Here is a 115,343-nt window from a genome sequence, read left to right as displayed (position 1 = left end):
GCGTAATCCTGGCATACGCCCTTGCGCTGGGCCAACGCCTGTTCGGCGGTGGTGCGAATGGTGGTCGATCCGGGCGTGTATACGAACGCCTTGTACACCTCGTCCATCACTTCGGCTGCCTGCTGCACAACGGTCGCATCCTGCGGTAATGCCGCCAAACGCCCGCGGCACACATCAATCATCGCTTCCACACTCAGGCCTGGAATGGTCAGTGCGGAGTTGAACCGATACAGCGGCTTGTAGATCTCCTGCTTGATATGGTCGTTGTCCACGAAGGCGATGCCAGTAACCGAATAGCTGAATACGTCATGGGGTTCGGGAATGAACCCGGTCATCACCACGGAATCGAAGGAGTCCACGGTGGTTTCAAGCTCGGTGTCTGGTTCGAGCTTCACCTCGACATCAACCACCTGTTGGCGCGGACCAGTGGCGGGGATGCAGCGAAGCTGGAATCGATGGTCGGTGACCGGTGAGCTGAACGTGAGTTTCATCTCATAGTCGAACACGAGTTTTTTCACGACGTCTCCTGAGGGATTCGACTGGCGGCTAGCGGCGTAAGCCATGGCATGCAGACGGCACCAGCAGCCAGCACATGCGGCAGGGGCACACAGTCACACGCATGGTTACGCAAGGTTACGCAGGGCAATGTGTGTCCCCACCATAGCATCCAATGCCGCTCAGGGGCGCTTGGCGTCCATACTCATGGCGCTTAACGATCCCATGTCTTTGATGGCCAGCGCGCTGACACGACCGGAATAGTCTTCCAAGTACTTGTTGAGCTGCTTGGCGAGTTCATCATAGCCACGTGCCGGCAGCTGGCCGATCAGCCAGCTCAAACCTTCGACGAAGCAGCTGGGCAACGGCATACCGTCAAGCGTCATGGAATAGGAGGCGAGCTTGCGCATCGGCGCGTCCATTTCTTCCATCGACAGACCGAAACGCGTGTACAGGTCAATGCGCTCCAGGTATTTGCCAATGAAGATGAACGCTTTCAGCGTGGGATCGACCGGAGAGTTCTCGATGCCACCCCAGAAGGCGAGCATGTCGTCGGCAATGTCGCGCTGATTGTAGATATCGTCGGCGTCGGTGGCGTTCTTGGCTGCCGACGTGATGTTGGTCACCGCCAGCTCGACGTATTGCAGCAAGCGCGAGCTTAGTTCCGGGCGCAGAATCACCGCGTTATTGAATGCGGCGGTAACCGCGTACCGCACGGAGTCCGGGTTGGAGCCGTCGTAGAGGAAGTTCTGCACGAACTCGTCGAAGTCCTCGAAATCCACCGGCAGATCCAGCGCCTGAGCGAACGGGCGGAACGCATCCACATCGGTGTCCATCACGCGATCATAGAAGGGGAAGAACTGGTTCAACGTGGTGAATGCACGCTCCGTGTAACGGCCCAACCAATAGAGATTGTCGGCTTTGGATGCGGTGACCAGCGACAACGAGTGCCGGCGCGACTGGCTGAGCAGATTTACCACCTGCATTTCGGCACCCTGCTCATGCTCCACACCACTTTCGGGTGCCAACACCCACGTATCCTTGAAACCGCCGCCCTGCGAAGAGTTGACGATCATCTGGCCAGGCACCGACGAGTAACGGGTCAGGCCCGAATACCACACGTGTGTGTTCTTGCCGGTCACCACGAAGGCACGCAGATCGCATTTGCGTGGCGACATTTGGCCGGTTTCGGGGTCGACCACGTCGATGTCGCGGAACTGGATGACCTCCTGCGCGATGAAGCGGCGTGGCTCCTGCTTGATGCGTTCGGCGAGATCCGCGCGCCCGGCCGTGTCAAGCGACGAGCCGAACACCACGCCGTAGCCGCCTGCTTCGGCCACGTCCTTGATCACCAGTTCGCCCAGTCGGTCAAGCACCTGCTTGCGGTCGGCTTCGAACATTGGCATATAGGTGGGCGCATTCTGCAGAATCGGCTCTTCGCCCAGATAATACTTGATCATCTGCGGCACGAAATAATAGATGGCCTTGTCGTCGGCCGCACCATTGCCGGGTGCGTTGATAATGGCCACGTTGCCCGCGCGATAGGCGGACAGGATGCCCGGCACGCCGATCACGGAATCAGGGTTGAAGGCAAACGGATCAAGATATTCATCGGACAAGCGGCGGTAGACGGCACCCACGCGGTGGCGCTTGCCGGCATAGTCAAGGAAGTAGACCTTGTTGTCCACCACTTCCAGATCCTCCGGGAAGGCGAGCGCCGCACCGGTTTTTTCGGCCAGATACGCGTGTTCGAAGAATGCGGAATTGTAGCGACCTGGGGTAAGCACCACGGCGATGCCTTCGGTGGAGACGAAATCCATGGCTTTGCGCAGCAGGCGCGGGTATTCGCGGTTGTCGCGAATGTGCACGTCGCGGAACAGGCGCGGCGAGATGCGGCGTTCGATATCGCGCACGAACAGCGGGTAGCTGGCACCGGAGGGGATGCGCAGATTATCCTCCAGCACCCACCATTTACCGTCCTCCCCCTGCACCAGGTCTTCGCCGGCGATGTGGGCGAATACGCCGCCGGGAGGCGTCACGCCATTGACCTGCGGGAAGTAGCCGGCGGAGGTATACACATATTCTTCCGGTACCACACCGTCGTGAATGATTTCCTTGTCGGAATAAATGTCTTTCAGGTAGGCGTTCAGCGCGTTGACGCGCTGTTTCAAGCCTCGTTCCAGCTCGTCGTATTCATCGGATTCGATGATGCGCGGCACTGGATCGTAGGGAAATAGCCGATCATGGTATTCACCGTTTTTGTAGATGCCGAAACGCACGCCGTTGCGCGACAGCTCGCGGTTGATCGCCTCGCGGCGGTTTACTAGTTCATGCGCCAATCTGCGTGCCGCGGATTCGATCATTGCGTCTCTCCTTTGATCTCAGCCTGCAGGTACAAGCCCGTGCAGGCGTGCTCAACTCACGGCCGGCTGCCGTCTGGGTAACAGGCCGCAAGTCCTCTGTCGGCAACGCAAGACTGCATATCACCCGCACGTTTTCGCGCGCGAGGAACCGCAGACGGTGCTTGCCGCTTGATGGCTACAACCTATCCCCCTGCCGTTTCTGCAAATGCACTGGTTTGTTACGCGCAGGTCACCAACGCCGCGGTATCGCTACAATATGGCCTATGACACGACTGCGCATTGACTTGGCATATGATGGTGGCGACTTTTTCGGCTGGGCCAAACAGCCGGACAGGCGCACCGTGCAGGGCAGCATCGAGGCGGCATTGCACAAGGTATTGCGCGTGGATGATGCCGATGAATCCGAACCGTTGCGCCTGACTGTAGCCGGCCGTACCGATACCGGAGTGCATGCGTCGCATCAGGTTGCGCATGTGGATGTGTCTGATGAGGTGTTGCAGCGTTGCGTGGGGCATATGCAGGTATCGGCACCTGATGCTCTGGCCCGTCGGCTTAGGGCTGTGCTGCCGAAGGATATCGCGATTCACCGGGTGAGCGTCGCCCCTGATGGGTTCGATGCGCGCTTCTCTGCGCTGGAGCGTACCTATATCTATCGCGTGGCCGATAGATTCGCTGAGGTTGATCCGCGACTGCGCGGCTGCGTATTGCAGTTGGATGAAGACTTGGATCTGGAGCTCATGAATCAAGCTGCGGCGATGACAATCGGTTTGCATGATTTTGGTTCGTTCGCCACGCCCAATCCGGGAGGCACGACGATTCGTGAGGTCAAAACCGCGTATTGGCGCAGGATTCCCGTCACACCATTGGTTGGGGACGATATGACGATGGGTGAGGCTTGGCGCACGCCGTCGCTGGAGTCCGGGTTGGCGGTGTTTACGATTGTGGCGGACGCCTTTGCCCGCAATATGGTGCGTTCCTTGGTCGGCTCGTGCATCAAGGTTGGTTCGGGGCGCAAAACGCTGGATTGGTTCGCCGATAAAATGGCCAATCCTGTGCGTGAGGGGTCGTCGGGGCCTATTGCTCCGCAGGGATTGACGCTGGAGCATATCGCCTATCCCCCGGATGATCAGCTTGCCTCACGCGCAGAAGCGATTCGCGCCGTACGCACGCTGTAAGTCCCAGTGCTATAGGACACGACCTGCGTCCCACAGTAAACGCTCCCGCAGTAAACGCTGAGACTGCCACGGCTGCAACAACCTAGAAATACCAACCACAGCAATACGTCAGAAATACACAAAGGGCTGGAACCCAATCGGATTCCAGCCCTTCATTATCGCTTAGCGAAACGCTATGCTCACTCGGCCTTCTCGGCTTCGGTGGCCTCAGCAGCTTCCTCAGCCGGAGCCTCGGTAGCAGCGGTCTCCTCGGTCACAGCTTCTTCAGCCTGAGCGGGAGCTTCTTCGGCAACCTTGGTGGTAGCTTCGGCTTCCTTCACCACAGCCTGCTTGGCGGACACCGGCTCGGTGACGAGCTCGATGATAGCGGCAGGAGCGGCATCGCCCACGCGCGGGGCGATCTTGACGATACGGGTGTAGCCACCCTCACGCTGCTCCATCTGCTGGGCGATCTGGGTGAACAGAATGTGCACCACGGACTTGTTGCGGATGACGCGCATCACGCGACGACGGGAGTGCAGATCACCGCGCTTGGCGAAGGTGATCAGGCGCTCGGCCAGCGGGCGGAGGCGCTTGGCCTTCGGCAGCGTGGTGACGATACGGCCGTTCTGGAACAGGCTGGTAGCCATGTTAGCCAGCATAAGGCGCTCGTGCGCGGGGCTGGACGCCAGACGCGGGCCCTTCTTGGGTGTAGGCATGGATTTACTCCTTATTGTCCGTTAGGGCTGCAGGTGGGCATATGCCCGAACATCCGCAGCCCATTCACAACGGGCGGTTGGTCAAAAGTGGCTGATCACTCGTCCTCAGGCGAGAAGAAGGTGCCACCTTCGAGGTTATTGGTGTCGAAGGCCATCGGCGAAGCCTTAAGGCTCAGACCCAGGGTCTGCAGCTTTTCCTTGACTTCATCGATCGACTTCATACCGAAATTGCGAATGTCGAGCAGATCCTGCTCGGTGTGGGAGACGAGCTCACCGATGGTGTGGATGCCCTCACGCTTGAGGCAGTTGTAGCTGCGCTGCGTAAGGTTGAGATCCTCGATCGGAACAGCCATCTCGGGGTTGGATTCCTCAGCCACCGGGGCCGGGCCAACCTCGACGCCTTCGGCCTGGGTGTTGAGCTCACGGCACAGGCCGAACAGCTCGACCAGGGTCGAACCGGCGGAAGCCACCGCATCACGCGGGGAGATGGCGGGCTTGGTCTCCACGTCCAGAATGAGCTTGTCGAAGTCCGTGCGCTGTTCGACACGGGTGGCCTCGACCTTGTAGCTCACCTTGAGCACCGGGGAGTAGATGGAATCAACCGGGATGCGGCCGATTTCATCATTGTCGCTCTTGTTCATCTGCGCGGGCACATAGCCACGGCCACGCTCGACGGTGAACTCGATTTCGAGCTCGCCATCCTCAGCGAGGGTTGCGATGTGCTTGTCAGGATTGGCGATGGTGACGCCAGCCGGCGGGGTGATATCCCCGGCGACTGCCTCGCCCTTGCCACTCTTACGCAGATACATGACCACAGGCTCGTCGTACTCGCTGGTGAGCACGATGCCCTTGATGTTGAGCAGGATCTCGGTGACATCCTCCTGCACGCCCGGCAGAGTGGTGAACTCATGCAGGGCGCCGGAGATACGCACGGAGGTCACGGCAGCACCGGGGATGGAGCTCAGCAGCGTGCGACGCAGCGAGTTGCCGAGCGTATAGCCGAAGCCAGGCTCAAGCGGCTCGATGGTGAAGCGGGAGCGCTGCGGATTCAGAGATTCCTCGGTCAGAGTCGGACGCTGTGCAATAAGCACTGTGGTTATCCTTTCAGCTTGAACTCGGTGGTGCACTCACCGGTCAGGCGGTTTTGGATTGGTTTGGTATTGCTGAGTGCTCAGACGCGACGACGCTTCGGAGGACGAACGCCGTTGTGGGCTTGCGGGGTGACGTCGGTGATGGAACCGACCTCAAGGCCCGCGGACTGCAGGGAGCGGATGGCGGTTTCACGACCGGAACCCGGGCCCTTGACGAACACGTCGACCTTCTTGACACCGTGCTCCATCGCCTTGCGGGCGGCGGACTCAGCAGCCATACCAGCGGCGTACGGCGTGGACTTGCGGGAGCCCTTGAAGCCGACATCGCCACCGGAGGCCCAGGACACCACGGCGCCGGACGGATCGGTGATCGAGATGATCGTGTTGTTGAAAGTGGACTTGATGTGAGCCTGGCCGACCGGGATCGACTTACGATCGCGACGACGGGGCTTACGAGCGGCTTGCTTAGGCGCTGCCATTGACCCTCGTTTCCTAGTAACGAACTTATCTGTTTGACGTCCAGGCGATGGGATTGTTCATCCCGTGGTCTGGAACATGCCACCGATTACTTGGTGGCCTTCTTCTTTCCGGCAACCGTGCGCTTCGGGCCCTTGCGGGTGCGAGCGTTGGTCTTGGTGCGCTGACCGCGCACAGGAAGTCCCTTACGGTGACGCTGGCCTTGGTAGCAGTTGATCTGAATCTTGCGACGAATATCCGCGTCGATTTCACGACGCAGGTCACCCTCGATCTTGTAGTTGGCTTCGAGGTAGTCACGCAGCGTGATGAGCTGCTCGTCAGTCAGATCCTTGACGCGGGTATCCGGGTTCACACCGGTCGCGGCAAGCGTTTCCTTGGCACGAGTGCGACCCACACCGAAAATATAGGTGAGGGCGATCTCGATGCGCTTCTCATTGGGGATGTCGACTCCGGCAAGACGTGCCATTGCGATTCCTTCTGGTTAACGTAGGTCTTGCACCCATTCGTCCGGTTCCCCGGCACGGGCCTACGTACCCGTGGTTCAGTGTCGTTCCCAGAGGGAAGCACTGTGATTGAGTGCCTTGTTTACTTAGTGCCGCTGGAATCTGCTCAGCCCTGGCGCTGCTTGTGGCGCGGGTTGACGCAGATCACCATGACGCGGCCGTGACGACGGATCACGCGGCAGTTTTCGCAGATCCTCTTCACACTAGGGCTGACCTTCATGGTTTTCCTTTACTTGTACCTTTACTTATAGCGGTACGTAATACGTCCGCGGTTGAGGTCGTACGGGCTCATTTCCAGTACGACACGATCCTGGGGAAGGATGCGAATGTAGTTCTTACGCATCTTGCCGGAGATGGTAGCAAGCACAATATGCTTGTTCTCCAGTTCAACGCGGAACATCGCGTTCGGCAGTGCCTCCACTACCTGACCTTCGACTTCGATCACACCGTCTTTTGCCATGCGCCTGAAGTTCCTATCCTTTGGACGATTACACTGTTGTGTTTAGTGAGGCGTAATTACCCCTGAAAACACACCAACTTGCAAGAATACACAAGAGGGGCCCCAAACCAGCACACGGCGTGTCGGTTTGGAGTCCCTCTTGTGTATCAGTACCTAAATTCAGCGAGCGTCGAGAGCGGCGACGATGTTGGCCTGGATGGCGTCGACGTCACCCTCGCCGTCGATGGCGACGAGCTGTCCGCGCGAGGCGTAGGTGTCCAGCAGCGGAGCGGTCTCCTTGGCATAGGTCTCAAGACGCTTGGCAATGACCTCCGGCGTATCGTCGGTGCGGCCCTGCTCTTCGGCACGCTTGGCCATGCGGTGCATAAGCACATCATGGTTGGCGTCGAGAGCAACCACGGCGTCCAGCGGGGTGCCGAGGTCTTCGAGCATGGCGTCCAGCGCCACAACCTGGGAGGCGTTGCGCGGGTAGCCGTCGAGAATCCAACCGTTCTTGACATCGTCCATGGCCAGACGGTCCTTGACGATCTTGTTGGTCAGTTCGTCCGGAACCAGCTCACCCTTGTCGGTGTAGCTCATGGCTTCAAGACCGAGTTCGGTCTTGTTCTTGATGTTGTAGCGGAAGATGTCGCCGGTGGAGATGGTGGGGATGCCATAGTGCTCGGCGAGCAGCGCGGCCTGGGTGCCCTTGCCGACGCCCTGGGGGCCCATGATCAACATGCGCATGATGGTTTTCCTTTGCACGTAATTGGATTACTGAATGGTTGTGGGTTGAGAGCCTCAGCCCTCGGTGTGGCTCGTGTTCTCGAACAGGAATCCGGCGTACTGGAACTGCTCGGTCTGGGCCTTGGCCTGACGCAGGGTGTCGAGGCCGACGCCCGCGATGATCAGGATGGTGGTGCCACCGAACGGCAGCTGGGTGTTGAGGCCGAGAGCCATGATCAGCACGGTCGGGATCAGGGCCACGAACAGCAGGTAGACGGCACCGACGGTGTTGAGTCGGTTCATCACATAAGTCAGGTAGCGGCTGGTGGCGTTGCCGGCGCGGATGCCGGGGATGAAGCCACCGTACTGCTTCATGTTGTCGGCGGTCTCGTCCGGGTTGAACGTGATCGACGTGTAGAAGAAGCAGAAGAACACGATCATCAGCGCGTACAGCGCGATGTACCACACGCTGGTGGTGTTCGCCAGGTTGGAGTTGATCCACTTGACCCATGCCTGATCAGAGTCGCCGAACTGGGCGATCAGAGTCGGGATGGCCAGGATCGAGGAGGCGAAGATCGGCGGGATAACGCCAGACATATTGACCTTCAGCGGTAGGTAGGTGGAGGAGCCACCGTACATCTTGCGGCCGATCATACGGCGGGTGTACTGCACCGGGATACGACGCTGCGACAGTTCCACGAAGTCAACGAAGATGAGGATAACGACCAGCACGCCCACGACGATGCCGAACTTCCACCAGTTGCCATCGGTGCCGTTCGTGCCCCAACCGATCTCCCACAGCTGCGGCAGGAAGCCGGAGCAAATGGACATGAAGATCAACACAGACATACCCTGGCCGATGCCCTTATCGGTCACCAATTCGGCCATCCACATGATCAGGCCGGTACCGCCGGTCATGATCAGCACCATAACGACGAGGTTCCACACGGAGCCGTCGGGGATGACCTGATCGCAGGCGTAGTTGAACAGCGCGCCGGAGCGGGCGGTCACCAGAATGGTGGTGGACTGAAGCACCGCCAGGCCGATGGTCAGGTAACGCGTGTACTGGGTGAGCTTTGCCTCACCGGACTGGCCTTCCTTGTGCAGCGCTTCGAAGCGCGGAATCACCACGCGCAGCAGCTGGATCACAATGGATGCGGTGATGTACGGCATCACGCCCAGTGCGAAGATGGACAGCTGGAGCATGGCACCACCGGAGAACAGGTTCACCAGTCCGATGAAGTTCTCCTGGCTGCCGGAGCCCATCTTGGCCATGCATTCGTTGACCACGTTGTAGTCCACACCCGGGGTGGGGATGAACGAACCGATGCGATAAATAATGATGATGAAGAGGACGAAGAGAATCTTCTTCCTCAGTTCCTTGGTCTTCAGGGCCTGGATTAGTGTCCTCACCTGAGTTTCCTCCCTATAACACACCCGGAGTGATTGAAAATACACAAACTATCGAACGAGCATAGTCTAACGTGCCTACTTATGGCACTGAACGTCTCGTAAATGTTTGCTGTGTACTGGATGTTCATGAACGATACGATATCGTCATGCTGAACGGCAGTGAAGCACCTTCCAGCCGCGAGAGATGGATGATATTCCGCCGCGTTCAGAATGACGGGGGTTGTCCGTTGATGACAGGACTGGCGATATGCCGATGATTTGCGTTGCATGGCAACGAGATGTGCGCATAGGCGCTGTATGGGCGCAAAGACGACGTTACCCCCGTCCGCGATCAAATGCGGGCGGGGGTAACTTCTATGCTTGGGTCATCCCCGTGGATTTTAGTCCTCGGAGACAGAGCCGCCAGCGGCTTCGATCTTGGCCTTGGCGGAAGCCGAAGCCTTGATGCCCTTGAGGGTGAATGCCACGGTGGTCTCGCCATCGCCCAGAACCTTCACCGGGTAGCCGTTGCGCACGGCGCCCTTGGCGACGAGCTCTTCGACGGTCACTTCGCCGCCGGCCGGGAAGACCTCGACCAGACGAGCGATGTTGATGACCTGGAACTCGGTCTTGAACGGGTTCTTGAAGCCACGCAGCTTCGGCAGGCGCATGTAGGTCGGCAGCTGGCCGCCTTCAAAGCCCGGACGCACGTGGTTGCGCTTGGTCTGACCCTTGGCGCCACGACCAGAGGTCTTACCCTTGGAGCCTTCACCACGGCCCACACGAATGCGGTCCTTGTTGGCACCCGGGGCAGGCTTCAGATCGTGCATCTGCAGGATTTCGTTATCTGCCATAATCAGTCAACCTCCTCGACGGTGACCAGGTGACGCACCACGTTCACCAGACCACGGTTGGCCGGGGTGTCCTCGCGAATCACGGTCTTGCCGATCTTGTTGAGGCCGAGGGTGTGCGCGGTGGCGCGCTGCTTCGGCGTACGGTTCACGAGGCCGTGGTGCAGCGTAATCTTCAGGTTAGCCATGCTCACTCACCATCCTTCTGCGCTTGGGCGGCCTTGGCGGCAGCCTCTTCACGAGCCTTGCGGGCCTCGGCGATGCCGGCGGCGCGAGCGCGCAGCAGGGCATCGGGAGCAACCTCGTTGAGGGCCAGGCCACGACGGGCGGCGATCTCTTCGGGCTCTTCGAGCTGCTTGAGGGCATCCACGGTGGCGCGCACCACGTTAACCGCGGTGGCGGAACCCATGGACTTGGACAGCACGTCGGTGATGCCTGCGCACTCCATGACGGCGCGCACGGAACCGCCGGCGATTACACCGGTACCCGGGGCGGCCGGACGCAGCAGCACAGTGCCGGCGGCGTCGTGACCCTGAACCGGGTGGGTGATGGTGCCGCGGACGCGAGGCACAGTGAACATGTGCTTCTTGGCGTCGAGCTGGCCCTTGGCGATAGCGGCAGGAACTTCACGGGACTTGCCGTAGCCGACACCCACGGTGCCGTTGCCGTCGCCGACCACCACGAGGGCGGCGAAGCTGAACGTACGACCACCCTTGTGGGTCTTGGACACGCGGTTGATGGTCACCACGCGATCGAGCAGCTCGTCGCCGTGGTTCTCTTCACGACGGTTGCGACGCTCGCCGCGACGGCCTTCACCGCGGTTGCCACGACGGTTGCCGCGACGATCCTCGTTGTTGGATTCGGTTGCCGCAGTGTTCTGAGTTTCTTCAGCCACTTGGGTTTCCTTCGTTTCGATGTCGCTCACAGTGCCAGACCTCCCTCACGGGCGCCTTCAGCAACGGCTGCGACGCGACCGGTGTACTTGTTGCCACCGCGGTCGAACACAACCTCGGTGATGCCGGCGGCCTTGGCCTTCTCAGCAATCAGCTCGCCGACCTTCTTGGCGGCCTCGACCTTGGTGCCCTCGAAGCCGGCGAAGTCGGCCTGCAGGGTGGAGGCGGACACGAGGGTCATGCCCTTGGTGTCGTCGACCACCTGGGCAACCATGTGGCGGTTGGAGCGGGTGACCACCAGGCGCGGACGCTCGGCGGTACCGGAGATGCGCTTGCGGAGACGAGCATGACGGCGCTGCAGAGCAGCCTTCTTGCCTTTTCCGAGAATCTTGACGCTCATATCACTTACCAGCCTTTCCAGCCTTGCGCAGGATGTGCTCGTCGGCGTACTTGACGCCCTTGCCCTTGTAGGGTTCCGGAGCGCGCAGCTTGCGGATGTTGGCGGCAACCTGACCCACAGCCTGCTTGTCGGTACCTTCGACGACCACGTGGGTCGGATCGGTAACCTTCAGCGTGATGCCTTCGGGCGGGTTGACGGTGATGGTGTGGGAGTATCCGAGGAAGAACTCGATGCCCTGGCCCTTGGCGACGGCGCGGTAACCGGTGCCGACGATCTCAAGGGTCTTGGAGTAGCCATCGTGCACACCCTTGACCATGCCGGCCATGATGGAGCGGGCCAGACCGTGCTTGGCACGGGTCGGACGCAGGTCATCAGCCGGGGTGAGGACGATCTCGTTGCCTTCGACGGCAGCGGTGATGCCTTCCGGGATCTCGTAGGAGTCAGTGCCCTTCGCGCCCTTGGCGGAGAAGGACTGACCTTCGATCTTGACTTCAACGCCAGCAGGGATGGCGATGGGGAGCTTACCAATATGCGATGCCATGTTTCAGCTCTCCTTTCTCACCACACGTAGGCGACAATTTCGCCGCCAATGCCTCGGTCGAGGCATTCCTTCTGAGTCAGCAGTCCCGAGGAGGTCGAGATGATGGCGATACCCAGACCACCGAGCGGCATCGGCAGGGAGTCGGACTTCGCGTAACGACGAAGGCCCGGCTTGGAGATGCGCTTGATGCCCTGAATGGAACGCTCACCGTTCGGACCGTACTTGAGGGTGACCTCAAGAGTCTGGCCGACCTTGGCTTCCTTAGCGGAGAAGTCCTTGATAAAGCCTTCGCGCTTCAGGATCTCGGCGATGTTCGCCTTGAACTTGGAGTACGGCATATCCACGGTTTCGTGCTTGGCCGCGCTCGCGTTACGCAGACGCGTGAGCATGTCTGCGATCGGATCTGTCATTGTCATTTGGGCTTGTTGCCCTTTCTCGCCGTGGTTTCCGCCGCCCCGCTCCCCTAGTGCAGGGAAGTCTGGGGCCGCGGACCTTCAGCGTCGATGTTTACCAACTGGACTTCGTAACTCCGGGCAGCTCGCCGCGGTGGGCCTTCTCGCGAAGGCAGATGCGGCACAGGCCGAACTTGCGGTAGACGGAGTGGGGACGACCGCAGACCTGGCAGCGCGTGTAGGCGCGCACCTTGAACTTCGGCTTTGCGGCCGCCTTGTTCTTCAGAGCGGTTTTTGCCATATCAGTTCTCCTTGAAGGGGAAGCCGAGGTGCTTGAGCAGCGCGTAAGCTTCCTTGTCGTCCTTGGTGGAGGTCACCACGGTGATGTCCATACCACGCTGATGATCGATCGAATCAGGATCGATCTCGTGGAACATGGACTGCTCGGTGAGACCAAAGTTGTAGTTGCCCTGGCCATCGAACTGGTGGCCGTTGATGCCGCGGAAGTCGCGGATGCGGGGCAGCGCCAGGGTCAGCAGACGATCAAGGAATTCCCACATACGGTCGCCACGCAGGGTGACGTATGCGCCGATGGCCTGGCCTTCACGCAGGTGGAACTGAGCGACGGATTTCTTGGCCTTGGTGATCTTCGGCTTCTGGCCGGTGATCAGGGTCAGATCCTTGACAGCGCCTTCGATGAGCTTGGAGTCGCGGGCAGCGGCACCCACACCCATGGAGACGACAATCTTCTGGACGCGAGCGATCTGCATCGGGTTGGAGTAACCGAACTCCTTCTCGAGCTCAGGGATGATCTGCTCGTTGTACTTGACCTTCAAGCGCGGGGTGGCCGGCGCTTCGACAGTAGTATCGGTCATGCCAGCTCCTTTCCGGACTTCTTGGCGACGCGCACGCGCACGGTCTTGACCTTGCCGTCACGCGCCTCTTCCTTGACGATAACGCCAACGCGGGTCGGCTGCTTGGTCTCCGGATCGACGACCATCACGTTGGAGCGATGGATCGGCGCCTCGACGGAGACGATGCCGGCCTGCTGGCCCTGCTGGGTGGCGCGAACGTGCTTCTTGACGATCTGCACGCCTTCGACGATCAGTCGATCGTTGGGCAGCACCTGCTTGACGGTGCCTTCCTTGCCCTTATCCTTGCCGCGGATGACCTTAACGAGGTCGCCGCTCTTGATCTTGGCTACCATCTCAGATCACCTCCGGGGCGAGGGACACGATCTTCATGAACTTGTGCTCGCGCAGTTCACGACCAACCGGTCCGAAGATACGAGTGCCCTTCGGTTCACGGCCGGAGCCGAGAATGACGGCGGCGTTCTCGTCGAACTTGATGTAGGAACCATCCGCACGGCGGGATTCCTTGACAGTACGGACGACGACAGCCTTAACCACGTCGCCCTTCTTGACCGACCCGCCAGGAATGGCGTCCTTGACGGAGGCGACGATCACGTCGCCGATGCCGGCATAGCGTCGCTTCGATCCGCCGAGCACTCGGATGGCGAGGAGTTCCTTCGCACCCGTGTTGTCGGCGACATGAAGCCGCGTTTCCTGCTGAATCATTGATTCTCCTTAGCCGAGCTGGTTCTCCCCGCACACTGCGGCACTCCCCGCCCTTAAGGGGCCAAGAGTGCCGCAATGTACGCGGAGCCTTGCCGAACTTTACTTACTTGGCGCGCTCGATAATGGATTCGAGACGCCAGCGCTTGGTCTTGCTCAGAGGCCGAGTCTCCATAATACTCACAAGGTCGCCAACGTGGGCTTCGTTGTGTTCATCATGGGCCTTGACCTTCTTGGTGGAACGAACGACCTTGCCGTACAGCGGGTGGGTCGAACGCTTTTCGAGCTCAACGGCGATGGTCTTGTCCATGGCATCGGACACGACATAGCCGCGGCGAACCTTGCGGAAATTGCGCTCTTCAGCCATGATCAGTTCTCCTTAGCTTCCGTAGCGGCCGGCTCCTGACCGATGCCAAGCTCGCGTTCGCGCAGCACGGTGTACATGCGGGCGATGTCGCGCTTGACGGCCTTGAGACGGGCAGTGTTCTCGAGCTGACCAGTGGCGTGCTGGAAGCGCAGGTTGAACAGCTCTTCCTTGGACTTCTTCAGGAAGCCCTCAATCTCCTCATTGGTCTTCTCGTTGAGATTCTTGATGGAGTAATCAGCGGTACCGATTGCCATCAGATATCACCACCTTCACGAGCGATAACACGGCACTTCATGGGGAGCTTGTCGATAGCGCGGCGCAGAGCCTCGCGAGCGACATCCTCAGACACGCCGCCGATTTCGAACATCACGCGACCGGGGCGAACGTTGGCGACCCAGAACTCGGGGGCACCCTTACCGGAACCCATTCGAGCACCAAGAGCGTGCTTGGTCAGCGGGCGATCCGGGAAGATGGTGATCCACACACGACCGCCACGCTTGATGTAGCGGGTCATGGCGATACGAGCGGCTTCGATCTGGCGGTTGGTCACGTAGGCCGGAGCCAGAGCCTGGATGGCGAAATCACCGAAGTTGATCTCGTTGCCGCCCTTGGACATGCCAGAGCGCACAGGACGGTGCTGCTTGCGGTACTTAGTCCTCTTGGGGATAAGCATTCTTGCTCACTCCTTAGTTTCTGCAGCTTCAGCGGCCTGGGCCGGAGCTTCGGCCTTGGGGGCCTCGGCGTTGGCCTGGGCTGCGGCCTGACGGTTGCCACGGCGCGGACGGCGATCACCGCCACGACGGCCCTGACGGTTGTTCTGGGCAGCCTGCTGCTCTTCGAACTCGGATTCGGTCATATCGCCCTTGTAGATCCACACCTTCACGCCGATACGGCCGTAGGTGGTCTTGGCCTCGAAGAAGCCGTAATCGATGAGGGCACGGAGGGTCTGCAGCGGAACGCGGCCCTCGCGGTAGAACTCGGAACGGCTCATTTCCGCGCCGCCGAGACGGCCGGAGAGCTTGATGCGGATACCCTTGGCACCGGCGCGCATGGCGTCCTGCTGAGCCTTGCGCATGGCACGACGGAAGGTGACGCGGTTGGTCAGCTGCTCGGCGATGCCCTGAGCGACGAGCTGGGCGTCCAGCGCGGCGTTCTTGACTTCGAAGATGTTGAGCTGAACCTGCTTGCCGGTCATCTTCTCGAGCTTGGCGCGAACACGCTCAGCCTCAGCGCCACGACGACCGATCACGATGCCCGGGCGGGCGGTGTGAATGTCCACGCGGACGCGGTCGCGGGTGCGCTCGATGATGATGCGGGACACGCCTGCGCGCTCGAGGTCCTTGCTCATCTCCTTGCGGATCTGATCATCCTCGAGGACGAAGTCGCGGTAGCGTTCGCCGGCCTTGTTGGAATCGGAGAACCACTTGGAGCGGTGGTTCTCGGTGATGCCCAGACGGTAGCCAAACGGATTGATCTTCTGACCCATCTTTAGCGGGCTCCTTCCTTGTTAGCCACGACGACCGTGATGTGGGAGGTGCGCTTGTTGATGCGAGCAGCACGGCCCTGAGCACGAGCGCGGAAGCGCTTGAGGGTCACGCCTTCATCAACGTAGGTCTCCTTGATGACCAGGTCGTTCTCGCGGAACGGCTCACCGGCCTGATCGGCCTTAGTGCGAGCGTTGGCGATGGCGCTCTCCAAGGTCTTGCGAACCGGCAGGGCCGCAGCCTGGGGGGCGAACTTCAAAATGGTGATGGCTTCGGTCGCCTTCTTGCCGCGGATGAGGTCGACCATGCGGCGAGCCTTGCGCGGCGTCACGCGGACGTGACGAGCGATTGCTTTAGCTTCCATGTTCTTGTTCCTTATCCTTAACGGCGGGCTTTCTTGTCGTCCTTCACGTGACCCTTGAAGGTCTTCGTGGGGGCGAACTCACCCAGCTTGTGACCAACCATGGCCTCGGTGACGAACACCGGGACATGCTTGCGACCATCGTGAACGGCGAAGGTGTGTCCGATGAAATCAGGGGTGATCATCGAACGACGGGACCACGTCTTGATGACGTTGTGGGTGCCCTTCTCGTTCTGCTCGTCGACTTTCTTCTGCAAGTGGGCGTCGACGAAGGGGCCCTTCTTGATGCTACGAGTCATCTTCTCGATACTCCCTTACTTGCGGTTCTTGCCATTCGGACGACGACGAACAATCATCTTGTTCGAAGCCTTCTTCGGACGACGAGTACGAACTTCGCCCTTGCCCCACGGGGAGACCGGCGGCTTGCCACCGCGGGTACGACCGCCGTGCGGGTGGTCGACCGGGTTCATGGACTCACCACGGGTGATCGGACGATGACCGATCCAACGAGCGCGGCCGGCCTTGCCAAGCTGGATGTTGGCGTGGTCTTCGTTGCCGACCTCACCAACAGTGGCGCGGCAGTTCGCGTCGACGTTGCGAATTTCGCCGGAGGGCATACGCAGCTGGGCGTAGGCGCCATCCTTGGCGACGAGCTGGACGGAGGTGCCGGCGGAACGAGCGATCTTGGCGCCACCCAGCGGGCGGAGCTCAATAGCGTGAACCACGGTACCGGTCGGGATGTTCTTCAGCGGCAGGTTGTTGCCCGGCTTGATATCAGCCTGAGCACCAGTCTCGATGACGTCGCCCTGCTTGACACCCTTCGGCGCGATGATGTAGCGCTTCTCGCCATCTGCGAAGTGCAGGAGGGCGATACGGGCGGAACGGTTCGGATCGTATTCGATCTCGGCAACCTTGGCGGGCACGCCGTCCTTGTCCCAACGCTTGAAGTCGATGAGACGGTACTGACGCTTGTGGCCACCACCGCGATGGCGGGAGGTGATACGGCCGTAGGAGTTACGACCGCCGGTCTTGGAGTTCTTGCGAACCAGCGACTTCTCAGGCGTGGAACGGGTCAGATCGGAGAAATCCGACACAGACGCGTTGCGGCGGCCTGCGGACGTCGGCTTATAAACGCGGATAGCCATAATATAGTTCTTCCTTTAACTTTTCTCGGCTAGCCTTCAGTTGCCGAAGATGTCGATCGTCTGGCCCTCGGCGACGGTCACGATAGCGCGCTTCTGGGAGACACGCTGACCGAAACCGGTGCGGGTGCGCTGCTTCTTGCCAGCGCGGTTGAGGGTGTTGACGCTCGTCACCTTGACCTTGAAGATCTCTTCAATTGCCTGCTTGATCTGCACCTTGTTCGAATCCGGGGCAACCACGAAGGTGTACTGGCCACGGTCGGAAGCGGCGTAGCTCTTCTCGGAAACGACGGGCTTAAGAATCACGTCGTGAGCGGGCTTGTGAATAGCGACCATCTAAATCAGGCCTCCTTCGGCTCGGTCTTGGCAGCCACGAAAGCCTCGAGGGCTTCCTTGGTGAAGACCACGTACTGCGAGGTAACCACGTCGTACGTGTTGAGCTGATCGACGAAAATCGGGTGAACGGTCGGGATGTTGCGCACGGACAGCCACTCGTTGATGTTGTCGCGAGTGAACACCACGGTGGTGAACTTGTCACCGGTGATCGGGTTGAGCGCGGCGATGGCAGCCTTGGTGGACGGCTCGGTGATACCGAAGTCAACCACGGCGATGCGGCCGGCGTTGGCGCGATCGGAGAGGATGTAGCGCAGAGCAGCGGCCTTCATCTTCTTGGGGGTGCGCTGAGAGTAGTCACGCGGCTGCGGGCCGAACACGGTGCCGCCGTGGTACCACTGAGGAGCGCGGATGGAGCCCTGACGAGCACGACCGGTGCCCTTCTGCTTCCACGGCTTCTTGCCGCCGCCGGAGACCATGCCACGAGTCTTGGTGGCGTGGGTGCCAGCGCGAGCAGCAGCGAGCTGGGCGATGACAACCTGGTGGATCAGCGGGATGTGGGCCTTCACGTCTTCGGCGGAGTAGCCGAAGAGCTCAGCGGGGGCCTCAACGGTGCCGGTGGCCTGGCCCTTGGCGTCGGTGACGTTCAGAGTAACGTTTGCCATGGTTTATCAGGCTCCCTTCACAGCCGAACGGACGAGAACGAGACCGCCCTTGGGGCCGGGGATGGCGCCCTTGACAGCGAGGATGCCGTTCTCGACATCAGCGGAAACGATGGTGAGGTTCTGCACGGTGGAGGTGACATGACCCATGCGACCGGCCATCTTCTTACCCCTGAGGATACGAGACGGAGTGGCGCATGCGCCCACAGAACCGGGACGACGCTCGTTCTTGTGGGAACCGTGAGAACGGCGGTAGGACTTGAAGCCCCAACGCTTGATGGTGCCGGCGAAGCCCTTGCCCTTGGTGGTGCCGGTCACATCGACCTCGGCGCCTTCCTCGAACAGTTCGGCGGTCAGTTCCTGACCGACCTGGAACTCGTCGACATTGTCGGTGCGCACCTCAGCGAGGTGGCGACGCGGGGTGACGCCGGCCTTGGCAAAGTGGCCAGCCAGGGGCTTGGTCACCTTGGTGGGGTCGATGGCGCCGTAGCCGAGCTGGACGGCCTTGTAGCCATCGGTTTCCTCGGTCTTGACGGCGGTCACCACGTTGGTGTTGACGTCGATCAAGGTGACGGGCACGAAGAAGCCGTTCTCGTCCCACACCTGAGACATGCCGAGCTTCTTGCCCAGCAGAGCCTTGCGATTAGACATTGTGCTTCCCCCTCCCTTACAGCTTGATCTCGATGTTGACATCTGCAGGCAGATCGATGTGCATCAGGGAATCCACGGCCTTGGGGGTCGGGTCCACGATGTCGATGAGGCGCTTATGAGTGCGCATCTCGAAGTGCTCGCGAGAATCCTTGTACTTGTGAGGAGAACGGATAACACAAAAGACGTTCTTCTCGGTCGGCAGCGGAACGGGGCCAACAACAGTTGCGCCCGCGTTCGTCACCGTTTCGACGATCTTCTTCGCCGATTGGTCGATGACCTCGTGGTCATAGGACTTAAGCCTGATGCGGATTTTCTGTCCCGCCATTGCCGTCCGCCCTTTCTAGCGATATTCGTTGTACTGTTTACCAACCTGCTTCTTCCGGGGCACCGGCGCGCATGGCCTCCGTTGGACATACGTGACGTATATCGTTCTGGCGGTCATCCGACATCAGTGCGCGAATAGCTGAGAACCACAGGTTGTAGTCCCCTGCCTTCGCGCTCGCTTTTTATATTCCAATTTGCGAGCCCAAATCAGGCAACTTGAATATTCAAGCATTGGCGTAGGACAGGAGAAGCCGGGCGTGTCGCAGCCTTGTAGCTACGTGCAAATCATGGCGTACGTGGGCTTCAGGGCAAACTAGACGGATGACTCACACCTTATAGGTAGTAGGTAGTTCACCTGTCAGTTGTCACGGCTCAACTGCGAACTTGCACGGAATTCCTGTCAGTTATCACTATTCGCCTGCGGATTGTTTACGTACCTATGTAACAAACCCACAGGCGAACCGTGCAGTTCTACAGGTGAACCGTTACAACAAGCGGGCAAACTCCATCAGCCGCAAAATTGGTGGCAGCCGATACTTACGACAGTGCCCTGGCTCCCGTGGGTGGGAGTCAGGGCACTGGGTGGTTAGGCTATCGCCGGGTTAGCGGGATCGGCCGAACTAACGGACGACAATCAACGCTGGGAGGCTTCCTCGGTTGCGGCTTCGCCTTCGCGCTCAACGCGCAGCTTGTGGCCTTCGGCCTGGCTGACGCCGTAGTAAGCAGCGATGGCGATATCCTTCATGTCGTTGATCATGGGGATACGCGGGTTGGCCGGGGTGCACTGATCCTCATAGGCGCGCATACCGATCTGGTCGAGCACACTCCAGAAGTAGTCCTCGTCCACACCGCAGTCCTGGAAGCTCTTGTTCATGCCGAGCTTGTTGTCGCGGTAGTCCTCGACGGCCTTCGCCAGGTTCTCCACGGCTTCGGCCGGGGTCTTGCCGGTGTCGATGCCGAGGTTGCGGGCGATGTCCTGGTAGCGCTCCGGGGCGATGTACTTGTTGTACTTCGGCCAGCTGGTGGGCTCCTCGGGCACAGAGCCGTTGTAGCGGATCACGTAGGGCAGCAGGATGGAGTTGGTGCGGCCATGGGCGATGTGGCACAGGGCACCGATGGTGTGGGCCATGCCGTGGCACATGCCGAGGAACGCGGAGCCGAAGGCCATGCCGGCCATGGTGGCGGCGTTGTGCATCTTCTCCTGGGCGTCGGTCTTGGCCAGGCCGGGCTCGCCGTTGACGGATTCGGCCAGGTTGTCCCAGATGAGCTTGGCCGCGTGCAGTGCCATGCCGTCGGTGAAGTCGTTGGCATACACGGACACATAGGCCTCGAAGCTGTGGGTCAGGGCGTCGAAGCCGGCGTCGGAGGCGAGCTTGCGCGGCTGAGTGCGGGCCAGCACCGGATCAACGATGGCCACGGACGGGGTCAGGGCGTAGTCGGTGATCGGGTACTTGTAGCCGGTCTTGTGGTCGGTGATTACGGCGAACGGGGTGACCTCGGAGCCGGTGCCCGACGAGGTCGGGATGCACACGAGCTTGGCCTTCTTGCCCAGCGGCGGAATCTTGAACGCGCGCTTGCGGATGTCGAAGAACTTCTCGCGCACGTCGGAGAAGGCGATTTCCGGGTGCTCGTAGAGCAGCCACATGATCTTGGCCGCATCCATCGGGGAGCCGCCGCCGACCGCGATGATGGTGTCGGGCTCGAACTCCTCGCGCATCATCTCCGCGCCCTTCTCGACGGTTTCGACCGAGGGCTCGGGCTCCACGTAGTCGATGATGCGGAAGGTGACGTTGTTGGCGCGGGCGCGCAGCTGGTCGATGACCTTATCGACGATGCCGAGCTGCTCCATGACCTTGTCGCACACGATGACGGCCTTTTCGATGCCGAACATGTCGCGCAGGTACTTGATCGCGTTCGGCTCGAAATAGGTCTTGGCCGGGATCTTGAACCACTGCATGTTGTTGTTCCTCCGAGCGATGCGCTTGATGTTGATCAGGTTCACGGCCTGCACGTTGCCGGACACCGAGTTGCCGCCGTAGGAGCCGCAGCCCAGGGTCAGCGACGGGGCGATGGCGTTGTAGATATCGCCGATGCCGCCCAGGGACGAAGGCTGGTTCCAGATGATGCGGCAGGCGTGCATGCGCACGCCGTACTCGCGCACGAGCTCCTGGTTGTTGGTGTGGATGGCGGCGGTGTGGCCGGCGCCGAGCTTGAGCATGGCCTCGGCCATCTCGAAGGCCTGTTCCTTATTATCGGCCTTGAGCACGGCCTGCACCGGGGCGAGCTTCTCGTGGGTCAGCGGTTCGTTGTCCGACACCTCGGAGCACTCGGCGCACAGGATGGTGGCGTCTTCGGGGATCTCGAAGCCGGCGGCCTTGGCGATGTACTGCGGGGACTTGCCCGGCACCACGGAGTTCAGGACGGGCTTCTGGCCGGAGCCGGAGGTGCAGCCGAACATGTACTGCTCGAGCTTGGCCTTCTCCTCCGCGTTCACGAAGTAGGCCTTGCGGCGCTTCATTTCGGCGATAAGCGGAGCGTAGACGTCCTTGTGGGCGATGATGGCCTGCTCGGTGGCGCAGATCATGCCGTAGTCGAAGTGCTTGGAAAGCACCAGATCGTTGGCGGCGCGCACGATGTCCACGTCGTTGTCCACGTAGGCCGGGGCGTTGCCCGCGCCCACGCCTAGGGCGGGCTTGCCGGAGGAGTATGCGGCCTTGACCATGCCCGGGCCGCCGGTGGCCAGGATCGTGGCGATGCCCGGGTGCTTCATCAGTGCGCCGGTTGCCTCGATGGAGGGGTGCTCGATCCACTGAATACAGTTCTCAGGGGCACCGGCCTCGATGGCGGCGTCACGCACGATGCGCGCGGCTTCGACGGAGCACTTCTGTGCGCCGGGGTGGAAGCCGAACACGATCGGGCAGCGGGTCTTCAGTGCGATCAGGGACTTGAAGATCGCGGTGGAGGTCGGGTTGGTAACCGGGGTGACGCCGGCGACAACGCCGACGGGCTCGGCCACTTCGTCAACGCCCATCACATCGTCTTCGCGGATGATGCCGACGGTCTTCTGACCGGCCAGATAGTTGGTAATGTGCTCGCAGGCGAAGATGTTCTTGGTGGCCTTGTCTTCCACCAAGCCACGGCCAGTCTCCTCGACGGCCATCTTGGCCAGCACCAGATGCTTGTTCAGCGCGGCGACCGAGGCCTTGGCTACGATGCGGTCGACCTGCGCCTGATCCAGATTCTCGAATTCGTCAAGAGCCTTCAGACCCTTCTGGACGAGTGCGTCGACCTCCGCCTCGGCAGCGGCCTTCTTCTCTTCCGGAGTGGGCTTGGTCTCTTCGACCTTCTGCTTTGCTTCTGCCACTTGGGTTCCTCCTCGAAATGCTTGGGGTTGGTAGCAAAGTGCATGTTCACTTGTTGCCACAATTTTCTTGTGACCTACCTCACAATGTAATCGAACTCAGCAACCTTCGTGTTTGTTCGTCGTGTCGAGCTGTTTTTGTTTATATTTGCGCGAATTATGTGCGATTCACGTTAGTTTTTTGCTCGAATTGTCGTTCAAATCGTTGATTTGGTCACTTTTGTTCGTTTCTACTGTGAAGTTGACATAGCTCAATATATCTTATAGAAACTACTTTTGCAAATCTATAGTAGATATATTTACCATGAAAGCAAAGATTTAAGAGGTCATTTTACAAAACTGCCCTCACCTATGCACATGCTCATACGCACTCACACATGCAAACACAAGCAAAAACGGTGTTACGACTTTTTCAAAACGCCTTTGCTAAACTAGACCTTCAGAGTATTACGTTACGAATCAGGAGGAAGCCGATGAAGGCCGCATCCGTTGCCACATTGAAACAGGCGAATCGTCACGCCATTATGGACTTCATCTATCACCATCACGATGTGACCAAGCAAACGTTGGAGCGTGAACTCGGGCTCAGCCTGCCCACCATCACATCAAATCTTCGCACGCTCGGCGACGAGGGGCTGGTCGGCCCTGGCACATTGATGGAATCTACGGGTGGCCGCAAAGCACAAACCTACGAACTCATGCCGTCGGCCTATGCTGCCATCGGGGTGTCCGCTCGAGCCAGCGCAATCACCATGGTGGCGATTGACCTACGAGGCACCGTGCTTGCGCGCAAAACCAAAACCACGCCTTATCGCGACACCGATGCCTACTACAGCCGGCTCGGCGCGCTGGTCACCGAATTCGCCAACACTGTGGAGACCAAAGGCAGCCACGTGTTGGGAGTGGCTTTTTCCATCCAAGGCATTGTTTCGGCAGAGGGCACAAGCATCACTTTCGGGCAGATCGTTGGCAATACTGGGCTGACTTTGGAACGTTTAAGCCAAGGCATTCATCTGCCGACAATCATGATTCACGATTCCGATGCCTCAGCCTTGGCGGAGCTGTGGTTCGACCCCTCGATCACCGACGCGGTATGCGTGTATTTGGAGCGGCGGCCTGGTGGCGCGGTAATTGTCAACGGACAACTCTATCGCGGACCGAATCTGTGCAACGGCACGATTGAGCATATGACGATTGTGCCCGGCGGCGAGGAATGCTATTGCGGTCAGCACGGCTGCATGGACACAGTATGCTCGCCGGAGACACTGATGGAAGATGGCGAAAGCCTGCCCGGTTTCTTCTCAGTACTCGAACAGGGTGAGCGAGGACACCGGCGGCGCTTTGATGCATGGTTAGGATATGTGGCGCAGTCCGTGGCCAATATCCGCGCGGTGCTCGCCGGCGACATCATCATCGGAGGAGAAGCGGCGCAATACCTCGATGACCGCGATTTGGCTGATCTTAAGCACCGCATCGAGGCGCTGAGCCCGTTCCCCTCCGCACATTTCACACTGCGCAAAAGCAGCTGCGCCGACGATCAGAACACCATTGGCGCAGCCCTATGCTTCATCCAACCCTACGTCAACCAAATCTGCGGTCGGCTGTAGCTCTCGCACATACCGGTTAACGAATGCTCTGTCATTCCCAGCGGAGCGCAGCGCAGTCGAGGATTCCCAGTCTCACACGATCTGGCAGAATTCGATGGTTTCGCCGTTGGGACCGTAGACGTTGAAGTAGCGGATGCCGTTGTCCCAGAAGCTATCGATATGCTGAATTTCTGTGTCTTTGAAATTCAGCCCAAGCTCCTTGGCATTGGCGAAGGCGGCCTCGATATCCGGCGTATCGAATGCCCAGTGGTTAATGGCCCCGGTGATGCCCGGCGCAGGATCGCCCTCCCAAGTTTCGATGGTCAGATGTCCGTAGCGCAGGAAGGCACAACGGTTGGCACCGTTATAGAACAGTCCGGCCAGTTCGAAGCCGAGCACTTCGGTGTAGAACTTGATGGTTTCGTCCAAATCCTTGGCGGGCATGCCAGAATGCTGAAGATCAGTGGTGAACGCGGTCATTGGCTTGGTCATGATAGTCTCCTTTGATTATTGGCGATCGCTCGCCGACATATTGTTGTGCAGGGCACGCATGCAAAACATGCAATGCTCGTGTCACGCGTCCGGCATCGCCGCACGCTGCGGTTCGACAGGTTCGACAGGTTCGATGAATTCGATTGTATGCTGTGCAACCTGCGACACACGATCTGCGGCAGCTCCGGCAACCGACCCGACATCCAACGCCTGGTGAGTGAAGGACGGTATGACATGTCTGTCAGCCCAACCGGTGATGCCGCCTTGGAACAAGAAGGCGAATACCGTACCGACGCCGAAATAGTTGACCGTCAGCCCGCCAGCACGCACCGACAGTATCGCAATGGCGGCAATCGCCACCAGCGCCGGCGGCAGATAGGAAAGCCACATGGCCCGAGCCGCATTGCCCTTGCAGAATTTGAATCGCAGAATCTGCATAAGGTCATCGGCTGGATGCAAGGCAATATTCGCACGCTGGTAGAGCGAGATGGCGACGGCGATCAAAGCCACTCCCCCAAAGTTAAGCGCTATATACAGCAAGTGAAGGGCCATGCTATCGCCCGCATAAGGCAAACCGTTCCAGCCTGGCGTGAAGACGCCGAGCAGCAGGTCGGTGAATACACCAACCAATAGGGAAAACGGCACCAGAAAGGCAAGGTTGCCAAGGATGCGCAGCCAGTTGACACGACCGACCAACAGCTGGTTCACCGCGATTACCACAAGCCCCACCAAAAAGAACGACCAAAACTGCACGTTGCATATGCCGCCCACATTCATCCATGAGGGAAACACGTCGGCCATGTTGTATTCGCCGGCGGTCCAGAACGCGGCACCCAGATATGAGGCTGTGGCATCAGGCCCGGCAACACGGTTGGATGTGACGGCAGTGAGTACATTACCCAGCGCGTTGAGAGGCAGGGACAGCAGGAACAGGCTAATAGTCAGTCCCATCGGCGCAGTGCGCTTGCCGACTGCGGTACCGTTGTCACGCCGGTCGGGTTCGACATCACCGATGAGCTGTTTGGGTTGCGAAGTCATCATTGACTGCCTTACTTATGTTGGTTTCCAATAGTCGAGTGTGTGGCCGTCGGCGAAAAAGGGGAAACCGGCGGCCAAGCATACATGGGCTTTGCGCTACAGACCAAAGCCCGGGCAGGGAACAGGACAGAGGCGATTATTCGAAATCGCCGACCTTGACGACGGCCTTGGAGACGCCGGTGAACTTGCCATTGAGGAAGTCCTCGACTTCGCTCAGGTCCAGCTCATGGCTGATGAGACCGCCGATGTTCATCTTGCCGGCAGACACCAGTGAGATGGCATCACGGAAAGTGAGCGGGTTGATGAAGGACCCCTGAATGGTCAGCTGCTTCTTGTAGATGTCGTAGGTGTTCATCTCGAAGTGAGCCTCCTGCGGGCCGACACCGAACATGAGCACCTGCGCGCCCTTCTTGGCGGCGGCAACCGCCTGCGCCTGGGTGGTCGGCAAGCCCACGGCTTCGATGATCACGTCATAGGAATCGGCGGGGATCTCCTCGCGCGTGGTGTTATAGGTTTCGGTGACGCCGAACAGTTCCTTGTTGCGATTGAGCTTGTCATCGAAGATGCCAGCCAGATCGACCTGATGCACGCCATATGCCTGCACGAGCTGGGCGAAAATCTGGCCCATGAAACCGTCGCCGATTACCAGTGCTTTCTGATAGGGGCGCAACTTCAGCAGGTCGAGGCCGTGCACGGCGCAGGAGACCGGTTCGATGGCGGCAGCATCCTTAAGGGAGACGTTGTCGGGCAGTTTGTAGACGACGGTGGCCGGGGCAGTGAACTGTTCGGCCAAGCCACCGTCACGAGTGACGCCCACGGCGGAGAGATGGTCGCACAGCTCAGGCCGTTGCGTAAGGCAAAATTCGCACTGTCCGCAGTAGATATTCGGATCGACAGCTACGCGGTCACCCACTTTGACGTTGGTCACTTGCGCACCGACGGCGGCCACAACACCAGAGTTCTCATGCCCAAGCACAATGGGAGGCACTGCGGCGGCAGAGCCGGGGCGACCGGCGTACAAGTCGTGATCCGTGCCGCACACGCCGGCATAGGCAGTATTCACCAGCACTTCATTGGGTGCGATTTCGGGGGTGGGCAGTTCCTGCAGTTCGAATTCCTTGACACCGGTTAAAACGAGGGCCTTCATGATGATGTTCCTTTCTGCGGCGAAAGCGTTATTGGTTGTCTTCGTTGTCATCCCGCGAACCTTGCGAGGTGTTGAGCTACACTCTAGCTTCTTTTAATTTGTTTTGCAAATTCATTTTGCAAAACATGTTTACACAGCGTGTCGCAATGAACCTGATCCAGACAACCTGCCGCTGTGCAAGCTCGAGCATCAGCAGAATCAGCACCCAGCTTCGGCGTTTACAATGGGGCTATGAGAAATCCACCGCTACATCGCTATGCCACACGCCCCGGCCTGTACTTCACCGATGACGGCGGCGCGGACGTCGTAGTCCGTTCCGAAACCGCCGATCAGGTATGGCTGTGTGTGCTGGAGCCCATTGACCAACCCAGCGCGTTTTATCAGGATTCCATTCGCCTGTTCAAGGATCCGAATGTGTCTTTCATCCAGCAGATCCATGAGTTTCCGATCTGCACGCGCATTATCGAGCGTCTGTATCTGCACGAGACCCTGTTCCGCATGACAGGTCCGAACTACGGCCTGTGGTACGTGCATCTGCCCAAGGCCTGGGACGGCATGCGATACGGATACCGCGTCGACGGCGCTTGGGATCCCAAGCATGGCGTTCGATTCAATCCTTATAAATTCCTGCTCGACCCCTACGGCAAAGGCGTCGACGGTTCCATGGAGCTGAGCCCGGCGCCCTTCTCCTACGAATGCGATGTAGTGAACAACAAAGTGGTAGGTTCGGCATTCGGCGCGATGAGCACCGTTGACTCGCTGGGGCATGTGCCTGTTTCCGTAGCCATCGACGACCGTGACGTGCACAAGCATGAGGGCGATCCCCAGCACCCACATGTTCCCTGGCGCAAAACCGTGGTGTACGAACTGCATGTCAAAGGCTTCACCGCAAACGCACCATGGCTACCCGAAGCCCTGCGCGGCACCTACGCAGGCCTAGCGCACCCGGTCACACTCAGTTACCTGCAAAACCTTGGAGTCACGTCCATCGAACTGCTGCCCATCCAAGCCAAGCAGGACGAGCTTTTCTTGCAGGAGCACGGGCGCACGAACTATTGGGGATATTCCACCCTCAGCTACTTCTCCCCCGAACCCTCCTACGCGACCAAAGCCGCGCAGGAACAGGGTGCCACCGCCGTGCGCCAAGAGGTTATCGATATGGTGCGCGCGATGCACGAGGCCGGCTTCGAAGTGATTATGGACGTGGTTTACAACCACACCTGCGAAGGCGGCGTCGAAGGGCCGACCGTCTGCTGGAGGGGCCTCGACGCCATCGCCTACTACCGTCGTCAGAAAAACAACATCGGACGCTTGGAAGACACCACCGGTTGTGGCAACACCTTCGACTTCACCAACACACATGTGGTCACCTTCGCCGTCGATTCGTTGCGCTACTGGGCCAAACGTATCGGGGTTGACGGATTCCGTTTTGATCTCGGTGTCTCGCTGGCTCGCCTCAACGGCGAATTCACACAGCATCACCCGTTCCTTTATGCCCTCAGATCCGACTTGATGCTGGGCAATCTGAAGCTCATTATGGAGCCTTGGGATCTGGGCAATCTGGGCTGGCGCACCGGTCAATTCGGTATCCCGTTCGCCGAATGGAACGATCGATTCCGCGACACTGCGCGCACATTCTGGCTGGAGGATGCGGACGGCAATGCCCGCCAAGGGCATATCTCGTTGCAGGAGATCGCCACACGCATGTGCGGTTCGGCGGATCTGTTCGCCACCGATCCGGGCCGTGGCGCCACTGCATCGATTAATTTCGTCTCATGCCACGACGGTTTCACCCTCACCGATCTGACCCGCTATTATTCCAAACACAACGAGGCCAACGGCGAAAACAATAACGACGGATCCTCGGTGAACCATTCCGCCAACTTCGGTGTGGAAGGCGTAACCCAGGATCCGGCAATCATTGCCACTCGTGAACAGGCCGCCATGAACCTGTTCGGTATGGTGCTGCTATCGCTGGGCACCCCGATGCTGCTGGCCGGCGATGAATTCCGCAATACGCAGGATGGCAATAATAACGCCTATTGCCAGGATAATCCCATCACCTGGTTGAAATGGGATTGGCTGTATTCGGCGGAGAAGACGCACGAAATGCATCGTTTGGAAACGGTGTCGCGACTGATATCGCTGCGCAAATCGCTGGATCTGTATCATCATGAAGGCTTCTTCACCCGACTCACTCAGCTGGGACTGCTCAAGCCTTCCAGTCTTGTGCAATGGTTCCTGCCCGACGGCACCACGCCTATGGATAACGATTGGTTCGATCTGTCCAAACGCAGCTTCACCATGCGCCTGCTCTCCGACTCCGAGGTGGACGTGTGCATTGTGGTCAACGGTTCACCCGAGGATTGCCAGTTCCGCATGCCATCAGACAGCGATTGGCTGCCGAAATGGTGCTCCGCTGAAATCAACAACAAATATCCGGGGCATGGCACTGAGATTGAGTACGGCGAGTATGACCTTGACTCCGTGTGGACGCACAATGTTCCTGAATCAAGTGCCCATATTCAGCATGTAGTGGAAGAGGTGCAGAGCGGGCGGTTCCAGTCAACAGATTCTGCAACGGAGCGACTCACACAGCTGGGCACGCAGCAGCAGTCCGCCGATGGTACTTCGATCAATACTGCTCTTGCCATGCAGCAGGAAGCCGCGGGCGCATCCGCAGAATCCCAAACAGCCAGGCAGCCAGACGCCAATGTCTGGACTGTGCCGGCGATGAGTATCACACTGTTCAAGCAGATGTAGATAAGCAGATGTAGGTCTGGCTGTTCCGCTGCCTTTATTTATGAGGCGGAGGAACGGCCAACTGCAGCTGAGACCAACGAAATCTGACCCACACAATCTGTCCAAATACGAGGAAACCCCTCGACTCCTGTGGAATTCGAGGGGTTTCTTGTACGCGGCAGAACCGCCAAGCATTAACGCTTGGAGAACTGCGGAGCGCGACGAGCCTTGTGCAGACCAGCCTTCTTGCGTTCCACGACACGGGAGTCGCGGGTCAGGAAGCCAGCCTTCTTCAGGGCGGCGCGGTTGGCGTCACGATCGATGGCGTTCAGGGCGCGGGCCACGCCGAGACGGATGGCACCGGCCTGGCCGGTGGTGCCGCCGCCGTCAACGAGGACGATAGCGTCGAACTTGTTCTCAAGCTTGAGCAGCACGATCGGGGAGTTGACCTCACGCTGCAGCAGCTTGGAGGGGAAGTACTCCTCCAGGGTGCGGCCGTTGATGGTCCACTTGCCGGAGCCCGGAACCAGACGGACACGGGCGACAGCTTCCTTACGACGACCGGTGCCGTAGCCCGGTTCGATCGCGGAGGTGCCGGTGCCGGCGCCAGCGTTGGTTTCGGTGGTGTAGCTGGTGAGCTCCTCTTCGGTCTCGACAACCTGGGAGTCGTTGGTGTTTTCAGCCATGATTCTTATCTCCTCTCAGGTTTCACTTGGCCTGCTGCGAGATCTGAGCGATCTCGAAGACCTGGGGCTGCTGGGCGGTGTGCGGATGCTCGGCGCCGCGGAAGACGCGCAGACGGTCAAGCTGCACCTTGGCAAGCTTGTTCTTCGGCAGCATGCCCTTGACGGCCGCCTTGATGATGCGCTCGGGCTTCTTCTCAAGCAGCTCGGCGTAGGAATCGCGACGCAGACCACCAGGACGACCGGAGTGCGAGTAGAGTTCCTTGCCCATCTTGTTGCCGGTCAGAGCAATCTTGTCGGCATTGATCACGATCACGAAGTTGCCGGAATCGGCGTGCGGAGCGTAGGTCGGCTTGTTCTTGCCGCGCAGCAGGTCGGCAACCTGGGTGGCGAGACGGCCGAGCACCACGTCGGTGGCGTCGACGACATACCAGTCATGAGTCAGATCAGCTGGCTTCGGAGTGAAAGTCTTCACTGTTGTACCTTTTCTATTCATTGTGTTCCGGGTCTCAGCTGCCCGGGGTATGCCTAGTTAGGGCACGCCGCCGAGAGGCTTCGAACCTCTTTATCCGTGGGCTCCCTGAAAGTCCTCGATGGCGAGTGGGAAAGCGCTTTGAAGGACCCCTTAGGGAAACACAACAATCCACTAGTATATCGCCGCCCCCGACAATATTGCGATACTGCGAGACACGGCGATGAGCCGTTGGCAACTGGCTGATATCTGGCTGGCACCTTGCTGGCACCTGGCGGTATCAACCGTTCATAATCTCGGCGAAACGTTGGACGCCGGGGGTGTCGAACAGCACTTCCAGCGGCACCACGTTGCCGTGGGCGTTGGCCAGCGGCACGCGCCAGTTCGGGTATTCGTTGTTCGTACCCGGCTGATTCTGCGCGCGCTTCTCCCCCACCGCGTCGGTGATGGAAGCGGCGAGCAACTTACACGGCGATCCCTTCAGCGCGCGATACAACGCATCGACGATATCGGCCTCATGCTCGGCACGTGCCTGAGGTTCGGCGAACGCGGGATCAAGATAGCCCTCATCGACCAGCATGTCGATCATCGCATCCTGTTCCGCTTGGGCGGAAGCCTGGAATTCCTCAACGGAACCAGTCAGCAGACCCAAACGCTCGCGAATCTTGACATGCTCGAACTCCAGATAACCGGCTGCCGGGGGCAGATCATGGGTGTTGACGGAGGCCAGCGCATATTCGCGCCACTTGGACGGCGCGCGGAAGACGCCATCCTTCTGTTCGAACCATTCCACCGCGCAACCAAGCAGTCCGTGTTCGGACAGCGAATCGGCCACATACTCGGGCACCACACCCAGATCCTCGCCTACGACCACGCCGCCGGCGCGGGAGGCTTCGAGCGCCAGAATGCCCAGCATGATGTCGGAGTTGTAATACACATATGCGCCGTCCACGGCCGGATGCCCTGCGGGAATCCACCACAGACGGAACAGTCCGAGAATATGGTCGATACGCACCGCGCCGGCACGTGCGAACATGCCATGCACCATATTGCGGTAGGTTGCGTATCCGGTGGCTTCCAAATCAAGCGGGCTCAGCGGAGGCTGGCTCCAATCCTGCCCCTGCTGGTTGAACATATCCGGCGGAGCGCCCACCGTGGCACCCTTGGCGAATCGTTCCGGATTCCACCACACATCGGCACCCAGCGGATGCACGCCCACGGCCATATCAGACATAATGCCGATCTGCATACCGGCATCCTTGGCCGCCTGCTGGGCTGCAGCGAGCTGTTCGGACGCAATCCATTCCAGCCAACGGTAGAAATCGAGCGTGTCGGGGAACTGATTCCTCAGATCGGCGATCTGCTGCGAATCGCGGGTGAAGGTCTGCTCCCAGTTGGTGGGCCTGTCTTCGGGCGTGCCCCACTTGTCGTAGCACAGGCACCATGTGGCGTAGGCCTCGAGGTCGGTGCCGCACTCCTGCTTGAAGCTGTCGAAGTCGGCCTGACGCTCGGCGCTGCGCCCGGACTTGAAGATAATCCACAGGGCATGCATCTTGGAATGCCACATGGCGTCGCGATCGATCAGCTGGGCATCGCCGTTCAGCGGTTCGGTTTCCGCATGCAGGGCATCGACCTGGTTCTTGGCCTCAACGCTCAGGGTTTCGTATTCGGCAATGGATTCCGGGCGAATATACGTGAAGTTGATCAGTCTGCGACTCACCGGCAGGTACGGGGACGGGGTGAGCGGGGAAACCGGTTCGGCGGCGTGCACCGGGTTGATCAGCACGAAGTCCGCGCCGGTTTTCGCCTTGGCGTCCACCAGCATCTGCTTCAGATCCTCGTAGTCGCCCACACCCCACGAGCCGGAGGAACGGACGGAATACAGCTGCGCCATCCATCCCCACAGCGTGCCATTCTTCATCGAATCCAGCAGATCGACACGGCTGGGAGCGCTGATCAGCGTGGCGTCCTGTTTGCGACCGGCCACGTTGACGTGCAGCGTGTGATAGCCCACCGGCAAATCCTCGGGAATGATCAAGGCTGCGTTAGAGATGAATTTGCCGTCCAGATCGTAGGCGGTGGCTTCATTGCCGGCCCCTACGCCGATAACGCCTTCATATGGTTCGCCGTTTTCCAAGGTGATGGTAGCTGAGGGGATTTCCAGAATGCCGGTGTTCACCAGCACCTTATCCTGCGTGCCGGCGATATGCAGCACGGTGGGTGCCACCAAACGCTGATGTCGCTCACGCTGGATGCGACGGATAGCGGCTATCTGGGCCTCCTCATCATGGGCGTCGATATTCAAAGCCCCCAGCACCGCAATCAGGACATCATCGTCGATTTCGTGGTAGTCGTGGCTCATGCCCACGTAATTCGTGCCGACACCAACCAGCTTGGCAAGCTGAATCAGTGGCCGTGCCAGACGATCTTCACTCTCAGTATGCTCACTCATAGCCCCAGTGTATCGCGGACATGCCACGCCACACCGTAAGGAAAATGCGCTTTTGAGACGAAAATATCGCGATATGCAGCAAATTTTGCCTTCAACCTAGGTTGAAGGCGCTGCACTTATCGTCTTTCATCGCCTTTTCATTGTCTTCCGGCTGCCGCATGGCGGACTTCATCGCTGGGATCGTTGGCCAGCTTGGCCAGCATCTGCGAGGAAGTGTTGGGGTTCAACGCCACAGCGCGACGCACCATCGAAGCGAGCACCTTGGGGGCGCCTTCCTCTAGGTCGGTGCCGAGAGAGCCCAGGAATTCCAATGTCTGCGCATCCACTTCAGGATTCTGTGCACCTTCCAGGCGCATTTTCCAGCTGGTGCGCTTGTTTTTCAGTGCCGTGTCACGAACTTCGGGCACTGGATCCTTGGTCAGACGCCCGACCAGCCAGTTCTTGTCATCGCCGTTGGCGGCCACGGCCTGACGCACCGAGGGGTCGGGATCAGCGGACAGTTTGACGAGTACGTTCGGGAACGGCATGGTTTGCGCGAGAAACACACGATCGGCGACCGGCGTATGCGGATTGCCGGCCACGGCTTCGAGCAGTGCCGTGGCGCGCGAGAACGCTGCCTGATCGGCGCGATCCGGCAGCGGGGTGCGCGCGAATTCGGAAAGTTCGGCAGGGTTGTCGGAGTGCCGCAAACGTTCGTAGGTCACGGTCAGCGGCTCGAAATCAGCGGCCTCTGCGGCGGTGTTCTGGTTCTGCTCTGCGGTCTCGTTCGTCTCGTCAGTCATGCTGTCCACTGTAACGCCTCTATGCGATGGGCACCGGCGTATTGATGCGGTCGATGGGTTCGGGCTCAACGGTGGCGTTGAAGGTTTCGCGCACCATCGCTTCGAATCGCGGGCATTCATCCACCGGCAGCGCGGCGGTGAGCGTGACATCCGCAGCGTAGGATTCGTCGGACTGTGCACCGCCCACTTGGGCGAGAATCTGCTGGAACCTGGCCAGTTGCGGATACTCAAGCACCACCAAGTAGCGCTGGCAGGGCACGATGGCCGCGAGCTTGGCGGCTTTGACCGCAATGGATGCGCCGGTGGAATAGGCTCGAATCAGGCCGCCCGATCCCAGGAGGATGCCGCCGAAGTATCTGGTGACGGCCACCACCGTATCGGTCAGATCGTTGGCGCGCAATACGTCAAGGATCGGCTTGCCTGCGGTGCCGGATGGTTCCCCGTCATCGCTCATGCGTTCGGCCACGCGCCCATCCGCACCACCGCACACGGCGGCATAGGCCACATGGCGCGACTTGGGGTGCTGTTCGCGAATCGTCTCTACGAAGGCGAGTGCCTCGTCCAGCGAATCCACATGTGCGGCGTCGCCGATGAACTCGGATTTTTTCTCGACGAACGCATCATGCGCCGGCGAATCGGTCGGGTTGAGTATGGTGCGCATGGTTTCGGGCCTATCAGCGCTCGGCGATAACGGTGTTGTAGTGTTCGCCGTGATAGAAGGCGACCAGGCAAGCGATCATTTGACGGGTGAGTTCTTTGAATGCCCCGTCGGTGCGCCAGCCGACATGTGGTGTGAGCACGATGCCGGGTACGTGGCAAATGGGATCCTCAGCCGTAAGCGGCTCGTGATCGAATACGTCAAGGGCTGCGTGGATGTCGCCGCGCTGCAGTCGGGCCAGCAACGCACCTTTCTCGATGACCTCGGAGCGAGCAGTGTTAATGAACAACGTGCCGGGCTTGAGGTGTTCCAGATGGTCGGCGGTGATGATGCCGGCCGTGGCACTGCTGAGCGGCAGGTGCACGGAGACGATATCGCTGTCGGCGATGAGTTCATTCAGGTCGGCTACAGGTGTGGCACCGGAGCGTTCAAAATGTTCGGCGGGCACGTGGCTGCTCCATGCGGAAACTTTCATGCCGAATGCGCGTGCGATGGTGGCGACGGTGACGCCAATGCCACCCAAGCCGATGATGCCGAGTTTGCGGCCGGCGAGCTGTAGGCCGTCGCCGCCCTTCCATGCCCAACCGCCTGCTTTGACGTTCGTGTCAAGCGAGCCTGCACAGCGAGCCAGTTCGAGCATTAGTGCGAAGGTGTGTTCGGCTACGGAATTGTCGCCGTAATGTTCGGCATTGCAGATGCGGATGTTGAGTTCGCGGGCGAGATCCAGATTGATATAGCTGGCCACGCCGGTGCCGCAGAACACAATGCAGCGGATATGCTGTTCGCCGAGCGTGCGCAGCAGATCATCCGAGATATGGTATCCGCCGACTAGCAGGGCGTCGCCTCCTTGCGTGCGTTCGGCGATTACGGTTTCGTCGGAGGTGAATTCCTCAAACATGCGCACACGTGCGATGTTTTCAAGCGCGGGAAACTGGGCTTTGATGGGTTCCACCATTGCGTCGAGCACCGCGGGCATAACAACAAGTGGCAGATCGGTGCGTTCGGGTTGGGTCTCGTAGATCTCGGTCATGCTGCCTAGATTAGGTCGTGGCACTGCCAACACTGCCGACACTGCCAACTGTCTTGTTCTCAGCTATTGAGATTGGTTCCGGGGTTCGACGTGCCGCGCGCATCCGTTCGCTAGAATGAGGCTTCGGAGGCGGACGGACAATGGCGTACCTCCGGCTCCCTTATATGGTTCGCTCATACGCCAACATCATTTGAGTTCGGATTTTCCTCATTGCGGCGGGTCGTCCACACCCCGGTGGTAATGTAATATGCTGTTGTGCTCATGTAGCACAACACCGGAGTCATGCCTGAGTGGCCGATAGGGGCACCCTGCTAAGGTGTTAGTCGTTTATTGCGGCTCGAGGGTTCGAATCCCTCTGACTCCGCGGGAATCAAAGGACGGTATGTGTACCGTCCTTTTTTCGTATTCCCGCATGCGCTCTCCGTAGCTGGCCCGTTTTCATACCACTACTCCCGAAATACCTTCATAATTCTGTGCCTTCAACACCGCTTCAACAGGGCTCAGGTATCACTGCCCCGGCAATATCGATGTATTTGGTGGGTAGTGATTTGGGACCACTATCACAACCTCACAAATATGCTCGTTTTTCATAGGTAGTGATAACGACGCACCATCACTACCATCGAAATATCAACATATTTCCGGAGTAGTGATTTACCGGCATTATCACAAGCCCACAAATATGCCCATTTCTCACAGGTAGTGATAACGACGCACCATCACTACCCTCAAAATATCAACATATTTCCGGAGTAGTGATTTACCGGCATTATCACAAGCCCACAAATATGCCCATTTCTCACAGGTAGTGATAACGACGCACCATCACTACTCTCAAAATACCGTCATACTTCCGGTGATTCGAACACTTGTACAATGGGGTTATGAGTAATGCACCGAGACTGGAGGCCGCCAAACGCGATTGGGGGCATGACGAGACCGGCTGCACGGTGCTGCATATCGATATGGATGCCTTTTATGCCTCACTGGAGGTGGCCCGCCACCCTGAGCTCAAGGGCAAGCCGGTGATCATTGGCACAGGCCAGCGCTCGGTGGTGTCCGCCGCAAGCTATGAGGCGCGGCGATATGGCATCAATTCGGCGATGCCTGCCTCCAGAGCCCGCCAGCTGTGCCCGAATGGCGTGTTTCTGCCGGTGGATATGGCCTATTACCGCATGATGTCGCATCGCATCATGCATGAGGTGTTTTTAACCATCACCGACCGCTTCGAGCAGGTTTCGGTGGATGAAGGCTATATGGATGTATCCGCGGCGCTGCTCGCGTGGAAACGCCCAAGTGCGATCGGCGCGTGGATTCGCCGCGAAGTGGCCGAACGCTTTCATGTGACTTGCTCGGTGGGTATTGCCTGCAACAAGCTGGTGGCCAAAATGGCTTCAACCAACGCCAAGCCAAACGGCATGCTGTTGATTCCGGCCGCCAAATCCGCTGAGTTTGTGCAGATGATGCCGCTGCGTGGCATTCCCGGCATCGGGCCAAGCCTAGAGAGACGGCTCAATGATTGGGGTATTCATTCGGTGGCCGAACTGGCGCAATGCGATGTGGTGACATTGACGCGCGCCACCGGCTCACCCGCCGCCGCACAAGGTTTGTGGGCGGCTTCGCACGGGTTGGATTCGCGCGAAATCACGCCGGTGCGCGAGGAGAAATCGATTGGTTCGGAAGAAACGTTAATGACTGATACGCGCGATATGCGCCAAGTATGTGCATTGTTGCGCTCGGCGTGCGATGATGTCGCGAGCAGCCTGCGCCGTCGCGGTCTGGTCGCCAGAACCGTAACGGTGAAACTGCGGTTCGCGGATCTGAGTTATCAGACACGTTCGCACACTATGGAGCGGCCGGTGGATTGTGCAAGCGCACTGTATCCCGAATGTGTGCGGCAGTTGTGTATCATGCTTGGGCTTCCCGCAACCGCAGGCCCGCTCACCCGCTTGCCCAAGGAGATCCGCTTGGCCGGTATGAGCGCCAGCGGGTTGAGCGAAGCTGTCTCCACCGCCGTGCAGCCTTCGTTGGATGACGTATTGGAGGAGACAAATGCTCCCGGCAACGAAACGCAATCGGCACGGTTGCGGGGAGCAGAGCAGGCGTTGGACGCTGTGCGCCGTAAGTTCGGCAGGCATGCCGCCAGCTTTGGCGCGTAAAGCTGTGCTGGCGGCGTGACTACCAATCGAACAATTTATTAATTACCTATCAACTGCCGCTAGTTATGCAGCCTGCTAGTTGCGCAGCCGTTCACAAGCAGAAGCGATGGCCTCGTCCGTGGCCGTGGCGGAGAACCTCAGAAATGCCGGTGCGCCATAGAATTCGCCGGGACTGGGGATAATGCCGAGTTCGGCCAATTGGGCCATATCCTCCCAGCAGTCACCTGACTTGGCCTTCACCCACACGTACAATGCGCCGGCGGGCATATGCGCTTCGTAACCATACGCTTGCAGCGCAGCGACCAGCTGAGTCAAACGATTACGGTAGCGGTTCCACTGCTCACGCACGGAGGCGGTATCGCGCAAGCCTGCGGCCATAGCAGCCTGCACCGGGCCGGGGATGATCTGGCCAATCTGTTTGCGGTATTCGGCCATTTCAGCGACCAAACGGTAGTCGCCAGCAATCAGTGCCGTGCGGTAGCCGGCCATATTGGATTGCTTGGACAGCGAATACAGCACCAGAATGTTATCGGCGCTTCCCTCGCATACCTGCGGCCCTAACGCACAAGGCGCGGCGGCACCGTTGTTCTGCCAGGAAACCAAGGCATAGCATTCATCGGAAAGCACCACGGCACCGATGCGTCGAGCGGCAGCCACGATGTCGGCAAGCCAGTCGGAGGAAATCACATCGCCGGTGGGATTGGAGGGGGAATTCACCCAAATGGCTTTGACGTTCGGCACATTCACCCAGGAATCCACATCAGCCACGTCATCGACCTTGAGCACGGTGGCACCGGCAAGCTGTGTGCCGATTTCGTAGGTCGGATAGCTGATGCGAGGCTGCACCACCACATCTCCGGCACCAAGGTGCAGCAGCGAGGCCATCAGGGCAACGGCTTCCTTGGAACCGACCGTGGGCACCACACCGGCGTTGATGGCTTTCAGATCCACACCGCGAGCCTCACGGAACCAGTCGTCGATGGCGGCCTTGAGGTCTGCGGAACCGGCGGTGACGGGATATCCGTAGGCATTCGGGGCGTCGGCGGCACCGGCGAGCGCAGCCTGCACCGAAGCGGGTACGGTATCCACCGGCGAGCCGACAGAAAGGTCGATCATGCCGCCGGGCACAGCTTTTGCCGTAGCCTTGTAACCAGCGATACGCCCCCAATCATAGGGCGAGGAATATGCGTGAAAACCCATGGGTCAGTGTCAAGGTCAAGCGGGTCAGGCGTTTTGCGGAGGCAGAGCGGCGACCTGTTCGGGGTCTTTGCCGATCGGGCCGTTGGCGGAGGCACCGCCCAGATCGCCGACTTCGGCGAAGAAGCTGACGGCGGCGTCCTTGTACCAGGCCCACTCCTCAGGCAGGTCATCCTCGTAGAAGATGGCTTCGGTGGGGCACACGGGTTCGCACGCACCGCAATCAACGCATTCGTTCGGGTTGATGTACAGCGAGCGGGAGCCCTCATAGATGCAATCGACGGGGCATTCGTCCACGCAGGCCTTGTCCTTGACGTCCACGCAAGGCTGAGCGACAACGTATGGCATGGTTCCTCCTTGATAATAAAAAGCTGTCTCTAGGATACTCGCTGGCATCACCCGGCGTTATTGCCGTGGCGCATCAGCCAGATCGCCGCGACCGAGGCGGGAGTGCCGGTAGCCGTAGCCGAAATAGATGGCGAAGCCGATGGCCAGCCATGCCACAAATCGGATCCATGTGAGCACCGATAGGTTGAGCATCAGCCACAGATTGGCCAGTGCGATAAGAATCGGCAGCCATGGGTTGCCAGGAAGTTTGAACGAACGCTTCAGGTCGGGGCGCTTCTTGCGCATAATCGGCACCGAAATGGCCACCAAGGTGAATGCGGAAAGCGTGCCGATATTGACCATGTCGGAGAGCACATCGATCGGAGAGAAGGCGGCGATCACGGCCACCAATATGCCGCCGACGATTTGCAGGCGGGCGGGAGTGCCGTGCTTGCCGGTTTTGGAGAATCCGCGCGGCAACAGACCGTCACGGCTCATGGCGAATACGACGCGTGCCATGCCCAGCAGCACCACCATCACCACAGTGGCCAGGCCCAGTACGATGCCGAAGCTGATCACTTTGGCTGCCCAGGTTACGCCGACCAGTTCGAAGGCGGTGGTCAGCGACGGGTTCTCCACTTGGGCGAGGTCTTTGTAGGACACCATGCCGGTGGTGACGATGGCGACCAGCACGTACAGCACGATGATGAACAGCATGCCCACGGAGATGCCCAGCGGCACATTCTTGTGCGGATCCTTAGTTTCTTCGGAGGCCGTGGCCACGGTGTCGAAGCCTAGGAAGGCGAAGAACACCAGCGCCGCGCCGGATAGGATGCCGGGGATGCCGTAGATCGAGGGATCCATGCCGGAGATGGCCTGCCACAGCGGCTGCAGCATGGTGGCACTGTCACCGGTTGATGCTGCGGGTTCCGACGGCGGAACAAAGGGCGTGAAGTTGGACGGTTTGATGTAGAACATGCCGACCACGATCACGAACAGCACGATGGCGATTTTCAGCACGGTCATCACGCCATCCACACGTGCGCCGATTTTGGTGCCGAATACCAGCAGTACCGTGAAGAACGCCACGATGATCAGCGGTGCCACATCGAAGCTAATCGGCCCCAAAGCGACATTCGTGCCGATGTTCCAGCCCATCAAATGGAAGAAGTCGTTGAGGTAGACGCCCCAGTATTTGGCGATGACCGAACTGGTCATCATCATCTCGAGGATCAGATCCCAACCGATCACCCAAGCCATGAGTTCGCCGACGGTGGTGTAGGTGAAGGTGTAGGCGGAGCCGGCCACCGGCAGCATCGAGGCGAATTCCGCGTAGCACATCACGGCCGCACCGCATACGATACCGGCGATCAGGAAGCTTAAGATCACGGCCGGGCCCGCATGGAATGCGGCGGCCTGCGCGCCCATGGAGAAGATTCCGGCACCGATGGCCACTGCCACGCCCATAACCGTCAGATCCCACCAGGTCAGATTGCGCTTGAGCGTGCGCCCTTCCTCGCCGGTTTCGGCAAGGGTTTGTTCAACTGATTTTGTTCGGAACAGTTGCATGGTTCCCTCTTCATTCCCTCGAATGCACATGCCCGTTGCGCGTGCAACCGGGCACACAGTATAGCGGGCGAATGTAACAGGCAGAAAGCCGTGGACGGGTGACGTGACGGCTTTGCTGCCTGCCGGTTGTTTGCGCGTTCGTGCGGTCAGGAGCTGTGACGACCGCCAAGCACACCCACGCACACCGGCTCAGGGATAAGGCAAACACCGAAGGCGTGTTTGACCGCCGCCTGCACCTGCTCGGCCAGTGTCTCAATATCAGCGGCTGTGGCTTCTCCCCTATTGGTCAGGGCCAGCGTGTGGCGCGTGGACAGGCTTGCTTTGGCATCAGGTGCTACGGCATACCCCTTGGGGCAGCCGGCATGGTCGATGAGCCACGCGGCGGAGGTTTTGACGCCCGGCTTGCCGTTCGGCAGTACTGCGTCGAATCGCGGGGCGTCGGCGGGCAGCTTCGCGGCCTGTTCGGGTTCGAGAATCGGGTTCATGAAGAACGAACCGCAGCTGTGGCGATCCCAATCGGGGGACGGCAGCCCGGATTCGTCGGGGACTATGCCGACTGCTTCGTTGGCGTCCGCTAAACGTCGCAAATCGGCGAGAATATTGTTCTCTCGTTTGGTGCCGGCCATGGCGGCCAATGTGTAGCGGGTCGGATCTTCCAGCATGCCTTTGGCTGCACGCACTCGCAGTACGGCCTCACGGATGGTTTTCGTGGCCATTCGTGCGCCGGTTTCGACGCCAAGCGCTTTGGCGAGCTGGCCGAAGTTCACTGTGCCTTCCGGCGAATGTGTCAGGGCGAAGGTCACCGAAAGCACCACGTAACGTGGGGTTGGGAAGAAGTTCGCTGCCGGCTGGCCGGGAGCGGCATACATCGATGCCTTCAGCGCGGAGGAACGGTAGCCGAAATCAAGTTCCGAGGGCGTCAGGTCGCGGGTGGTTTTGGTTTCACGATCCCATACTTCCACCGATTCGACCGATGTGGAGACCTCCTGCCCATAGGCACCGATGTTCTGCACTACCGAAGCGCCCACCGTGCCGGGAATACCGGATAGGCCCTCGACGCCTTCGAGGCCAAGTTCCACGGTGAAAGCCACGAAATCATCCCAATTGGTGCCGGCTTCAGCGTTGACATGCACGGTGCGGTCGCCACCTTCTACGGGCGCGGCTTCATCGGGTACGGTGATCAGTCGGCGCGCGTCACGCACTACAACGCCGGCGAAGGGTTCGTCAGATACGAGCATGTTGGATCCGCCGCCGATAACGATCAGCGGCAGGTTTTGGCTGTCGGCATCCTCCACGGCTTCGATCAGACCGACGCGCGTGGTCGGCTCAATAAAACGGACGATGGTGCCGCCCACGCCGATGGTGGTGATATCTGCAAAGGAAGTCATGGCTGTTAATCGTAACGCGCACCGGCAACCGTTGCCGAGACGCTACCTCACCGGCTTTTCGCCAATGCTCCTATAGCCTCGCAAATCTGTTTGAACATGTGGGCATATACGCAAAAACCCGGCCACATGGGCCGGGTTTGAAAGCTGTAAGCCTCGAAGATCAACGAGTCTCGCGATGCACGGTCTGCTTGCCGCAACGAGCGCAGAACTTCTTGAGCTCAAGACGGTCGGGCGTATTACGACGATTCTTAGTCGTGATGTAATTGCGCTCCTTGCACTCGGTGCAGGCCAGCGTGATGCCCGGACGGATGTCGGCGCTCTTAGCCATTCTCATTCACCTCTGTGTTCTAGGTCTAATGGTGGCGCCCACCGGTTGGCGGGCGCTATTTGTAGCGAGGAAGAGGCTCGAACTCTTGACCTTACGATTATGAGTCGTACGCTCTAGCCAGCTGAGCTACCCCGCCAGAGAGCCCCGAGTGAGAATTGGACTCACGACCTCTTCCTTACCAAGGAAGTGCTCTACCACTGAGCTATCGGGGCGTGGCGGATAGTGGATTCGAACCACTGAAGCACGAGGCGACTGATTTACAGTCAGTTCCCTTTGACCGCTTGGGAAATCCGCCAGTCTGTTTCCCGCCGCGGTGTTTGACCTCAACAGGCAACTTGGCTAGTAAACCACGGATTCGCTGGTAATGCAAATCGACCCACTCAAACACCATCTTTTGCCTTGGAATCAAGCCGTTTTGCCGGCGTGTCGTTTATGAGCTGATTGTGCGGTGCCAGCGGCAAGATAGCGCTGCAGCTGCTGATCTAGATCAGCAACAGGCGCAGGGCGACCACCAAATGAAGCGGCTGTGGCGTTGTGCATCACTGATTCGACGAAGGTTTTGTCGGCTGGACGGCTATTGACGATGGTTGCCGCGACATCGCAATCAGTGTCGGTGGGTTTGCTTCTGACATGGGCAGTGCGTTGGATTTCGCGCCATACCGACCGCCATGCAGCACCAGACAAATCCATGTCATGCGGCGAAGCATCGGCACGCGCAATAGCCCGGTACACGCGACGGCGACGCAGCCAACGCCATGCGCGAGGGGCACAAGCCGCCGCCACGACTATGCCAGCCAACACCAGCAGCGCGGCCATAGCCAGCAGCACACGCGCCCATATCGGCAAAGTCTTCAGCCAGTCAGCCAATCGTTGATGACGCGCCGTGGAATCGTCGCCGGCCTTGCGCACGTCCACATTGGTGTCATCTTGTGCCTCATTGGACTGGTCGGTATCAGCGGCGGCATCATCGGACTGGTCAGCGTCGTCAGCAGAATCGTCGGGGGCGATTGTCACTTCCAAATCGGAGTCGCTGCCGCTGGGCGACGTAACGGTTGCGCTGGAAGTCTCGCCGGTAGCGGAACCGTTCTCTTCGGTGGCGGGAGTCACATCGAACGGCACCCAGCCGATACCATCGAAATAGACTTCAGTCCATGCGTGCAGCTGTTTGGAGGCAACGGCATAGGAGCCGTTCTCTCCTCGCTCGCCGGTGCCGGCATTGTAGCCAAGCACGATGCGCGTGGGCAGTCCCAACGCACGCCCTAATACGGCGAGCGCGGAGGCGTAATGCTGGCAGTAGCCCACATGTCCGGTTTCCGGGTCGAGGAAGGCGTCCAGCATGTCAAGGTTGGATCGGCCGTCTCCATCGGGTGCGTTAAGTGAATAACTAAACCCGTTCTCGGGGTTGGTGAAGTAGTTGACCAACCAACGCATCACACCCGTTTGTTCCTCGTATGAGGCGGGATCGGTTGAAACCCCTGCAGCGTGCGCTTGCTGGACAACAGCGCGAATGTTGTCGGGCAGTTCATTGGGTAGCGCGGTGAAACGATCGGCGTGCGCCCTCTGGTCGCTGCTGACGATTGCCTGTTCGATGGCATCAGACCTGGAATTCCCATAGTTCAGGCTGCCTGGATGACTGGAAAAGCCATAGTCCGCCCACCCCAGGCTTTGCAGCGTTTCGTAGGCGTTTCTTTCCCAACTAGCGCCGAAATCGGAGCCTGTTTCCAATTCCAGCATGGAGTCGCGCGCGTCTTCTTCGCTCGAGGCGCTCTCGTACAGTGACACTTCAACCGGCATAACCAGCATGAGCCCATTCGATCCCGCTGCGACGATGTACGAATCCTTGCCGAGGCCCAACTGTTCCGCGACTGTGCCGTCGAATCGGATTTCGCCGGGCATATCCACCGAATCGCTTCCCGAACCAATGCTTCCGCCGCCGGAGGCTCGTCCCAGCACCTGGCCGCTACGCGTAGTGACGGTGCTGTCTTGCAGGCTGTAGTCGATGGGGATGATGACGTAATCGTTACGTATCATGCCCAGTCCGTTGCTTTCGACGGTGCGACGCGCTTCGTTCCAACGCTGCGCATCACTTTCGTCGGCCTGTTGTTGGCTGACGATTCTGTTGTGGGCGTCGTTGATGAGATTCAACTGGTCAAAACCTGAGTCCGATGTGATGGGATCGACGCCGGAAGCGTACACCGAGTACGAGGTGTCGTCGGACGTGCCGGTGGAGCGATTGTACACGGTGCCATCCTGGTAGGCCAGCCAGTCGCTGCCCATGCCGCTCATCCATCGTACGTTGCCAGGAACCGGCAGGAATCGCGAATGCAGGGAGGTGATGTCAACATTGGCGCTTGCCATGAATCGTTCCAACGTATTCTCGTTGGCGGTGGATACGTCGTAGCCGCTGTAGCCAAGCTCATCCATATACACATCCAACGGCCCCCAACTGGCGCGCTGCTCATAGGTGAGATCCTCGTCGTCGTTTCGCCCCAATCGGATGCCTGAACCATATAGCCCGGCGTCAAGGGCGAACTGCTTGTCGTAGCCCCATGTGTCGCCGTCGAAGTCATCGAGTGTGGTCATGCGCAGGTATAGGCGCCTGCTGGCCTGGTATTCCAGCACTGTGGAGTCGGATCCGGCAAGAATGTTGCGTTTGAGATCGATCATCGGGCTGACGGTGTTCGACGAGAACATGCCGCCGCCCTCTCCTATGGATAGCGGAATGCTATAGGCCAGGCTTGTTGCGGGGGCGACCAGCGGCATCGTGACGGCGGCGGCAAGCACGGACGCGACCAGTGGCGGCGCGGCGGCAAGCAGCGCGAATCGTCGGAACTTCGGCAGGCTGTGATGCGTCACAGTTTGGGCGCTCCAGAGCGCCAGTGGGAACGCGCAGGCGATCAGGCCGATGCCCCACAGCGGCACACGGTGACCCACGAAGGCATAGTCGGCAGCAAGAGCGACCACGGGCAGCAGGGCCATGAAGGGAATCGCGAAACGCCACGTCAGCAGGCAGCGGATAACGATGGCGAGCGCCGCCGCGCATACGATGAGCACGATATCGCTGTATTCGGATACGTCTAATGGCGGCAATTGCAGGTTGAGCTGGTCGAAGCCGCGTTCGAATGCTTGCGATACGGTGGCCCATGGGTCGGCTCTGACCAAGGTGTCGCATACGACGACACCGTCAGTTTCCGTCTGCGGGCTGCCGTCGCACACCATGGGCATACGAAATAGCCAGTTTCCGGTGATGACGTACACACGGAGGGTAATTAGCGCGGCCGCAGCGATCAGCGTGGCGATGATGTAGCCCAGCAGACGCAGCGTGGCTGGAGACAGTATACGGGTGATAAGGGTGCGCTTCTTCTTACAACTGCTTGCGCGGGATGGCACAGCAGTGCCGAGGGCGGCGAGCGCCAGCAGTACCGCCGCAAAACGGAACCATAGGCCGTCGACGGACACCATGCCGGCGAGACCGTCGAGCGTCATGGCGAACATCGTCAGCAGGGCTAGGGCACCGGCAAGACGTTGACCTAGCGTACCGATTGTTGCGACGCCTGCTGTGCTGGCTGCTGTGCCGACTGTTGTGGATGCGGTCGCGGGGATTGCCGCTGTTGCCTCTGTGGCTGTACGGGCAAGGCTGTTGAGCTTGAGATTGCCGACGGCAGGCGTTGTTTCGGGGAACAGCCCGATGCGGCGTAATTCGTCCGGCTCGGCCGGTGGCGTTGGGGCAAGTTCGATGATTCGCTGCGCGATCGGGGTGTGTTTGAGCGCGGCAAGCAGTTCGTTGGAATCCGCGGCGTCGCATACCAGCACGCGCACGGGCCCTTGTGTTTGCAGGACGATACGGCTGATTGAGGCGGCAGCGCGGGTTATGTCGCTCTGCTGCGGCTGATGTGATTGCTGCGATTGTGACCGTTGCTGCGGCTGCGATGGCTGCGACTGAGCCTTCTGGGGTTGATGAGTCTGCTGAACTTGCTGGCCCTGCTGGTCGTACTGATACGTTTGCGGCTGAGCGGCGGCAAGGAATCGTTCAACCGCTTCAAGCCCCTCATGGGTTTGCGTGCCATCGGTAATAACCAACCGTTCGGATCGGCTGGCACCGACGGCTTGTGCGCATGGCAGCAGTGCGCGAACGGCACTGTCGAGCTGGTCTACGCGCAGATTATGGGTGTTGAGCACAAGCAAGGCTGTGGCACGCACATCGCGACTGGATTCGCGGGTCATGAGTTCGCCTCGGTGTGCGGTGTGCCGCCATGCTATCAGTTTGAGCGGGTCTCCGGGAGCGTAGGCGCGCACACCTCCGGAATGTTCCGACTGGTCGGCGCCGGCACTGCGCTTGTCCACAGCTGAAACACCGGTCTGGCTGGTGTTATCAGGCACGGGCAATAGCAATGTTTCCGATTGCGCAGGTATTACGCGTCGCGCGGCTATCAGACCGAATGGTGACTTCCAACGCACCACATTGCTCACGCGCACATACAGGCCGCGCTGTTGCGGCAAATCGCCGACAATACGGCCTACCACATGGCCTTGCTGATCGCGTTGCTCACTTTGCGCGACAATGCGCGCTTTGGAACCAATAACAAGCAGTCCGAACCATTGCAAGGCGACGATGATGATACTGAGCACCAGCAGCGCCACAATGGCCACGGTGGCAGCCATCAGCGTGCGATCGTCCAGCAACAGACCGCCGTAGCACAGTCCCGCACCGATCGCGAGCAGCACCAATGCGCCGACGGTGGGTCGAATCACACCAAGCTTGCAGAAATGTCGGGCTGGCCTGCGCATGATGCTGCGTATCCGACGTATGCGCCGCATGGGTTGAACAGGCTTGCTTTCGCTCATGGCGTTCGCCTTTACGCACGCGGCACGGCGGTGGCAGCTACGATGTCGGCGATCAAGGCGCGCGAGCGATCAAGAGTCGCAGAGCCGAAGCCGGCATCGTCCAATACCAGTCGGTGGGCGAGCACGGGCACGGCGAGCGCAGACACGTCATCGGGCAACACATAGTCGCGGCCGGCGATGAAGGCACGGGCACGTGCCATAGCCGCCAAATACAGGCTGGCGCGAGGCGAAGCACCATAGCGAATGCCATCATGGTTGCGGGTGGCACGCACCAATGTTGCGATATAGGCCGCCACAGCGTCGGAGAGCGTTACCTTACGCACAGCGGCGCGTATATCGGCAGCCTGGCTGACTTCGCAGATTTGATCCAACCGTTCAACTGGGTTGGCCCAGTCGGTTGCGGTCAGCATGGTTTTTTCGGCGTCGTAGGTTGGGTAGCCGAAGCTGGTGCAGGCCATGAAACGGTCAAGCTGTGCTTCGGGCAGTGGATAAGTGCCTTCCAGTTCGATTGGATTCTGTGTGGCGACGACAAAATAGGGGTCGGGCAGTGGGTAGGTTTCGCCGTCCACGCTGATTTGCCCTTCGTTCATGGCTTCCAGCATGGCCGACTGGGTTTTGGGATTGGCACGGTTGATTTCGTCGGCGATGACGATATTGGCAAATAGCGGACCTGGATGGAATTCGAAACGCCCGGTGTTCTGCGAGTAGATGTTGACACCGGTCAGATCGCTGGGCAGCATGTCCGGAGTGAATTGGATACGGTGGGATTCGCCGCCGATAGCGCGGCTCATGGCACGAGCCAGCGTAGTTTTGCCAACGCCGGGTACGTCTTCCAGCAGCAGGTGACCGCCAGCAGCGAATGTGGTCACGGCAACGTCAATAACTTCGCGTGAGCAGGCCAAAGCGGTTTCAAGCGCGTCTGCGATACGCACCAATGCGTCGGATGTGGCGGTCATAACAGCCTCTTTCGTCAGGGGTCCCCTTCGTAAGCTCCCTCTCCACATGCCAGTGTACGTGTTCGGCAGTGCGACACTCAAATGCATGGAACCGTGGTTATGCCATGCCTGCGGCGCATGGCATACCGGTTTTGGGTACAGCAAAGCCCCGGCTGCGTCTGCAACCGGGGCTTTGCAACAATTCCTGTGATGCGCGAATCAGCCAAGGATGGCGAGCACGTCACGGGCACCGATGATGAGGTAATCCTCACCCTCGTAGTGCACTTCGGTGCCGCCGTACTTGGAGTACAGCACCTTGTCGCCGACCTTGACGTCCATCGGGATGCGCTCGCCCTTGTCGTCGCGACGGCCCGGGCCAACGGCCAGGACTTCACCCTGCTGCGGCTTCTCCTTGGCGTTGTCCGGAATGTACAGACCGGAAGCGGTCTGGGTCTGGGCCTCGGCCTGCTTGACGATGATCTTATCTTCCAACGGTGTGAGCTTGATCGACACTGTGGGTCACCTCGTATCTACTCGTGAGTTCGTTAATGCCGCGCCAGAACGCCTCAAGAGGCTGACGATCACTTGCGTTGTCCCTTTGCGCTAGGACTTATGGTAGCGCGATTGTTAGCACTCTGCCAACTCGAGTGCTAACGCTGTGAGAGAAATCATGGCGAATAGCCGACTTCGGCACACGCGAATCAACTGATTCGCCGATCAGTTGCCGCGACGGGAAAGAATGCCGGCCAGACCCGCACCCAGCGAGTCGGATGTAGCAGCCGGAGCCTCAACATCAGCCTGCGATTCCTGCTTGTGGAAAGCATCCGCATCAGTCACATCGGGAACGGCAGTGGCATTGGAATCAGCCGCAATACTCACACCATCCGCGGCATCGGCAATAGCCGCAGCGGCTTCCACAGCGGCCTTGGCAGCTGCCTGCGCATCATCGGCGGCCTTAACAGCCTTAGCCTCATCAATCAGCTGTTCAGCGACCTGCGGTGCCACAGGCTCAGCCTTGGCCACCTGACGAGTCGACTTGATTTCCAAGCTCTCCGGCGCTGAGCCCAGCGAGAAGGAGATGAGATCCAGAGAAGATTCCAAAGGACGCGCCGGATGCACGGTTGCCAGCTCGGATGTGGCATCGCGCTCATCGCGCACGGTCAACGACGGTTCAACACTATGATGCGTCGCAGCCTCGGCCTCGCTATGTTCCTGTGCCGGTTCGGCAACGGCGGCAGCAACGGGCTGAGCATCTGCCGCCTGTTCACCGGCCTGCTCGGCCTTAGCAGCGGCGGCACGCAACGCTTTGGCTTTAGCAGCCTCAACTTCGGCATCATGCAGCGCACGACGAATCTGGCGCTGCTCCAACACTTCGGTGGAGGCATCATCGTCAACATGCTGGACGTTCTCGGATTCGGCAGTCGCAATAGCCTTGGCCGCCTGTGCTTGCTTCAAGCGCTCCTTATGGGCAGCAACGGCTTTCGCAGTCTTCCTGCGGCTGCGCTCATAGCGTGCAACTCGGCGCTCCCATTCGCGGGCCTGCCGCGAGGCGCGCACACCCATCACCAGCACTGCGATCAGCAAAGCGAACGGAATCAGCGCGAACCAGAGGCTGAAATGCAACGGGACGGCGATGACAAGTACTATCGCAGTCACTGCCAACAGACTGCCGGCGATAATCTGGCGACGACGCACGGCCGCACGGCGCAGTTTGCGCACATGTGCAATGTGCTCCTCAGTCAGCTTCGCTGACGTTGATGATGCTGGCACTGCTGCCCCTTTCGCCTGATGCGGCTTCGCATCTCCGAATCGACTGCCATCCTGCACCTCAACGATGTGCAGCGAAGGCGAGTAACGATCCTGCCGATGCTCGGCCACGCGTTTCATGCCGTTCGACGTGCGCACAGGCAGCCAAATGGCAATGACCATCGCCACAATCACCAGCACGACAATAGTGCTTAGTGATTCGTAACCCATAGTGATAAGAATAGGAGACTCATTGACGAACTGAAGTCTTATGCTTCGGGCGTGTCGGGCCGCAGCCGTTGCGCCACGCCGCTTTCGGCGCGGCTCGCGGCCAGACGCGCGCAGAAACCTTCACGCAGATCCTCTGCCAAGAGTGCAAACGTGACATGATCACGCCACCGGCCATTAACGTACATATATCGTTCACGCAAGCCCTCATGATGCGCGCCGACCTTGCGCGCCACGGCCAGGGAACGCGTATTTTCCGGCAGAATGGCGATTTCAAGACGATGCAGGGCCGGGCCGAACGGATCGCCGAGCGCCCAGTCAGCCAATAAACACACAGCCATGGGCGCGAAGCCGCGGCCAATGTATTGCTGATCCACCCAATAGCCGATGATGCCGGTGCGCATGGCACCATAACAAATCGCACCCAATGAGATCTGACCGACGATATGCATCTGGTATTCGATGGCAAACACCACGTCGGTGCCGCGTTGCTCGTTGCGACGCTGACGTTGCACCCACTGGTTGTAACTGATGGGACCGCCATGCGCGGGATCGCCGGATTCCCAAGGTGCCAGCCAGTCGTTATTGCGCCAACGCACGTCATTCCACTCGTCGGCATCGTCGAGGGTCAGCGGCCGCAACACAATGGGCAGCGCCGGATGGCTCAGCCTCGGCGGGCGAATGGCATTGCGACTGCTGGGACTGATGGCCTCTTTGATGGACTGGAATACTGACACGGAAGGTATTGTAGCCATGCCGCAGCGAATTGCGGGCGGATGGCTCGGATATGGTCATCCGCGTGGGAAGCTTTGTGAGCTGTTGCGCGTGCTGCGACCAACGGCTCGGTGATTGATGGCTTTACAATCGCCTGTCTTGCGCTCGTTGGTCTTGCGCTCGATGGCCGTTCGCTCCTTGGCTGTTCGCTCTCCAGCTTTGCGTAAGTCGTCGATTTCCCGATACAGCCTGTCCACCAGATTTTCCAAATCAGCAATCCGCAGAGCTTGCCGAGCGATGAGATGGTCGCGGGAATCCTCATCACGCGCAGTCTTTGGCTCTCCCATTGCCTCGCGCACTTTGGGATCGGCGTTATTCCAGGCTCGTTCAATCGCACTAGGCACGGTGTTGTTACTGGAACTGATCATGGAATCAATGCTGGGTTCAGCTGTGACGGAGCTTGTGTGCTGGATGCCGGGCGAACTGGCAGTACCGGCCGCTCGGGTTCCGGATGCCCCCGAACGCGCCGCCGCCTTCCATCGCGCAAACGAACGCTCGATACGCTTGTATCCGACCAAGCTGGGGTCGAGACCGGCTTCGCGGAAGATTTGTACGGGACTTTGGCCGGCCAAGTAACGGCGTGTGGCTTCGTCGCGGAATTCGTCGCTGTAGGTGATGCGGGTGGCACTTACCCCTGCCACCGCCGGAAGCATCTTCAGGTAACGCATCTCCGAACGAGTAAAGGTACGGCTTCTGTTGGTCGGACTAGTCCTCATGTGGACTGTCTTTGTTTTACTGCGATTTGGCCTTGGACCTGCTTCACATTTACCTCGGTTACCGGGCATGATGGGCCGCGGTTCCCGTCGCGTGACCGACTTCGGCCTTGCGCTGCAGCAGTACGCCTGCACCGGCCATTAGCAGCGCAGCCACGACCTTAGCATATAGGGGGGGGGTCTTCTGTTTTTGCATGATCGCACGCTTTCTCCGGCTCCGCAGGTACATCCTCGTCACCGGTCTCTCTCGTATCCATCGGGCGGATACTTCTGTACAAAGTCGCACGCTAGTTACGCTGCCGCAGCGCCTGCAAGCCCCCAAATAGGGTGAATTACATGGGGGTTTCACCTGTCATGCAAGCATTGGCAATGCGTCGCAAACCCCTTTCGCATACCCCCGAGTATTTTGCGAATATCTCATATAGCATGCGCTTGGCCTGTTTTCTTGTCCACTCTGACCCCTCATTGACGCTTCCGCATACACACTTCAGATAGCTCTTCGCAAACTCGACAATGCGCCGCAAACGGCATATACACGTTGCAATGCACCAGTAGAGTGGTGCAAGGATCCTTATAATCGTCACCATGAGTCAGAAGGATCAGTTGCGGCATCAGGCATTCGCACGGCGCAAGCTCACCACGCCTGCAGAAAGGCAAGCCGCTGGTGGCAAGCTGCCGCTGATGCTTCCGAACGATTTGCTAGCATCAAGCTCTTTCACCGAATTGGAGAATCACACGCTAACAGTGGCCGCCTATGTGTCGATGGGCACGGAAATCGAAACCCGCCCGCTATTGGGCTTCCTGCTGCATCAGAATTGCCGCGTACTGGTTCCGCGATTGGGAAGCGGACGTGACATCGGTTGGAGCGTACTGTCTTCCTTGGATCAACTTCAACAGACCAACGTGGCAGCTGGCAATGGCGCACGTCCTGACGAACCAGATACTCCCCTGCTCAATCCTCAGGCTTTGGCACAAGCGGATTTAGTATTTGCCCCAGCACTGGCGGTCGATCCGCGCGGATACCGTTTGGGCCGTGGCGCCGGATGGTACGATCGCGCTCTTGCCGAGCGGAATCCTGGCTGCCCGCTGATCGCCATATGCTGGCCGTGGGAGGTCTTGGATTTTAACCTACCTGCCGAACCCCACGACGTCCCCGCCGATGCCATACTCACACCAACCAGCTTCACATGGCTACACCAACCCACCCCATCCGCATTATCATCCCATTAAGCCGCCAGCTTGTTTGGACACGACAATGTGTCGGGGTGGCGACTAGGATATGAACGGTTGCACGGCATGGCGAACCCAGTCTGTGCGTTACGAACAAGCTTGTTGGAGGAATCCGTTGCCTACGTATCATTACCGCTGCAAGAACTGCGGCTACGACTTCACCGAAGTTCAGTCCTTTACCGACGACGCCATTACAGTGTGCCCGAAGTGCTCCGAAGAGCAGGTGCATAAGGTGTATTCTGCCGTGCCGATCGAGTTCAAGGGCCACGGCTTCTATCGCACTGACAAGTCCGGTAAGTAGTACCGGCTGGTTCAACAGCACTGCGGGCCAATTCGTCCGCATTGAAACTTTGCCTTGAATCCCTCACTCCTGTTGTGGCGGCGAGGGATTTTTGTATATGTACCGAACGCGATAGGTGAGTTCAGAAAAGAGTTGCGGACGTTAGCCACTGGCGATACATCATCATTGTGGATAACTTCGCAAGCTCGATGCACATAGGTCGTTCTGGCTTGCGCAGCCGCGGATTCGTCCCTCACCATGAGAGCATGGTGACCTTATCCTTGTTCAAACCGCCAGCCCGCGGCTCGCTGCAACGCAGGCGTGCATTGCACGTTATGCGACGCTTGACCGCAGCATTATGCGCAGGTCTCGCCGTGTGGTGCGCGTTAGAAGCAGTGTTGTCCACGATTGCGACCGCACCAATGGCGGTGGCAGCGCAAACTATTGAACGAGGTGCGGTAATCAGAGCTGATGATGTACAAATAATCAGCGCACCACAATCGCTTATCGGACCGTCGATACTCACGCAGGTTGAGCAGGTGACGGGCAAAGTCGCCCAAATCACCATCGAAGTCAACGATCCGATTTCCACGCATATGGCACGGGACGCACCATTGGCCCCAACCGGCACCACCGTTATCGAGGTGAGATTGGCCAGCAATCCCGAAGAGCTACTGGCTGGTGATCGCGTACGCCTGGTGTCGGCCGTCGGCTGCGAGGGTGAGGAATGTACCTTGACCGACGATGCATTAGTTATGGGTGCCCATATATCCGATTCGGAAGATTATGGTTATGGCTCCGCTTCAAGTAATGGCAACGTCCTGAGTCAGGGAGTCCAGACCGTCTCGTTCGCCATGGATCCTCAGGCAGCGGCGCGTGTGATGGCGTTACAGGAGGCCGGTGCGATTATGGCAGTGATGCGCTAGTTGCACCATCCCATACCGGTTCCCACCCTTCGCACGCGACTCACGTATGACCGCATCCTGCTGATAGGGCATGCCAGCGCGGAGCAACAGCTGCGCTCTACTGGCGCTCATTGAACACAGCCCAATGCGGAGGCAGCTCGCCGAGGATGCGCTTGTCGTCATCCGCGGCGCGCTGCTGAGAGGTTTGCATGTCACCGGGTTCGAGTTTGACGCCATCGGCGTCGAAACGCTCAGTGCCTTTCATCACCACGCGCTTATGTGCACGCGGAGTGCGGCGCGAGGCCGAATATTCAGCCATGATTACTCGACCTCGCGGTAAATCTCGCCAACGCGGGCAATGATGCGGTCAACCTCTTTATCGGGGTTCACGAACGCACCCACACTCCACACGGTCATCACGTTCCAACCCAGGGAAATCAAATCCTGTGCGGACAGGCGATGGCGGCGGCGGGTGGATTGCACCGACATGAAGTTCGCATCATCGGTTTGCACAGCCAAAGCGAACGGCTTGCCCTTCAAACCGACCACCAGAGGAATCTTCACGCCCTTATCGAAACCGTAATCGACCGCAGCATCCAAACCGCGCGCACGAATACGTTCGGCAAGGTCAGCGAACAGCACATTGCTGCCTTCGGCGTCGCGCACCGGCAACACCGAACGCCCATCAAGCTGCTCGGCCCAGCCGAGCATGGTCTTGAGGAATTTCGCACCACTTTGGTGCAGGCGCTCGGAGTCCATGTCTTCGGTGCCGAATGCGGACACAATGTCAAGATTGCGGTCGGCCAAGGCCAACGCATCCAGCAGCATGCCACGTCCCGCTTCGCTGTCGGCTATGCCGAACTGTTGCAGCAAACGACCATGCGTGGTCTTGGCGTAGCACAGCGAAAGAATCACATCCGTGGCGCGGCAGCCGGCGACATCCTTGAGCGACACGATGCGCACATGGCGCAGGAATCGGCCCATCTCTTTGGACTTGGACGCCAACGATTTGAGCTCGGCACCCAAACGAATGCGGAACACCTCGGTCAGGCTCACCACCACCAGCAGGTAGCTGGCCGGAACGATGGTGAAACTTGAGGCGCGTTCGGTGATGAGGCGGATAACCTCTTCAATCTCCTGCTGACTGGACTCCACCAGACCGGACGACATAACGGGCACACCATTGGCTTCGATGCGGTGATAGTTCACTTCGCCGGCTGCCGCCTCAGTGGCGGCGTCGAAACGCACGGCACCATAGCCTTCGGATTCAAGGAATGCGGCCAATCGTGGCGCACGGCGCACCGGGGCAGCTTCGATCTGCACGTGCGGGAGCATGCCGATCAGCTGCTTGACGCCTTCCGAGGTGACCGTCTGGCAATGGGCAATCACCACCACCTGACGCACACGGCTGAGCACAGTGAGTAGTTCGATGGAAGGCATATGCGCGCACGCGTCAAGAATCGCCACATCGGCAATTACACCCGGTTCGGTGAGAGCGGCCAGAGTGCCGGGAGTAGCCACCAGAATCGGTTTGGCAGCCGCCAGAATCTCAGGATGATCACGGCGCACACGGCTCAACGCCACGTTGGAGCGCCCGGCCAGCACAGTATGCAGCTGGTTGGCCTCCTGCGTGCGCGAGAACAGCATATCGCACAGGCGACGCATCGATTCCTGCGCCACCATAGGGCCGATGGAGCGCACATGCTCCACATCAACCTGGGCGAATCGGTCGGAAGCGGCTTGCAGGGCGGAGCCATCCTGATTGGAGATGATGGCCGAGGAGCGCACGATATCCTCGAATACCGTGGTCCACCAAGCAAGCTGCACTTCGCCACGCACCTGGGTGACTTCAATACGGCGGTTGGTCAAATCCTCAACCAGCTCGCCCAGGCCGCAACCGTTGAAATCCTGCTCCAACAGGCAACGTTCAGGCAATGTATCCAACGCCTTGCGGTCGTCAAGCAGCGCTTTGAGTCGCTCTTCAACCTTGTTGAGGTCAGAGGTTTCGAGGTTACCGCCAGCCGGCGTGGTGGACAGAATGGCATCCAGCGCCATCAGGTTGCTGCCAAGTTCATCCTGGGTGGAGATGATGTCATCGAGTTTGTTCGGCAACACCGGCCAGCCGCCGTGAGGCACGAACTGATGCCACTGCTCACCCTGCTTGGCCACCACCTTCAACGCCTCGTGCAGATCCTCGACCTGGGCACCCACACGCAACAGCCCCTTGGCTTCCTTAACATGGCGGCGGCGTTCCCAGAAGCCCATGGTGGTACCCTCCACCTTGCGCGCGGCTTTGGGTTTGGTAGCCTCAATCATCGATTCGATGTCACGTTCGAAAATCTCCGGCTGGAACACGTCGAGCACGCGGCGCAGATTCTTGAGCACCGTGACCTGACGTCCCCACTCGTGTGCAGTCGCAGGCACGGGGAACCCGCAGGTTTCCACAGTGCGGGCTACCTGCTCGCGGGTGGCAGGCAGATAACGGCGCAGCAGGTCATCCACACGCTGGTACGCCTTGACTGCCTGGTCTTCGGAGGTGATGGAAGCCTTATACCAGGCGGTATCGTCCGGCCCGATGGTGAATTCGCCGAGTTCGCCGGCGCGTTCAAGCTTGCTGATCCAAGCGTCCATATCGTTGCCCACGCGCAGCGCCGTTTGTTCGCTGAGTCGCACATGCGTGGCCGGATGCGTGGGCAGGGTGGAGATGCGGGCGAGGTTCTGGATGGTTTCATAGGCCGAAACCTTCCATTTATCGCTGCCACCATGCAGCTCACCCAAATAACGGGTCAGACGCGAACGTACACCAACCAGCTCATCGGCCAACTGGTCGAATCGCTGCGTGGCAACCCCAGGCTGGAACCCTACGGCGGCAATCAGCTGCTTGTCTACAGCAGCTTTGGCGTTCTCATCGGCCACATCCAGCATCTGCCCGGATAATTCGTTGGCCGATACCGTTTGCATGAAACGACGACGCTGTTCGCCGGCTCCCGGCACGTACAGCACCGAGCGGCCGTTCATCAGGCAACGTGCGGCAATAGCCACAGCCTGGTCGGCACTGCCTTTGGCATTGTCCACCACGATATTATGGCCGTCCGCAGCCAAGGAGGCGGCATACCGTACGGTATTATCCACATCGCCGACCTCATATTCGGCATGCGGATCAACATCGAAGGGACTATAGTCCGGCAGTTTCGCATCCCGCAGGTTCGCCTGCGCGGTTTCATGGCCGGCGAGCGCATCGAGTAGCGTATTGCCGGTGGCGCCGTTTTCCAGTTCGTTGATCAGTTGCTGGCTTTCGTTGATGATCAGCGCGTTCGGATCCATGAAACAGCCGAGCACGATTTGGCGTTCGATGGTGAAATCGGCGATGTTTTCCGCAGCCTCTGCGGTGATGCGGCTGAACATGGCGGAGGTTTCCGGCGCACCGCTTTCATAGGTGGAACCGTCAAACAGTGAGGATTCGTCGAGGGTAACGCCTTGTTCGCGCAGCACGGTAACGAACGCCGTGTTGAGCTTGACACGTCCGATCACGCGAATCATGGGTGATTCATGATCTGGTGTAGTGACCTGCACCGGGTACAGCAGCACGGGCAGTGCGTTGCCTTTCCATGTGGCCACACCGACCACCAGTGACAGTTCAGCCACGCCGGAGACGCGCTGCTTGGCGATTTGATCGTCCAGCACGCGAGACACGTGGCGTTCGGCGGCCTTGAGCACACCGCTGTCGCGGAACAGCGATTCCAGCGTCACGTGCCCAGAGGCGAACAGTTGGGCGATGCCCGAGGGGTGGGCGTGCGTGATATCAAGTTTGGCGGCCAGCTGGTTCACATCCTCCAGCGGGGTGGGTGCCAGCATGCTGCGGTATTGGTCACGCCAACGGCGAATATGATCCAAGCCGGAAGCAACGTTCGTAGTGCTTGTTTGAGTCATCTGTGGGCTCACTTTCCAACCGCTTCGCGGTATTCCTGATAGCCCGAGTTGTGGGCCAGTGCCTCATCAATATCCCGCTCACCGCGTGCGGCAAGCCAGGCATACAGGTCATCGTATAAATATGGGTTCATGGCAAGGAAGGCCAGCAATTCGGGGTGACGCGCCATTTCGAACTGTGTGGAGAAATCCTGCGTGGTTTTGGCGTCGGTCGAATTGAGACCGTCAATCTCAATCACTTCCTCGGCGGCTTTGAACTCGCCTTTGGCCACGCGTTCGAACACGGATCCGGCCTCAAAGGCAGGCGTGTAGTCACCGGCGTTGGCATTATCCTGCGTTTGCACCGCAGCAACATTGGCGGACGTTTCCACTGCAATGGTTTTATCTGCTGCCGACTCATCGTCCGCGGCAGATTGCGCAGACTGCGTTGCATCCACCTGTTCGTTAGATTCGGCGGCTTCGGCAGCGGCCGGTTCAGTAGCATTCGATTCGGCTACAGCCAGCTCGGCAACGTCTGCTTCGCTCGGCGCATCAGCCAATGCTTCAGGTGCTACTGCGGCCGCAGCATCAGCAACCATTGCAACCGGCTGTTGGATCTGTTCAACCTGAGCCGGTTCGACAGGCCTGACCACGGCATGGGCAATCGCTTCCACCGGCACCACATCATGCATGGCGGAACGCACCGGATCGCCAGCCGGCGAATCCGGGCGCTGAGTACGCTGCCCACCCTGAGTATCCTGAACAGGCTGAGCAGACGGCGCGACCTGCGCTGCAAGCTCAGCATGCGCACGATCCGCTTCTGCCAGTTCATCGGCATTCTGCTGCGCCATGGCATCAACGAACAGGTCACGCGGCTTTGCGGGTTCCTCCGGCTCAGTCACAGGCTGCACAATGGCAAGCGGCTCCATATCAAGCGAATCCACCTTGCGCTTCACATTCGAAGCGCGGAACATGGTGGTGGGCTCCCCCGCACGCAGGTCCAAAATATCGTCCACCGACATATCGGCGGCGTCCGGTTCGGGCGAAGGCTCGTTCACCGCATAGCCGAACAGGTTGGCCACAGGCTGATCATCAGCGGTGTCATCGTCCTCGACCATCACAAAATCAACCGGCACATCACCGAACTGCATGCGCATGGGTGAGGTCGGCAACATGAATTCAGTATCGGGCGGAAGTCTGAGTAAATCGCCATTGTCGCGCACCACATATGAACCATTCGTGGAGCTCAGATCGGTGATGATTGCCGAGCCGCCGGGTTTGACTTCAAACAGGGCGTGGCGTTTGGACATCGACTTGGTGCTATCGACGACGTCAAGGCGTCTATTGCCATCGTCGGCCAGGGGGCGCAACGGTTTGCGCCCAATTTCCATGCGCTCGCCGGGTTTGACGCTGGCCTGATCGGCACCGTTTACCCGCACCGTCCATTCGCTCACTTGGTTGCCTCCTCGATACGCTTCACACTCACGTGCCATTGTGTCATCTTTTGCCGGTTTTCGACGGATGTCAAGTCGGTTCATTGACAACTTCCGCCAATTAGCGGGTCTTTAATCCAGCCAATACACGATTCTGCAACGGGATAGTGACCAGAAGCGTCAGCACGTCAGACACGGACTGAGCCAACTGCACGCCAAACACGCCAAGGAAGTGCGGCAGTATCAGCACCACGGGTGCCAGGAACAGACCAGTGCGGCACATGGCCAGGAAACTGGCCACGCCGGTTTTGCCGATGGTTTGCTGCATCATATTCGACGCCATGTTGTAGCCGTTCACTGCCACGGTGATGCATTGGATACGCAGGGCCAGCGTTCCTACCGCAACCACATCCGGGTCGGAGCGGAACACCTCAACGAAAACGGGCGCGAAAGCAAACAACAGCACAGCCAAGCCCAGTAATACCGTAGTGGACAGCGTGGCGGTGAACCGGTACCCCTGCTTGACGCGGTCGAACAGCCCCGCGCCGAAATTGTAGCCGCACACCGGCTGGAAGCCTTGTCCTAGACCCACAACAACGGAGTTGGCGGCCAGCATGATGCGCATAACGATAGCCATGCCGGCGATGGCTGCGTCGCCAAAGGGGTTGGCGGCGATATTCACGCATGTAGTAGCGATGGAGCCTGCACCCTGACGCACCAGAGACGGCAGACCACCGCCGAGAATCTCGCGCACCAGCAGCGTATCCGGCCGGCATTGCCGCAACGATAGTTTGATTACGCCGTACTTGCGCGCGAACGTTGTCAACAACACGAAGCTCACGCTCTGGCAGATGCCGGTGGCAAGTCCCGCACCAAAAATGCCCATATCAAGCACAAAAATAAACAACGGTGCCAGCATAAAGTTCAGTACCGCGCCGGTAACCAATCCGATCATGCCGAACATGGATTGGCCTTGGTAACGCAGCAATCCGTTCAGTGCAAACGAACCGCATACCATCGGCGCGGCACATAGGATCGGTGTGAGATATGAGACGGCGTAGGGCGCGATGGTGGAGGTTGAGCCAAGCATCATCACCAGATGCGGCAGTGTGATCAAGGCGATGGACGCCACGATCAGTCCGGATAGGAAGGCACCCACGAATCCGACGGCCAGTAGCCTAGCGGCACGATCGTTGTTCTGTTTGCCCAGCTCGCGGCTCATCGAATTGCCGGAACCGTTGCCGAAGAAGAAGCCCAAGGCTTGCAACACGGTCATTACGGAGAAGGCAATGCCGATGGCACCGGACTGGGAGGTGCCGAGCCGCCCGATGAAATAGGTGTCGGTGAGGTTGTAGGCCATGGTGACCAAGTTGGAAAGCACCGCCGGCGCGCACAGCTTCAGAATCAACCTGTCCACCGGCTGTTCGGTCATCTGATGATATTTTGCATCCGCGCTGGCACGTTTGATACCGTGCACTCCGGTTTGCTTAACTGTCTGCTCCACCTGATTCACGCGCCTCAGTGTATGCCCGACCATAATGCCACCACCCCATTCGTCTCGGCGAATGATTGCTACATTATCGCTCACCTAGTCACAGTCTTGGTTTGCTGACATGCACTATTATTGCAGTAACTCTTGCGGCATCAGTCAATCGGACGCCAACACCGTTCCAGCCCAACCATTGCACCCCAAGAATGAGAGGAGCACGATTCATGCAAAACGCCGACGCATTAGCCGAAAGCTCCTTCCAACATGATCTCTGGGAGCGCTACGACAGTAAGCTCGTCGAATTCACCAAACTGGCCGATCAGTACGCACACACGTCCACCGTTCGGGCGAAGCGTCTGCCCACATTGGAATCCGTACGCGCAACAGTCCGACAGGAACGCGAGCGCATGATGCTGACCCGCGAACAGCTTGCCGTCCAATCCAGAGTGCCGGTGAAAGTTGTCGACCAGCTGGAGGATGTGGGGGCAGCGGATATCGAATATGCGCAACCCGTATTCGACACATTACATATCGAACCATTCTTGCTCCCTACGGAGTTCGCCACCATCGCGCTAGGGGGAACAATATGAGCCGAACATTGAATGTATGGTGGGCGAATCGGTATGTTGGGTTGTTCACTGAAGAAGACGGCCATGTCAGTTTCCAGTATGATGATGCCGCTCCCCATATGTCGATCAGTCTCAGTCTGCCCAGAGACGGCGGCTGGCAGCAGGATGCTCCCGCCAACTTTCTGGAGAATCTGCTGCCGACCAGTCGCAAGGCACGTTATGCAATGATGGACAGCCTGCATAAGGATTCCATCAATCCATTCGATCTGCTTGACCGTGTGGATGCCACCGGAGGACTGATATTTTCTTCCTCCGACATCATGCCTGATCTACGTTCGGAAGGCGTCGAATATGTGGATGAAGGAACCATAGCTAAGCGCATCCGAGCCATCCGTCGTATGGGAAGCGAATGGTGGGAGAAAGATCAACGATGCCGCTTCTCCATAGCTGGTGGACAGGGCAAGTTCACGCTCACGCGTTTGAACAAGCGTTGGGCATGGCCGAACGCCGGTATGCCATCTACGCATATCTTCAAACCAGATTCAGTGGACTATAGCAACGCCACTTACTTGGAACATACAGGAATGCACTTGGCTGCCCTATGCGGATTACAGGTGCCGCATACCACGGTAGCGACATTCGAAGATGAACAGGTGTACGTTGTGGAGCGCTTCGACCGCCGTATCAACAATGGTCAAATACAGCGGCTGCATATGGAAGATCTGCAACAAGCGCTGGGCAAGCCGATGGAGGACATGTATTCCACAATGCCAGTTGAATGTGTGAATATCCTGCGAGTAGCATGCCCTGATGATGAGCTGGCGTACCAATGGATCCAACAACTGGCATTCAACGTGAGCATAGGCAATTGTGATGCCCACGCTAAGAACTATTCGCTGATGCTAGATGATGGCACCGTGAAATTGTCGCCTATGTATGATGCCATGCCTACGCGCTACTGGATTGGGCTGGATCAGGAACTCGCTATGCCTATCGGCGATGCCGAATACGCAGAATGGGTTGATAAAAACGCTTGGGCCAAGCTGTCGCATGAATGCGGCTTGGATGAACAACGTGTAGTTGACATCGCCACTGAAATATCCAACAAAGTATGGGAACGTTTTGACGCAGCGTGCGATGGTATGCCGTCAACTATGAAAGACAGACTGTTTGATGTGCTGAAGAAAGTCAACACTGGAATGTGGAAAGAGAAACTGCAATAAATAACTGAAATTGAACAACACAACAATAGCGGAAACCCCGCGTATCTGAGAGATTCAGATGCGCGGGGTTTCTGCAAGAAGTTGTCAGCGAGTGACTGCGGCTTCAAGCCGCGAAAATCACTTGAGCTCGACGGTGGCGCCAGCTTCTTCCAGCTGAGCCTTGGCCTTCTCGGCGTCTTCCTTCTTGGCCTTCTCGAGCACGGGCTTCGGAGCGCCGTCCACGAGAGCCTTGGCCTCGGCCAGGCCGAGGGAGGTGATGGCGCGCACGGCCTTGATGACCTGGATCTTCTTGTCGCCGACGGCGGAGAGGATGACGTCGAACTCATCCTTCTCTTCCTCAGCAGCGGCAGCAGCCGGAGCAGCAGCAACGGCGACAGCAGCCGGAGCAGCAGCCTCGACGTCGAACTTCTCCTCGAAGGCCTTCACGAACTCGGAGAGCTCGACCAGGGTCATCTCGCCGAAGGCTTCCAGCAGCTCATCGTTGGTGTACTTAGCCATAATGGCTTCCTTTCAATTCTTGGATTCCGGGTGAAGTGGTAGCTCCGGAATCTCAATAAACCTTTGTTTATTTAATTATCGAAGCGACTGATTCAAGCGACGAGCGCTATGATCAGGCAGCCTTCTCCTGCTTTTCGCGCAGGGCGTCGATCGTACGCACAGCCTTGGTAGGCAGAGCGTTGAACAGGTACGCGGCCTTGGCCATCGTAGCCTTGACGTCGCCGGCGAATTCGGCGAGCAGCTGCGGGCGGGACTTGAGATCCGCCAGCTTCTTGGCGCCCTCGGCATCATAGACGGTGCCGTCAGCGGCGGCACCCTTGATGATAAGAGCCTTGTTGTCCTTGGCGAAGTCACGGATGACCTTCGCAGCCTCGATGAAGTCACCCTTCACGAAGGTGATGGCGGTCGGGCCGGAGAGAATCTCGTCCAGACCTTCAATGCCTGCTTCCTTGGCAGCGATGCGAGCCAGCGTGTTCTTTGCCACAGTGTAGGAAGTATCGCGGCCTAGCTTTTCGCGCAGATCGGAAATCTGCGGAACGGTAAGCCCGCGGTACTCGGTCAGGTAGACGGCGTCAGCATTACGGAACTGCTCCGTAAGCTGGGCGACCACCACTTCCTTTTCGGGCCTCTTCATGGCGTTCCTTCCTAAGTCGGCCGTTGACTTGGAGTTTGGAACTGGAGGCCGGGCAACAAAAAAGCCCTGCGCACAGGCAGAGCAACATAACCTCGCAAGTTTCCTTGCGAACCCTTACGGGCTTATATCTCTCAACCTGCGCTGGCTTGGCGAACCAAACTTCGGAAATGCACTTACGCACACTTCAACCAACGGTCTGTGGTTTACAAGTCGATTACTATACCCATCCGCACGGACTCATGTACAATCCGGGCGTGTCGTGCGGTCGTTACACAAGACCGCAGCGATTATGCGGATTCACCTCGCACAAGGCGAAATCCCGCAGTCTGGCAACGCGGCGGAATCTCACCGTCACTTTTGATGCGGTCAATCACCATGGATACCGCCGCTTCTGCCATGCCCTTAAAATCCAATGCAATAGTGGACAACAGTGGGGATGAGTACATAGCAGGGCTCACTCCATCGAATCCGAATACCGCCTTATCTTGTGGAACACGAACCCCCATACCTTGAAGGCCACGAATCAAACCAAACGCGATAAGGTCGTTCATGCACAAAAACGCGTCATACCCAAGGTCTGCCTGCATGATGGTGGCCGCAGCCTTGGCACCGCCGTCGGCTGTCCATTCGCACGCAATGGTGTCGGATTCGCTGCTCAACCCTGACTCAACAAGAGCATGAAGCGCAATTCCCGAACCAGTGTTGCGGCCGACGGACGCGAATTCGTCATCATCGAATCGCTTGCCTCCTACAAGAGCGACATGCTCATATCCCTGCCGACGCAGGTACTGAGCAGCTGTTGTAAATGCTGCTTCCAATGGCAATGTCACATTGTCATATGCCGGATGATCGGCATAGTCTTCAAACAGCACAGCCGGATGATCGCCGATAAGAGAGCGCAGCTCGTCTTCGGATACGTTATGTAAGTTCACAATCAGCCCATCGCACATCGGTGCGCTGATACGGCTGAGCACATCACGCTCGCCGCCTACAAGCGCATTGGTCTGCTGCACCACAATCTGATATCCACGTTTCGCTGCCGCTTGGGAAATAGCCCACGCGAGATCGGAAAAATATGGATTGCCGAGCTCTGGTACAACAAACGCAATCACACCGCTGGTGCCCTGTTTGAGAAAACGGGCAGATATATTAGCCCGATAATGCACTTTCTCAGCGGCCGCGAGAATACGTTCACGCGTTTCCGTTTTAAAGCCAGGCTCCCCCCGCAACACCACTGAGGCAGTGGCCACGGACACGCCCGCTTCCTTAGCGACATCACGCAGTGTGGCCATGACATCCCTCCTTCGACTTCATCCCACTGTAGACGGCCTTATAAACGTTCTTGTTTCGAATCGCCGCTACGTAGCGCCATGCCACACCACATATCCCACGCTTATCCGATATATGCGAGAGCCCCACGGCAGAATGAACTGTCTCCCATTTCTTGGGCACAGGAAATGGGAGACAGTTCAGAACGTGGGGTTCTTAATCGTTATCATGCTAAAAATAGCGGCAATCGTCACTTCACATGTCTTGGTGATCTGCGCAGCACGACCAGGGATATTCCCGCGACAATGGACATCGCCACACCAGCCACGGCCATGGGCCACACCGACGTACCAGTGTTCGAAAGCCACCCAGCACCGTTCACTTCAGCCGAGGATGTGGAATCGGGGCTCTGATACTGGCCGTCGTCTGGATCCGCGCTGCCGTGACCATCCGAATCCTGACCACCGCCCTGGCTCTGGCCACCGCCCTGATCTTGGCCACCGTCCGGATCCTGGCCACCGTCCGGATCTTGGCCACCGTCCGGATCCTGGCCATCGTCCGGATCCTGGCCACCGTCAGATGGCTTGTTCTCCAGACCATCGATTGCAAGCTTCAACTTGTCCATCGCGTCCTTCACCTGTTCCTTAGTGCAGGCATCGTTATTCGCCACAGCCTGAGCCGCCTCGATGGCCGACCGCAGAGCTTCAAGTGAGGACTCGGTATAAACATCCGTCCGGACGACCTCCTGATTGGCCAATTCGATCTGTTCCATCAACTGCGCAACAAGGTCGTTGACCGGTTCGCGCGAATTGGTCACCTGAATCTCCGTGATGTAATACGCTCCCCAGCTGGTGTTTGCCTTGTTGATTTTCAGGCGCAGCCCCTTGATGCCTTGCTGCATGGGCACACTCACGCTTTTACGTTCGGCGGTGTCGTCGCTACTGGCCCACTGCACGTCTCCTGAATTGGCGATCTTCGTCCATGTGGAGCCGTCCTTGGACACCTCGACATCCCAATTGGTGGGGTTCTGACCTTGCGCATAGATGCCGACCAGGTCGACCGCGTCGAAGCTCTGCGCCTCGTCCCAGGTCAAGGTGACATACTGGGGGACGCTGGCGTCCTTGCTCTTCAGACCGGTCCATTCGTCGCCGTCGTTCACGTTCGATGCGGGATAGGCGGACTGCTCGCTGGTCGTGGAGGCTTCCGCAGTCAACGCAAGGTTGGTCAGCTCATCGCCCACGGGCATCTCGAGACGCAACGCCTCACCTGCGTTCAGCGTCACCGCATAAGTGCCGTCATCCAACACCGTGATGTCGCGCTCGGATTCGACCGCCCATTCGTCACCGTTCAGACCACCCGCCGAAACGGCATCCGGCTTCTGCTTGGTCGTCACGGTCACGGAGGTGGCGGTATCCGAGGTGATGTACAGGTTCTGCCCATCCGCCACCGCGATGCCCACAGCACCATCGGTCGTCTCGAAACCGAGTTGATAACGTCCGACGCGATTCATAGCTTCGTATTGAGTCAGCGGATCATCCGTGTCGACATTGAAGGCGGTACGGTTGGATGCCACAGCACCGGCGATCTTCGTGCCGATTTTGTTGAGGCCAAGATTGTATCGCTGCACGTCTTTGGCCTGCTGTGTCATGGCCGGAATCTCGCCAAGCGTCCACTCGTAGTACATCTCCTGGTTGTCACCAGCGGTGTCACGGTTGCTGTACAACGCGTGGGGACCGTTGAAATGGCCACCGCCACCGTCGCAGAACCAGTTGCTCAGCTGCCAGGTGCCGTAGTATCCGCCATTGACGAAAGTGGCGGTCTCCAGTGAAGTGAGGTTGCCATAGCTGCCGGAATTCTCGGCGATATGGGCCAACGTGTTGTACTGCTTGCCATTGGCGATGATGCTCTTCATATCCGAGACCTTCGTGGAGTATGGGTCCGGTCCGGCGAAATCCAGATATTCGTAGTCGTTGATATTCACATCATTGCCCCACCCCGAATAGTTGACTCGGGTGGCCACCACATAGTCGGAAGTCTTCACCGCCTTGCCGAGGTAGTTCATCCATTGGATGTATTCCGTTTTGAACTGCGGATTACCGTTTGGCTCATTCTCGATCTGGATGGTGATCACCGTGCCGTCGGGATCGGCCTGGGCAAGATGCTCGAAGATCGCCGCAAGCACGTCATACTCGGCCTGCTTCATCTCCTCGGCCTGCTCACCGGAGGTAATCAGCGGATAATCGACTTTGCCCTCGCCACTGGAGATATCGTAGTATGTGCCGATTGGGTTGCCTTCGTCATCCTGCACGTACCACCACGGCGGCGTGTACTGGTAGCCAATATCGACCTTCTCGCCTTTGCCGTTCCATGCATAGCTCATCGTGGGGATACGCGACCCGCTCTGACAGGCGGAGCCGAACCAGGCCAGATCTATTTTCATACCGTATTTCTTGGCCCAATTCACATAGCTATCCAACACGGTGAAGTCGTAGACGCCCGGTTTCACCTCGATATCGCGCCACAATAGCGCCTGAGAAATCGTGGAATAGTTCAGATTGGCCGTTTTTTCATACATGTTCTCCGTAAAGCTGAGATCCAGCTGAGCGGTCGGATAATCAGGGTCATCAGCACCTGAGTCTTCCTTGAATTCCTGTTGGTGTCCCAGCCGCTCCCACGTACCCATATTCTGCACGAATGAGTAGAGATACGGTTGTCCATCGACCTCCAAATACCATTCACCATTGTCTTTTTGTTTGATCTGGGAAATCACGCGGCCGCCATCGTTGGCTTCCACCGCGCCAGCGTACGTTGGAGTGGCAAATCCCAAAGCCATCGTCGCCAGTACTACAACCGGTGCCGCCATCAACTTGCGCAGCATCTGTTTCGTTGTCATGTCGTCCTTTCATCATCATTGATTAGAAGGTGGGATTATCAAGGCATGGCGTCCATGCCCAATGCGCTACCGAATGCTCTCCTTTCTCGCTTGACGTGCCAACACAACCTGCACCCCATCGCGAGACTCCCCCACGTCATGACATTCAACACCGTCAACGCGCACCGTCAGACCGACACCACAGCCATACCGGTCGCCCTCACGGTCATACAACACATCAACGCTATGCCCCCTGACTGGCACACCCAGCAAACGCCAGTAAGGCATCGACCTTCCTGCGGCAAGTGGCTCGACGACCAGCACTGTCGCATCCGCATGCTCGTCCACACGCAGGCCGGCCAGCCCGGAGATAATCAGGTCGGCGAACGCAGAATGGTTGTAATCCTTACCTCGCTCATAGCCGCCTTTGTCGTCGCGCCAACCCCACGCTTCGAGCTGGTCACGCGAAATCCATGCTCCGGTGTCAGCATCCAGGTCTTCGTCCAGCCAGTCGACAATCTCGCCATCATCACGCTGGCGAGTGTGGATGGCGGCGTACCGGCGCAGTTCACGCATGAAATCGTCCGCCGACAAAGCACCTCGTCCAGACCGAATTTCCGCCAACATAGAATTCAAGGTCTGCGTGGTGGCGAATGGCCAGCACGGCCCATTCCACTGGCACTCGTGCGCGGATTCGCGGTTCATATACCGAGGGTGGTTGATTTCGGCCGTGCGTATGCCGACGGCACCGGCAAAATAATCGGAATCATTCAGCCAAGACCAGGCTTTTTCATGGGCGTTGTCGGCCAATCCGAATGCCCATGGGATATAGCCGATCTCTTCACGTACGTTTCGTCCCGGATCCACATCCGCAAAATCCATTGACGCCAAAGCATCGTCTTTGTCATTCAACGGAATGACCTTGAAGAAATCCGCATCCTTATCCCACAGATACGTACGAATCAAATCGGTCAGCGTATCCGCTTTGGTGTCATATTCGAATGCCAGAGTATCGTGTCCAGCCCAGCGAGCGATTGTCGCGATGGCTCGGGCGTTGGCCGCCATGTAGCTATTCAGCGTAGGCCGCAATCCCGAGCCGGAGATGGAGTCCTCCATGGCGTCACGATCATCATATGACCAGAACAGGCCATACCGCGTCATATTGCGATCCTCAACGGTGCGATAGAAACGCACGAACTCGTCAAGCAGCCCCACCGCCAGCTCACGGTCATCGCGCAGTTCGGCATACCGCACGATGGCATCAATAACCCATGAAGAATACGACAGTTCGTCGCCCGGCCCTTTGAACCAGAAATTCACATATTCACGAATCAGTTCTTTGCCGCCGCGCAGCCAACGCGCTTCAGCAATGTGATGTCCGCTGGCGCAATTGATGGAATTGTAGGCGCCCGACCAATACACATCCGGCAGGAATTCCGTAATGATGTGTCCATCAGGCGTATTGACGATATGCTTGCGGAACACCCACCAGCGGAACCAGTACACGCGTTCCAACAGGGAATCGGCACATTCGAAGAACGGCACCTCGCGCTTCATCCACTCAGCCGCCAACGCATTGGGCACTCCCCCGTGCCGCAATTCTTCATCATGACGGTTGAAACACGCGACATAACGGTCAATCACCTCGTCCGGATTTCGAAGAGGCCCCGGCGCGGTACGCTCCTCCACTGGCTGATATATTTCAGTCATCGGGATTCCCTTTCTTCGTTCATTACATAAAATCGATATCGATTAAGCTGTTTCGCCACGAATCAGGCAGAAGCCGCTGTCCACACGCTTCGGCGCATCTTCCGATCGATTCCTGATCCGCTCCACCAACATCGCAACGGCCGATTCAGCCATGCCGTCAAAGTCCACAGCGATGGTGGACAATTGTGGGGACGCGTATGATGCTGGGCTCACACCGTCGAAACCACATACGGCTTTGTCCTTCGGTATACGTATCCCCATGTTCCGAAGTCCCTGAACTACTCCGAACGCAATCAGATCGTTCATACAGAACAATGCGTCATGCTCAAGGTCATCGTGAATGGCCGTAACGGCAACGTGAGCACCGCCGGATACCGTCCAATCGCAAGCGATGACATCAGATTGAGTCCCCATGCCGCTCTCCACCATGGCCTTAACCGCCAACCGGGAGCCGACGTTGCGACCTCGGGCGCTGACTTCGCCATCAGCAAAGCGACGCCCACCTACCACGGCGGCATGCCGATATCCTCGTTCCCTGAGATAAGAGAACGCCGTTCGGAAAGCAGCTTCCAGGGGCAAGGCAACGTTGTCATACAACGGTTGCTCGGAGTAATCTTCGAACAAAACTGCCGGATGATCGCCAATTAGCGAGCGCAATTCATCCTCCGGCACATTGTGCAGGCTGAGGATCAGACCGTCGCACATCGGAGAGTTCACTTTTTTCAAAAAGTCACGTTCCGTGGCAAGTGACGCGTTGGTCGGTTGCACTATGGTCTGGTATCCGTGTCGGGCGGCAGACCGTGATACGGCCCAAGCCAAATCAGAGAAATACGGGTTTGCCAAATCAGGCACAACGAATGCGATTACGCCGCTGGCACCTTGTTTGAGGAATCGTGCTGGCATGTTTGCCGTATAGTGCATCCTGCGAGCAGTATCGAGAATGCGTTCACGGGTGGAGGAGCGAAATCCTGGTTCGCCACGCAACACAACTGAGGCAGTGGCTACAGACACGCCGGCTTCAGCGGCTACATCACGCAGTGTGACCACAATCGCTCCTCCTTTCCGTCTATTTGATATCGAGATACTGCTCAAAGTGGGTCTTGTTCTACTTAGCCCTTTACCGCACCAGCGACCAGACCGGAGACGATGTAACGCTGGCAGAAGAGGAAGAACACAACCACTGGCGCCAAGGCGATGCAGGTGATAGCCATGAACAACGGCCAATCTGTCGAGAAGGTGTCAACCGCGTTATAGACCTGCAGCACGACGGTGCGCTTGGACTGGTCGGTGGTAAACACGCTGGGGCGCAGGAAGTCATTCCAGACGGCCAGGGTTTGGAACACCACGACAGTGGCTAGAATCGGTCGAATCAGCGGCAGTACAATCTGCCAGTAGATGCGGAATGGCCCGGCACCGTCGACTCGTGCGGCTTCCAGCAATTCCATCGGCAGCTTGCGCATATAGCCGACAACAAGGTAGTAACAGAAGGCCGAATCGACCAGATACAGCGCGATCAGACCGGGCAATGTGTTGACCACGCCGATCGCACCTTCCATCTGATACAGCGGAAGCAGCGTGGACTGCACCGGGATGCAGAAGGCGATGGTCAGCACCGCTCCCATGCCAACGGTCAGCCAATTCTTTTTGAGAATCATCGCGTATGCGGCAAGGGAGCCGACGGCCACCTGCAGGATTACTGCGAAGAAGGTGACGACGATGCTGTTGCCGAAGGCCAGCCAGATTGAACCGTCGGCGATAGCCTCCTGATATTTGGTGAGATCCCAGTGCTGAGGCAATGCAAAGGGATGCTGGGTCATCTCCGTATTCGTTTTGAACGAACTGACGATGACGTAGTACAACGGGATGGCGCAGATGATGGCCAAACCCAGCACCACGATAGTGCGCAGAATCCTACGGGGCAGGCTGTTGGCGCGTGACTCGGTCATTCGAATCTCCTTTGTACGGCACCGGCGACGAGCTGCTGCACAGTCACCAGCAAGAGGCAGACGATGGTGAACACGACGGCGAGGGCGGAGCCAACGCCGTATTGGGATTGGCCGGTGCCACGCAGCAGAATCGCTTGCGTGATGGTCATGGTGGCGTTGCGTGGACCACCAGCGGTCAAGGTGTAGGGCAGGTCGTAGATCTTGAGGTTGCCGGTCATGATGAGGAACGTGGAGACCACAACACATGGCACCAGCTGGGGCAAAGTGATGTGGAAGAACTGCTGACGGGAGTTGGCACCATCAATCAGCGATTGTTCGTACAAATCAGCGGGAATGGCCTGCATATACGCCAAATAAAGCGTCGCGTGCCAACCAGTACCCATCCATACACCTACGAAGATCACGCAGAACTGAGCCCAGTGATCGTCGGAAGTCCATGGAATCGGCGGAATGGTGAATAGATCAAGAACCTGGTTGATGATGCCGGACTTCATCGGAGAGAAAATCTGACGCCAAATCAAACCGATGATGGCCTGTGCAGGGACGCCGAGGAAGAAGAACAAGGAGCGAGCCACCGAACGCCCATAGAAGGCCTTGTTCAGAGTGACCGCCAATGGCAGAGCCAGCACAGTGATCAGAATCGTGGTGGAGATGGCGAACAGCAGGGTGAATCCAAGGCTGTGCAGCAACTCGGCTTCGGTGAAGATGGTGGCGTAGTTTTTCAGTCCTACGATCGAATATTCGGGGTTGAAACCGTTGTAGTCGGTGAGGGAGTAATAGATGCTGGAGAGTAAAGGCACTAGCGTCAGTACGACGAAGACGACCATAATCGGCAGCAGGAAGAAGAACGTGGCCCTGTCTTCCGGCTTGATACGCCACCGGGGTTTCACCACCGTCTGGGCGTGCGATGCGGAGGCACTCATAAGAAGCAGCTTTCGTGATGATGTGATGTGTGGAATTTCGGCGAGGCCGGGACCGACCCGTCAGAGTTGACGGACAAACCAGATCAAAGAGGCGACGGGTCGGTTTGCAGGTGAGATTCAGGCAGTTCCCGGTTGACGGCTACTGCACCGATGCCCATTTGTCGTTGATGCCCTTGGCAGCTTCCTCCGGAGTGGACTGTCCGCCTTGGACACCCTGCTGCTGGGAGATGACTTCGGCGCTCATGGCCGTGGATCCCTTATCGAAGGACACCCAGAAGTACTTGTTCTGGAAGAAGTAGTTATCATACAGCGGCTTGATCTGCTCATCGACCTCGGAGGTGTAATTGTCGGAGATGGAAGCGGAACCATAGGCGGTGGTGAAGGCCTCCAAGCCTTCCTCAGAGTTCATGAAAGCGAGGAACTTCTCTGCCAGATCCTTGTGCTTGGCTTTGGACGAGATGGCGAAGGCCGGATCGGCACCGCCGTCGATCCACTGTTCGGAGCCCGTAGCGGCGGGGAACGCGGCAAAGCCGTAGTTCACGCCGGCTTCCTTGATATCGGCCACATCCCAACCGCCGGTGCGGTACATGGCGGCTTCTCCGTTGATGAAGGACTGCTTGACCTGATCGGCGTTCAGACCGGTGGCCTCGTCGGGGAGAGCGCCGGACTCGATAAAGCCGGTGTTCCATTCTTCAAGTGCCTGCTGCCAGACATCGGTGATATTGGCCTGATCACCGAAGCCCTCCAAACCGGTCTACTTATTGATGCTGCCCATCAGCGCAATAAGCGAACCGCTCATCTCCTGACCGTTTTCAAGATACGGCGTAATGCCCTTGTCGTTCAGTGCCTTAACGAGTTTGGCGAAATCCTCAAGATTGTCGGGCACGGTGTCGTAACCAACTTCAGCCAGCATATCCTTGTTGTAGACGATGCCGGCAAGCCAACCGGAGATGGACATGCCGTAAACCTTGCCGTCCTTGCTGTAGGCGTCAAGATAAGACTGGTCGATGCCATCGAGATAGTCAGCACCGGTCAGATCGGCGGCCGCTCCGTTGCTCATCAGATCGTTGGCATTGTTGCCGGAAAGATTGAATACATCGGGAGCCTGATTGCCGGCGATGCGAGTCTGGAGCGTGGAGTTGTAATCGGAATCGCCATTGCCGTAAGCGATTTCAACATTGATGTCGGGGTTGGCATCTTTGAAGGCTTCCACGACCGGAGTCATGGCATTCTTGTTGTAGTACGAATAGATAGTGAGCGTATTGTCGGATGAGCTGCCGTTGGACGAGCCGCAGGCCGCCATCGGCACAACAAGTGCCGCTGCACCAATCGCCGCGATGATTGCCTTGGTAAAACGTGACCGCATTGTCTTTCTCCTTTGCGTTGTTTCCGTCACTCTGTCGTTGAGCTTGATATCAGCATAACACATTTTTACAAGAACGTTTAACTTCGTCATTTAATACATCGCAAAATACCTTAAAAACACTTATTTACCAAGGATTATTGCCACTATTATCAAGCCGAGCTCTCGGCGTGTTGAAACGTTCTTGTTTAGCCATTTACTTAAACGTTATTGCCATATATGGCAGCCGCTCAAGCCTGTTGAAGGCCAAGCTGACCACGTCGTCGGCAGACGGTTACATCCATACCAGAAGGACGAGCATCAACAGAAAGTTATCCACATTCTGCAATTACTAACTACGTCACTGTCTCCACATTGCCCTCTTGCGCTTGCGCACCCCAGCGATATCACTCAGCATGAGTTATACAGCACGGAATGTCTCCAGCAAGAAGCCAACAGGAGGTCAACATGTCACAGCCGATACGTCTCAATCCTCATTTTGCGCTGCATAGTAGGCTAATTGCAGGTCGAGCTAGGCACGCATCACCCGAAGACATAGTTTACGCATGGCAATCACCGTATGCACAAGGCATTAGAGCAAACGAGACTCCTTTGCAAATCATCGCAGCAGGCTATACAGCAGACGGGATTATGATGGAGATGATTGCACAAGATGCTAAGCCCTATACCGATGCACAAGGAAACCCGCTGAGGGTGCTGTTCCACGCTATGCCAGCAACCAAGAAATTTCTGCGAGAACTTGGCATCGCAGAACAGTAACCCACAGCATGAAAACCCAAGGAAATAACATGACACAGCATTTGAATCCCATCGTCATTGATCTCAATGAAGAAGGTGAAAACATCGAACGCAACGGAATCACCGGCCCGATTACCAATCTCACGGTTTACCCAGAAAACTGGCCGAAGAACAAACCCGTTCCCGATGAAGTTAAGAAATGGTTCCTCAACGGCGTGGCCAATGGCAGCATTCTTGTGGGACATAACTCATGAGCGCCATCAGCCGATCAAAAGCCTTCACTAACAATCAAGACAATCAAACGAACTTGCACGCATACAAGAATGCTGCCAAGTTCAACCGCAAAAACGCAATGCCGTTCAAAGCCACAGGGCATAAGGGCGGCATCAGCCGGCAGGGATCGAAGCGCGGCTGATCATTCGACAACCGCCCAAAACATTTGCACAGCTTTGGCCGTCAGTGACCGCCGCCGAAGAGGTTGATGAGCACGACGCCGGCCACGGTGAGCGCGATGCCGACGCCGGTCATCAGGTTGAGATGATCCTTGTACACTAGCACGGACACAGCCGTGGTGATGATGATGCCGACCGCGCACCAAGTGGCATACGCCACTGACAGCGGCATGCCTTCCAACGCTTTGCTGAGCATGAAAAAGCAGACGGCATACAGCGTCAGGCACACCACCGACGGCACCGGTTTGGTGAATCCTACGGTCGTCTTCAGCATCGAGCTGGCGATACATTCCAGCACAATCGCCACACCCAAAAACACGTAATGAATCATTCAGCACCACCATTCATCCGGCAATCTGCTCACAGACCGCAACGCAATGTTTGCCGCTGAAGACGATACCCCAACGGACACGACCTTGCGCGCCTAACTTCGACGCATCTGTGTCATACGAGCGTTCTTCAATCTGCTGAATTGCCGCAACCGCTCTGCTGCGCAGCGCGTCATCCTGAAACATAGAGTCGGACAGAGCACTGTCTGCCTTCAGGTACTTCAATTCGATAGTAATCAACGGTTTGCCGGTGGAAGGCATAAAGGAGAACGCATCAGGCCCACCAGCTGCAGGGACAAGACGAATATCGTAACGCCCATAACCAGCCTCTCTGTTGGAGGTTGGATCCGCATACCCTGGCACCCCGAAGCACAGACCCATCAGCAGCATGTGACAGGCATTCTCATTGACTAAGTCGAAACTGGACAATGAGTCGCGCAGCATACGGTTCAATTCTTCGTTCAGGCGTTGCGCATCTCCCTCGACCAGTGCTTTTCGGAAGGATTCCAAATGGTCATAGCCACCGGCGGCATCGGCAAAACGCTCAATGATTTCGGAATGGTACAGGCTGGCGATCTCCAAATTAGGGATGCGCAGCCGGCGTGGCAATTGCACCATACCAGGGCGCGAGGTGTCGTCCGTAGTCAAATACCCGGCAAGATACAGCATCGACCAGATGGCATTCCCACGAATCCCTAGATCCGGAAACACAACACCGAGGTTTAGCGGCGCAGACACCACCCCTCCCGGCTGCATCAGTGTGTATATCTTCTCCAAGGTCTCGGCGTTGGCACTACGCATCAGGCCACCGATCACATCGTTACCAGACGTATTGCCCCAGTACACGTCCGCGGCGCATCCTTGCTTGAGATAATTCAGCACGCTCCATGGGTTGTATACGTCAACGTCACCGAATCGGTAGCCGTCATACCACTCACGCATCTCATCCATGCAGTCGCTATAGCCCAGATACGCGGCCAATGCCTGCACCTGCGCATCCGTAAACCCGTAATGCTCATCGAATTCAGTAGACAGCGCGGTATCCACAACCATATTGTTCAAATCGCTGAAAATAGACTCCTTGCTGATGCGCTGCACGCCGGTCAAACATGCGAACGCCATCAGACCGCCACTATTCTTCAACGTGCCGGTGAGCAACATCTTCAAAAAGGAAACCGCCTCATCGTAATAGCCACCGCCGGGAGCAGAATACGCGGCCATAATCGGAGCGTCATACTCATCAATCAACACCACCACGTCACGATGATGATACTGACGCAATATCATCGCCAATCGTCTCAACGACGACAAATAATCCCGTTCAGACGTCTCTCCAGACAGAATCCGTTCAAAGTACTCTCGATCATCAGCAGCAAGATTGTCGCTTTCCAGCACATACCTGTGTCGCGCATATTCACCGATGATTACGTCGGTCAGTGCAGCATACGTATCTTTCCATGTCTGCCCTTTGGCCGCGAGCATACTCATATGCACCACTGGGTACGCGCCTTGGTATTGACGATACCGGCCTCCATCAGCCTGCCAGATATCCGTTCCTTCGAACAAAGGCGCACGACTGCGACCGTCGGTGGGAATCTCAAGGAACGCTTTCAACGTCGTCATATTCAGCGTTTTGCCAAAACGACGAGGGCGACAGAACAGCGTTACAGCGTAACCGCTATCCAGCACATCAGCAATCAGCTGTGTTTTATCCACCAGAACCGATGTTGCAGCCACATCATCGAACCCGCCGAAACCAATGGGCAAACGCTTGCGCCCGGAGCGATCCACAATGCACGCTCCCGGTGCGCGCCAAATCCCGTTTCCGCATGATTCCAGTGCTACGCCGCCGCTCATATCACCCTTCCGAAAGCCAGTACGCCCACACAAAAGCTACGGTTATTCTACCGTCTAAGCCATACCCAGCTATACTCGACGGAACCTCAGCAGACTAGTTTTTAGGATTGATGAGGAAGTCGTAGAACTTGAGGGCCCAGTCCTTGTGCTCCTGTTCGGTGACGTTGCTGAACATCAGCACGGCTTCGTCAGGTAGGCCGTCCACCTTGGCCCATTCGGCCGAGGAGTCGGCGTTAATCGTCACGCCATACGCCTTGGTGATGTCGTCAGTGGGTTCACCCTTGACATCAACCAGCAGCCCTGCATCCTTGGCGGCGTTCAACCGCTGCTTGTTCAGCACCTCGGAAGCCTTGTTGGCAGTGCCTCGCTGGCCGGCCAGCATCGCCACATCATCACTGTTGGCGAGCATGACGTTGAGCTCACCGGCGGAGGTCATGGCCACCAGCTTCGTGGAATCATCCATCATGCCACTGGACTCGCTGTAACCGTTCTCGGTGATAGTCATGGCAGCGGCTATTTCAACCGTGCGATCATCTTTAACGCCCTCAGCTTTGACGAAATTAGCCTTGAGCTGGTCGAATCCATCGGCATACTGGCTCATGTTGATGCCCTGCACGCCAATGACGGAGTCCACACGATTGAACACCATCTGCCACACCAGCGCTACCACCACAACAACAGACACCACGATTGCCACCACGCCGAGCAGGAAGTGCTGCACGAAGAACGGCCATTTCTCCTTGGCTGGCAGCGCCATGAACGTTTTCCACTTCGACTCGTTGCCGTAGTTATGTGCGTTGGCGAGCACAGCCACTGCTTCGCTCTGCTTGTCGTCGAGCTGGTAGCCGGACTTGCTGCCGATGCCGGTAGTGCGGCCGTCATGGTCGTCGTGATTGTTGCGGACGCTGTCTTCGCTGGCCATAAATATTCCTGCTTTCTGGATGCGTATGCTGCCCAGTGTACGACGCGGGCCCGCTCTCGTCTGCAAGAGCGGGCCCTGTCGGCCTGAATTTTCAGGCAATCCGAAGGTTTGTTCGGACTAAGTTCAGCGCTGGATCAGCACACTGTGATGGTGGTGAACGACCAAGCAGGCGCTTCGACCACACCATCGCTCAGATCGATGGATTCCGCAGCTGGTTTGGTGGGCGATTCCTCACCCTTCACACCGGCGTACGGATCGTCGCCGCGCAATACAGTGGCCGTAGCGGCAACCAAGGCCGACTGTTCCAAGCCCAGTTCGTCGATGATCTGCTGCAGATTCACCTGCACCGGTTCGCCAAGCGCGTTGACGATACGCACATAGGTTGCGCCGGTTTCGCTGTCGCGGGACACGGTGACGGTGCGACGCGGCTCTTCGGCTTCTTCGCGCCCTTCGGCGATCAACTTGCCATCGATGAACAAGGCAACGTGTTCTCCGCGATCGCTCACACGCACTTCGGCATGCCACACAGTGCCCGGACGAACCATATCCATCGAGGTTTCGGTACCGCCGATGCTGTAACCGCTGCCGTCACGAATGAGTTCGATGCCGAAGCCACGTCCGAAGGAGATCACGTTATGGTTCGGCCCGGTCACGTCACCGGTGTGCATCTGCACGCCCCACATGCCCTCGTGGTAGGTGACGGTGAGGTTCACCGTGTAGGCGTCGGCTTCCAGCGCCAGTCCGGTATCGGCCGAACCGTTGCCACGATAGTGGACATCCGGCAGTTCAACGCGCTGGCCTTCGGCGGTGGTTACGACGATGTCAGTCAAATCGGCGTGCGCACCACCGGTGAATGTCAGCCCCAGTATGCGCGGCAGGTCGCGGCGCAGCGTGGCCGGGCCTTCCAGCGACACCGGCCAAGCGGTATCGGCGGTAGTGGCGGCGAACATCTGCTGCACCCAATAGCTGTAGGGATGATAGACGCGCTCATTGTCGAAGTAGATGAGGTCGGGATCCCAGCTATTGTGGCCATTCTTGCAGAACAGCGGAGCGTAGGATGCCATGGCGACTACATCGCCGTTGAGCTCCATATGGCTCATGAACGCCGCTTCGGACAAGCCGTTGATCAGGTGGGTGTCACGGGAGCCGTATTCGCCCAGATACACCTTGGGGCCTTCGCGGTCGGCTTCGTCGTAGTGGTGGAGGTTATGGAACCACCAGCTGGGCGACTGGTAGGAGTGCTCGTCCACAATCGGCACACCGGCCTTGCGCGCGTAAGCCCAGCCCGCTTCGTAATCCTGCCCGGAGGGCGCGGGGCCCACAGTACCGACCACGATGATTTCGGGATGGGCGGCCTTCACCGCGTCGAAGATCTGCTGGAAACGGTTCTCGAACACGGGATCGATAAGATCCTCGTTGCCGATGCCCAGGTATTCCAGGTTGAACGGTTCCGGATGGCCCATAGCGGCACGCTTCGCAGCCCACTTGTTGGTCGCCGGATCGGCATTGCAGAAGTCGATCAGCCCCAGCACCTCGTCAATGTAGGCGGGCATGTCCTCCTGAGCGATGGGGACCGGCCCCTGGCTGGTGTTCTGGCAGCTGACACCGGCCGGCAGCACCGGCAGCGGCTTCATACCCACCGTTTCGCACAAACGGAAGTACTCGTAGAAGCCGATGCGGAAGGACTGGTGGTATCCCCACACGTTGAAGTTGTGCGGACGATGCTCCACGTCGCCGATGGTGCGATCCCAGTGGTACATGTTGTTCAGGCCCAGACCATGGGTGATGCAGCCGCCGGGGAAGCGCATGAAGCGGGGCTTGAGCTCATCCAGCGCCTGCACCAGGTCGGGGCGGAAATGTTCGAGGCCCTTATAGGTGGTGGCGGGCTCGCAGCTGACGAAGTCCACATCCACCGTGCCGGTGCTGGGGAACATGATGCGCAGCGTGCCTTGCTCGGCGACCTGAGGCTTGCCGGCATACGGGTCGTTGGTTGCAGACGGTTGGGCGGTGGACTGGCTTTCTCCGGCAGGGATCGTCAGCTCTGTTTCGATCTTGCCCCATGCACCAGCGGGAGCAGTAACGTCGGCTGACGCCAGTACCTGACCGGCATCACCGATCAGTTCAACCGTTACCGACGCTTCAGCCGAGCCATTCACCGCGCGCAGCCATGCGGAGAAATGATAGGTTTCTCCCGCGCGCAGCACCATGCCGTCAAAGCCGATGTTTTCAAGACCGACCGGGCCGCCTTCCACTGAACCGATTTCGAAGCGCGCATAGTGCGGATTCTCCGCTGCCACCGGATTCACGTCACGTATGCCGAAGGCACCGAACGAGCCGGCGGGCACCAGTTTGCGCCATGCGGTGTAGTTGCTCCAGTCCCTGCTGTCGGCGCGTGTGTATTCGAATGCGCCGTTCTGCACGAGGTCGCTGTTCAAACCACCATCGGCCGACGATGAGATGTCTTCAAAGAACACACCCCACAGGTCGGTGCTGATGGCGCGCACCCCGGCCTTGTCAAGGGTGGCGACGAGTTGGTCTGTCATGAATTACTCCTTCATGTGTTAATACGTACCAATTGCCTTGCTGCGTTGCTGCACTGCGCTTTGCGATACCGGTTCGGTTCGCTCACTGCGGGTCGAGGGCAATCCACAACACACCGTGCGCAGGGATGGTGCCCTTGATCACACGATCCGAACCCTGACCTTCGATACGCGCATCCGCATCGGCCATGCCATCGGCAACGCCGGCAAACAGGTCGGTCAGCGTCCACGGCTCTTCCATATGCTCCAGACCCACGATGGACTTGAGTTCGATGTTGTCGCCAAGTTCGTAGTCATCCTCGCCGGTCCAAATCAGCGCGGCATAACGTCCGTTCGGATGCGCGGACGGCGTGCCATCGGCCCAGTCGGCGGCGTCGGCCGCCCATACCACCAAGTCACCGCGGTAGGAATCAGGGTTCCACCACTCGGCGAACTGGCGCTCGTACACGGTTTCGCGGTTGTTCGTGGAGCCAGCCGTAACCTCCTGCAAGGCCGGATTGGCCAACAGCGCGATGGTTTCCGGCGTGGAAGTGGGCAGGTCGCCGCCCACCATCAGCGGCGAGCGCCCCATGCACCACAGGGCCAGCAGTGTGCGACGTTCGGGGCCGGTCAGGCGGCTGTCACGGTCGTCGCCGCGTTCGGCGCGAAGTCCGATATGGCCCAGCGGCAGCATATCCGCGTCGGCCCAATGGCCGGTCTGCTGGAGGGGTGCCCAGCGCGGCAGGCGGCGCAGCTGCTGATAGATGTCTTCCCAGCGATCCCACAGGTCGTCGCTGATGCGCCACATTTGGGCATTGTCACGCAGAAAGTCCACGTAGGTGGTGCTCACCCAGCCGCCGGGTGACAGCGACAGGCTGATGTCGCGGCCCCACTTGGCTTCAGCCTTGGCGATCGCGCGATGGTAGGCGGCGATTTCTTCGGCATGGAACGGGGTCTGCATGTCGTCCACTTTGAGGAAGTCGAGTCCCCATTCGGCGAACTGGTCGATCTGCGCGTCGTACCAGTCTTGAGAGCCGGGATGACCAGGCTTCAGGCCGTAGTTGTCCGGGTTCCACTTGCACACGTGGTCGAGGTCGGCCACGTCCTTGGCGGTGAACGTGGAGTTCTTCACCGGCAGATCCTTGTCCACGGCGATGCGCGGAATGCCGCGCATCATGTGCACGCCGAGCTTCAAACCCAGCTGATGCACTTTTTCGGCCAATGGGCCGAAGCCTTTGCCGCCTGCCGCGCTTGGGAAGCGCTGCGGGTCGGGCAGCTGACGGCCGAATTCGTCGAGGATCAGAGGCGCGTCGGTGTTGTAGCCGTGGGCGCGGGCGGTCGGGTCGTACCAGTCGATGTCGATGACCAGGGTGTCCCAGCCGGCGGCGAGCAGGTGTTCGGCCATGAAGCGTGCGTTGGCCAGTACTTCTTCCTCGTTGACGGTGGTGCCGTAGGAATCCCAACTGTTCCAGCCCATCGGCGGGCGCCATGCTTTGGGAGTATTGCTTGTTGCAGTGGACATACTGCCCCTTCCTTAGGATTTATGTACCGATATATATCCTATAACATAACCGATTGAAGACATGCGCGAGTCGCGCATAAAGTATCGTTACAATGTTGTATATATACATTGCATAGTGTTTGGCAACAGTTGTTTGGGAAGGGAGCCGACCATGGGCAACAGGACTACAACCTTGCGCGACGTGGCCAAGGAGGCTGGCGTCTCACCGATGACCGCATCCAACGCCCTGCACGGCAAGCCCGGCGTCAAGGAATCCACCCGCGCCAAAGTGCTGGCCGCCGCCAAAAAACTGAACTATCGCATCAATCTGACGGCCAGCATGCTCAAATCGGGCCGTAGCAACATTATTCATATCGTCGTCAACGAATTCGATTCACCGTTTTATGCCAAGCTGGTGCAATCGCTGAGCAACGAAACCAAGGCCAGGGGCCTGACCCCCTTCTTCGAAGACACCTGCTACTCCCCCGACGCGGCCAAGCGGGCGTTGACCTCCACCCCGTTCTCCGCACAACTGTTCGACGGCGAAATTCTGCACGCCTCCGGCCTGAGCCATGACGCACCAATCGATATGCTCACCGGCGGACGTCCGTTCGTGCTCATCGATTCATGTGAAGACCAGCCCACCACCGATCAGGTGAATTTCCCCAACGAAGAAGGTGCCAGGGCTGCGGTGCAGCATCTTGCGGAACGCGGCTGCAAGCGCATCGCGCTGGTGGGCGACCCGTTCCGCCCACGCGCCGAACTGGCCCGCGCGGCAAGCTCCGGACTGTTGCGGCTACGCGGCGCTTCGGGCGCACTGCTCGACGCCGGACTGCCCTACGACCAATCCGTTGTGTTCAACGCCTACAATGCCGATGCCGGCAGGGCTGTGGGCCATGCCATCGCCGACGCGAACTCGCAGGGCGCGGGATTCGACGGTATCTGCTGCGTGAACGACTACGCTGCCTGCGGCGTGCTGCGAGGATTGGCCGATCGCGGCGTGCGCGTGCCGGACGATATCAAGATCATCGGATTCGACGGTGTATCTTCCAACAGTTACGCCGTTCCAACCCTGAGCACCATCCAAGTTGACTTCCAGCAGCTGGCGCGACTCACGCTCGATATGCTCGTTCGTCGCATCGAACAGCGCTCGAACGGCGGGCATGAGGATCCGCCGGCGCGCGCCACCATCGGATACCAACTCATCGCCCGCGAATCCACGGGGCAGACCGCAGGCTAAGACGCCTCGGGCGACCACCGGCCAGATGCCAGCCCATCATTCATCAACCAAACCAAATCCAACCCAATAAATAAGGAATATAAGGAACACACCATGACCGAACCCACCACAGCGTATCTGTTCGTTCACTTCATCGGCGACGAAAAGACCCCCACCGACGAACAGCTGTATTTCGCCCTTTCTCGCGATTCCGTGCATTGGCACGATCTGCGCCCCGCAGGCAAGCCGGCGCTGGAATGGCTGGGCGGTGAAAAGGGCACGCGCGATCCGCACATCGTGCGCGATCCGAAGGGTGGCTTCCATATCGTGGCCACCGACCTGTCCATCCATTATCGCGGCGGCTGGGGGCCGCACGATGGCGCCACCACCAACGGTTCGACCGGACTGGTGATCTGGGATTCCCCTGACTTGGTGCACTGGAGCGAGCCGCGCCTGGTGGATGTGGCCTCGAAGATTCCGGGCGCAGGCATGGCCTGGGCGCCGGAAGCCATGTGGGATCCGGACAAAGAGCAGTGGATTGTGTTCTGGGCCACCAAGACCAACGAAGACGCCCCTGCCGGCTCCGATGCCGCTGCGCTCAACAACGAACTGGGCGATCGCACGAATATGTATTACGCCACGTCCAAGGATCTGGTCGAATTCTCCGACCCGGTCAAGTGGATCGATCGCAAGAACTGCGTAATCGATTCGACCATGTTCCGCGATGCCGACGGATGGTGGTACCGCGCCTCCAAGGATTCGGAAATCACCATCGAGAAAACGCGCAACCCCTACGCCCCCGCCTATGAGGTGCTGCGCGTGGACGACCCCCAGCAGTGGAGCTACGTCGGCTCGCTGACCAGCATTCTCGGCAACGGCCGTTATTCGTGGCACTATCTTGAGGGCCCGGAAATGTTCCAGTACAACGATGCGGATGTGCGCACCATCAACGGTCGCAAGATGCGCTTCGGTCTGATGTGCGACCAGTTCGCCGAGGCCAAGGGCTATCTGCCCTTCCGCACCGCCGACTTCGGTTCTTCCGATCCGTCCGACTGGGCTGTGGCCGACGATATCGACTTCGGCGAGCTGAAGAAGCGTCACGGCGCGATCATTCCGATCACCGAAGCGGAATACAACGCCGTGGAAGCCGCGTTCGCCCTGTAGTCTCGTGCGCTGCACGCTCCGTATGAGGCTTCTCATGCGTCCGTGTGCTTAGCGCGTACACTCTCAACGTCACAACCCCGGGAATACCAGCATATTCCCGGGGTTGTTTTTTGCGTGCTATCACAACTCCCCAGATACCAGCGTATTTGTAGGGTTGTTACATCTCTTCGGGAGAGGCCAAACGTCACTACCCCGGAAATATCGACGTATTTCCGGGGTAGTGATTTGGGGTCGCTGTCACAACCCCACAAATATGCTTGTATCTCCTGGGTTGTGACGGAAACGCACTGTCACTACCCCAGAAATACCGTCATATTTCTGGGGTACTGACAGTAAGCCCAATCACTACCCCGGAAATATATCGATATCTCGGGGGTAGTGATTGGAGTTCGGCGATAGACGCGGCAATAACCAGCGAGCCAGGCCTTATTCTGCGGCAACCGTGCCCTGTTCGCTGACGAAATAGAGGCGAGAGTTGAAGTCGCGGCCGAAGAGATCCGTATCATCGAGTCCGACGTGCATCAGTTCGGCACCGGAATATACACCAGGCAGCATATGGAAACCGGCGAGCGCAGCAGCAACACCAGCAGTGTCGGCAATGCCAGCACCAGCACCGGCAGACGCACCAGCGTCACCGGCAACGCTGCCAGCATCAACGGCGTCGCCAGCCGAAGATTGCGCCGCTTCCACCGGTTCATTGGCGTCACGATAGCGCACCTCATACCAGCGCTCGGGGTCAAGACCCTGCATATGCAACCGGCTGAGCGGACGATTCGGCACGCCCAGAATGCAGAAGTCAGCAACGAGTGCCTGCGAGCGATCTGCAGCAACGCTCATCCACGCGGTTTTGCGATTGCCGGCAGGCGCGGCGAGCCGATAGAAGTCGCCGTTGTGAATCAGCGGCGCGAACGTCTTGAAGAACGCGGTTTGCCTGCGGATGGCCGCTAAATCAGATTGCGGCACATGGTTCAAATCCATTTCGTAACCGAAAGTGCCGAACATGGCCACGTTCGCGCGCGTATCGATGGGTTCGCAGCGCCCGGTCTGGTGGTTCGGCGTAATGGACACGTGCGCACCCATCGCCGCCACCGGGTAGAAGTAGCTGGTGCCATATTGCACATGCAGTCGTTCGATGGCGTCGGTATCGTCCGAAGTCCAGATTTGCGGACTATAGGCAAGAATGCCCATGTCGAAGCGAGCGCCGCCCGACGAGCAGCCTTCGATGATAAGGTTCGGGAAGGCTTCGAGCAGGCGACGATACAGTTCGTAGACGCCGAGGATATAGCGGTGTAGCATCTCGCCCTGTCGTTCAAGGCCGCGTGTGGCATCAAAGGCTTCGGTGATGAAGCGGTTCATATCCCATTTGATGTAGGCCACGTTTGCGGAGTCGAGAATCGCATGCATCTGCCCATACACGCTGTCAACCACCGCCTGGTTGGCGAAGTTGAGCACATGCTGATGACGGTACATCGACTGCCCGCGCCCGGGGGCGCTAATCACCCAATCCGGGTGTGCGCGCACCACGTCGGAATCCGTATTGGCCATTTCCGGCTCGAACCACAGGCCGAACTGCATGCCGATATCGTTGATTTTGCGGGCGATGCCGGCCACGCCCTCCGGCAGACGGTCGGGATTGGCCACCCAGTCGCCCAGTCCAGAACGGTCCGAAGTACGAGAGCCGAACCAACCATCGTCCAGTACGAACAGTTCGATGCCTTGCGCTTTGGCGGTGCGTGCTAGTTCAAGCAGCTTGTCTTCGGTGAAGTCGAAGTACGTGGCCTCCCAGTTGTTGATAAGAATCGGCCGCTCCCGGCGACGCCATTGCGGCCGCTGCAGGTGATCCAGCACGATGCGGTGGAAGGTATGGCTCAGATCGTTGAGGCCATGCGTGGTGTGTCCCAGCAGCGCTTCAGGCGTTTGGAAATGCTCCCCGGGGGCCAGGTGCCAGGAGAAGCCGAGCGGATTGATACCCAGTTGCAGGCGCGTGGCCTGGTAGCTGTCGACTTCGGCATGCAGATCGAAATTGCCGGAGTAGACGAAGGCAAGCCCCCACGCTTCGCCATCCTGCTCATTGGTATCGGGGCGCGCAATGATGGCGGTGGGGTTGAAGTTCGGGCTGCTGGCACCGCGCGTGGAGCCGATCGCTTGCATGCCGGGATGCAGCGGCTGGCTGTGCGGTTCGCGCTCGCGCGCCCACGCACCCACGAATTCAGTCATTGTGTAGTCGCTGTCCGGCAGATCCAAGTTGAGGCTGGCCGCGCGTTCGATGGTCAACGACTGAGAGCCAAGATTTTCGACCAGTACGCTGCGCGCAATCACCGCTTCGTTGGTGAAGATCGTATAGTTCAGGGTGACTTGCAGTCCAATCAGTTCATCCAGCAGGCGAATTTGCAGGGTTTCGGCCACATCCGCCGAATCAGCGCGGGTGGATGGCAGTGCTTCCAGCTCTGGCTTGCCCGGTAGCACGCGATAGCCGACATATTTGAGATCGGTCACGCGCGAACCGTCGGCTTGCAACACGGTCAACGCCGGTTCGCGGAAGTCGCCGCGCCCGTATTCGGGGTATTCCATGCGTACCAGCTCCGGGCGCAGGTTGCCGTCCTCTTCGTAGGTGGTGGTCAGCACGCGGAAGTGACGGTCAATCAGGTAGGAAAAGTCGCTTTTGTCCGCAATCGCACGGCCGGCATAGAGATTGAGCGGTTTGCCGGCTTCAATGCCGATGATGTAGCTGATCAGACCATTGGTCAGGTGGAATTGTCCGTTGTCTTCGTGTACATGAATCAGACCGTTGGCCATAGATCCTTCTTTCCGTGCCGCTTTCGTCGACGTTATCTGGGAGTTCGATTTCGATATGACGATCGTTTATTGCAATGCGGCAAGCAGTGCGTCGCGTTCAGCTGCGGTGATGGGCATGACAGTGCCATGGCGGGGCTTGCCGCCGTCCGCATTCGTTGGGATGCCTGCACGCAGTTTGTCGGATACCGGCTCCCAGCCGTCCGGATCCATCAAGTCGCGAGTGGCGAAGCCGATGTAATGGTTCGGACCATCGTGGTATCGGGGCTGGTCGATGAACAGGTACCATGCATAGCCGTTCACGTCACCGGGGTTGGCGGGGAAGATGCTGGGGCCTTCGCCGCAGGTAAAGAGTTTCGGTTTGCCGGTTTCGGGGTCAACCTCACCGTTGGGAAGTCCGACGCCGACGTTCTCGCAAACCAAACGCCAACCAGTGTTATTCCCAGTATCGGCTCCCGGCAACATGCCGGACACGGTGGCGAACAGATCGTCGCTGACTTCCTCGCGCACGGTCATCGTGCGTTCGTCTTTGATGAATCGCACCCACTGATTATGCCCCTGTTCGTCGGTGTCATGCGCGACGGTCACGTCGATGGTGCCGCGCCCGTCTTGCCCGTTGCCGGAGCATACGTCCACCCACACCTGCGGTTCGCTGAAGGTGCGGAAGTCCTTGGTTCGAGCAATCATCATGCGATTGTAGGTGCATTGCTCGCGCAACGATGGGTCGGCAGCAGCCTGTGCCTGATACAAGTTGGACGCCCAGTACACGGCATATTCGCCACAGGCCGGATCCCAGATAGCTTCCGGTGCCCAAGTATTGCCGGCATCAGCGCGATTAACCAGTACATGTTCCTGCTCACCCCAGTGCACCAGATCAGGCGAATGCCAGATTTCCAGGTACCGGGAGCCGGTGCGCTGCGCTTTGCCGAAGCTTCCTTCCAGGGCATGCACGTTGAGATCCGTGGCCAGAATGGCGAAGCCTTCACCTTGCTCCAAGCGCATGATGAACGGATCGCGCAGGCCTTTTGTGCCATACTTCGACACGAACAGCGGTCGGCCGCCGTTCAGTGGCGTCCAATCCAGCGCATCATTGCCGTTGGACACAGCAAGGCTGATCTGTTCTCCGGCTTCACCTTCTCCCGTGAAATAGGCCCATACGTATGCTTCATACTGCGGCTGCGCGCTCATGTCACAATCTCCTGTGATCCGAAAACCCCTGTAGTATATGTAACGGTACATATACTACAGGGGCTACTATCCACCAACATCCGTGACACGCCACCAGCTGCCGTGATTTGGGCTACATCTCCACGTCAAAACACTCCCGCCTCATCCGGCATTCTAATATACAGTCATACGTTGGTACCGGTACAGAAGCGCGTATGGAGAATTATCGAACCACCCGAATAGCCACATGCTGCATATCTCGCAAAGTTCCAGCGCAAACGTCACGAAACGCGTTCCGATACCCACGGGTTAGACTGGCAACATTACGGTTGCAACAGTCGCACGAACAATTGTGAATTGCAGACTAGTGAAGCGAAAGGCGAATTATGGCGGTGACGTTGGCGGATGTGGCGCGCAAAGCCGGGGTGTCCGCGCAAAGCGTGTCTAATGCGGTCAATGGCACTGGGCGCATGAGCGAGCGCACGCGCGAACGAATTCTCGCCGTCGCAAGTGAAATGGGATACCACACTAATCGTCCGGCGCAAATGTTGCGTGCGGGCGCCACCCACACCATTGGTCTGGCGATTCCGAACTTCGGCCAGCCGTTCTTTGCCTATTATTGCGATCTGCTGATCAACGCAGCCGACAAACTGGGGTACGGCGTGGTTATCGCCACTTATGTCCGTCACGCCAACGGGCTGGCCGATTTGATCGAAGAGACCTACCGATTCAACGCCGATGGATGGATTTTCTTCACCGACAAGCCACTGACCGACAGCAAGGCAGCCACACTATTGCGTCAGCAATATCCGGTCGTTTTGACAGGCGATTATTCCGCGCATGGACTGGCCGACGACATCATCATGGCGAACGTGGATGCGGCGCACGATGTGACGGACTGGCTCTTGAGCGGCAACAACCCGGCACATGAAGTGGCATTCATTGGCGCGCCCCCAGCCATCCATGAGTTGGCGGAACAGACCGATGGTGACCTTGATGCGCTGGAATTGGCCACGGTACAGCTGGAAGGCGGTGCCGCACAGCGTTTGTCAGGCTATCTGCGCGCCATGCGCGAGCATGGCATGGACGTGACGGCATCTCGTCTCGCCCCTTGCCGTTGGCTCTCGCCAAGCGAAGGTTTCAATGCCACACAATGGCTGATCAACGAATATCGCAGCACCGACAACCCCCTGCCGGATTCCCTGTTCTGCGCCAACGATGCCATCGCCATCGGCGCGATGGAGGCCGTACACCAAGCAGGCCTGCGCATTCCGGATGATGTTGAGATTATCGGATTCGACAACACGTCGGAGTCGCAATTCGTCACCCCGCATTTGACCACGCTTGACCCCTCGGTTCAGCAATATGCGCAGCTTGCTGTGGATCGCATTATTGCGCGCATTAACGGCGACGACTCCCCCGCCGCAACATACAACACCACGCAGTATCGCATCGTAGAACGCCAGACCACTCGACCGCGCTGACACATCAGACGGACGCCAAGGACATCGAACAGCACGAGGAGTACGGCGAACTTGCTTGTTCCCCAACGCGTCATTCGCTGCCGTCATCCGAATCCGACACTCTGCGAGCCCCCTGTTGAACAGTGTGCCGAGGCGACGTATACTCACTATTGATTTAACGATAAATCTTCGGGCGGAGTTACGCGAAGGCGCACCGCCTCAACGAAAGGACTTCCCATGACGACCCGATCCGTCAACCACCTGCTATTTGGTGCCGCCTACTACGACGAATACATGCCCGAGGAGCGCCTCGCCAAAGACGTGGAGATGCTCAAGGCCGCGCACTTCAACACCGTACGCATCGCCGAATCCACATGGGCCACCATGGAACCACAGCCCGGCGTCTTCGACTTCTCCCATATCGATCGCGTGCTCGACGCCATGGGCAAGGCTGGCATCGGCGTGATCGTAGGCACTCCCACCTATGCCGTGCCTTCGTGGATGACCAACACGCACCCGGAAGTACTGGCCGAAACCAAGAACGGCAAACGCAAGCCAGGCCCACGCCAGAATATGAACCAGTTCAACGCCACCTATCGCTTCTACGCGGAACGCGCTATCCGCGCGCTGGCCAAGCATGTGGCCGACCATCCGGCCGTCATCGGCTGGCAGGTGGATAACGAAACCACCCACTTCGATGTGGTCAACGCCGACGTGCAGCAAGGCTTCGTCAAGTACCTGCGCGAAAAGTTCCACGATGATATCGAGGCGATGAACGCCGAGTTCGGGCTGGATTACTGGTCGAACCGCATCAACGCGTGGGAGGATTTCCCGGATGTGACTGACACCATCAACGCTTCGCTCGCTGGTGAATTCGACCGCTACCGTCGCACTCTTGTGGCCGAACACATCGGCTGGCAGGCCGATATTGTGCGCGAATATGCGCGCGACGATCAGTTCGTCACCCAGAATTTCGATCTTGATTGGCGCGGCGGTTCCTACGGTGTACAGCCGCGCGCCAATGATTGGCTTACCTCCGGGCATCTCGACTATGCCGGCGTGGATGTCTATCACGCCACCGGCGCGAAGCTCGAAGGCAAGAATGTGGCGCTGGGCAATGATCTGGCTCGTTCGTTCAAGGGCGGCGAGAACCATCTGGTGATCGAAACCGAAGCGCAGGGCAATATGGGCTGGCTCCCCTACCCCGGCCAGTTGAGGCTGCAGGGCTACAGCCACCTAGCATCGGGCTCGAATTCGGTGATGTATTGGCATTGGCATTCACTGCACAATGCCTGCGAAACCTACTGGAAGGGCGTGCTTTCCCATGATTTCGAACCGAACTATGTCTATCGCGAGGCCGGCGTGCTCGGTGGCGAACTCGAGCGCCTGAGTGACAAGCTCATCGATCTGAAGAAGCACAACAAGGCCGCCATCGTGGTGAGCAACGCCTCACTGAGCGCCATCGAGCGTTTCTGCATCGATTCAGGCAACAGCTGGGGGCAGACGAAGTATAACGACGTGATGCGTTGGGTGTATGACGCATTGTTTGCGCTCAATATCGAAGTGGACTTCCTGCCTGACACCGTGGGCGCGGATGAGCTGAGCCGTTACCCGCTGGTGGTTACGCCGGCCTTGTATTGCGCTTCGCAGCATCTTGTGGACGCCATGCGCGCCTATGTAGCGCAGGGCGGACACTTGGTCTCCACGTTCAAGTCGTTCTTCAGCGACGAATGTGCCAAGGTGCGCCACGAACGCCAGCCGTATGGGCTGAGTGACGTGTTCGGCATTCGCTACGGTGAGTTCACCAATCCAGTGGATGTGCCGCTGGTTTTTGCCGACGGTTCCGGCGTGGACGCAGCAACAGACGGCTCCGACCTCAACGCCAAGGTGTTCATGGAGCTGCTGGAGCCGATCGAGGGTGCCGGCACGCAGGTGCTCGCTTCCTATGATCATCCTTCGTGGGGCGCATGGTCGGCGATCACGAGGAACGCATACGGCGAGCGCGGCGGCTGGGCCGAATGGATTGGCACCATGACCTCGCCCGAGGTGATGCGTGAGCTGATGCTTCAGGCGGCCAAAGACGCCAGCATCACCGATTGGGCGCAGGATCTCGCCGACACCGTCACCGTGCGCCGCGGAACCAACCGCGACGGCAAGGCCATCGCGTACTTCCTCAACTACACCAGCAAGCCCGTTTCGTTTGCCGCACCCATCGTCGGCACCGAGCTGCTGGCCGACAAGCCGATCAGCACAGACGATACCATCGACCTGGATCCCTGGGATCTCGCCATCGTCGAAGGCTGACAGCCCTCATTCACAATGTAGGCAGCACACTTTTCAGGCGTTAAAACTGACGTTTGATTACACTTTTCAGGTGTTAGAACAGGTGTTTGGACACACTTTTCAGGCGTTCGGCACTTGGTGCCCATCACTTCACTAACAGAAATGGCACTTCTTGTCGCAATCTGACAAGAAGTGCCATTTGGGTCGTGTAATTCGGGCGTGTCACGGCACTTTTCGCGGGGAATCCACAAGAAGTACCGCAACGCTCGCATAATCCGGGCGTGTCACGGCACTTTTCGATGGAAACCGACAAGAAGTGCCGTTAGCAGCAGACCGGATGCCGCCAGCAGAAGCTGCAATCAGCAAGCAGCCGATAATCAGCCACAACAGGCTGGCAATCAGCCGATTTGACCGTCCGCAGCCTGCAGTCGCCCGTATTCGGCGCGCGACAGGGTCAGCACACCGCCGTGCTTGGTGTGCGGGGCCATGTAGAAGGAATCCGAGCGCAGGTAATCGAAGCCCTGATCAGGGTTCGCGCTCACCATCGGACGGTAGCCAATCGACGGAATCACATCCACATACAGGTAGGTGTGCCCGTCGCTGTGCGAATCGAACAGGGCCGGGCCTTCCACGCCGCCAGGATTGCCGTTCTCGGTCCATTCCGCGCCGATGTTCTCCTGGATGATCGTCCATTCGGTTCCCGGCTCCCACCAACGCTTGGCGTCGGTGCGATCCAGCCAGATATTCGCCTTGGGACCGTTGTCTTTGGTGGCACGATACGTACGCACGGTGCCATCGGGCAAGCGATGCTGCAACATGGTGGTGTCGATGGTGGGATGCCCACGATCGATGAACACGCCACCAAATTCGAAGGTGTCGTTGGTGAAGTCGGCGGTCGCGCCCCACATCACACGGTCATAAATATCTGGATTCTCATGATTCACATCATCGTCGGCGAACAGGGTGCTCGACCAGTACAGTACGAATGCGCCGCGGCCGCCCTCGTGGCCTTCCGGATAATAGTCCGGCACCCACAACGCCTCCGGCGCCCACGCCATACCCAATTGAGCACGCGAGCCATCAGCGCGACGCGACACATCCAGCGCATGAGGCTCGCTCCAGTGCACCAGATCATCCGAGTACCAGATGATCAGGTTCGTGGAGCCGTGGTGGGAGAAGGCATACCAGTCGGAGTTGCCGTCCGAGCCGCCGCCATGCGCGAACACCTGCAGGTCGGTGGCCAGAATATACACACGGCCCGTTTCAGGGTTGCGCACCAGATACGGGTCGCGCACACCACGGGTACCCAACGGCGAAGTCAGCACCGGCTTGCCACCGTTGAGCGGATGCCACACCTCAGGATTGTCGCCGTCAGACAAATCCAAGTAGATGCGCTCAGCATAATGCTCAGGATCCTCAATAAAATGCACCAGCAAGTAGCCGTAAGGATCGGTCACCTGATGCGCCGCGATGCTCGCTTCCGAGCCCGCAGCCATACCGACATTCGTCATTATTGTTCCTTTCTATCGAAAGTATTGTTGTCACATACGTTCGCGTATGCGCTTATCGATCGATGGGTCCGCCGAGCAGCACGCCATGCAGCACACCACCGGCGCTTCTGGTGGATTCGACATACAACAACAAATCGCCCTCGCCTTGAGGAATCAGGAACAAGTCACCGCGACCACCTGCGAAAACTGTTCCTGGCAATCCGCCAAGCACCACACGCCCCAAACAATGCTCGTTGGTGAAGGCCGTCAACTGCAGACCATCACCTTCGAAGCGTGCCACGGTGTTTTGCGCATGTTCGCTTTGCCGTATCGACGCTTCCGGCACGCGCAGCCACACGCCCTTGCCGCCCGGCACAGTCAGCGGCATAGTCGCGGGAGCATAGTCCGCATGTTCTCCCGCCATACGCAGTTCCGGCAGGCCTTGCGATTCGCAGGTCCAGCCGGTCAGTTCATGGCCCAGCAGCAGCGAAATGCGACCAGCCTCCTCGCCCCACATACGGCTGACGGTGATGGCCAGTTCGCTACCATCGGCCACGTTGCCCAACCAGAGGGTGGGCTTCAGTGGTGTGATTATGCCGATCGGCTGCCCGTTCACCCGCACTTCGCAGCGGGTCTGCCCGTGCTTGATATGCAAGCATGCGGCGCTTGCACTGCCCATGGAAAGCGTGCGCGTGTAGGTCAACGTGTGCGGCCAAACAGTGGTGCTGCGCGAGCCGAATCCGCAGCGAGGGGTGGGATTGTTGCCGATGACTAAGCCAGCCTTGCGCAGCTCACGCTCAGCGGCACCATCCGCAGCCTCATCCGCCTGCCCGTAGCCAACCAGCCACCCCGAGCCGATATCCAGCTTCCGTTCGATGGCCATAGCTCCGCGAATGCCACGCTTGGCATCCAGTTTGAGCGAATCCAGGCGCGTATCGTCGAAGTTGGAATGTCCCCAGATGCGCGCGGTAACAGTCAGTTCGCCGGCATCACCAGTAACCGGCCGGTTGAACGGCATCCATAGATCCACGCCACCGCAGGCTTGCCAATCGCTGACCATATCTCCGTAGCGCAGGCTCACGGTGTCAGCGGCGTCGTGCAACACCACGCCCAGCGCATCGCTGAGATCCGCTTTGGCGCGATACCGTCCGGTTCCGCTGTACACACCCCAATCTTCCAGCGGCAGTGCGTCGTGAGCCGCCACCTCACAGCGAGGAATCCAGCGTGGTTCATTCGCAGCGGCACTTATCGCACGCAGCGAGGTTTGCGGAGCACAGCTTGGCGTCACCAAGCGTTCTGATTGTTGGAATACGACACGCCAGGCCGCCGCACCTTCACCAATCGTCGCAGTGCCCCGCTCCCCCTGCACCAGCAGGAAGCCATCACCGCTGCAGGATTGCAAATCGGCGTCAGCATGCGTTACTGGCAAGGACTTGCCGGCCAACGTCGAATCATCGGCAGCCGTAAACGCCGCCCAAATCGCTCCCGGCACCATGGTCGGCGCAGCCAAAGTAAGCGTGTGAGCGGATTCATCCAGCGCAATCAGTTCGCCCGAAGTCGCATGCAAAACCAAGCCATCGCCCAACGGCAGATCGACCGGAACCATTACTCCGGCACCCGCCGGAAGCATCAGATCCGGAAGTATCGAATCCGACACTTCCGATGCCTCCGCTGCCTGATTCGCTGCAGTATGCGCACCGATGCGCAGCGGCACTGTGACTTCGGATACGTTGGTCAGCGTCAGCAGTTTGCCACCACCGCCAAGGTTCAGCGCACCAACTGCCACGCCGGTTGCCGATTCATCCAATTCACCCAGTTCAGCAAGATCGCTGCCGTCGCTCGCAGCCACGCGCACATCGCTCAGTCGATCATCGGCCAGTTCAGCCGTGGCCAAGCGCTCGCCCAACGCATCGATAATCGCACACAGGCGACGCGCATCATCACAGTCCGGACGCTCCTGGCCAGCCGGGTCAATGACGCCGCCGAAATCGTAATCATGGGTCATATAGGCTTCGACGCGCCCCCAATTGTTCACTGAGGTGCCGTAGTCAAAGTCCCAGCCCGAAACCTGAAGGAAAGGCCCGATGAAACGAGCTCCGTTGCCAACCAAGCGACGCAGGGTGCGATGCCAACGGTTCGTTTCGGTGACCACCAGCGGCACATCGTAGGCGTCCGAAGCGTGACGGTAGTAGCGCACCTGTTCATCAACATCCACATCATTGTCGCCCGGATACAGGTTCACGGCCGGTGCCACGCCGTCTGCTCCGCCACAGGCGCGCAGCATATCGCCTTGGCCCGCGCAGGAGATCAGCGGCACATTCACGCCGTGCGCGCGCATCATCTCGGCAAGTGCGCCGATATAACCTTGCGGATCACGGCAGGCGAAGAAGTCGAGCTCGTTGTCCACCTGCACCATGATGACCGGACCGCCATCGGCAGCCTCAGCCCCGCGATATTGCTGGCGCGCGATAATCGGCATGATCTTGTCGTACCATTCGCCCACCGCCTTGAGGAATGCGGGATCGTTCTGCCGCACATCGATCATTTCGTCGGTGGCGATCCACGCGGGAATCGCACCGCCGTCCCATTCCGAGCAGATGTAGGGGCCCGGACGTACCAGCGCATACAGGCCCGTTTCATGCGTCATGTGCAGGAACGCCTCAATATCATGCTGGCCTTCGAAATCCCAGACGCCGGGTGCGGTTTCGTGGTAGTTCCAAGGAATGTATACGTCCACGGCATGGTAGCCAAGACATTTCACCGCTTCCAAACGCTGACGCCACTGCGCGCGCGGCACACGGAAGGGGAAGAGCGAGGCGCACATCAGCACACGGGGATGGCCGTCGATGACGAACCGATGATGGTCGAATACAACAGGTTGCAGCATGGAGAATCCACCTTTGGATATCAGTCAGAATATAAAGCAATACAGCAATCATAAAAAAATCCCCGGATGCGTAAAGGAGAGGAAGCGCACCCGGGGATTGCTATCAGAGATCAGCCCTTGACGGCACCGATCATGACGCCCTTGTTGAAGTACTTCTGCAGGAAGGGGTAGAGCACAATCAACGGGGCGGTGGACACAATCATCACACCGTACTTAATCTGATCCGCCAACTGCTGCTGTGCCACGGCGCTCACGCCAGAACCGGTGGTACCGGTGGCAGCAGTCTGCGCACCCAGCAGAATGGACTGCAACACGTTCTGCAGCGGGTACTTGTTTTCGTTGTTGATGTAGATCAGGCCGGTGAAGTAATCGTTCCAGTGACCCACGAAGTAATACAAACCAAGCACTGCGATGATGGCAGAGCTCAACGGCAGCACGATCTTCATGAAGTAGCCGAAATATCCCATACCATCAATCTGGGCTGCGTCATGCAGTTCCTCAGGAATCGAGGTTTCGAAGAACGAACGAGCGATGATGAGGTTCCACACCGAAACCGCGCCAGGCAGGATGTAGACCAGCCAGTTATCGATCAGGTGGAGCTGCTGGAAGAGCAGGTAGTTCGGAATCAGGCCGCCACCGAAATACATGGTGAAGGTGAACAGGAACATAATCGGACGACGGCCCCTCAAATCGCGGCGGGACAGCGCGAAGGCGGCAGGCAGAGTAACGATCATGTTTACCGCAGTACCAACCACGGAGTAGATGATGGTGTTCAGATAGCCACGCCAGATTCGATCATCGGCGAACACTTGCTCGTAGCCAGCGAAGGTGATATCGCGAGGCCACAATGTCACTTGGCCTGTAGCAACCAGACGCGGGTTGGAGAATGAAGCGATGACCACGAACCACATCGGGTACAGCACCGCGATAACCACCAGCGCCAGCACCACCCAGATGATGATGTCCACGACCCAGTCGCTTACGCCACGCTGTTGGTGCATCTTGGGATTCCACGGAATCTCAGCTGCACGCTTCTTGGCTTCGATGCTGATTGCGTTGTGGGAATCGTCGGCATCGTCCAGAGAGGAGTGTCCGGAGAGCTTTGCATCAGTGATATTTGCCATTGGAATTCACCCCTTGCCTTAGAAGATGCTCGTGTTGGAAACTCGCTTCGAGATGTAGTTCGCACTCACCACGAAGATGAAGTTGATAATCGTATTGAACAGACCGATAGCGGCACCGTAGCTGAACTGGAAGCCCTGAATACCGGTGCGGAAGGTGAATGTCGCGATAACTTCGGAGGAGGGCATGTTCAGTGCGTTCTGCATCAGCCAGACCTTCTCGAAGCCGACGGCCAGCACCGAACCCATGTTCATAATGAGCAGCACCACGCAGGTCGGCATAATGGTCGGCAGATCAACGTGACGAATCAGCTGCAGACGACCGGCACCATCCATTTTGGCGGCCTCGTACAGCGAGGTGTCTACTGCGGACAGGGCGGCCAGGTAGATGATGCAGTTCCAGCCGCAATGCTGCCAGACTTCGGAGATCCAGTAGATCGGGGCAAAGGCGTTCGGATTCTCCATCAGAATCGTGTTCGGGAACAGCTTGCCGATCATGCCCGTATTCGGATCGAGGAACACGTTGATCATGGAGACGATAACCACGGTTGAGATGAAGTGCGGCATGTAGGTGATGGTCTGCACGAAGCCCTTGGTTTTCGCCGAGCTAATCTGGTTGATCAGCAGTGCCAGGATAATCGGGGCGAAGAAGCCAAGAATCAGGGTTCCCAAGCTGATGAACACCGTGTTGCGCATGATGTCCCAGAACTGGGGAGAGTCAAAGAACTGCTGGAAGTATTTGAAACCAACGAATTTGCCGCCTGTGATGCCCTTCAACGGATCATAATCGCGGAAGGCCAGCTGCAGACCATACATTGGCACATAGGCGAACAGCACTATGAATGCTGCAGCGGGCAGAAGCATGAGGTACAGCACCCAGTTTCTGCGCATGGACGTTTTGAAATTCATTTTGTTATTGTCTACTGACGAACCTTTGCCGGTCTTAGCCTTGACCTTGTTGCCTGACCTGGCGTGATTCGCAACCGGTGACACCGTCTGTTCAGTCGCGGTTGACACTGTGCTCTCCTTTGTCACAATACCTAATATGCAAGGTCGGTGATGAGTGGCGACGAACGTATATCCGTTCCACTCGTCACCGACCGGCTTATCCGAACCGCCGCCTGCCGCTATTGTGGCTTGCGGCGGTTCAATTCACTGAGGGAGGCTGATCACTCAACCTTCTGATCCTGGTACTTGTCGTACCACTTCTGCCACAGCTGGACGTTCTGCTCCATGCCCAGCTTGTTGACGCGGTCGACGAACTGCTGCCAGCTGGCGTCGGTGATCTTCTCGTCGCCCTTCATCCACTTGGCGATCTGCGGGTTCGCGTAGTTGAGGATGTTGGTGGTGTTGTTGGAGATCGTGGTCTGGTCGGCGGTGTCGGCCTTGACCCAGATCGGCATTGCGTCCTTGTCCTTGTCGTAGTTCTTGTAGATGTTGTCGTACACGGCGTCGGCGGCGAGGGACTTCTCGTTGTTGGCACCATTGATCTTGACATCGTTCGGGAACCAGCCGGCGAAGCACTGGCCGAGGCTGTAGCTCACAGTCGTGTCGGCGAACACCTTGTCAGACACGGTGTAGGTGTGGTTGCCATCATCTTTGACCAGGCCATCCGAGATGCCGCCGTAGTACTGCTGGACGGAGTACTTCTCGGAGTAGAGCAGGTTGACCAGCTTGAGCACGGCGTCCATGTTCGGGGCGTCCTTCTTGATGGCCAGGTGGTAGTTCTCGTACTTGCCGTAATCGCCAGAGGCATCCCAGACAACGTCGCTATCCGCCATGGAGGCATCAGCCTTCGGGGTGGGCATGGACACGTATTCGTCGCCGTGGGTGCCGAACGCATCCTGGTTGTAGGTGAAGGCCACACCAACGGTGGCATCCTTCTCGGTGCCAGGCAACTCATCAACATCGTTGGACAGGGCGTCCTTCGGAATCAGGCCTTCGCCGAAGAGCTTGGAGTACCATTCGATAACCTGACGAAGGTTGTCGGAAGTCATCCATGAACCAACCTTGCCGTCCTTGACGGTGATACCCTGCTGCCACGGACCACCCTGAGCCTGGGTGACGCTACCGGTGGAGTTCAGAGCCAGCATAGGAGTCCACCAGCCATAGGTGCCGGTGCCGATGCCGTTAAGGTTGAACGGAATTTCATCGGCCTTGCCGTTGCCGTTCGGATCCTGGGTCTTGAAGGCTTCCAGCACCTTATCCAGCTCATCCCAAGTGGTCGGCATCTGCAGGCCCAGCTTGTCGAGCCAAGTCTTGTTGATCATCCAGTGCTGGCTATTCTTGCCCTCATAGAACTGTGCAGGGCCGATGTAGAACTTACCATTGAGGTCGGAGACCATACGCTGGGCGGCCGGGTTCTCCTTGAAGAAAGCCTTAAGGTTCGGCAGCTTGTCAAGGTGCTGGCCCAGCTCTTCGAAGTAGGGGAACTTGGTGGCATCATCGGGGTTGAACGCGCGGATGGACACCTGCGGCACATTGCCACCAGCCAGTAGCGTGGACTTCTTCTGACCCCAAGCATCCTGCTGCACCACGGTCCACTTGATGTGGACGCCAGCATCCTTTTCGAGGTCGCTGATCCACTTGTTGGTATCGATCTTCTTGCGGTTGGTGGAATCGTACTGCACCAACACTTCAATAATCGGCTTGCCATCGGAGGCAGTCTGCGCGTCCTCACCGGCACCGCAGCCAGCGAGCACCATCGACAGCGCGCCAACGGCGGCAATCGCCCCGAGGAACTTCTTCTTCATCAAGCCCATCGAATCCTCCTTTGATTCAATGCTCACCACTTTGTTTGGCTTCGCATCCGCCGGATGGCGCATGCATCCTTTCCTGCTGAACCGCATCGCTGATCACTACCTTGCTGATACGTTTCAGTAAGTTGTAGCTATAAATATAGAAAGCAAGCTTAATCGTGTCAAACCAATACCCCAGAAATGTTTGCGCAATCATACTGAATCCTTTAAGTTCCAAGCTATTTGCAGCCATTTTGATATTCAGCATCGGCGTGTCGCACACATCCAGACTTCCCCTGCAGCAACCTGCAAACCTTTATATAACAGTGCTGAAACGTATCAGCTTACAAACGTCCTACGCTCAGTTCTATACTGATTGTTCAGTAATCAACGACGCACACAATGCTTGTGAAGGCAATCAAGGAGGACCCCCAAATCATGGTTACCATGCGAGATATCGCGGCCCAAGCAGGAGTATCGCAGGCCACCGTATCGTATGCCTTGCATGGCGACTCCAGCATCTCCGAAGAAACACGGCAGCGCGTGCTTGCCGTAGCTAACGATCTCAACTACACCGTAAACCTTTCGGCACGTAGCCTGCGATCAGGCCGCAGCCATGCCATCGGCGTGGTGCTGCAGGATCTGGCCAACCCCTTCAATATTCATCTGGCCGACGCAATCAGCCGCAACGCGCAAACACAAGGGCTGCAAGCCGTTATTCAGCAAACACTGTATAGCCAAGACACCGAGCAACAAATCTTGCAGCATGTGGTATCTGCATTCTGCGATGGTGTCGTCATGTTCCCATCCAAACTCACCGTCGAGCAAATCAGGGCGCACTTAAGCGGCAAACCCATGCTGCTTCTGCTAACCGAGCGCGAAGCACCGGATGTCGACACCATTGCCCCTGCTTGCGGACAAGCCCTATTCACCGCTACCTCATACCTGCTATCCACCGGCTGCCGCAACCTGATATTCATGGGTGCTGCATATCAGCCATACGAAAATATCAAAGACACCGACGACTCCACGCTGGCACGAGTCGCTGGATTTCAACGTGCCCTGCTGACCAATAATCTCACCGTTGCGCCCGAACAATTCATCGCGACACCCAACGGCTGGAACCCAGCATCAGGACGTGCTGTCATCCACGAGCTGGTAAAATCCGGCAAACATTTCGATGGTGTGGTGTGCATCAACGATGCTTTGGCCCTCGGAGTTATCCGCGGACTGAACGATCTGGGTGTTCGCATCCCCGACGACGTTTCGGTAATTGGCTATGACGGCATCTCCCAAGGTGAAATCGTCACTCCGTCGCTGACCACCGTGGCCAATGATTTCGAAGACAGCGCACGCAAAATCACCGAAATGCTAACCGCTCGCATTCAGGATTACGACGCCCCTGCACGCCATCTGACCATGACCTCGCGCCTAATCGTGCGCGAATCCACTCGCTGACACGAAGGCACATAGCAATAACAGTTGTTCACAAAACACACTGTTGGTGTAACGTTACATCAGGTGATATAACAGTCACCAACCGCTAACGGTTACCACTGATAACGGTGCCATATCAATCGAAGGAGCATTATGGCCCAATCCATCACCGTACCCTACGCTTCCGCAGCTGGGCACAATTCCATGACCGAAGCCCTGGCCGCAGTCGATCAGGTTATCGACTCAGGACGATTCTGCGCCGACTGGGCTTCGCTGCAACAGCACCGCACGCCAGCCTGGTTTGCACAAGCCAAATTCGGCATATTCATCCACTGGGGCGTGTATTCAGTGCCCGCATTCGGCTCCGAATGGTATTCGCGCAACATGTACATCCAAGGCTCACGCGAATTCGAACACCATGTGGCCACCTACGGGCCGCAAAAAGACTTCGGCTACAAGGATTTCATCCCCATGTTCACCGCGCCTCACTTCGATCCGGAAGCCTGGGCCTCGCTGTTCGAACAGGCCGGCGCACGATACGTGGTGCCGGTGGCCGAACATCACGATGGCTTCCAGATGTATGCGAGCGCCATATCGCGCTGGAATGCGGCGCAGATGGGCCCCCAGCGTGACGTGGTCGGCGAGCTGGAGCAGGCTTGCGACCGTCATGGCATGGTGCTCGGCACATCCACACACCGCATTGAACACTGGTTCTTTATGGGTCATGGCCGCGAGTTCGACTCCGATATCACCGGGCCAATGCAGCGCGGTGACTTCTACTGGCCAGCTATGCCCGAGCCAGCCGACCACTATGACCAGTATTCCGAGCCGGCCCCCACGGATGAGTATCTTTCCGATTGGCTGCTGCGCACATGCGAGATCATCGACCGTTTCCACCCGCGTGTGCTGTATTTCGACTGGTGGATTCTGCATTCCGCCGCCGCCAAATATCTTAAGAAAATCGCGGCATTCTATTACAACCGTGCCGACGAGTGGGGTGAGGAAGTCACCATCTGCTATAAGCATGATGCGATGATGTTCGGCACCGCCACACCCGATATCGAACGCGGGCAACTGGCCGAAGCCAAGCCCTACCACTGGCAGACAGACACTGCCATCGCCCGCAATTCCTGGTGCTATACGGAGGGCAATTCGTTCAAACCGTGGACCGAGCTGGTGCAGGATCTTGTGGATATTGTGGCGAAAAACGGCAATCTGCTGCTGAACGTCGGCCCGAAGGCCGACGGCACTATCAGCGATGAAGATCAGGCTGTGCTGCACGGCATCGGTGGCTGGCTGAAGGTGAACGGCGAGGCAATCTACGGTTCCAAGCCGTGGCGTCGTTTCGGCGAGGGCCCCACCGAAATCACCGAAGGGCAGTTCGGCGATGGCGTGGCCAAGAACTTCACCAGCGCCGACGCACGGTACACAGTTGCCGGCAGCGCACTGTATGCAATTGCGATGCGCGGTGCCGCCGATGGCGTATATCGCTTCACCCGACTCAAGGAAGGCGATGCCGAGCACAACGCCGATTTCCATGGCATGATCGCCGGCATCGCACGACTGTCCGAAAACGGTGCACAGCCGGTGGAATGGTCGCGCGATGCCGAAGCGCTGGTCATCCACGATCAGCCCAATGATGGCGAGGCGCCAGTCGTGTTCCGCATCACGCAGGCATAGAACTGGCAATCACCACCCGCACATGGCACTTCTTGTGGGTTTCCCTCGAAAAGTGCCATGACACGCCCGGATTGCGCGGCCGAAATGGCACTTTTTGTCGGAAAACAACAAGAAGTGCCGCAATGCTCGCATAATCCGGGCGTGTCGCGGCACTTTTTGTTGTTGTCCGACAGGAAGTGCCGCGACCGCCCCTAATCGCCCGCAAGCAATCAGGCGATTTGACCGTCTGTGGCCTGCAAGCGCTCGTATTCGGCGCGGGTCAGGCTCAGCACACCGCCGTGCTTGGTGTGCGGGGCCATGTAGAAGTCGTTCGAACGCAGATAGTCGAAGCCATCGTCGATCGCATCGGTGACCATCGGTCGGTAGCCGATGGAAGGAATCACATCCACATACAGGTAATCGCGACCAGGCTCGCTATGTGACGAGAACAGCGCCGGACCTTCCACGCCGCGCGGATCGCCGTTTTCGGTCCACGCGGCACCGATGGCCTCCTGAACGGTGCGCCATGCCACGCCCGGCGTCCACCAGCGCTGTGCGTCGGTGGATTCCAGCACAATGCCGCGTTCGTTCTGGTATTTGGTGGCGCGATACGTACGCTTGCGTCCGTTCGGCAAATCATGCTGCAGCATGGTGGTGTCAATGGTGGGATAGCCGGCATCAATGAACACACCACCATATTCGTAAGTGCTATTGGTGAAGTCGGCGGTTGCGCCCCACAGCACACGGTCGTAAACCGTATCGTCGGTATGCTCGGGGTCGTTATCAGCAAACAGTTTGCTCGACCAATACAGCACGAATGCGCCGCGGCCGCCCTCGTGGCCTTCCGGATAATAATCCGGCACCCACAACGCCTCCGGCGCCCACGCCATGCCAAGCTCAGCATGCGAACCATCGGCACGACGAGACACGTCCAGTTCCTGCGGCTCGCTCCAATGCACCAGATCATCGGAATACCAGATAATCAGGTTCGTGGAACCGTGGTGGCTCCACTCGTACCAGCCGGCACCAGATTCGGAACCATGGCCGGAAGCGAACACCTGCAGGTCAGTGGCCAGGATATATACGCGCCCAGTTTCCGGGTTGCGCACCAAGTAGGGGTCACGCACACCGCGAGTGCCCAGCGGGGAGGTCAGAATAGGCTCGCCGCCGTTGAGCGGATTCCACACCTCCGGATTGTCGCCGTCAGACAAATCTAGGTAAATACGCTCGGCATAATGCTCGGGATCTTCAATAAAATGCACCAACAGGTAGCCGTACAGATCGGTGGCAGCAATATCAGCAATTGGGGAAACAGCAGAAACAGACATGATGGTCACTTTCGCAGCAGCAATAGGTGCCAAAGAATGGCGAATCGATGGGACAGATGGATAGAACAGGCAAATGAAGAGTCGGGAAGCCAAGATTTTGCAGGCAACTCAACGCCATGAGGCAAAGGAAAAGCCCGCGCAGGAAGAAAGGAGAGAAAACCTGCGCGGGCTTGAGATGGAAGGAGGAGAGGTAAGCCTTACTAGTGGTTGATTACCGGAACAATCAGCCCTTGACAGCGCCGATCATCACGCCCTTGTTGAAGTACTTCTGGATGAAGGGGTAGATAATCAACAGCGGGAGTGTGGAGATCAGGATGATGCCGTACTTAATCTGATCGGCAAACAACTGCATCTGTCCCAAGTCCATGGAACCAGAGGAGTTCGTGGCCGCCTGAGTGCCCAGCAGGATGCGCTGCAACCACATCTGCAACGGCTGAATATCCCAGTTGCGCATATACACCAAACCAGTGAAATAGTCGTTCCAATGCTGCACGAAGTAGTACAGCGTGATCACGGCGATGATGGCGGAGCTCAGCGGGATGACAATGCGGAAGAAGTAGCCGTAGTAGTTCAGACCATCAAGTTCAGAGGCCTCATGCAGTTCCTCAGGAATTGAAGTCTCGAAGAAGGAACGGGCAATAATCAAGTTGAACACATTCACAGCAGTCGGCAGAATGAATACCCATACAGTGTCGAGCATGTGCAGCTGACGGAACAGAATGTAGTTCGGGATGATGCCGCCGGCGAAGAACATCGTGAAGGTGAACAGGAACAGCAGCACACGGCGGGGCTTGAACTCACGACGGGACAAAGCGAAGGCAGCCGGGATGGTGACCACCACGTTGAGCGCGGTGCCGCCCAACGAATAGATAATGGTGTTCAGGTAACCAGTCCACACACCCTCGTTGGTAAACACCATGGAATAACCCTTGAGGTTGAATCCCACCGGCCAGACACTCACCTGGCCCTTGGCCACGGCAGAGGGGTCGGAGAACGAAGCCATGATGATAAACCAAATTGGATAAATGACCACAAACAAGATAGCCACCGTAAGCACCACGATCATGATGTCGACTACCCAGTCGGAGAAGGTACGATGCTGACGCACCTTGGGGTTGAACGGAATTTCCTCGCTGGACATCTTCGGAGCGATGCCCTGTGGCGAAACAGTTGCGGATGCCATAGTTGATCCTTTTCCTTCGATCCTTAGAAGATGCTCGTGTCGTTGATCTTCTTGGTGATGAAGTTGGTCAGCACCAGGAAGCCGAAATTGACTAGAGTGTTGAACAGGCCGACAGCGGTAGACAGCGATATCTGACCGTTCAAAATACCCATCTTGTACACGTAGGTGGAAAGCACCTCAGAGCTTGTGGCATTCAGAGCATTCTGCATCAGGAAGGTCTTTTCAAAGCCGACCGACAGGATGGAGCCCATCTTAAGAATCAGCATGATGGTGCAGGTCGGCAGGATGGTGGGCAGATCCACGTAGCGAATGAGCTGGAGTCGGCCGGCGCCATCGATCTTGGCGGCCTCATACAGGGCAGTGTCCACCGCAGAGAGAGCAGCAAGGTAGATGATGCAGTCCCATCCGCAGTGCTGCCAAACTTCGGAGATCCAGTAAATCGTAGAGAACCATTCCGGCTTACCCAGCAGGCTTTGCTCGCCAAAGAAACGACCTAGAATGCCGGAACCCGGAGACAGGAAGATGTTAATCATGGAGACCACAACCACCACGGAGATGAAGTGAGGCATGTAGGTAATGGTCTGTACGAAACTCTTGATTTTGGTGTTATGCAGCTGGTTGATGAGCAAAGCCAGCAGAATTGGGGCCAAGAAGCCGAAGATTGCGGTCTGCAGAGCGATATTCACCGTGTTGCGAATCACTTGCATGGCCAGAGGAGAAGCGAAGAACTGCTCGAAATACTTCAGTCCAACAAACTTTCCACCGGTTAGTCCCGCACGAGGGTCAAAGTCACGGAATGCCAGTTGCAAGCCGTACATTGGCACGTAGGCGAAAATAACCACAAAAATAATCGCTGGGAGCACGAAGGTCCACAACTGCCAGTACTTACGGATATGATCCGCGAACTTGAGATACCAGGGCATGCGCCTGCGCGCAGCGACGTTGTCGACCACTTCGGCCGAATCATTGCTTTGCGTGGAGTTCACCTCCACAGCTTGGCTTCTTGCCATCTCATCTTTCCTTTGATTGATCCCGTTGCATTACCGCTTGAAGCGGCATGGGACGGGCCGAAGAATCGCTTCGCGATTGCGATTCTGAAGATTCTTCGGCCCATCGCCTTATTCAGGGCAACTGTTGAAGGTTACTTCTTCAGCGCCTCGTCATACCACTTCTGGTACAGCTCATTGTTCTGATCGATACCCAGCGGTGTGATGTTCTTGACGTAGGCATCCCAGCTGGCGTCGTCAAGACCACCGTCCTGCATCCACTTGGCATTCTGAGTCAGTGCCGCAGAAAGGATATTTGCCACGTTGTTGGAGATGGTGGTGGAGTCCTCATCGCTCGGCACGATGGTAATCGGCAGATAGTTGTCGCCCACGGCCTTGAGCTGGTCGGCATAGACCTCATCAGTCTTCTTCAGCTTTTCGGCACCGGTCTCACCATTGATGGTCCAGTCATCGGAAATCCAGCCGGCGAAACGGTCAGCGAGGTACGGCAGCTTGGCGTTGGCATCCTGGTTGAAGTACTTCTCGGCAATATCGTAGGTGTGATCGCCGCTCTTGGTGACGTACTCATCATTGCCGTAACGGGCAAGGATAGAGCCTTCCTCGGAATACATCGCATCGATGATCTTCAGCGCGGCATCCTTGTTCTTGACGGAAGACGACATGGCAACGCCATAATCCTCGAATGCACCGGCATCCTGAGAGAAGTCCGCCACTGCGGTGACACCCTTCTCGGAAGCAGGCCACGGAATGGCCTCATACTGCGCGGCAACATCCGTGCCCACGCCGAAGGCATCAGTGGTGTTGGTGATGGCCAGACCCACGGTAGCAGTCTTACCGTTATCAGTGCCCAGCAGCGAAGAATAGTACTTAGAGGATTCCTGAGTCAGGGAGTCCTTCGGAGAGTATCCCTTCTCAATCATGGTGTGCAGGAACTCCAGCACCTGACGATACTGGTCAGAAACCAGGAAGTTCTTCATCTTGCCATTTTCGACATACTGACCGAAGCGGGAGGGGCTGTTGTTGAACTGAGTAGCGATGCCAGTGGAGTTGAGGAACAGGAAGGGGCTCCACCAACCGATTTCGCTAGTGCCAATATTACGCATGGCGTATGGAATTTCATCGGCCTGGCCATTGCCGTTCGGATCCTGGGTCTTGAAGGCCTCCATCACATTGAACAGCTCATCCCATGTGGTCGGCACCGCAAGACCAAGCTTGTCAAGCCAAGTCTTGTTGATGAACAGATGCTGGCCGGAAGCCTTGTATTCCTTGCCGAAGTAACGAGGCAGGGTGTACATCTTGCCGTCGGGGGTAGTAACCATGCCCTTGGCATCCGGCTGCTGCTCCAAGAATGCCTTGACGTTCGGCAGCTTGTCCAGATCCTGGGAAAGGTCTTCGAAGTACGGGTACTTCTGAGCATCAGACGGATGATAAGCACGGATGGACAGATCGTCCGGCTGTCCAGAAGACAGGGTGGCGGACTTCTGCTGAGCCCACTGAGTATCGTCGACCTGAGTCCACTTGATAGAGCAGTCGCACTGCGCTTCAAGGAACTTGGTCAAGTCCGTCATAATGGATGTGTCCTGCTGCTGAGAGGTCTGCACCAGCACGGAAACCACTGGTTTGCCATTGGCATCGGTTTCGCCCTTGCCGTCACCACCACAACCAGCGAGCACCATGGACATCGCGCCAACCATAGCGACTGCAGCCACGACCTTCTTCTTAACACCGCTGCGTGTCATGTTCTTTCCTTTCGACATGCACTTCTTTGTATGCATTTCTTCTGCTGACCTTGCTTATGAAGGTTAACGCTAAACATCATAAACCTTCTGTAACCATACTTTCTATCCAACAATATAGGCTTTTGTTTAATAAACATATCTATTTGTTGACTCGACAACACAGACAAACGCCAATTTGTCCCTGCGAAGGTTAACCTATATATTTAGCGATAACTTTTAACTAGCAATCTGTAACTAGTCATCAGCGATAGAAGCGAAGGAGCACGTGATGAGGCGCAGTGCCGTGACACTGAAGGACGTTGCCAGTGCGGCAGGCGTATCCATGATGACCGTATCCAAAGCCTTGCGGGACAAACCAGGCGTCAGCAACGCCACCCGTGACATCGTGCTGAAAAAGGCCGACGAACTGGGCTACTCCGTCAACCCTTCGGCTTCCATACTGAAATCCGGTCGCAGCGGCATCATCCAAATCATCGTCAACGAATACAACGTTCCTTTCTATGCCAAGCTCATCGATTCGCTTTCCACAGCGGTGGTAGACCAAGGCATGATGCCGTTCCTGCAGCAGACAAAATACTCATATGCCAGCGCGCAGTCGGCCTTGGGATCGACAGTACTGGCCGGGGCATTGGCCGATGGCGTGATTATTCACGCCTCAGGACTCAACTCCAAGCTGGTGAACGAAATTCGTAAGGGCAAACCGGCACTGCTTATCGATTCTGTTGACGAGACACTGCTGGCTTCATCCATCGCCTTCCCCAACGAGGAGGGTGCACGCGCGGCGATCAAGCACCTTGCCCAACGTGGGTGCACCCGCATCGGCATTGTGGGCCCCCCGTTCATCAGCAATCGTGATTTCCTGGCCGACCCGACCCCTCGCAAGTTGCGTTTGCGCGGTGCCAAATCGGCATTGCAGGAACTTGGACTGCCCTATGACGAATCACGTGTGCTCACGCTGGAGGGCATGACCGAAGATCGCGGGCGCGAAGCCGGTCATCGCATCGCCGATGAGCATATGGATTTCGATGGTCTGTTCTGCCTCAATGACTCCTCGGCAATCGGCGTGATACGGGGGCTGACCGATCGCGGTCTGCGCGTGCCTGAGGATATTCGCGTAATCGGGTTCGACGGCGTGAACGGCGGCGAATTCGCGGTACCTTCGCTGAGCACCATCGCAGTGGATATGGATCAACTGGCCAAACTTGCCGTGATGAATCTGGTGCAGCAAATCGAGCACGATGCCGATCCGTTGCCACCCACCCGCACCACGGTCGGATTCTCACTGGTCGCCCGTGAATCAACCCGATAGGGCTGTCGTCTATGGCCACCACCAGCACGCCCCTGCCGCCAATCGAACGTTGGACGCGCACCGATAGGCCTCCCGCCGACGTACGCGAGGCTATGAACGAGGCCGCACAGCTGCCCAGCGACGCTCCCAAGGATGCTGCGCCGCCGGTAAAACTCAGCCTGGTGCATGCGGTGAATCCTCCGCGTATTGCGTTTCTGGGTGCCAACATGGAACGCCACCCACGATCGAGCTGGGGCCCGAATACACGTGAGAACTATACGATTATCGTCGTAACCGCCGGCAAAGGGGAATATTTTCTTGACGGCGTACGCCACGCAGTATCCGCAGGGCAATGCTTCATGCTGCCAGCCGACGCCTACACCTATTACCACACTGATTGGGAGGATATCTGGACCATTTGGACTCTCAGTTTCACCGGCGAAGACTGCGAGTCGCTGATGCGTCGCTGCGGCTTCAGCATGATTCACCCGGTGGTGAACGTGGCCGAGCCCGCCGACTTCGCCGCATTAATACAGTTGATGCTTGAACACGGCGAGCGCACCTATACCAACGCGCTCACCTTGCAGGGGCTGCTGTATGAATTCATTGCCTTGTTGCTGGAAACCGGCCAGCCGTTCGAGGAAAACATCGATTCCAAAGACAACGACTATATCGAACGTGCCATCAGCTATATCCAGAATCACCTGCATGAGTCGCTGCAGGTCAATGACGTGGCGGAGGCGTTGTTTATTTCACGTTCATATCTGACCACACTGTTCCGCACCTACCTGCGCATCACACCGAAGGTGTTCATCATGAAAGCGCAGATGTTCGAAGCAGCCGAAAAGCTCAGAAGCACCAGCATGCCGATCGCCCAGATTGCCGCCACCACCGGCTATTCCACGCCGTTCGCGTTCTCAAAAACCTTCAAACGCATTATGGGCATGAGCCCACGCGAGTTTCGATCCCGCTTCACCAACCCCGATAACATCCAGGAAGGCTGAGGTTGGCGCCCGCAGTAGCGCAACAACGTAAGTGAGCAAACGAAAACCCCGGTGTGATGAGCACCGGGGTTTTCGCAAGAAAGGAGAAGAGAAAGAAGAAGGGATTCAGTTAGCGGCAACTGTTTGGGTTACCGGCCAGTGTTTGCTGACATGACCTATATAACCTCACTTGTCTGAGCGTGTCTGCCGTTTTTCCTGAATGTTCCCTGAGTGTCTCACGCCTCCTCGTGTTGTTCGGCCTTGAACATGGCGAACTGGGACTCGTACAGCCTCCAGTAGAAGCCACGCTGGGCCATCAATTCGTCATGTGTGCCGTGTTCGATGATCTGGCCGCGATCGACCACCATAATCTCGTCGGCGTTCACGATAGTCGACAGACGGTGGGCGATTACGAAACTGGTGCGACCCTTAAGCAGATGCGCGATACCAGCCTGCAGCGCCTCTTCGGTGCGGGTGTCGATATTCGAGGTCGCCTCGTCCAGAATCAGAATGCGCGGATCAGCCAACAGCACGCGCGCGAACGCAATCAGCTGACGCTGACCGGCGGACAGCGTGGAGCCACGCTCTTCAACCATCGTGTCGTAGCCGTCGGGCAGCTCCTCGATGAACTCATGCGCATGCACCGCGCGGGCCGCGCGCTCGATATCCTCATCCGAAGCATCGAGACGACCGTAGCGGATGTTCTCGCGTACGGTGCCGGTGAACAGGAAGGTATCCTGCAGCATCACACCCATCTGGCTGCGCAGCGATTCCAGCGTGACGTCGCGCACATCGTAGCCATCGACCTTCACCGAGCCTTCGGTGACATCGTAGAAGCGCGACAGCAGCGAAACCACCGTGGACTTGCCGGCACCGGTGGGGCCGACCAAGGCGACAGTCTGGCCTGGTTCGACATGGAAGTCAACCAGATTCAGAATCGTGCGTCCGCCCTCTTCGTAGCGGAACACCACATCGTTGAAATCCACGCGCCCGCGGATAGCCGGCAGTCTGCTGGCACCGGGCTTGTCTTCAATTTCGGGCTCGACATCCAAAGTCTCGAAGATGCGTTCCAGATATGCCGAGCAGGTGACCAGCTGGTTGTAGAAGTTGCCCACGTTGATCACCGGCGTCCAGAAGTTGTTGAGGTAGCCGATGAAGGCAATCAGGGTGCCCGTGGTCACATCCACGCCCGCGAAACCGGTGATGCCGATGAAGTAAATCAGCGAGATGGTCATCGCGGAAATGTTCTGCACACCCGGCCACATCAGGAACATCCAGTAGCGCGACTTCATCCACTGGTGGCGCACCACGTTCTCCTGATCCACGAAGGTATTGTATTGTTCGCGTTCGCGCGCGAAGCCCTGCGTGGTTTTGACGCCGGCGATCGACTCGTGGATGTAGGCGTTCAGGTTGCTCTGCTTGTTGCTCAGGATCTGGAAGGCGCGACGCTGATAGGTTTGGATGAACCGAACCCACACCACCAGCACCGGCACCAGAACCAGGCTCCACAGGGTCAGACGCCAGTCCACGGCGAACATGATCACCAGAGTGAGCAGCAGTTTGAAGATGTCGGAGATCACGTTGACCAAGCCGCCTGACAGCGTATCGGACAAGGTGTTGACATAGTTGACCACGCGGATCAGAATTTTGCCATGCGGACGCGAGTCGAAATAGCTGAACGGCAGTTTCTGAATATGCGTGAACAGGTCACGGCGCATATCCATCAGCATTGACTGGCCCACTTTGGTGATGGCCACCGTGCGGTAGGCCAGCAGCGCTTCGTAGACGAGAATCATCACCAGGAACGCCGCGCCCAGCATGAATAGGCCCGGCTTATCACGGTTGGGAATGATCTGGTCGATGATGATTTTGGTCAGGTACGGAGTGGCCACAGCGATGGCGCCCATCGACATCACCGCCGCGAGAATTACCACCAGCTGACCGCCATAAGGCTTCAGATATTGGGCGATGCGGGCGATGTCCCTCAGGCTGATCTGCTCTTCGAGCTCTTCGTCTTCCTTGAAGGTGTTGCGTTGCGCGCTGCGTGCGGCATTATTGCGCGCTTCGTTCTGCGCGTTGCGCTGGGCATTGCGAGCATTGCGCGCTGCGTTGCGATTGTTGGCCATCTCAGTCCTCCTTTCCGGTCTGTTCGTCACGATCGGAACGGTTGTCGTATCCGGTATCGGCGGTTTGCGCGCCGAGCTGCTTGCGGTAGATCTCCCAGTAGCGGCCGTGTGCGGCAACCAGCTCGTCGTGTGTGCCGCGCTCGACGATGCGGCCATGGTCGATGACGAGAATCTGATCGGCGTCCTTCACCGAGGAGATGCGGTGCGCGATGGTGAAAATCGTGCGCGTGCCGTCCAGCTCCTTCAGATGCCGTTGAATGGCCGCCTCCGTTTCCATATCCACGGCGCTGGTGGTGTCGTCCATAATCAGGATCGAGGGGTTATCGGCCAATGCGCGAGCCAGGGACAGGCGCTGCTTCTGGCCGCCCGAAAGGCCCACGCCGCGCTCACCCACCACGGTGTCGTAGCCGTCGGGCATGGCGGTGATGAACTCGTCCGCACCGGCGATGCGGGCCATCTGGCGAATGTAGCAGTCGTCGTTCTGGCTGGCACCGAATGCGATGTTCTCGCGGATGGTGTCGGAGAACAGGAAGGTGTCCTGCATCACCACGCACACTTGCTTGCGCAAGGTATCCAGCGGCCATTCGCGCGCGTCCACGCCGTCGATCAGCACTTTGCCGTGCGTGGGGTCGTAGAAGCGGGCGATCAGCGAGACCATCGTGGACTTGCCGGAGCCTGTTTCGCCGAGAATGCCGACGCTGCTGCCGGCGGGCGCCTTGAAGCTCACGTCGTCGAGAATCGGGGTATCCGGATCGTCGGGGAAGGTGAAGCCCACATGATCGAACACCACTTCGCCGGCCATATGGCGGTTGGCAAGCTCACGTTTGACGGGCTTGGCGGGTTTGATGCGTTCGGCGGTGCTCAGGTCGATGGCACCGGCGTCGGCCATGCTGTCGCCTTCATCTGGCCCCGGCACAGCTGCAGCTGCGGTCGCAGCGGTGGACGGCTTGGCAAGATTGGCCAGCTTGGTGAGTTTGGAGGCTGCGGTGCTGACGGGCTTGACAGTCTCGACAGGTGCAGCGACTGTGGCGTTGGTCTGCTGAACAGCTTCACCGCTCGCAGCACTGTTCTGTTGCTGTGCCACGGTTTCCTTATCCACGCGCAGAGCGTCCTTGGCATCCAAGTCAAGGCGCGAGGTGGCGGCCAGCAGGCGGCGCACCTTGACGCAGGAGGCGTTGAAACGCTGGTATTCGTTGAGCAGCCAGCCGAACTGGCGGGTGGGGCCGTCGAGCATCCACAGGAAGGAGTTGAAGCTCACCAGCGTACCCAACGTCATCTGCCCGTCGATAACAAGCAGACCACCGAACACCAGGGTGATGAGCTGCAGCGAATAGCTCAGACCGTCAAGCCACGGCATGAAACGGCGGGTGTTGCGCGCCTGCTTCATATTCGCCTGCATGAAGTCCTGGTTGTGCTCGTCGAACTTCTGGGTTTCGTAGGGCTCGCGGGCGAAGGCCTTGACCACGCGGTTGCCTTCGATGTTCTCTTCAACCATGGCGTTCAGGCCGGCAAGCGACTGGCGGATGCCGAAGAACAGCGGGCGTGCGCGTTTCGACATGGCGCGCGCCACGACAAAGATAAACGGCGAGACCACGGCCAGGGCGAGCGTCAGCCTCCAGTCGATGCCGAACATCACAACCAGTGAGCCGAAGAACAGGCAGATGCAGTCGAGCATCTGGTAGTCGGTCCAGCCCACGAAGTTGCGGATGCCGTC

Annotated in this window: 103 protein-coding genes, 4 tRNA genes and 1 pseudogene (2 of these 108 running past the window's edge); 21 read left to right on the top strand and 87 right to left on the bottom strand. The window is 58.2% G+C overall.

From position 1 onward, the window contains the following. Both G1C95_RS09415 and G1C95_RS09410 read right to left on the bottom strand, forming a co-directional pair. A protein-coding gene (locus G1C95_RS09415) for a transglutaminase family protein (RefSeq protein ID WP_169172685.1) crosses the window boundary here: on the bottom strand, window positions 1–518 show its 5' portion. 283 nt of this gene lie to the left of the window's left edge; the window shows 518 of its 801 coding nt (coding positions 1–518); its start codon is at window positions 516–518; its stop codon lies beyond the left edge, outside the window. A gap of 159 nt (window positions 519–677) precedes the next feature. After that, window positions 678–2,858 (bottom strand): circularly permuted type 2 ATP-grasp protein, encoded by a 2,181-nt coding sequence (locus G1C95_RS09410; RefSeq protein WP_169172684.1) that lies wholly within the window; start codon window positions 2,856–2,858, stop codon window positions 678–680. A 263-nt stretch (window positions 2,859–3,121) separates the two neighbouring features. On the opposite strand from G1C95_RS09410, the gene G1C95_RS09405 reads away from it, so the two are divergent. Continuing rightward, window positions 3,122–4,033 (top strand): tRNA pseudouridine synthase A, encoded by a 912-nt coding sequence (locus G1C95_RS09405; RefSeq protein ID WP_169172683.1) that lies wholly within the window; start codon window positions 3,122–3,124, stop codon window positions 4,031–4,033. A 179-nt stretch (window positions 4,034–4,212) separates the two neighbouring features. On the opposite strand, the gene rplQ is transcribed toward G1C95_RS09405, so the two are convergent. The 30 genes from rplQ to adhE all read right to left on the bottom strand — a co-directional run bounded on the left by rplQ (window position 4,213) and on the right by adhE (window position 22,698). After that, entirely contained in the window at window positions 4,213–4,731 is a 519-nt protein-coding gene (gene rplQ, locus G1C95_RS09400; RefSeq protein ID WP_169172682.1) for a 50S ribosomal protein L17, read from the bottom strand. A gap of 95 nt (window positions 4,732–4,826) precedes the next feature. Further along, window positions 4,827–5,822 carry a DNA-directed RNA polymerase subunit alpha gene (locus tag G1C95_RS09395; RefSeq protein WP_169172681.1) on the bottom strand — a complete coding sequence of 332 codons (996 nt, stop codon included), beginning with the start codon at window positions 5,820–5,822 and terminating at the stop codon, window positions 4,827–4,829. A gap of 80 nt (window positions 5,823–5,902) precedes the next feature. After that, window positions 5,903–6,301, bottom strand: a complete 399-nt coding sequence (rpsK, locus tag G1C95_RS09390) for a 30S ribosomal protein S11 (protein WP_003814580.1) — start codon at window positions 6,299–6,301, stop codon at window positions 5,903–5,905. Between the two features lie 86 nt (window positions 6,302–6,387). Continuing rightward, window positions 6,388–6,765 carry a 30S ribosomal protein S13 gene (gene rpsM, locus G1C95_RS09385; protein ID WP_169172680.1) on the bottom strand — a complete coding sequence of 126 codons (378 nt, stop codon included), beginning with the start codon at window positions 6,763–6,765 and terminating at the stop codon, window positions 6,388–6,390. A gap of 143 nt (window positions 6,766–6,908) precedes the next feature. Next, the gene (gene rpmJ, locus G1C95_RS09380; RefSeq protein WP_003808136.1) at window positions 6,909–7,022 is read right to left on the bottom strand and encodes a 50S ribosomal protein L36; all 114 of its coding nucleotides are present in this window, start codon (window positions 7,020–7,022) and stop codon (window positions 6,909–6,911) included. A gap of 21 nt (window positions 7,023–7,043) precedes the next feature. Further along, complete coding sequence (gene infA, locus G1C95_RS09375) at window positions 7,044–7,262, bottom strand: translation initiation factor IF-1 (protein WP_003808114.1); 219 nt, start codon at window positions 7,260–7,262, stop codon at window positions 7,044–7,046. Between the two features lie 159 nt (window positions 7,263–7,421). After that, window positions 7,422–7,988 carry an adenylate kinase gene (locus G1C95_RS09370; RefSeq protein ID WP_169172679.1) on the bottom strand — a complete coding sequence of 189 codons (567 nt, stop codon included), beginning with the start codon at window positions 7,986–7,988 and terminating at the stop codon, window positions 7,422–7,424. A 54-nt stretch (window positions 7,989–8,042) separates the two neighbouring features. Next, window positions 8,043–9,380: a preprotein translocase subunit SecY gene (gene secY, locus G1C95_RS09365; RefSeq protein WP_169172678.1), complete on the bottom strand. Its 1,338-nt coding sequence runs from the start codon at window positions 9,378–9,380 to the stop codon at window positions 8,043–8,045. A gap of 380 nt (window positions 9,381–9,760) precedes the next feature. Next, window positions 9,761–10,213: a 50S ribosomal protein L15 gene (gene rplO / locus G1C95_RS09360; RefSeq protein ID WP_169172677.1), complete on the bottom strand. Its 453-nt coding sequence runs from the start codon at window positions 10,211–10,213 to the stop codon at window positions 9,761–9,763. Window positions 10,214–10,215: 2 nt separating this feature from the next. Continuing rightward, on the bottom strand, window positions 10,216–10,398 hold the full coding sequence (rpmD, locus tag G1C95_RS09355) for a 50S ribosomal protein L30 (protein WP_169172676.1): 183 nt from the start codon (window positions 10,396–10,398) through the stop codon (window positions 10,216–10,218). 2 nt (window positions 10,399–10,400) lie between these two features. Then, window positions 10,401–11,135 (bottom strand): 30S ribosomal protein S5, encoded by a 735-nt coding sequence (rpsE, locus tag G1C95_RS09350; protein WP_169172675.1) that lies wholly within the window; start codon window positions 11,133–11,135, stop codon window positions 10,401–10,403. Then, entirely contained in the window at window positions 11,132–11,503 is a 372-nt protein-coding gene (gene rplR / locus G1C95_RS09345) for a 50S ribosomal protein L18 (protein ID WP_169172674.1), read from the bottom strand. Before rplR ends, rpsE begins: the two co-directional genes overlap by 4 nt. A gap of 1 nt (window position 11,504) precedes the next feature. Then, window positions 11,505–12,044, bottom strand: coding sequence for a 50S ribosomal protein L6 (gene rplF, locus G1C95_RS09340; protein ID WP_169172673.1), 540 nt, complete (start codon window positions 12,042–12,044; stop codon window positions 11,505–11,507). 17 nt (window positions 12,045–12,061) lie between these two features. Further along, window positions 12,062–12,460: a 30S ribosomal protein S8 gene (rpsH, locus tag G1C95_RS09335; protein WP_169172672.1), complete on the bottom strand. Its 399-nt coding sequence runs from the start codon at window positions 12,458–12,460 to the stop codon at window positions 12,062–12,064. Window positions 12,461–12,551: 91 nt separating this feature from the next. Further along, on the bottom strand, window positions 12,552–12,737 hold the full coding sequence (locus G1C95_RS09330) for a type Z 30S ribosomal protein S14 (protein WP_003808046.1): 186 nt from the start codon (window positions 12,735–12,737) through the stop codon (window positions 12,552–12,554). A 1-nt stretch (window position 12,738) separates the two neighbouring features. Next, entirely contained in the window at window positions 12,739–13,311 is a 573-nt protein-coding gene (rplE, locus tag G1C95_RS09325) for a 50S ribosomal protein L5 (protein ID WP_169172671.1), read from the bottom strand. Continuing rightward, window positions 13,308–13,643, bottom strand: a complete 336-nt coding sequence (rplX, locus tag G1C95_RS09320) for a 50S ribosomal protein L24 (protein WP_169172670.1) — start codon at window positions 13,641–13,643, stop codon at window positions 13,308–13,310. Before rplX ends, rplE begins: the two co-directional genes overlap by 4 nt. Window position 13,644: 1 nt before the next feature. Beyond that, the gene (gene rplN, locus G1C95_RS09315; protein ID WP_003829893.1) at window positions 13,645–14,013 is read right to left on the bottom strand and encodes a 50S ribosomal protein L14; all 369 of its coding nucleotides are present in this window, start codon (window positions 14,011–14,013) and stop codon (window positions 13,645–13,647) included. A 103-nt stretch (window positions 14,014–14,116) separates the two neighbouring features. Further along, window positions 14,117–14,377 carry a 30S ribosomal protein S17 gene (gene rpsQ, locus G1C95_RS09310; RefSeq protein WP_169172669.1) on the bottom strand — a complete coding sequence of 87 codons (261 nt, stop codon included), beginning with the start codon at window positions 14,375–14,377 and terminating at the stop codon, window positions 14,117–14,119. Window positions 14,378–14,379: 2 nt separating this feature from the next. Then, window positions 14,380–14,631 carry a 50S ribosomal protein L29 gene (gene rpmC, locus G1C95_RS09305; RefSeq protein WP_169172668.1) on the bottom strand — a complete coding sequence of 84 codons (252 nt, stop codon included), beginning with the start codon at window positions 14,629–14,631 and terminating at the stop codon, window positions 14,380–14,382. After that, a complete protein-coding gene (gene rplP / locus G1C95_RS09300; protein ID WP_169172667.1) occupies window positions 14,631–15,050 on the bottom strand; it encodes a 50S ribosomal protein L16 in 420 nt (139 codons plus the stop codon). Before rplP ends, rpmC begins: the two co-directional genes overlap by 1 nt. Window positions 15,051–15,056: 6 nt before the next feature. Continuing rightward, window positions 15,057–15,863 carry a 30S ribosomal protein S3 gene (rpsC, locus tag G1C95_RS09295; RefSeq protein WP_169172666.1) on the bottom strand — a complete coding sequence of 269 codons (807 nt, stop codon included), beginning with the start codon at window positions 15,861–15,863 and terminating at the stop codon, window positions 15,057–15,059. Between the two features lie 2 nt (window positions 15,864–15,865). After that, the gene (rplV, locus tag G1C95_RS09290; RefSeq protein ID WP_169172665.1) at window positions 15,866–16,225 is read right to left on the bottom strand and encodes a 50S ribosomal protein L22; all 360 of its coding nucleotides are present in this window, start codon (window positions 16,223–16,225) and stop codon (window positions 15,866–15,868) included. A gap of 17 nt (window positions 16,226–16,242) precedes the next feature. After that, window positions 16,243–16,521 carry a 30S ribosomal protein S19 gene (gene rpsS, locus G1C95_RS09285; RefSeq protein WP_015450968.1) on the bottom strand — a complete coding sequence of 93 codons (279 nt, stop codon included), beginning with the start codon at window positions 16,519–16,521 and terminating at the stop codon, window positions 16,243–16,245. Between the two features lie 15 nt (window positions 16,522–16,536). Beyond that, window positions 16,537–17,367, bottom strand: a complete 831-nt coding sequence (gene rplB, locus G1C95_RS09280; protein WP_169172664.1) for a 50S ribosomal protein L2 — start codon at window positions 17,365–17,367, stop codon at window positions 16,537–16,539. A 36-nt stretch (window positions 17,368–17,403) separates the two neighbouring features. Further along, a complete protein-coding gene (gene rplW, locus G1C95_RS09275; protein ID WP_169172663.1) occupies window positions 17,404–17,700 on the bottom strand; it encodes a 50S ribosomal protein L23 in 297 nt (98 codons plus the stop codon). Window positions 17,701–17,705: 5 nt separating this feature from the next. Then, on the bottom strand, window positions 17,706–18,362 hold the full coding sequence (rplD, locus tag G1C95_RS09270; protein WP_169172662.1) for a 50S ribosomal protein L4: 657 nt from the start codon (window positions 18,360–18,362) through the stop codon (window positions 17,706–17,708). A gap of 6 nt (window positions 18,363–18,368) precedes the next feature. Beyond that, entirely contained in the window at window positions 18,369–19,010 is a 642-nt protein-coding gene (gene rplC, locus G1C95_RS09265; protein WP_169172661.1) for a 50S ribosomal protein L3, read from the bottom strand. A gap of 16 nt (window positions 19,011–19,026) precedes the next feature. Next, the gene (gene rpsJ, locus G1C95_RS09260; RefSeq protein ID WP_003827292.1) at window positions 19,027–19,335 is read right to left on the bottom strand and encodes a 30S ribosomal protein S10; all 309 of its coding nucleotides are present in this window, start codon (window positions 19,333–19,335) and stop codon (window positions 19,027–19,029) included. 633 nt (window positions 19,336–19,968) lie between these two features. Next, a complete protein-coding gene (adhE, locus tag G1C95_RS09255) occupies window positions 19,969–22,698 on the bottom strand; it encodes a bifunctional acetaldehyde-CoA/alcohol dehydrogenase (protein ID WP_169172660.1) in 2,730 nt (909 codons plus the stop codon). 470 nt (window positions 22,699–23,168) lie between these two features. Between adhE and G1C95_RS09250 the strand changes: the two genes are divergently transcribed. Further along, window positions 23,169–24,302, top strand: a complete 1,134-nt coding sequence (locus tag G1C95_RS09250; protein ID WP_169172659.1) for an ROK family transcriptional regulator — start codon at window positions 23,169–23,171, stop codon at window positions 24,300–24,302. A gap of 72 nt (window positions 24,303–24,374) precedes the next feature. On the opposite strand, the gene G1C95_RS09245 is transcribed toward G1C95_RS09250, so the two are convergent. The 3 genes from G1C95_RS09245 to G1C95_RS09235 form a co-directional block, all read right to left on the bottom strand. Next, a complete protein-coding gene (locus G1C95_RS09245; RefSeq protein WP_169172658.1) occupies window positions 24,375–24,773 on the bottom strand; it encodes a VOC family protein in 399 nt (132 codons plus the stop codon). Window positions 24,774–24,854: 81 nt separating this feature from the next. After that, window positions 24,855–25,814, bottom strand: coding sequence for a DUF6198 family protein (locus G1C95_RS09240; RefSeq protein ID WP_205832795.1), 960 nt, complete (start codon window positions 25,812–25,814; stop codon window positions 24,855–24,857). A 133-nt stretch (window positions 25,815–25,947) separates the two neighbouring features. Continuing rightward, window positions 25,948–26,958 carry a zinc-dependent alcohol dehydrogenase family protein gene (locus tag G1C95_RS09235; protein WP_169172711.1) on the bottom strand — a complete coding sequence of 337 codons (1,011 nt, stop codon included), beginning with the start codon at window positions 26,956–26,958 and terminating at the stop codon, window positions 25,948–25,950. A gap of 231 nt (window positions 26,959–27,189) precedes the next feature. On the opposite strand from G1C95_RS09235, the gene glgX reads away from it, so the two are divergent. Further along, window positions 27,190–29,721, top strand: a complete 2,532-nt coding sequence (gene glgX, locus G1C95_RS09230; RefSeq protein ID WP_169172657.1) for a glycogen debranching protein GlgX — start codon at window positions 27,190–27,192, stop codon at window positions 29,719–29,721. A gap of 173 nt (window positions 29,722–29,894) precedes the next feature. Here the strand turns inward: glgX and rpsI are convergent, their stop codons facing one another. From rpsI to G1C95_RS09200, 6 genes are all read right to left on the bottom strand, one after another. Then, the gene (gene rpsI / locus G1C95_RS09225; RefSeq protein ID WP_169172656.1) at window positions 29,895–30,386 is read right to left on the bottom strand and encodes a 30S ribosomal protein S9; all 492 of its coding nucleotides are present in this window, start codon (window positions 30,384–30,386) and stop codon (window positions 29,895–29,897) included. A gap of 22 nt (window positions 30,387–30,408) precedes the next feature. Next, the gene (rplM, locus tag G1C95_RS09220; protein WP_169172655.1) at window positions 30,409–30,858 is read right to left on the bottom strand and encodes a 50S ribosomal protein L13; all 450 of its coding nucleotides are present in this window, start codon (window positions 30,856–30,858) and stop codon (window positions 30,409–30,411) included. Between the two features lie 277 nt (window positions 30,859–31,135). After that, entirely contained in the window at window positions 31,136–33,307 is a 2,172-nt protein-coding gene (gene malQ / locus G1C95_RS09215; RefSeq protein WP_169172654.1) for a 4-alpha-glucanotransferase, read from the bottom strand. A 137-nt stretch (window positions 33,308–33,444) separates the two neighbouring features. Continuing rightward, complete coding sequence (locus G1C95_RS09210; protein WP_169172653.1) at window positions 33,445–34,089, bottom strand: AbrB family transcriptional regulator; 645 nt, start codon at window positions 34,087–34,089, stop codon at window positions 33,445–33,447. Between the two features lie 19 nt (window positions 34,090–34,108). Next, on the bottom strand, window positions 34,109–34,750 hold the full coding sequence (locus tag G1C95_RS09205) for an IMPACT family protein (RefSeq protein WP_169172652.1): 642 nt from the start codon (window positions 34,748–34,750) through the stop codon (window positions 34,109–34,111). Window positions 34,751–34,763: 13 nt separating this feature from the next. Next, window positions 34,764–35,777, bottom strand: a complete 1,014-nt coding sequence (locus G1C95_RS09200) for a D-2-hydroxyacid dehydrogenase family protein (protein WP_169172651.1) — start codon at window positions 35,775–35,777, stop codon at window positions 34,764–34,766. A 276-nt stretch (window positions 35,778–36,053) separates the two neighbouring features. Between G1C95_RS09200 and G1C95_RS09195 the strand changes: the two genes are divergently transcribed. After that, window positions 36,054–36,141, top strand: a tRNA-Ser gene (locus G1C95_RS09195). A gap of 520 nt (window positions 36,142–36,661) precedes the next feature. Then, window positions 36,662–37,936, top strand: a complete 1,275-nt coding sequence (gene dinB, locus G1C95_RS09190) for a DNA polymerase IV (protein ID WP_169172650.1) — start codon at window positions 36,662–36,664, stop codon at window positions 37,934–37,936. 75 nt (window positions 37,937–38,011) lie between these two features. Here the strand turns inward: dinB and dapC are convergent, their stop codons facing one another. The 14 genes from dapC to G1C95_RS09120 all read right to left on the bottom strand — a co-directional run bounded on the left by dapC (window position 38,012) and on the right by G1C95_RS09120 (window position 51,989). Next, window positions 38,012–39,136 carry a succinyldiaminopimelate transaminase gene (dapC, locus tag G1C95_RS09185; protein WP_169172649.1) on the bottom strand — a complete coding sequence of 375 codons (1,125 nt, stop codon included), beginning with the start codon at window positions 39,134–39,136 and terminating at the stop codon, window positions 38,012–38,014. Between the two features lie 24 nt (window positions 39,137–39,160). After that, on the bottom strand, window positions 39,161–39,481 hold the full coding sequence (fdxA, locus tag G1C95_RS09180) for a ferredoxin (RefSeq protein WP_169172648.1): 321 nt from the start codon (window positions 39,479–39,481) through the stop codon (window positions 39,161–39,163). Window positions 39,482–39,538: 57 nt separating this feature from the next. Next, window positions 39,539–41,029, bottom strand: a complete 1,491-nt coding sequence (locus G1C95_RS09175; protein WP_169172647.1) for an amino acid permease — start codon at window positions 41,027–41,029, stop codon at window positions 39,539–39,541. A gap of 146 nt (window positions 41,030–41,175) precedes the next feature. Beyond that, the gene (locus G1C95_RS09170; RefSeq protein WP_169172646.1) at window positions 41,176–42,417 is read right to left on the bottom strand and encodes a UDP-N-acetylmuramate dehydrogenase; all 1,242 of its coding nucleotides are present in this window, start codon (window positions 42,415–42,417) and stop codon (window positions 41,176–41,178) included. A gap of 160 nt (window positions 42,418–42,577) precedes the next feature. Further along, a complete protein-coding gene (gene rpmG, locus G1C95_RS09165) occupies window positions 42,578–42,745 on the bottom strand; it encodes a 50S ribosomal protein L33 (RefSeq protein WP_033508889.1) in 168 nt (55 codons plus the stop codon). Between the two features lie 62 nt (window positions 42,746–42,807). Further along, window positions 42,808–42,881, bottom strand: a tRNA-Met gene (locus G1C95_RS09160). Window positions 42,882–42,885: 4 nt separating this feature from the next. Beyond that, a tRNA-Thr gene (locus tag G1C95_RS09155) sits at window positions 42,886–42,957 on the bottom strand. Window position 42,958: 1 nt separating this feature from the next. Then, window positions 42,959–43,040, bottom strand: a tRNA-Tyr gene (locus G1C95_RS09150). A gap of 110 nt (window positions 43,041–43,150) precedes the next feature. Further along, a complete protein-coding gene (locus G1C95_RS09145) occupies window positions 43,151–47,590 on the bottom strand; it encodes a transglutaminaseTgpA domain-containing protein (RefSeq protein WP_169172645.1) in 4,440 nt (1,479 codons plus the stop codon). Between the two features lie 11 nt (window positions 47,591–47,601). Continuing rightward, window positions 47,602–48,546 carry an AAA family ATPase gene (locus G1C95_RS09140; RefSeq protein WP_169172644.1) on the bottom strand — a complete coding sequence of 315 codons (945 nt, stop codon included), beginning with the start codon at window positions 48,544–48,546 and terminating at the stop codon, window positions 47,602–47,604. Window positions 48,547–48,744: 198 nt separating this feature from the next. Continuing rightward, window positions 48,745–49,038 (bottom strand): co-chaperone GroES, encoded by a 294-nt coding sequence (groES, locus tag G1C95_RS09135; RefSeq protein ID WP_033890546.1) that lies wholly within the window; start codon window positions 49,036–49,038, stop codon window positions 48,745–48,747. Window positions 49,039–49,242: 204 nt separating this feature from the next. Continuing rightward, complete coding sequence (locus G1C95_RS09130; RefSeq protein ID WP_169172643.1) at window positions 49,243–50,502, bottom strand: magnesium transporter; 1,260 nt, start codon at window positions 50,500–50,502, stop codon at window positions 49,243–49,245. 38 nt (window positions 50,503–50,540) lie between these two features. Continuing rightward, window positions 50,541–51,254 (bottom strand): GNAT family N-acetyltransferase, encoded by a 714-nt coding sequence (locus tag G1C95_RS09125; protein ID WP_169172642.1) that lies wholly within the window; start codon window positions 51,252–51,254, stop codon window positions 50,541–50,543. 36 nt (window positions 51,255–51,290) lie between these two features. Continuing rightward, window positions 51,291–51,989: an HTH domain-containing protein gene (locus tag G1C95_RS09120; protein WP_169172641.1), complete on the bottom strand. Its 699-nt coding sequence runs from the start codon at window positions 51,987–51,989 to the stop codon at window positions 51,291–51,293. A 582-nt stretch (window positions 51,990–52,571) separates the two neighbouring features. Between G1C95_RS09120 and G1C95_RS09115 the strand changes: the two genes are divergently transcribed. The 3 genes from G1C95_RS09115 to G1C95_RS09105 all read left to right on the top strand — a co-directional run bounded on the left by G1C95_RS09115 (window position 52,572) and on the right by G1C95_RS09105 (window position 54,422). Then, window positions 52,572–53,216 carry a 5-formyltetrahydrofolate cyclo-ligase gene (locus G1C95_RS09115; protein WP_169172640.1) on the top strand — a complete coding sequence of 215 codons (645 nt, stop codon included), beginning with the start codon at window positions 52,572–52,574 and terminating at the stop codon, window positions 53,214–53,216. A gap of 115 nt (window positions 53,217–53,331) precedes the next feature. Next, on the top strand, window positions 53,332–53,517 hold the full coding sequence (locus G1C95_RS09110; RefSeq protein ID WP_169172639.1) for an FmdB family zinc ribbon protein: 186 nt from the start codon (window positions 53,332–53,334) through the stop codon (window positions 53,515–53,517). Window positions 53,518–53,831: 314 nt separating this feature from the next. Beyond that, window positions 53,832–54,422: an SAF domain-containing protein gene (locus G1C95_RS09105; RefSeq protein WP_240947512.1), complete on the top strand. Its 591-nt coding sequence runs from the start codon at window positions 53,832–53,834 to the stop codon at window positions 54,420–54,422. A gap of 97 nt (window positions 54,423–54,519) precedes the next feature. Here the strand turns inward: G1C95_RS09105 and G1C95_RS09100 are convergent, their stop codons facing one another. The 4 genes from G1C95_RS09100 to G1C95_RS09085 all read right to left on the bottom strand — a co-directional run bounded on the left by G1C95_RS09100 (window position 54,520) and on the right by G1C95_RS09085 (window position 61,172). After that, entirely contained in the window at window positions 54,520–54,720 is a 201-nt protein-coding gene (locus G1C95_RS09100; protein ID WP_169172637.1) for a hypothetical protein, read from the bottom strand. A gap of 2 nt (window positions 54,721–54,722) precedes the next feature. After that, window positions 54,723–58,331, bottom strand: coding sequence for a helicase (locus tag G1C95_RS09095; RefSeq protein WP_169172636.1), 3,609 nt, complete (start codon window positions 58,329–58,331; stop codon window positions 54,723–54,725). Window positions 58,332–58,339: 8 nt separating this feature from the next. Then, a complete protein-coding gene (locus tag G1C95_RS09090) occupies window positions 58,340–59,761 on the bottom strand; it encodes an FHA domain-containing protein (RefSeq protein ID WP_169172635.1) in 1,422 nt (473 codons plus the stop codon). Window positions 59,762–59,861: 100 nt separating this feature from the next. Further along, window positions 59,862–61,172 carry an MATE family efflux transporter gene (locus G1C95_RS09085; RefSeq protein ID WP_169172710.1) on the bottom strand — a complete coding sequence of 437 codons (1,311 nt, stop codon included), beginning with the start codon at window positions 61,170–61,172 and terminating at the stop codon, window positions 59,862–59,864. Window positions 61,173–61,453: 281 nt separating this feature from the next. Here G1C95_RS09085 and G1C95_RS09080 point away from each other — a divergent pair, with 281 nt between their 5' ends. Both G1C95_RS09080 and G1C95_RS09075 read left to right on the top strand, forming a co-directional pair. Next, window positions 61,454–61,819 carry a hypothetical protein gene (locus G1C95_RS09080; RefSeq protein WP_169172634.1) on the top strand — a complete coding sequence of 122 codons (366 nt, stop codon included), beginning with the start codon at window positions 61,454–61,456 and terminating at the stop codon, window positions 61,817–61,819. Then, window positions 61,816–63,021, top strand: coding sequence for a type II toxin-antitoxin system HipA family toxin (locus tag G1C95_RS09075; protein ID WP_169172633.1), 1,206 nt, complete (start codon window positions 61,816–61,818; stop codon window positions 63,019–63,021). The genes G1C95_RS09080 and G1C95_RS09075 overlap by 4 nt, the downstream gene beginning before the upstream one ends. 117 nt (window positions 63,022–63,138) lie before the next feature. Here G1C95_RS09075 and rplL read toward each other — a convergent pair whose 3' ends face one another. The 9 genes and pseudogenes from rplL to G1C95_RS12660 all read right to left on the bottom strand — a co-directional run bounded on the left by rplL (window position 63,139) and on the right by G1C95_RS12660 (window position 74,098). After that, window positions 63,139–63,519: a 50S ribosomal protein L7/L12 gene (gene rplL / locus G1C95_RS09070; protein ID WP_169172632.1), complete on the bottom strand. Its 381-nt coding sequence runs from the start codon at window positions 63,517–63,519 to the stop codon at window positions 63,139–63,141. Between the two features lie 112 nt (window positions 63,520–63,631). Further along, window positions 63,632–64,153, bottom strand: a complete 522-nt coding sequence (gene rplJ, locus G1C95_RS09065; RefSeq protein WP_100496342.1) for a 50S ribosomal protein L10 — start codon at window positions 64,151–64,153, stop codon at window positions 63,632–63,634. Between the two features lie 287 nt (window positions 64,154–64,440). Further along, complete coding sequence (locus G1C95_RS09060) at window positions 64,441–65,445, bottom strand: LacI family DNA-binding transcriptional regulator (protein WP_169172631.1); 1,005 nt, start codon at window positions 65,443–65,445, stop codon at window positions 64,441–64,443. 227 nt (window positions 65,446–65,672) lie between these two features. Continuing rightward, window positions 65,673–68,315, bottom strand: coding sequence for a discoidin domain-containing protein (locus G1C95_RS09055; RefSeq protein WP_169172630.1), 2,643 nt, complete (start codon window positions 68,313–68,315; stop codon window positions 65,673–65,675). 66 nt (window positions 68,316–68,381) lie between these two features. Next, window positions 68,382–70,004, bottom strand: a complete 1,623-nt coding sequence (locus tag G1C95_RS09050) for an MGH1-like glycoside hydrolase domain-containing protein (RefSeq protein WP_205832792.1) — start codon at window positions 70,002–70,004, stop codon at window positions 68,382–68,384. Window positions 70,005–70,046: 42 nt separating this feature from the next. Then, window positions 70,047–71,051 (bottom strand): LacI family DNA-binding transcriptional regulator, encoded by a 1,005-nt coding sequence (locus G1C95_RS09045; protein WP_169172629.1) that lies wholly within the window; start codon window positions 71,049–71,051, stop codon window positions 70,047–70,049. A 62-nt stretch (window positions 71,052–71,113) separates the two neighbouring features. Then, window positions 71,114–71,950, bottom strand: a complete 837-nt coding sequence (locus tag G1C95_RS09040; RefSeq protein WP_169172628.1) for a carbohydrate ABC transporter permease — start codon at window positions 71,948–71,950, stop codon at window positions 71,114–71,116. After that, window positions 71,947–72,873, bottom strand: coding sequence for a carbohydrate ABC transporter permease (locus G1C95_RS09035; RefSeq protein WP_169172627.1), 927 nt, complete (start codon window positions 72,871–72,873; stop codon window positions 71,947–71,949). Before G1C95_RS09035 ends, G1C95_RS09040 begins: the two co-directional genes overlap by 4 nt. A 139-nt stretch (window positions 72,874–73,012) precedes the next feature. Next, window positions 73,013–74,098 (bottom strand): annotated as a pseudogene (locus G1C95_RS12660) (ABC transporter substrate-binding protein). A 729-nt stretch (window positions 74,099–74,827) separates the two neighbouring features. On the opposite strand from G1C95_RS12660, the gene G1C95_RS09020 reads away from it, so the two are divergent. From G1C95_RS09020 to G1C95_RS09010, 3 genes are read left to right on the top strand one after another with little or no spacing between them, the layout of a single operon-like run. Beyond that, window positions 74,828–74,995 (top strand): hypothetical protein, encoded by a 168-nt coding sequence (locus tag G1C95_RS09020; protein ID WP_169172624.1) that lies wholly within the window; start codon window positions 74,828–74,830, stop codon window positions 74,993–74,995. Window positions 74,996–75,024: 29 nt separating this feature from the next. Further along, the gene (locus tag G1C95_RS09015; protein WP_169172623.1) at window positions 75,025–75,228 is read left to right on the top strand and encodes a hypothetical protein; all 204 of its coding nucleotides are present in this window, start codon (window positions 75,025–75,027) and stop codon (window positions 75,226–75,228) included. Continuing rightward, complete coding sequence (locus tag G1C95_RS09010; protein WP_169172519.1) at window positions 75,225–75,389, top strand: hypothetical protein; 165 nt, start codon at window positions 75,225–75,227, stop codon at window positions 75,387–75,389. Before G1C95_RS09015 ends, G1C95_RS09010 begins: the two co-directional genes overlap by 4 nt. 41 nt (window positions 75,390–75,430) lie before the next feature. On the opposite strand, the gene G1C95_RS09005 is transcribed toward G1C95_RS09010, so the two are convergent. The 5 genes from G1C95_RS09005 to G1C95_RS08985 all read right to left on the bottom strand — a co-directional run bounded on the left by G1C95_RS09005 (window position 75,431) and on the right by G1C95_RS08985 (window position 82,530). After that, complete coding sequence (locus G1C95_RS09005) at window positions 75,431–75,757, bottom strand: DMT family transporter (protein WP_205832791.1); 327 nt, start codon at window positions 75,755–75,757, stop codon at window positions 75,431–75,433. A 13-nt stretch (window positions 75,758–75,770) separates the two neighbouring features. Continuing rightward, the gene (locus G1C95_RS09000; RefSeq protein WP_169172622.1) at window positions 75,771–77,612 is read right to left on the bottom strand and encodes an AAA family ATPase; all 1,842 of its coding nucleotides are present in this window, start codon (window positions 77,610–77,612) and stop codon (window positions 75,771–75,773) included. Window positions 77,613–77,706: 94 nt separating this feature from the next. Further along, window positions 77,707–78,534, bottom strand: a complete 828-nt coding sequence (locus tag G1C95_RS08995; protein WP_169172621.1) for a hypothetical protein — start codon at window positions 78,532–78,534, stop codon at window positions 77,707–77,709. A 134-nt stretch (window positions 78,535–78,668) separates the two neighbouring features. Next, on the bottom strand, window positions 78,669–81,077 hold the full coding sequence (locus G1C95_RS08990; RefSeq protein WP_169172620.1) for an alpha-L-arabinofuranosidase C-terminal domain-containing protein: 2,409 nt from the start codon (window positions 81,075–81,077) through the stop codon (window positions 78,669–78,671). Between the two features lie 82 nt (window positions 81,078–81,159). After that, the gene (locus tag G1C95_RS08985; protein WP_169172707.1) at window positions 81,160–82,530 is read right to left on the bottom strand and encodes a glycoside hydrolase family 27 protein; all 1,371 of its coding nucleotides are present in this window, start codon (window positions 82,528–82,530) and stop codon (window positions 81,160–81,162) included. A gap of 196 nt (window positions 82,531–82,726) precedes the next feature. Between G1C95_RS08985 and G1C95_RS08980 the strand changes: the two genes are divergently transcribed. Further along, window positions 82,727–83,794 carry a LacI family DNA-binding transcriptional regulator gene (locus G1C95_RS08980; protein ID WP_169172619.1) on the top strand — a complete coding sequence of 356 codons (1,068 nt, stop codon included), beginning with the start codon at window positions 82,727–82,729 and terminating at the stop codon, window positions 83,792–83,794. Between the two features lie 93 nt (window positions 83,795–83,887). Further along, the gene (locus G1C95_RS08975; RefSeq protein WP_169172618.1) at window positions 83,888–84,937 is read left to right on the top strand and encodes an alpha-arabinofuranosidase; all 1,050 of its coding nucleotides are present in this window, start codon (window positions 83,888–83,890) and stop codon (window positions 84,935–84,937) included. A 426-nt stretch (window positions 84,938–85,363) separates the two neighbouring features. On the opposite strand, the gene G1C95_RS08970 is transcribed toward G1C95_RS08975, so the two are convergent. After that, window positions 85,364–87,733, bottom strand: a complete 2,370-nt coding sequence (locus G1C95_RS08970) for an alpha-galactosidase (RefSeq protein ID WP_169172617.1) — start codon at window positions 87,731–87,733, stop codon at window positions 85,364–85,366. 66 nt (window positions 87,734–87,799) lie between these two features. Then, window positions 87,800–88,918 carry a glycoside hydrolase family 43 protein gene (locus tag G1C95_RS08965; protein ID WP_169172616.1) on the bottom strand — a complete coding sequence of 373 codons (1,119 nt, stop codon included), beginning with the start codon at window positions 88,916–88,918 and terminating at the stop codon, window positions 87,800–87,802. Window positions 88,919–89,283: 365 nt separating this feature from the next. Here G1C95_RS08965 and G1C95_RS08960 point away from each other — a divergent pair, with 365 nt between their 5' ends. Further along, window positions 89,284–90,381 carry a LacI family DNA-binding transcriptional regulator gene (locus G1C95_RS08960; RefSeq protein ID WP_169172615.1) on the top strand — a complete coding sequence of 366 codons (1,098 nt, stop codon included), beginning with the start codon at window positions 89,284–89,286 and terminating at the stop codon, window positions 90,379–90,381. 216 nt (window positions 90,382–90,597) lie between these two features. After that, on the top strand, window positions 90,598–92,664 hold the full coding sequence (locus G1C95_RS08955) for a beta-galactosidase (protein WP_169172614.1): 2,067 nt from the start codon (window positions 90,598–90,600) through the stop codon (window positions 92,662–92,664). Between the two features lie 377 nt (window positions 92,665–93,041). On the opposite strand, the gene G1C95_RS08950 is transcribed toward G1C95_RS08955, so the two are convergent. From G1C95_RS08950 to G1C95_RS08925, 6 genes are all read right to left on the bottom strand, one after another. Further along, entirely contained in the window at window positions 93,042–94,154 is a 1,113-nt protein-coding gene (locus G1C95_RS08950) for a glycoside hydrolase family 43 protein (RefSeq protein ID WP_240947510.1), read from the bottom strand. A 52-nt stretch (window positions 94,155–94,206) separates the two neighbouring features. Next, a complete protein-coding gene (locus G1C95_RS08945) occupies window positions 94,207–97,020 on the bottom strand; it encodes a beta-galactosidase (RefSeq protein ID WP_169172613.1) in 2,814 nt (937 codons plus the stop codon). A gap of 110 nt (window positions 97,021–97,130) precedes the next feature. Continuing rightward, window positions 97,131–98,021: a carbohydrate ABC transporter permease gene (locus tag G1C95_RS08940; protein ID WP_240947517.1), complete on the bottom strand. Its 891-nt coding sequence runs from the start codon at window positions 98,019–98,021 to the stop codon at window positions 97,131–97,133. Between the two features lie 141 nt (window positions 98,022–98,162). Beyond that, window positions 98,163–99,158: an ABC transporter permease gene (locus G1C95_RS08935; RefSeq protein ID WP_335341425.1), complete on the bottom strand. Its 996-nt coding sequence runs from the start codon at window positions 99,156–99,158 to the stop codon at window positions 98,163–98,165. A gap of 152 nt (window positions 99,159–99,310) precedes the next feature. Then, on the bottom strand, window positions 99,311–100,903 hold the full coding sequence (locus G1C95_RS08930; protein WP_169172611.1) for an extracellular solute-binding protein: 1,593 nt from the start codon (window positions 100,901–100,903) through the stop codon (window positions 99,311–99,313). 16 nt (window positions 100,904–100,919) lie between these two features. Continuing rightward, on the bottom strand, window positions 100,920–101,096 hold the full coding sequence (locus G1C95_RS08925) for a hypothetical protein (protein ID WP_169172610.1): 177 nt from the start codon (window positions 101,094–101,096) through the stop codon (window positions 100,920–100,922). A gap of 221 nt (window positions 101,097–101,317) precedes the next feature. Here G1C95_RS08925 and G1C95_RS08920 point away from each other — a divergent pair, with 221 nt between their 5' ends. Beyond that, window positions 101,318–102,337, top strand: coding sequence for a LacI family DNA-binding transcriptional regulator (locus G1C95_RS08920; protein WP_169172609.1), 1,020 nt, complete (start codon window positions 101,318–101,320; stop codon window positions 102,335–102,337). Window positions 102,338–102,469: 132 nt separating this feature from the next. Further along, window positions 102,470–103,996 (top strand): alpha-L-fucosidase, encoded by a 1,527-nt coding sequence (locus tag G1C95_RS08915; RefSeq protein ID WP_205832790.1) that lies wholly within the window; start codon window positions 102,470–102,472, stop codon window positions 103,994–103,996. 209 nt (window positions 103,997–104,205) lie between these two features. Here the strand turns inward: G1C95_RS08915 and G1C95_RS08910 are convergent, their stop codons facing one another. The 4 genes from G1C95_RS08910 to G1C95_RS08895 all read right to left on the bottom strand — a co-directional run bounded on the left by G1C95_RS08910 (window position 104,206) and on the right by G1C95_RS08895 (window position 109,232). Next, window positions 104,206–105,303 (bottom strand): glycoside hydrolase family 43 protein, encoded by a 1,098-nt coding sequence (locus G1C95_RS08910; RefSeq protein WP_169172608.1) that lies wholly within the window; start codon window positions 105,301–105,303, stop codon window positions 104,206–104,208. Window positions 105,304–105,526: 223 nt separating this feature from the next. After that, complete coding sequence (locus tag G1C95_RS08905; RefSeq protein ID WP_169172607.1) at window positions 105,527–106,486, bottom strand: carbohydrate ABC transporter permease; 960 nt, start codon at window positions 106,484–106,486, stop codon at window positions 105,527–105,529. Between the two features lie 23 nt (window positions 106,487–106,509). After that, window positions 106,510–107,496, bottom strand: a complete 987-nt coding sequence (locus G1C95_RS08900) for an ABC transporter permease (RefSeq protein WP_169172606.1) — start codon at window positions 107,494–107,496, stop codon at window positions 106,510–106,512. A gap of 131 nt (window positions 107,497–107,627) precedes the next feature. Beyond that, window positions 107,628–109,232, bottom strand: a complete 1,605-nt coding sequence (locus G1C95_RS08895) for a type 2 periplasmic-binding domain-containing protein (RefSeq protein WP_169172605.1) — start codon at window positions 109,230–109,232, stop codon at window positions 107,628–107,630. A gap of 268 nt (window positions 109,233–109,500) precedes the next feature. Here G1C95_RS08895 and G1C95_RS08890 point away from each other — a divergent pair, with 268 nt between their 5' ends. Further along, window positions 109,501–110,541 (top strand): LacI family DNA-binding transcriptional regulator, encoded by a 1,041-nt coding sequence (locus tag G1C95_RS08890; RefSeq protein ID WP_169172604.1) that lies wholly within the window; start codon window positions 109,501–109,503, stop codon window positions 110,539–110,541. 11 nt (window positions 110,542–110,552) lie between these two features. Continuing rightward, a complete protein-coding gene (locus tag G1C95_RS08885; protein WP_169172603.1) occupies window positions 110,553–111,524 on the top strand; it encodes an AraC family transcriptional regulator in 972 nt (323 codons plus the stop codon). A gap of 215 nt (window positions 111,525–111,739) precedes the next feature. Here G1C95_RS08885 and G1C95_RS08880 read toward each other — a convergent pair whose 3' ends face one another. Next, window positions 111,740–113,629 (bottom strand): ABC transporter ATP-binding protein, encoded by a 1,890-nt coding sequence (locus G1C95_RS08880; protein ID WP_169172602.1) that lies wholly within the window; start codon window positions 113,627–113,629, stop codon window positions 111,740–111,742. A gap of 1 nt (window position 113,630) precedes the next feature. Then, window positions 113,631–115,343 carry the 3' portion of an ABC transporter ATP-binding protein gene (locus G1C95_RS12585; protein ID WP_335341424.1) on the bottom strand. The gene runs 405 nt beyond the window's last position, so 1,713 of the gene's 2,118 nt are visible here — the last part of the coding sequence; its start codon lies off the right edge, out of view; the stop codon is at window positions 113,631–113,633.

It is taken from the genome of Bifidobacterium oedipodis (genome assembly GCF_012932425.1).
GTDB classification, from domain to species: domain Bacteria; phylum Actinomycetota; class Actinomycetes; order Actinomycetales; family Bifidobacteriaceae; genus Bifidobacterium; species Bifidobacterium oedipodis.
The sequence above is the reverse complement of the archived record's forward strand: the minus strand, read 5'-3'. Positions and strand labels throughout refer to the sequence as shown.

Excerpts from the sequence above, each read along its gene's own strand:
- G1C95_RS09410 (WP_169172684.1), bottom strand. The coding sequence starts at position 2,858 with ATGATCGAATCCGCGGCACGCAGATTGGCGCATGAACTAGTAAACCGC.
- G1C95_RS09405 (WP_169172683.1), top strand. The coding sequence starts at position 3,122 with ATGACACGACTGCGCATTGACTTGGCATATGATGGTGGCGACTTTTTC.
- rplQ (WP_169172682.1), bottom strand. The coding sequence starts at position 4,731 with ATGCCTACACCCAAGAAGGGCCCGCGTCTGGCGTCCAGCCCCGCGCAC.
- rpsK (WP_003814580.1), bottom strand. The coding sequence starts at position 6,301 with ATGGCAGCGCCTAAGCAAGCCGCTCGTAAGCCCCGTCGTCGCGATCGT.
- rpsM (WP_169172680.1), bottom strand. The coding sequence starts at position 6,765 with ATGGCACGTCTTGCCGGAGTCGACATCCCCAATGAGAAGCGCATCGAG.
- rpmJ (WP_003808136.1), bottom strand. The coding sequence starts at position 7,022 with ATGAAGGTCAGCCCTAGTGTGAAGAGGATCTGCGAAAACTGCCGCGTG.
- infA (WP_003808114.1), bottom strand. The coding sequence starts at position 7,262 with ATGGCAAAAGACGGTGTGATCGAAGTCGAAGGTCAGGTAGTGGAGGCA.
- G1C95_RS09370 (WP_169172679.1), bottom strand. The coding sequence starts at position 7,988 with ATGCGCATGTTGATCATGGGCCCCCAGGGCGTCGGCAAGGGCACCCAG.
- rplO (WP_169172677.1), bottom strand. The coding sequence starts at position 10,213 with ATGGCAGATAACGAAATCCTGCAGATGCACGATCTGAAGCCTGCCCCG.
- rpmD (WP_169172676.1), bottom strand. The coding sequence starts at position 10,398 with ATGGCTAACCTGAAGATTACGCTGCACCACGGCCTCGTGAACCGTACG.
- rplR (WP_169172674.1), bottom strand. The coding sequence starts at position 11,503 with ATGAGCGTCAAGATTCTCGGAAAAGGCAAGAAGGCTGCTCTGCAGCGC.
- rplF (WP_169172673.1), bottom strand. The coding sequence starts at position 12,044 with ATGGCATCGCATATTGGTAAGCTCCCCATCGCCATCCCTGCTGGCGTT.
- rpsH (WP_169172672.1), bottom strand. The coding sequence starts at position 12,460 with ATGACAATGACAGATCCGATCGCAGACATGCTCACGCGTCTGCGTAAC.
- G1C95_RS09330 (WP_003808046.1), bottom strand. The coding sequence starts at position 12,737 with ATGGCAAAAACCGCTCTGAAGAACAAGGCGGCCGCAAAGCCGAAGTTC.
- rplE (WP_169172671.1), bottom strand. The coding sequence starts at position 13,311 with ATGACCGATACTACTGTCGAAGCGCCGGCCACCCCGCGCTTGAAGGTC.
- rplX (WP_169172670.1), bottom strand. The coding sequence starts at position 13,643 with ATGGTAGCCAAGATCAAGAGCGGCGACCTCGTTAAGGTCATCCGCGGC.
- rplN (WP_003829893.1), bottom strand. The coding sequence starts at position 14,013 with ATGATTCAGCAGGAAACGCGGCTTCATGTCGCCGACAACACGGGTGCG.
- rpsQ (WP_169172669.1), bottom strand. The coding sequence starts at position 14,377 with ATGGCTGAAGAGCGCAATTTCCGCAAGGTTCGCCGCGGCTATGTCGTG.
- rpmC (WP_169172668.1), bottom strand. The coding sequence starts at position 14,631 with ATGGCAATCGGTACCGCTGATTACTCCATCAAGAATCTCAACGAGAAG.
- rplP (WP_169172667.1), bottom strand. The coding sequence starts at position 15,050 with ATGCTTATCCCCAAGAGGACTAAGTACCGCAAGCAGCACCGTCCTGTG.
- rpsC (WP_169172666.1), bottom strand. The coding sequence starts at position 15,863 with ATGGGTCAGAAGATCAATCCGTTTGGCTACCGTCTGGGCATCACCGAG.
- rplV (WP_169172665.1), bottom strand. The coding sequence starts at position 16,225 with ATGGAAGCTAAAGCAATCGCTCGTCACGTCCGCGTGACGCCGCGCAAG.
- rpsS (WP_015450968.1), bottom strand. The coding sequence starts at position 16,521 with ATGACTCGTAGCATCAAGAAGGGCCCCTTCGTCGACGCCCACTTGCAG.
- rplB (WP_169172664.1), bottom strand. The coding sequence starts at position 17,367 with ATGGCTATCCGCGTTTATAAGCCGACGTCCGCAGGCCGCCGCAACGCG.
- rplW (WP_169172663.1), bottom strand. The coding sequence starts at position 17,700 with ATGGTCGCTATTCACAAGCCCGCTCACGACGTGATTCTTAAGCCCGTC.
- rplD (WP_169172662.1), bottom strand. The coding sequence starts at position 18,362 with ATGGCAAACGTTACTCTGAACGTCACCGACGCCAAGGGCCAGGCCACC.
- rplC (WP_169172661.1), bottom strand. The coding sequence starts at position 19,010 with ATGTCTAATCGCAAGGCTCTGCTGGGCAAGAAGCTCGGCATGTCTCAG.
- rpsJ (WP_003827292.1), bottom strand. The coding sequence starts at position 19,335 with ATGGCGGGACAGAAAATCCGCATCAGGCTTAAGTCCTATGACCACGAG.
- G1C95_RS09250 (WP_169172659.1), top strand. The coding sequence starts at position 23,169 with ATGAAGGCCGCATCCGTTGCCACATTGAAACAGGCGAATCGTCACGCC.
- G1C95_RS09245 (WP_169172658.1), bottom strand. The coding sequence starts at position 24,773 with ATGACCAAGCCAATGACCGCGTTCACCACTGATCTTCAGCATTCTGGC.
- G1C95_RS09240 (WP_205832795.1), bottom strand. The coding sequence starts at position 25,814 with ATGATGACTTCGCAACCCAAACAGCTCATCGGTGATGTCGAACCCGAC.
- G1C95_RS09235 (WP_169172711.1), bottom strand. The coding sequence starts at position 26,958 with ATGAAGGCCCTCGTTTTAACCGGTGTCAAGGAATTCGAACTGCAGGAA.
- glgX (WP_169172657.1), top strand. The coding sequence starts at position 27,190 with ATGAGAAATCCACCGCTACATCGCTATGCCACACGCCCCGGCCTGTAC.
- rpsI (WP_169172656.1), bottom strand. The coding sequence starts at position 30,386 with ATGGCTGAAAACACCAACGACTCCCAGGTTGTCGAGACCGAAGAGGAG.
- malQ (WP_169172654.1), bottom strand. The coding sequence starts at position 33,307 with ATGAGTGAGCATACTGAGAGTGAAGATCGTCTGGCACGGCCACTGATT.
- G1C95_RS09210 (WP_169172653.1), bottom strand. The coding sequence starts at position 34,089 with ATGACTGACGAGACGAACGAGACCGCAGAGCAGAACCAGAACACCGCC.
- G1C95_RS09205 (WP_169172652.1), bottom strand. The coding sequence starts at position 34,750 with ATGCGCACCATACTCAACCCGACCGATTCGCCGGCGCATGATGCGTTC.
- G1C95_RS09200 (WP_169172651.1), bottom strand. The coding sequence starts at position 35,777 with ATGACCGAGATCTACGAGACCCAACCCGAACGCACCGATCTGCCACTT.
- dinB (WP_169172650.1), top strand. The coding sequence starts at position 36,662 with ATGAGTAATGCACCGAGACTGGAGGCCGCCAAACGCGATTGGGGGCAT.
- dapC (WP_169172649.1), bottom strand. The coding sequence starts at position 39,136 with ATGGGTTTTCACGCATATTCCTCGCCCTATGATTGGGGGCGTATCGCT.
- fdxA (WP_169172648.1), bottom strand. The coding sequence starts at position 39,481 with ATGCCATACGTTGTCGCTCAGCCTTGCGTGGACGTCAAGGACAAGGCC.
- G1C95_RS09175 (WP_169172647.1), bottom strand. The coding sequence starts at position 41,029 with ATGCAACTGTTCCGAACAAAATCAGTTGAACAAACCCTTGCCGAAACC.
- G1C95_RS09170 (WP_169172646.1), bottom strand. The coding sequence starts at position 42,417 with ATGACTTCCTTTGCAGATATCACCACCATCGGCGTGGGCGGCACCATC.
- rpmG (WP_033508889.1), bottom strand. The coding sequence starts at position 42,745 with ATGGCTAAGAGCGCCGACATCCGTCCGGGCATCACGCTGGCCTGCACC.
- G1C95_RS09145 (WP_169172645.1), bottom strand. The coding sequence starts at position 47,590 with ATGAGCGAAAGCAAGCCTGTTCAACCCATGCGGCGCATACGTCGGATA.
- G1C95_RS09140 (WP_169172644.1), bottom strand. The coding sequence starts at position 48,546 with ATGACCGCCACATCCGACGCATTGGTGCGTATCGCAGACGCGCTTGAA.
- G1C95_RS09130 (WP_169172643.1), bottom strand. The coding sequence starts at position 50,502 with ATGGGTTACGAATCACTAAGCACTATTGTCGTGCTGGTGATTGTGGCG.
- G1C95_RS09125 (WP_169172642.1), bottom strand. The coding sequence starts at position 51,254 with ATGGCTACAATACCTTCCGTGTCAGTATTCCAGTCCATCAAAGAGGCC.
- G1C95_RS09120 (WP_169172641.1), bottom strand. The coding sequence starts at position 51,989 with ATGAGGACTAGTCCGACCAACAGAAGCCGTACCTTTACTCGTTCGGAG.
- G1C95_RS09115 (WP_169172640.1), top strand. The coding sequence starts at position 52,572 with ATGAGTCAGAAGGATCAGTTGCGGCATCAGGCATTCGCACGGCGCAAG.
- G1C95_RS09105 (WP_240947512.1), top strand. The coding sequence starts at position 53,832 with ATGCGACGCTTGACCGCAGCATTATGCGCAGGTCTCGCCGTGTGGTGC.
- G1C95_RS09100 (WP_169172637.1), bottom strand. The coding sequence starts at position 54,720 with ATGGCTGAATATTCGGCCTCGCGCCGCACTCCGCGTGCACATAAGCGC.
- G1C95_RS09095 (WP_169172636.1), bottom strand. The coding sequence starts at position 58,331 with ATGACTCAAACAAGCACTACGAACGTTGCTTCCGGCTTGGATCATATT.
- G1C95_RS09085 (WP_169172710.1), bottom strand. The coding sequence starts at position 61,172 with ATGACCGAACAGCCGGTGGACAGGTTGATTCTGAAGCTGTGCGCGCCG.
- G1C95_RS09080 (WP_169172634.1), top strand. The coding sequence starts at position 61,454 with ATGCAAAACGCCGACGCATTAGCCGAAAGCTCCTTCCAACATGATCTC.
- G1C95_RS09075 (WP_169172633.1), top strand. The coding sequence starts at position 61,816 with ATGAGCCGAACATTGAATGTATGGTGGGCGAATCGGTATGTTGGGTTG.
- rplL (WP_169172632.1), bottom strand. The coding sequence starts at position 63,519 with ATGGCTAAGTACACCAACGATGAGCTGCTGGAAGCCTTCGGCGAGATG.
- rplJ (WP_100496342.1), bottom strand. The coding sequence starts at position 64,153 with ATGAAGAGGCCCGAAAAGGAAGTGGTGGTCGCCCAGCTTACGGAGCAG.
- G1C95_RS09060 (WP_169172631.1), bottom strand. The coding sequence starts at position 65,445 with ATGGCCACACTGCGTGATGTCGCTAAGGAAGCGGGCGTGTCCGTGGCC.
- G1C95_RS09055 (WP_169172630.1), bottom strand. The coding sequence starts at position 68,315 with ATGACAACGAAACAGATGCTGCGCAAGTTGATGGCGGCACCGGTTGTA.
- G1C95_RS09050 (WP_205832792.1), bottom strand. The coding sequence starts at position 70,004 with ATGACTGAAATATATCAGCCAGTGGAGGAGCGTACCGCGCCGGGGCCT.
- G1C95_RS09040 (WP_169172628.1), bottom strand. The coding sequence starts at position 71,950 with ATGACCGAGTCACGCGCCAACAGCCTGCCCCGTAGGATTCTGCGCACT.
- G1C95_RS09035 (WP_169172627.1), bottom strand. The coding sequence starts at position 72,873 with ATGAGTGCCTCCGCATCGCACGCCCAGACGGTGGTGAAACCCCGGTGG.
- G1C95_RS09015 (WP_169172623.1), top strand. The coding sequence starts at position 75,025 with ATGACACAGCATTTGAATCCCATCGTCATTGATCTCAATGAAGAAGGT.
- G1C95_RS09010 (WP_169172519.1), top strand. The coding sequence starts at position 75,225 with ATGAGCGCCATCAGCCGATCAAAAGCCTTCACTAACAATCAAGACAAT.
- G1C95_RS09005 (WP_205832791.1), bottom strand. The coding sequence starts at position 75,757 with ATGATTCATTACGTGTTTTTGGGTGTGGCGATTGTGCTGGAATGTATC.
- G1C95_RS09000 (WP_169172622.1), bottom strand. The coding sequence starts at position 77,612 with ATGAGCGGCGGCGTAGCACTGGAATCATGCGGAAACGGGATTTGGCGC.
- G1C95_RS08995 (WP_169172621.1), bottom strand. The coding sequence starts at position 78,534 with ATGGCCAGCGAAGACAGCGTCCGCAACAATCACGACGACCATGACGGC.
- G1C95_RS08990 (WP_169172620.1), bottom strand. The coding sequence starts at position 81,077 with ATGACAGACCAACTCGTCGCCACCCTTGACAAGGCCGGGGTGCGCGCC.
- G1C95_RS08985 (WP_169172707.1), bottom strand. The coding sequence starts at position 82,530 with ATGGGCTGGAACAGTTGGGATTCCTACGGCACCACCGTCAACGAGGAA.
- G1C95_RS08980 (WP_169172619.1), top strand. The coding sequence starts at position 82,727 with ATGGGCAACAGGACTACAACCTTGCGCGACGTGGCCAAGGAGGCTGGC.
- G1C95_RS08975 (WP_169172618.1), top strand. The coding sequence starts at position 83,888 with ATGACCGAACCCACCACAGCGTATCTGTTCGTTCACTTCATCGGCGAC.
- G1C95_RS08970 (WP_169172617.1), bottom strand. The coding sequence starts at position 87,733 with ATGGCCAACGGTCTGATTCATGTACACGAAGACAACGGACAATTCCAC.
- G1C95_RS08965 (WP_169172616.1), bottom strand. The coding sequence starts at position 88,918 with ATGAGCGCGCAGCCGCAGTATGAAGCATACGTATGGGCCTATTTCACG.
- G1C95_RS08960 (WP_169172615.1), top strand. The coding sequence starts at position 89,284 with ATGGCGGTGACGTTGGCGGATGTGGCGCGCAAAGCCGGGGTGTCCGCG.
- G1C95_RS08955 (WP_169172614.1), top strand. The coding sequence starts at position 90,598 with ATGACGACCCGATCCGTCAACCACCTGCTATTTGGTGCCGCCTACTAC.
- G1C95_RS08950 (WP_240947510.1), bottom strand. The coding sequence starts at position 94,154 with ATGACGAATGTCGGTATGGCTGCGGGCTCGGAAGCGAGCATCGCGGCG.
- G1C95_RS08945 (WP_169172613.1), bottom strand. The coding sequence starts at position 97,020 with ATGCTGCAACCTGTTGTATTCGACCATCATCGGTTCGTCATCGACGGC.
- G1C95_RS08940 (WP_240947517.1), bottom strand. The coding sequence starts at position 98,021 with ATGCACCAACAGCGTGGCGTAAGCGACTGGGTCGTGGACATCATCATC.
- G1C95_RS08930 (WP_169172611.1), bottom strand. The coding sequence starts at position 100,903 with ATGGGCTTGATGAAGAAGAAGTTCCTCGGGGCGATTGCCGCCGTTGGC.
- G1C95_RS08925 (WP_169172610.1), bottom strand. The coding sequence starts at position 101,096 with ATGATTGCGCAAACATTTCTGGGGTATTGGTTTGACACGATTAAGCTT.
- G1C95_RS08920 (WP_169172609.1), top strand. The coding sequence starts at position 101,318 with ATGGTTACCATGCGAGATATCGCGGCCCAAGCAGGAGTATCGCAGGCC.
- G1C95_RS08915 (WP_205832790.1), top strand. The coding sequence starts at position 102,470 with ATGGCCCAATCCATCACCGTACCCTACGCTTCCGCAGCTGGGCACAAT.
- G1C95_RS08910 (WP_169172608.1), bottom strand. The coding sequence starts at position 105,303 with ATGTCTGTTTCTGCTGTTTCCCCAATTGCTGATATTGCTGCCACCGAT.
- G1C95_RS08905 (WP_169172607.1), bottom strand. The coding sequence starts at position 106,486 with ATGGCATCCGCAACTGTTTCGCCACAGGGCATCGCTCCGAAGATGTCC.
- G1C95_RS08900 (WP_169172606.1), bottom strand. The coding sequence starts at position 107,496 with ATGGCAAGAAGCCAAGCTGTGGAGGTGAACTCCACGCAAAGCAATGAT.
- G1C95_RS08895 (WP_169172605.1), bottom strand. The coding sequence starts at position 109,232 with ATGACACGCAGCGGTGTTAAGAAGAAGGTCGTGGCTGCAGTCGCTATG.
- G1C95_RS08890 (WP_169172604.1), top strand. The coding sequence starts at position 109,501 with ATGAGGCGCAGTGCCGTGACACTGAAGGACGTTGCCAGTGCGGCAGGC.
- G1C95_RS08885 (WP_169172603.1), top strand. The coding sequence starts at position 110,553 with ATGGCCACCACCAGCACGCCCCTGCCGCCAATCGAACGTTGGACGCGC.
- G1C95_RS08880 (WP_169172602.1), bottom strand. The coding sequence starts at position 113,629 with ATGGCCAACAATCGCAACGCAGCGCGCAATGCTCGCAATGCCCAGCGC.